This is a genomic window from Pseudovibrio sp. Ad37 (assembly GCF_001623075.1).
Taxonomy (GTDB): Bacteria; Pseudomonadota; Alphaproteobacteria; order Rhizobiales; family Stappiaceae; genus Pseudovibrio.
Genome location: NZ_LMCF01000223.1, coordinates 1 through 115063, shown reverse-complemented (window position 1 = coordinate 115063; position 115063 = coordinate 1). Strand labels below are relative to the sequence as shown.

The following is a 115063-nucleotide window of genomic DNA, read 5'->3' as shown; positions in this document are numbered from 1 at the left end:
TCCGGCAGTGGGTCGCCAAAACGAGGGCGGCGAATATCCAACTCGAACCCGCGTTTGACCAACTGCTGCCCGACGCGACCGGGATTTGATGTTTCCTGATGCAGCACCACCAGAACTTTGGCTGGGTGCTGATTATTCCGCTCTAACATTGTAAATCAAAACCTTCAGGTCGAAGAAGGGCTACTGCCACTTTGTCGCTTGGCCACTTTTTTCTTAAGCTTCATGCGGTCTCTGGAGGACACGCCTAATAGCTCGGCAACGCGCCAAATTGTGTTGTCTTCAAATTCATGGACGGACCCATCTGCGTAGACCATTTCCCAGAGAGCCTCGATGACTGTCAGACGCTGCTCGGGCTCCAGCTTGCGCTTGAGGACTGATGTGAAACCGTAGAGATCAACTGCATCCTCATCACGTACTTTGGCGAGGTCCATCAGCTCTTTTGTGTCTTCCTCATTCAGCTCATACTGCTGTTGTAAGACGCGTTTTAACTGGTCCAGCTCCTGCTGCTCAATCTCGCCATCTACAGCGATGATATGGAACATGAGCGCTGCGACCGCTAGCCGTTCATCGTCTTCAGAAAAGCGGCCTGCCTCTTCCTGCTCGTTTGACAAGTCTTTGAAGAACTTTTTCAGGGCGTCCAGCATTCATGTGCTCCGTGCAACTATTGGTTTTCTTGCACTTTTAAATAGTGCTTTTCTGTTGTGCTTAAAGATGATTCAGATCCGAATGGAATACTATTGATACGCAAAAACAATTACAAATGCCAAGGAAAAGGACAGAAATACGCCAATTTGAAGCCACGTGATACTGCGACAATTGGGAGCAAATATGATAGAACGCAATGGTTGAGGATAGGTTGTGCTTTTGTTCTGGGTCTTGAAAGGCTTTAACCAATCATAATTTAGACGTTTTCTACGGGCTTTTTGCCCTGTATTTGTTGAGTACAAGCTGCTTACATGAGAGTCCTTTTTCGGGCCTCACGAAATCGTCCACTAGGATACTAAGACTAAATGAAACGCTCTCTTCTTATTTTTGGAGCTCTTGCCGCTCTTGTGGTTTGTGGTCTGGTGCTTGCACCGCTTCTCGTTCCGCAGAAACAGCTGAAAGCCCAAATTGCAGAGTCTTTTGAGACAGCAACCGGATGGAAGTTGCGTCTTGATGGGCGTACGAGTGTGGATCTGTTTCCGACACTGGCGATTGAAGTTGACAATGTTGGCGTTGCAGGTGTTGCGCGAGCTGACGGGATTGAGTTTGCACGGGTTGAGAAAGCCCGGTTCGAATTGAACTCTCTGCGTTTGCTGACTGGTGGCAATATCATCCGCAACATTGAGCTTGTTCAGCCAAAGTGGACGCTAGAATTTGATCAGAAAGGCGGTGCCTCCTGGCAGCCACAGCTTTCTGAGGGTGCGAAAGGGGAGGCCTCTCTGGTTGCTGCAAATATTGCTGGCCGCGTTGCTTCCTTTATGCAGCAGTTGGATCTGGATTCTGTTAGCATTCAAAAAGGTGTGGTTTCCTATAGCGAGCCTGAGCAAGAAGCTCCGCTGGTTCTTTCTGAGATTGATCTCGTGCTTAACTTTGAGCATGGCGGTGATGGCCTTACGGCGGAAGGTGCGTTTAATCAGAGTGACGAGCGTTACATTGTTGGTGGACGCGTTGGATCAGTTACCGCACTGAGCGAGGCTCGCGCGACGTCTATTGAGGCTCATGTAACTGGACCTGCTCAAGAGAAAGTTGGTTTTAATGGCCAATTTGCCTTTGGCGCGCGGCCTGTTGGTACCCTGCAAGTTTCTGTTGAGCTGCCAAGTCTAGCTGCTGTTGCTGCTCAACAGGATGCGAACTTGTCAGAAGGTGTTGGCAGCGGTGCTCTGACAAGTGAGCTGCAGTTCCGCCAACGTGGTGTTCGTACAAAAGGCCTTTCCATCACAGCAGGTTCTGTTGGCTTTGGCGGCAACATTGCGCTGAATTACCTTGAAGACGGTTATGAGTTGAAGGGGCAGGTCAGCGGACAGTCATTGAATTTTGAGCAGCTTCTGCGCTTGGTTGGGCTGGATGTTCCTGCATCCGGTTTTGCTAATGTAGATGCTTCGTTCTACGGCGTTGGTCAATCCTACGATGAGTTGGTTGCTGCACTGGAAGTTGATGGTGGTGCAATCCTACGGAAGGGGCGTGTCGCGGATATTCGACTGCCAAATATGCTGGCGGTTGAAGGGCGTGACGAAGCTCTCGATGACATGGATCTTACGTTTGCCTTCTCCGGCCTATCACAACCGTTGCAGCTGCAAGGCACTGCGCGCTGGCATGGTGAGCCGATTGTTTTGCAAGGTGGCCTCCGTTCTGATGCGAATATCGATCTTGCGTTCTCCAGTGAGATGTTCTCCGGGAGTTTGACTGGTCCGTATTCTTTGCGTGATGGTTTTGACGGGATCTTTGCTTTCCAGACGGATGACTTCAGTAATTTTGCCCGTTGGTATGGCCGACCTCTGCCTCGCTATCTGCGTGGTCAGAAGCTGGAGCTTTCTGGCCAGTTTGAAGCAGATGACAGTGGTGTTGCCTTTGAAAATGCGCGGTTTGTACTGGATGATACAAGCCTCAAAGGAACCGGTCGTCTGGATACAGGCGAAGTTCCCAAACTCAGCGGAGAGCTGGAAGTTGCGTACGCGTCTTTCGACAAGATGTTCTCTCGCAGTGATGAGAAGAATGCAAAGGGCGAAGGCGCTTATGATTTCTCTGTCCTGCGTAGCTTTGATCTGGACCTGGCGCTTTCCATTCAGGACCTGAAGCTCGGTGCGCTTCGTGGGCAGAATGCAGAGCTGAAAGCCGCGCTGTCTGATGGCCGACTGGCTTTGGATGTTGCACGTGTTGGTCTTTATCAGGGTGAGGGTGCTGGCAAGCTTCTTTTAAACGGTGCAACGGTTAAACCGGGCGTCTCTGCTGAGTTTTCGCTGAAAGGTATTGATGCAGCTCCATTCCTTGCTTCACTTGGAGATATGCCGCGTGTTGATGGCAATCTGTATGCAGAAATGGATGTGAGCACCTCCGGTAAGACGCCTAGTGATCTCTGGGTCAATATGGGCGGTGCACTCAGCTTCCAGCTCGGCAATGGCATGTTGCATGAACTGGATGTGGATCGGCTGGTTGCTTCTGTCGAAGGCAAAGGCATTACAGGTTGGCCGTTTACTGACAGTGATCAGACTGAGTTTTCCAGCTGGGGTGCAGATGTGATCTTTGATCAGGGCACTGCAGAGTTTCAAGCACTGACGTTGCAGAGCAAAACTGCGCTGATTGAAGGGCGTGGTGCGATCAACATCAAAGATGGTGAGGTGCTCTGGTATTTGCAGCCAAGCCTGCTGGACCAATCCAAGTTAGATGATGAGGCAACTGCAACAACGCAGACTGCGGATATGGCACCGTTGAAGATCCGTGGATCGATCAACCTGCCGAGCTTTGAGCCTGTCGGCATTCAGGAATATGCGAGTGCTTCCTTTGGTGATGTGAAGCAGACACAAAAGCTTTCTGAGAAGTTGGCGAAGGACCTGGAAACTGCAAAGACAGTTGAAGAAGCGCAGCGTTTGCGTGCTGCTGCTGCAAAGGATGCGGCTGTTGCTTCACCTGAAACTGCGGAGAATGCGGCAGCCGAACCAGCCGTTCTTGCTCAGTCTGCTGCGGAAGATAGTGATGTGACTACAGCTTCGGCTGGGGATGGGGATCTACCTCCTCTTGCCGAAGGAGCCGTCGCGAACACTGATACTTCCAAGATTGTCATGCCTGTAGCCAAGCCGGGTGAGGCGCCATTGCCTGTGGTTGCGGCTACAACACCGAAGAAGTCACGGGTGATCGCTGCGCCCAAGCGTGATTTGAAACGACGTGATGTGGTGCCGCGTGGGCCGGGGAATGTGAATGTGGAAGCCGTTGCAGATGGAACAGCGGATACGGATGCAACGTTGACCTCTCTGGAGGAGGCATTTGGGATGCCCGCTGGTTTCCTGACTGACTGACCGGCGTACAAGCAAATTAAAAAGCCCGGAGCGGGGAATGCTCCGGGCTTTTTTGTTTTTAGATGAAGTCTATCTCGTTGCTGAGTGGCATCTGTCTGATGCGCTTGCCCGTTGCTGCGAAGATCGCATTTGCTAAAGCTGGCGCTGATGGCGGTGTGCCGGGTTCGCCTGCGCCGCCCATGCGTGGAGAGTTCTCCAGCAGCTCAATGGTGATTTTGGGGGCTTGATACATGCGCATGGCATCGAACGTGTCGAAGTTTGCTTGTTCGACCTCGCCATCAACCCACGTGATTTCCTGTCCCAGCGCCTGACTGAGCCCGAAGTTGATACCGGACATGATTTGATCCTTGAATATACCCGGATCAAGAACGATGCCCGGATCGGCAACGGCCCAGACTTCCTCAATGGTGACAGTGTTGTCGGTGACGTCTACCTGAACCACTTGTGCGGTCCACGTTCCGAAAGACAGAACGTGGGCGATGCCACGGCCTTTGCCTGCGGGTAGCGGTGTACCCCAGCCGGACATTTCTGCGACGTGCTTCAAGGCTTCCCGTGCTGGTCGGAATTCATCGCTGGTTAGATGAGCCAAGCGGAACTCAAGTGGATCTTTGCCAGCTTTGTGCGCTGCCTCATCCATAAAGCTCTCATGGAAGAAACCGTTGACTGAATTGCCGACTGAGCGCCAGAAACCAATAGGCACCTGAAGATCTGCCACGTGAGCCTGACAGCGGATGTTTTCAACATCCAGCGGCTGATTGAAGGCGCCATCGAGTACTGTGTTGTCTGGACCTGCAGGGCTGATACCCGGGAAGATCCGCGGCATAACGCTCTGGATGATGGATGGGGAGGCCACCTGCATGTCCATGGTCTTCAACGTGCCATCCGGTGTTACCTGACCTTTGAACTGGCCAATCGCCATTGGACGGTAGGTGTCGTGTTGCGTGTCTTCTTCGCGCGTCCAAGTCACTTTTACTGGATTTGGTGCGGTTGTTTTGGCGATGACAGCAGCATAAAGCGCAAAGTCGACTTCCAGACGACGTCCGAAGCCTCCACCGAGACAGGTGGTGGTGACGTCGATATCCGCACTGTCCATGTCGAAATGGCTGGAGACAACAGACTGAATGAGGCCGGGGGCCTGTGTTCCAGTCCAGACACGGATCGTGCTTTCGTCGTGCTGGGCTGTCGCGTTCATTGGCTCCATGGTGGCGTGGGCCAGGAATGGGACACGGTATTGCGCTGATACGGCTTCACTTTCCGGAATAGATGTAAAGACCTCTGCATCAGACCCGGTGCCACCCAACTCGAATGTGGCTTCTTGCGTCAGTGCGCTTTCAAGGGCGGACCACATCTGATCGGAGTTTTGAAGGGAGAGTGGATCGTCCCACTCGATCTGCAAGGCTTCAGCACCTTTGAACGCTGCCCAGGTGTTGTCAGCCACAACACCCAGACCTTCACCCGTGATTGTTCTGATTTCGACAACGTCTTTAACGCCGGGAATGGCGAGTGTTGCGGTCTTGTCGTAGCTCTTGAGGCTGACACCTTTGCGCGGGGCCATTTTTACGGTGCCGTAAAGTATGTTTGGCAGTTGTACGTCGATGCTGAAAATGCGGCCTCCGGTGACTTTGTCTTTCAGCTCAACACGCTTTTGCGATTTGCCGAGGATCTTCCAGTCACTGGCTTTCTTAAGCTTCATCTCGCTTGGAGGTGAGACCGCAACGGCTTTGCTTGCCAGCTCTCCATAAGTGACGGACTTGCCGGAAGCTTTGTCTGTGATGGTGCCATCTGCAAGTGTGAGGTTATCTTCTGAGGTGCCGAAGTGTTCTGCTGCTGCTTTCAGTAGAACGAACTTTGCGGCATATCCGGCTTCGCGCATCTTCACGAAGGCATCCGTCGTGGAGGAGGAGCCGCCCGTCATGTTCAGACCAAGGAACTTGGCGACGATTTTCATAGAGCCGCGCGCAAGTTCAGCCAAGACACTTTCATCATAGAACGGGAAGGGTGTAGATTCTTCCAGCATTGCTGCATTGAAGTAAGCCGGGCTGGATGGGCCGTGCTCGACAACCACCTGTTCCAGTGGGACTTCCAGCTCTTCGGCGACCAGAGCTGCCAGTGTTGTGTGGACGCCCTGACCCATCTCAGCACGTGGGGCGATGATAGTGATGGTGTTGTCTTCATCAATCATCACATAAGGATTGAAGGGCGTTTCTCCCTCAGCCTTCTTGGCATCCAACGGGTTTGCGTAGGGCTTCTGGTAAAAATAGAAGCCCACGGCAAGGCCACCGGCGGCTGCAACGCCAAGGCCGAGAAAGGCACGGCGGGTGTACTTTCCCAATCGGCTCATCTTCAAGCTCCCAGCGTTTGTGCTGCGTCTTTGATCGCGGCTTTGATTTTCGGATAAGTGCCACAGCGACACAGGTTGGTCATGGCATCGCTGATATCTTCATCTGTCGGGTCTGGATTTTCTTCCAACAGAGCGACAGCAGCCATGATCTGACCGGATTGGCAGTAACCGCATTGAGGGACGGAGTGTTTCATCCATGCTTGCTGAACAGCATGCAGCTCATCGCCTTGGGAAATGCCTTCGATGGTGGTGATCTCACCTTCGACTTCTCCAACAGGCTGAGAGCAAGAGCGCACGGCCTCCCCATCAATCAAAACAGTGCATGCACCGCAAGCTGCGATGCCGCATCCGAATTTAGGGCCTTTGATATCCATTATGTCCCGAAGCGCCCACAGAAGTGGCATTTCCGGGTCGGCTTCAATCTCTTGTTTTTGACCATTCACGGTCAGAGGTATTTTCGGGTACATTTGTTTGGCGATCCCGTAAATTTATAGTTAGGAGACTTTTGTTCTCTTAACTTATGGTCTGACGGATGTTTGTCAATGGACCCTGCCAAGTTTAATTGACATGGATTGGAATGAGACCTATCACCAAACTATGACCAACCAGAGTTTTCAGCGCGCCAGATCTGCCGAAGCGAAGGCACAGCGCCATAATGATCTTATACGTGCCGCAACTTGCGTGCTTGAGCAGGACGGCGTAGATGGAATGACCTTGCAGGCGATTGCCAGCCGTGCAGGTATCGTGAAATCCAACATTTATCGGTATTTTGAAACGCGGGAAGCCATTCTGGTTGAGTTGCTGCTGCGTGATTTTGTGAAGCTGATTGAAGATCTGGAGCAGGAAGTTCCCGGTGAGATGGCTCCCGCCGATATGGCGAAGCTTCTGGCTGAGATGTTTGCCTCTCGTCAGGTGTTATGTGAGCTGATGAGTGAAATTGCTCCGACAATGGAGAAGAATATCTCCATTGATTGTGTGCGTGATTTCAAACGGGCATTACTGGCTGAGGCTGCTCGGGCAACGAGTGCTTTGCAAAAAGGGTTGCCGTGGCTTGAGGCTGAAGAGGCGATGAGTGTCTTCTTCAGCATTCATGTGTTCGTTGCCGGACTATGGCCAGTGACTAATCCACCGCCAGTTCTGGTGACACTTTACGAGGAGCCAGAATTTGCTCCACTCAAGTACGAATTCGCTCCGGCTTTGTTTGGCATGATCACTGCGCATCTGCTTGGCCTGGAGGCAATGAAAAAACTCAGCGCGTAAACGTTGCGATTGCTTGTTGCAGCTGCTTGATACCGAGCTGAGGGTCGTTTGTGTTTTGTATCTCCACCAGATGCGGTAGTTCCGGCAGGGACAGGTCTGCGCGCCTTAACCGTTGCTCGATATCTTCTGCAGTTTCGCGGCCTCTCATGGAGAGGCGTTGTGCGAGCACGTGGATTGGTGCCGTAATATGTACGACCAGCAGTTTCTCATACTTGCAGACAGCGTCTGCCAAGGCTTTTCGGGAGCCATTTGCGACGGCAATCCCGCCCTTGGCGATGTGATGATCCACGCATTCTGGCAGGGCATAGGTCAGCCCATGGGCTGGCCACGACAATGCTACGCGTCCCTGATCGATAAGCTCTGACATTTGCTCGCGGCAGACTGCTTTGTGCGGTTCTGAACCGGCATCTGTCGGGCGGGTGATCAGGCGGCGGGCGAACATGATGTTCTCATCGCCTTCGCACAATTCCTTATAGCCGTAAATCAGCGTGTCTTTGCCTGCACCGCTCGGCCCTACGACCATGATCAGTGCGCCAGGACCAAGCTTTTTTGCTTGCTCCTGAGCTGTATCCAAAACCGTCACGATAGATCCCCCCTCTCATCCGCCGTGCTAAGCGACGCGATATCCTTCGCGCCAGACACCACGGACGATTGGCACGTCGCCAACCATACGCACCTGTACAAGGTCTGCACGGCGGCCAACTTCCAGTGCACCACGGTCAACAAGGCCAACTGCCTCCGCCGGGATTTTGGTTACCTTTTGTATGGCTTCAGGAATGGAGATGCGCTCGATTTGCTGGGCCAGTAAGAAGGCAGCTTGCAGAAGTGAGACTGGGACGTAATCAGAAGACAGAACGTCCAGATAACCAGCTTCTGCCAATTCACGCGCGGAGATGTTGCCGGAATGAGATTTGCCACGCACTACGTTCGGAGCACCCATCAGCACAGCCATGCCAGCTTCGTGTGAAGCCTTTGCAGCTTCCATGGTAGTGGGGAACTCAGCGACGTTGATGCCAAACTTGTTTGCTTCCTCAACGTGGGCAAGGGTCGCGTCGTCATGGCTGGCCAGCATCATGCCTGCAGCTTTGGCGCGGTCTGCGATCGCAAGGCGGTTCTTATCGGAGTTGCGATCTGCACGGACCTGCATTTGCAGCATGAATTCCTGCATTTGCTTGTCCGAGAAACCTTTCTTGGTTTTGTAGTAAAGCTCGAACTGATCCAGAGAGGTGAACTGGCGTTGTCCTGGCGTGTGATCCATAAGTGAGGCTAATCGAACGCGTGGATCGTCGTTGAACAGTTCAAAGCCTTCCACACAATTGTCGGCGGAAACTTCGCAACGCAGGTGAATGTAGTGGTCAGCGCGCAGGCGGCCTTCCTGCTGGCCGATCTCGATTGCATCGGCCATGGCTCGCATGTCCTGTGCTGTCAGGTCCGCATCATCTTCCATTCCAACGCGCAGGGCATCGAACACGGTGGTGATGCCGGAACAGGCAATCTGCGCGTCGTGGGCCTGAACAGCTGAGACTGCGTTCCATGTGACGCCAGGGCGTGGCTTGTAGTGGTTTTCGAGATGATCGGTATGCAGTTCGACGAGACCGGGGATGAGGTAGTCGCCCTCACAATCCAATGCGTTAGATGTATTGCCGTCGCTTAAATCGCAGATCATGCCATTTTCGACTGCCAATGTGCCTTCCAGCATCTGATCAGGGAGGATCAGTTTTGCGTTGGTGAAGGTCATTGGTGTGTGTGGCTCGACCATTGTTGATGTCTGATGTGGCGCTTCGCCGACTAATACATCGCTCATGCTACTTGTCCTTCCAATGGTCTTATTTCAATGACTTGAAATGGCGCGCCAGCCTCTGGTTCTACGCAGAGGGCGAGGTGCGAAATGGAGATTGGTTGATGAATGACAGGCTTGAAGTGGTCTTCTGCGGCAGCTTGGAGCGCTTTGCGTTCCGCTTCTTCTTCCAGCCGTTTTGACAGGGTCATATGGAAATGGAAATGCTTGAAAATGTAGGGGTAACCCCACTCCAGCATATAGGCATCTTGCTGTGGTGTCAGGTTTGCCTTGCGGCGTCGTTCAATGTCTTGTTCGCTTAAAGGCGCCCGCAGATGATCGAACTGTTTAATGCATTGCGCCGCCAGCCCGTTGAGCTGGTCTGATGGCTGCGTCGGCGTCAGAGCCAGAAATTTGCCGAGGAAATTTGGCGCCAGTCCTTCAATGGTGAAGGCAGATGTTTGTTTAGCGAACGTGCTGAAAGCCGCTTTTGCATCTTCCTGTGATTTGCCTTCCGCCAAATGAAATGGCGGTTTCATAGTGGCGTGGAAGCCATAGCGACGCGCATCTTCGGTAATTGAGTGCAACTGCGCAGGCTTAAACTCGTTCAAGTGTGGGTGCGCGAGGCTGTCATTGGAAAACGCCGAGCGCCCGAGCCATTGGCTCCCTAATTCTGTGAGCTTGGCTGACTGTGGGTGTGTGAAATAGATTGAGTAACGCATATCCAGAATATCCTTAGGCTTCGAATTACCGGGCAAACGGTGCCAGTCCTATGACACCTCAGGCTGGTTCGAAGTGTTCCAGAAACCTTTCCACAGTCATCGATTGAAACAGAGGGAGGCGCTCGAAGATTTTGTCCTCTGGCCAATCCCACCATTTGAGTTTGATCAGTCGATCAGCAGCTTCCTTGGAGAATCTTCGTTTGATCAGTTTAGCCGGAACTCCGCCCACGATGGTGTAGGGTTCCACGTTTTTTGCCACTACTGCGCCTGCTGCGAGGATCGCGCCGTCGCCAATTTTTACGCCGGGTAGCACGGTTACGCCGTGTCCGATCCAAACATCATTGCCGATAGTGACACGCGCAGCTCTGCGGTCAGCAAAGAACTGGTGATCCCGTTCTTTATCTTCCCGGTAGTATTCTGGTGTGTAGGTAAAACGATGTTGGGAAACCCGCTCCAAGGGATGATTGGGAGGACCAAGGCGAACATTGGATGCAATGGCCGTGAACTTGCCGATTGTGGTGTCCGCAACCGTCGAGTTCGGGCCAATGTAGGAGTAGTCGCCGATCTCACAATATTCCAGATAGGTTGGACCAAGCACTTCGCATTGCTTGCCAACTGTAGCCTCTCGATGGGTGACGGTTGAACCGATGACCGTCTCCGCAATTTTGGGGGGCTTTATCATGGAGCGAGTTTCCCTTCTCTGCATACCGCTTTCGGATACGCTTTACGCAGCCGACGCGAATGAAGTTACGTCGATGATCCGGTCTGCAATGGCATCGCGAACGTCATGATCGTGAAGAATACCGACCATTGCCACACCTTGCGTTTTCTTCTCTTCCACCAGCTCAACTACAACGGCTCGGTTTGCTGCATCGAGTGAGGCGGTTGGTTCGTCGAGAAGAAGGATCGGGTAGTGCGCGATGAAACCGCGGGCGATATTGACGCGTTGCTGTTCTCCGCCCGAGAAGGTTGCTGGTGGTAGCTGCCAGAGACGCTCTGGCACATTGAGGCGTGAGAGCAGGTTGCCAGCACGCTCAAACGCTTCGTCTTCTGCAATGCCTTGTGCCATGAGAGGTTCGGCGACCAGCGTGAGGGCAGGGACGCGTGGGATGGCGCGCAGGAACTGTGAGACGTAACCGATTGTGGTTTCGCGTAGGCGGATAATGCGGCGGGGTGTTGCATCGGCCACATTGACGATCTCGTCGCCATCCGTGATCAGGATCTGGCCCTTCTGGCAGCGGTAGTTGGCGTAGATCATTTTCAGGATCGAGCTTTTACCTGATCCTGATGGACCGCCAAGGACTACGCACTCACCTGCTGAAACTGAAAAGTTCACACCGGAGACAACCGGGATTTCCAGACCATCTCGCAGATGCATCTTGAAGGACTTGGCAAGGTCGGAAACAAGCACCTTGGTTTTAGGAGTGTTTGTCATTGTCTTGTCCTTATGGCTGCAAGATGGAGGAGACGAGGAGCTGGGTGTAGCTTTCTTGCGGGTCGTCCAGTACCTGATCTGTTAGTCCGCTTTCGATGACATGACCGTGGCGCATCACCAGAATACGGTGTGAGAGCAGGCGGGCCACTGCGAGATCGTGGGTCACGATGATCACGGAGAGACCAAGGTCAGCAACGAGACCGCGTAGGAGATCCAGCAAGCGTGCCTGAACAGACACATCCAAGCCGCCGGTTGGCTCGTCCATGAAGACCAGTCGTGGGGCAGTGACGAGGTTTCGGGCAATCTGGAGACGCTGACGCATGCCGCCTGAGAATGCGCGTGGGTCATCATCAATGCGGTCTTCTGCGATCTCGACGCGGCCGAGCCAATCGGTGGCGGTGTCGCGGATGTTGCCGTAGTGGCGTGCGCCGACTGCCATGAGGCGTTCACCAACGTTTGCACCTGCAGAAACTGTCATGCGCAGGCCATCTGCCGGGTGCTGGTGGACGAAACCCCAGTCAGTGCGCATGAGCATGCGGCGTTCGGCTTCGCTCATTTCATAAAGGTTGCGCATCTGGCCCATGCGATTGCGGTAGTTGACCGAACCTGAGGTCGGGGTGAGGCGCGTTGCAAGGCAGTTGAGCAGCGTTGTTTTGCCCGAGCCACTCTCGCCCACAATTGCAAGCACCTCACCCGGATAGAGATCGAAGCTGACGTCTTTACAGCCGATGCGGCCACCATAGAGTTTCGTCGTGTTACTGACCTGAAGCAGCGGAAGGTCTTCAGAATTTTGAATATCCAGGGACATTAATCGTTTCCTTCTGCTTCCAGAGGATTGGTTCCAAGGTGACCGACATGACCAACATCGCGGCGTTCCTCGCAGAAATCACTGTCGGAGCACACGAACATGCGATTGCCAGCGTCATCCAGAATGACTTCATCTAGATAGATTTCTTCTGCGCCACAGATTGCGCAGGGTTGTTCGAACTTAGTCACTTCAAATGGATGGTCTTCAAAATCGAGACTTACCACTTTAGTGTGTGGCGGGATGGCGTAGATGCGCTTTTCGCGGCCTGCTCCGAATAACTGAAGCGCTTCCATCTGGTCCATCTTCGGATTGTCGAACTTTGGTGTTGGAGAAGGGTCCATTACATAGCGGTCCTGCACCATGACCGGATAAGCGTAGGCCGTTGCTATGTGACCGAACTTGGCGATGTCCTCGTAGAGCTTTACATGCATGAGGCCATATTCTTCCAGCGCGTGCATCTTGCGGGTCTCGGTTTCGCGTGGTTCCAGAAAGCGGAGTGGTTCAGGGATCGGAACCTGATAGACAAGCACCTGATCCTTTGTGAGATTTTCTTCCGGGATGCGGTGGCGAGTCTGGATGATGCTGGCGTCTTTTGTCTTTGTGGTGGTGTCTACGCCTGTTGTTTCGACAAAGAAGTTGCGTAGGGCGACCGCGTTTGTCGTGTCATCTGAACCCTGATCGATCATCTTCAGGCAATCGTTCTTGCCGATGACTGCCGCAGTCACTTGCACACCGCCGGTTCCCCAACCGTATGGCATTGGCATTTCGCGGGCAGCGAAGGGAACCTGATAGCCAGGGACTGCAATGCCTTTTAGGATTGCGCGGCGGATCATGCGTTTGGTTTGCTCATCCAGATAAGCGAAGTTGTAATGCTCGCCGGAGATGCCTTGTGTTTCAACGCGCTCGGTCATTGTGCTGCCTCCGCTATGAGTTCCTGTTCAGCTGCTTCCCGTTTCTCTTGCCACTCTTTGCGAACCTTGCGGATCAGCTCCAGTTCTGACTGGAAGTCGACGTAGTGTGGCAGTTTGAGGTGCTCTACGAAGCCGGTGGCTTGTACGTTGTCTGAGTGAGACAGAACGAACTCCTGATCTTGTGTCGGGGAGTCTATTTCTTCGCCCAGCTCTTCAGCCCGCAAAGAGCGATCCACGAGCGCCATTGCCATGACTTTGCGTTCTCCCTGCCCGGGGACCAGACCGTAGCCGCGCGTGAACTGTGGCGGTGCAGAAGCGGAGCCCTGAAACTGGTTGATCATCTGACATTCGGTGACTGTCATGGTGCCAAGGGGAACTTCGAAGCCGAGCTCTTCCATAAAGAAGTCAACTTCAACTTCGCCGAGTCTGATTTCGCCTGCAAACGGGTGCGTTCTGCCAAAACCGCGCTGGGTAGAGTAGCCAAGTGCCAGCAGAAAACCTTCGTCACCGCGTGCCAAATTCTGCAAGCGCAGATCACGGTCAGCTGGGAAGGTGAGCGGTTCGCGGGTGATGTCACCTACTGGAGCATCGGGTGCGATTGACTCATCTGGTTCAATCAGGCCTTCCTCATTGAGGAGGTCTGTCACGCGTGGGACGACCTCTTCCTTCTCGAACTCCTGCACTTCCGGTGTTGGAGCTTCGCCATCTGCCGCCAGTTTGAAATCGAGAAGGCGCTGGGTGTAATCGAAGGTTGGGCCGAGTAACTGTCCGCCGGGGAGATCCTTATAAGTCGCGGAAATACGGCGGCGGATCAGCATCTTAGCGGTGCCGATTGGCTTGGAGTACCCAAAGCGTGGTAGGGTGGTTCTGTAAGCGCGCATCAGGAAAGCAGCTTCAATGAGATCGCCACGGGATTGCTTGATACCGAGTGCTGCCAGTTCTGCGTCGTACAGAGAACCCTCTGCCATCACACGGGAGACAGAGAGGTAAAGCTGTTCGGAGACTTGCTTGAGGCTCAGGGATGGCACGCTGGTATCGCCGCGGCGATCCCGTGCCATGAGCTTGTGAGCGTTACGGATGGCTTTCTCGCCACCTTTCACAGCAACATACATGAGTTAAGCCTCCAAACCGGTGATTTTAGTGGAGCGGGGCAGGCCTGCGACCTGACTGGTTCCAGCAAAAATGATGTCGATGCCGAGTGGGTAGAGTGTGCTGTTGTCTTGCATCTGCTGCCAGAACATTGCTGGTGCGGGAGCAATGCTGAACTGCTTCTCGGTTTTGATGCCCGGACCTTTTAACGTGATGCCTTCGTCTTCAGTGAGCTCATCGACCATCAAAACGATCGTAGTTGAGCGGTCTGGATACTCGGCATTGCCAGCTGCAAAGCTTGCGATAGCAGGGAGTAGTTTTGTATCAGAGACCAGCGCAAAAGCAGCCTCTGCCGGGCTTTCAACGAAGGGTGCTGCAGTGTGGAAACGGATGTAATTCTTGACGGTTCCATTGGTTGCCAGCGTAGGATCCAGCCAGAGCGGTGTGTCATAATCGCAAAGTGTCAGCACGAGCGCTGTCGCAGCTACTGACAGTGGAGCAGGGGGGCTGAGTGTGAGAATGTCCAGCTGCTGCACTGTTCCCGGTTGCGCCAGTGCGTTCATGGCGGAGCGGAATACGGACTGGGCGTCGTGGACGGGATCTGCCAGACCCGGAGCTGGCGCTTTGGCGAAGATTGAGGAGGCTGTTTGCGTGCTCATATCATTCTCCCCGGACCATGGTGAAGAAATCAACTTTGGTGGCTGCGACCTCAGCGCGTGTTTCGTTTTCCGCTTGTTCCTGAGTGGTGGCCAGAGGCTGCAGAACCTTCGTCTCAATGAGATCACGGTGTTCCGGTTGCTGCCAGAGCGCGTCTACCAAAGCGGCCTGTAGAACCTTTTGCTTGTCGCGACCAAGAGCTTGACCAAATCCGGTGGTTCCGTCGTCCAGAGCGATGACGCATCGTGTGACGGTTGCCTCGCACATGTTGAAGGGGGCACCTGTGCCACCGGCGCGGCCACGAACCATCACAAATCCGATTTCCGCCGGGCGGATAACGGTATAGTTCGGTTCTAAGCCGAGGTTTTTCCAAGTTTCTGCAAGGTCTTGCGCTGAGGCCTTTGCCAGAATGCCCATGGCACTCTGCCTAGCTGCAATTTCCGGTGATTGCTCTTTGAGCGAACTTGCCGTCATTTCAGCCCCTTTAACTTTCAGGAACACACTGGTTCTCTGGCATTGTGTGGTGACGCCCTGTGGTTTCATCGAGAATTGTGTTTGGGCGCCTGAATTTGGTTGCTAAACTAGAACTAATGTTGTCTAGTTGTATAGACAAATATTTTGCTCGCCAACTGATTAGTGTTGTTTCATGACGAAGGCATGACGAATGCGATGAAATTTGATTTTTCTCCTGTTGAGCGACGTGCGGGCGTTGCCATGTGGAAGCAGATTGCTGAAGTACTGCGCTCTGAGCTTTCTCGAGCTGAGATTTCTGAGGGGGAGAAAATCCCAACAGAACAAGAGCTTGCTCATAGTTTCGAGGTCAACCGCCATACTGTTCGGCGTGCGATTTCCACTCTGATTGAAGAGGGCTTTTTGCGCTCGGATCAAGGACGTGGAACCTTTGTCGCAAAGGCGCCACTGGTCTATCCAATTGGTCCGCGCACACGGTTTTCGGAGAACTTGTCGGGTCAGGCGCAGGAGGTTTATGGGGATATCTTCCGCACGACCAAAGTGGCTGCAGATGCTTACACATCGGAGTTGTTGGAGGTTGAACCGGGCACTGCGTTGTTTAAATGCGAATCCGTAAGTTATGCAGACGGCACGCCGGTTATCGCAGGAACGCGATGGTTTGAGGTCTCTCGTTTTCCCAATCTGCCTTCAGATTTGAATGAGACCAACTCGATCACCAAGATCATGGAGAAGTATGGTTTTGGCGATTATCGGCGTCAGGAAACCCGGATTACGGCAGCGCTTTGTAGTGCGCAGAATGCTGAATTGCTTAAGATTTCCGAGGGGTCGCCTGTGCTTGTGATGGAATCCATCAACGTGATTGCGAGTGGTGAGCCTATACAAATTGGTCGTGCCTATGTGGCTGCTGACCGAATGCACCTAACAGTCAGAAATGACTAGGCGTTTGCTTAGAGCCAGTACTTGGGTGCTTCTACGGCGGCGTTCCAACGTTCCTGAGCTTCCAGCCATGCGTTGTCGGAGCGGGCCTGATGCCAGCCAGCGACAAAGCCGATGACCGTTGAAACCTCGTTGTTTTGCAAGGATTGCGGAAGCTTCATTGCGACCAGACGATCTGCCATGGCAACATCGTTCAGGTAGCCGAAGGTATTTTGTAGGCGTTTCAGGCACTTGAGAAAGATGCACAGGTCTTCTGGTTCATAGAGAGAGCGGAAGAATTCAACCGTATAACGCAGTTTTTTGAGCGCTTTGCGGAGATCGTGTCGTTGCTCAATGGTGAGGTCCTGCAAGTTCTCTGCGCGCTTTTCGCAGGCCTTCCAGCGCTTGGACAATGCGTTTTGGGCGAAAGTTTGAATTGGTAGGTCCAGTTTCCTGAACTCGCTTAGTCCCAAGTTCTCTTTCCAAGCTGAGCTGTGTGCCAGTTCTCCCAGTTGGAGCAGGAAGCTGTTGAGCTTTGGATCGATCAGCTCCTGTCTCAGTTCAACCTGAGCTTCCACATGTGCTAGTTTAATGGCTTCAAAGAGCGGTTCGACTGAGTGCATGTCTGGCAGTAACGGGATAACCGGTGTGATGATATCTTCCACCAGCACATCGATATCTCTTTGATTTCCTGCAGTTGTTGCCAGTTGCTTCGCGGAGATATCCAGCGCTGCGATGGTTTCGTTGCCCGGGAAAGCTGCTTTGTAGATATTGAACGCACTTCGTAATCTACGCAGTCCGACACGTAGTTGATGTGGGCCTTCAGAGATGTTTTGCTGAAGGACGCAAGAACGGTTGGCAACAATCTGGTTGAGGCATTCGCTGAGGATTTTTTGGAAGGCTGAGCCTGCGTTGTCTTCGGGTTCCAACTCTATGTAGTTGGAGTGAAGTGCTTCTGAGGGCAGCTCAGGTGGTTCACCACTTGCCAGTCGATAGCCAATGCCTGCCTTGTTGCTGCTGGAAAACAGAATTGGTCGATCTTTCATGAGTGCGCCTGCCAGTTTGTACAGGCTTTCGACCGGGCCTTCCATCAGCTCCAGCTCTACTTCATGAATTGGATGCACTTTAGAGGTTGTTTTGGCTATGCCAGAATCCAGAGCTACTTCAATCTTCGCACCAGATTTATCTGTATAGTAGGCCAAAGTGCGCGTGATGGAGGTCTCGAACAGGATTCCCCACTGCTTGCCCTCAAGCAGAGATAACAGCTTCTGCTTGATTTCATTATCAGAAATCACATGGAAGTCTGGTTCAATTCCGGCTATGGGCAGTTCCAGCTCAATCCGTTTGGAGAGCCCGGACTGCATGCCGCCGCCTTGCTTGATGGTTTGTAGCCAGTTGGTGCCGTTGTGGCGCGTGCGCAGCGAGATGCGGGCTTTTTTGAGCGTGTGGTCCGGCGTGTCGTAATACACGGAACGGAGACGTTTCACGGATTGCTCACTGACCGCAAAGCCCTTTGGTGGTTTTGCTTTGGCCAGTTGCTCTAGTGTTGTTTCGTCTACAGAAAGCTTAAGCTCAATCTCGTGCATGATTGCCGGGCCACCCTATGCACAGTGTGCGAAGTGGAAGCTTGTTCCATCCCACTCTTGTTGATTTTACGTAGTAAACATCTCGCGAACGTATCCGCCTGTAAAGGGTGCAAAACGTCTATGGGAATTTATCAAAGATATAATCCCCATTTGGCAATGGTATTATGAATTGTGCTCTATTAATGCCCGTTGGTGGGTTATGCAGGCGTTAGCGGATCCTGCTGGAACAGGTAGGCATCAAAGGCCGGATCGTCGACGTCAGATAAATCCATCAGGCGTTTCTTGACGTTCTCAAGGTGTTGCCACATCGCTTGTTTTGCTGCTTGCGGGTCTCTTCGCTTCAGGGCATCGAGGATGTCCTGATGGTCGTTGAGCCACTCTTCGCGGTATGTGTTGTCGAAGATGCGTTCGTGCAGCTTATCCCACATTCTGGAACGGGTGCGCTGTTGCCAGAGGTTTCTGACCATATCGACCAGTACCGAGTTCTGGGTGGCTTCTGCTATGAGCAGGTGGAATTCCTCGTCCGCTTCATATCCGCCGGAGCCTTTTGCCAGGTCTTCGCGTTCACGCTCCAAAGCATCGCGCATGCGCAGGATATCTGCTTTGGTGACCATGGAGGCTGCGAAGGCGGCGATGTTGCTTTCCATAAGCTGGCGTGCCTGAAGGAGCTCAAACGGGCCGATGTCTTCCAGGTTTGAAGTAGGAGTAACTTGCTCTGCATCCGGCAGGCGTACAACGTAAGTGCCTGATCCTTTGCGCACATCAATCAAGCCTTCGATCTCAAGCATGATCATAGCTTCGCGCAGAAGTGAGCGGCTGACGTTCATTTCTTCAGCAATCTGGCGCTCCGGGCACAGGCGGTCTCCAACCTTGAACGTTCCGTTGCCTAACTCTTTGCGCAAGACCTCAGCTACTTCCTGATAGCGGCGACGCTGACCATCCATTTCGCTTATTCTCCCATGCCTGCGCGGTTTGGCGGATTTTCATGATTGCTGCACGCTTAAGATACTAAATAAAGCAGATTTGCAAGCGAGACAAAAGGCCAGAGATTTGCCTTGTTACTCTGGCCTTTCTTATTCCATTAGAAGGCTTATTGGGTCAATGCTTTGATGCGTGTGATCAATGAACCAACTCTCTCAGATTTTTCCGCGGCTTCTGCATGCATTGGCAAAACAGCTTCGATGAATGGTGTTTTATCCACCTCAATGAACTTCACATTAAGTTCGGACTTTGCCTGCTCGATGTGTTTCTTTGTCATCTCATTCCACTGGGCACGATGGAAGTGCATGGAGGACTTGGCAGCATCACGAATTGCTGTTTGTTCGTCTGTGCTTAACGAATTCCAGACCGTGGTTGAAATGACTACGATGGACGGGATCATTGTGTGGCCGTCATCGGAATAAACCTTGGAGACTTCACCATGACGGGCCGTGGTCAGCGCCAGCGGGTTATTCTCTGCGCCATCGACCACGCCCTGCTGAAGTGCGCTGTACAATTCGCCCCAGGATATTGGCGTTGGGCTGCCGCCGAGTAGCTCTACCATGCGGATTGCGGAGGGGGACGGTTGGACGCGAATCTTCACGCCTTTGAGATCAGCTGGTGAGTGGATTTCCTTGTTGGCGTAGAAGGAGCGGGCTCCTTCCACGTAAAAGGTCAGACCAATAAAGCCTTTGTCTGCTGATGCTGCAAGGATGTCGTCGCCGATTGGGCCGCTGAGAACATCGAAATAATGGTTCTCGTCTACGAAGATGTAAGGCAGGTTCAGCGCTGAGTATGACTCTTCAAAGGCTTCCAGCTCGCTGGCGTTGGTTTTGGCCATTGCGAGGGTGCCTTCTTGCACTAACTCCATGGATTCTCTTTGTGTTCCCAGTGCGCCATTGCCGTAGATGCGGATTTTGAGAGAGCCGCCGGTGGCTTCTGCAACTTTGTCTGCCATGTGCTGCATGGAAATGTGCAGAGGGTGCTCTGGTCCCTGATTGTGTCTGAGTTTCAATGTCTTCGCGTAGCTGAATGAAGTTGTTGCAAGCAGAGCTGCACCCAGAACTGTGGCTTTGGCAATCTTTCTCGTAAACATATGCTTCCCCCCGGATGATCGCAGCGAATGTATTCGTGAGATGAAACTATAGAATGCTGAGGCTGCGATATGTAATGGAAAGAATTGGATGGATTCGAGGAGTTGTCAAACCATTTTATATATTGGTTGACCTTATGAAGAGCTATTTGTTTTCCGTCTAACTGAATTATTTCTACTGCATCAGCCTGATAGATGTGATGAAGCATTATTCTTCTAGTTAGCGCTCTTATGATTGGTCGGAGTTCTTCTAAGAAAGAACGGTATTGGTCAACCGAAGGGCGAGAAGATGCAAAAAAGCCCCTGAGTTTGTCTTTCAGGGGCTGGATTGATGACGTCAGTTCATGTTTTTCGGTTTCCAGCGCCGCAGCAACATGGCGTTGGTAACCACCGAGACGGAACTCATGGCCATGGCGGCTCCTGCGATGACAGGGGAGAGCAATCCCAGTGCTGCAAGCGGAATGCCGATGATGTTGTAGATGAAGGCCCAGAACAGGTTTTGTCTGATTTTTCTGAGGGTTGCCTTGGAGATGTCCAGTGCTGCCGGGATCATCTTTGGCTCAGAACGCATGAGTGTGACGCCCGCGGTTTCCAATGCAACATCAGCACCGGAGCCCATTGCGATGCCGAGGTCAGCAGCTGCCAGAGCAGGGGCATCGTTGATGCCGTCGCCAACCATCGCAACTCTATAGCCTTGTTCTTTCAAGTCATTTACGACTTCGTTCTTGCCTTCTGGCTGAACGCGTGCCTGGAATTCGTCAACGCCGACCTGATCCGCGATGTTTTTGGCGGCGAGTTCCGTGTCGCCGGTGATCATGACTGTGCGAATGCCTTGTTTCTTAAGGGATTCTACAGCTTCACGGGCGGAGTCCCGTGCCTGATCAACAAAGGCCAGAACACCGATTGCACGGTCACCCAGAGCGACTGTGACTGCGGTTTTACCTGAGGATTCGTAAGTTTTTACAAGGCCATCACCCATCATGGATGGGGTGACATTCAGGTCTTTCATCAGGGCTGCGTTGCCGATGGAGATCTGCTGTCCGGTGAGCTCTGCAATCAGGCCTTTGCCGGGGATAGCCTTGATGGAGCGTGGGCGGGTGAGCTTGAGGTTACGCTCTTCTGCTGCGCGGATAAGTGCGCTGGCGAGTGGGTGTTCGCTGCCCAGTTGGATGCTGGCTGCGATTGTCAGCAGGCGGTCGTCATTGCGGTCAAATGCCTGAGCATCTGTCAGAACTGGCTTGCCGACGGTCAGCGTGCCGGTTTTATCAAAGAGGATCGTATCGACTTTGTGGGCGCGTTCCAGCGCTTCGATATCGCGGATAAGTATGCCAGCCTTCGCAGCCGCACCGGTGCCTGCGACAAGTGCTGTCGGGGTAGCAAGTCCCAGTGCGCATGGGCAGGCGATGACGAGGACGGCGACGGATGCGCTGACGGCTGTTGTGACGTCGCCGGAGTAAAGCATCCAACCAGCGAAGGTTGCGAGGGCGATCAGCACAATAACGGGAACAAAAATAGCTGCGACTTTGTCGACTAATTTTTGCAGCGGTGCCTTGGAGGCCTGTGCGCCTTCAACAAGGCGGATAATCTGAGCTAAGCGTGTTGATTCACCAAGGGCGGTGGTGCGGACAAAAATTGCACCTGCTCCGTTGATTGTTCCAGTGGTTACCTGATCACCCTTGTTTTTGTGCACGGGGAGGTTCTCACCGGTGAGCATAGATTCATCCAGCTCGCTTTCACCCTCTTCAATCAAGCCATCGGTTGGAACGCACTCGCCCGGTTTGATAACTATGTAATCACCGAGGCGCAGATCTGAGATGCCGACGGGGATAATCTTGTCGCCGACGATCTTGTTGGCCGTGGTTGGTCGCAGGGCGATCAGAGAGCGAACTGCTGCTGAGGTGGAGCGTTTCGCCCGTATTTCCAGATACTTACCCATCAGAATGAGGGTGAGAATGACGGCGGATGCTTCAAAATAGAGGTCTGTTGCCTGCGCCTGTGTGGCGAAGAAGACGTTATAAACGCTGTACAGATAAGCGGCGGATGTGCCGAGCGAGACGAGGACATCCATGTTGGCGCCGCCATGGCGCAGCGCTGCAAACGCACCCTTGTAGAATCGCGCACCGACGAAAAGTTGGATTGGCGTTGCTAATGCAAACTGCAGTACGCCAGAGAGCTCGAATTGCAAGCCAAACGCCATCAAAGCCATTGGAATGACTAGCGGAATCGCAAGAAGCGTTGATAGCGCGAAAAGTTGAAAGGTTTTGCGTTCTTCTGCGTCGCTATGTGCTTCGCGCTCTTCAAAAGCCTTCTTTGCTGCCTCTGCCTCGTCCCGGCGCTCCTTTGCCTCAAAACCAGCTGTTGAGACCACGTCCACCAGATCATTTGCGGCGACCTGAGGCAGGTGTTCCACCTCTGCCATTTCAAGTGCGAAATTGACCGTGGCTTTGACCACACCTTCGGTTGCCTGGAGAGACTTTTCCAAGCGAGATGCGCAACCTGCACATGTCATTCCGGTGATGTCGAGTTTGACGGTTTGGGCTGCAGAGGCTGAGGGTGCGTTCATCAGAGCTATCTTCGGTTGCCGAGTTCAGACCATCAGGACTTATTACCATCGGTGAGGGCAGGTCAAGAGGTTGTAGAGAGGCGGAGTACGCAAGCCCCCTTATGTGATGTAGTCGTGTTGTGATCCTGATCGAAGCCGAGACCACAACCTGATTATTTTTGTAGGGAACACATAGGTTTCTACTCTGTTTGCTCCATCCTTCGCCCTTCGGTGCGGAAAGGCGCTCTGTGGATAGTCACGTAATGGGAACGAGCGGTGTCCGCTCAAAGGCTATGCCAGCAGGAGTGAGATGATCTGTGTGATCTCTTTTGATGGGGTTGGCAGGCTGGCGCATTCCAGGATGAGGGATTTTCCGGTTGGTTGCCATTGGGTGAAAGGGGCTTTGAGGTCACCTTTCTTCAGGGACGGTTCGACAAGAGCTTTGTGACCCATGAGGATGCCTGCACCGTTTTTCGCTTCTTCCATTGCGATGGCATAGAGGGAATAGTTTGGTCCGTCGCTCAAGCCGTTCAGAGTTGGTGCATTTGTGTTGGCCCAGACCTGCCAGTCGTCTGCCCAGATCACATCGTGGAGGAAGGTTTCTGTCTCAAGGTCCTGCGGTTTTTTCAGGCCGTTTGCTGTTGCTGGCGAGCAGACCGGGGTGATGAGGTCCTCTGCGATGATACGTTCTTGAGCCGTGCCTTTGGGTTTACCGATGAAGATGGAGAGATCGTAGATCTCGCGGTCCAGGTTGGGCGGCGTTTCCAGTGCGATGACGGAGATGTTGGTGTCTGGCAAAGCCTCTCTGATTTTGGGCAGGCGCGGGGAGAGCCAGAGTTGGGCGACACTTGGCAGGGCAGCAATGTGAATGGTTTTGCGGCTGGTTTTGGCTCGTAATTGCCGGACAGCGTTGCCCAGTTGATCGAAGGCCTTAGAGAAGTGCGGGGCGATGTCCTGTCCCAGCTCTGTCAGGTGGACGCCTTGAGAGCGGCGCTCGAACAGGTCTGCGCCAACCCATTCCTCCAATGCCTTGATGTGCTGGGAGACAGCGCCTGCGGTGACGCTCAGTTCTTCTGCTGCATTGGCAAAACCGCCGAGGCGGGCGGCAGCTTCGAATGCACGAAGGGCGTTGAGAGGTGGCCCTTTGGGGCGGGAGGGAGAGACTGACATGGCTTAGCCTTAGTTTTTCTAGGCCAATAATTACATATTCTGGTTTGCGCTCTCAAGCGTTCTGTCCGCACACTCCTCTCAACAATTGGGAGGTTGTGATGGTTTTAGCGAAACGAAATTGGGTTCCGGCTCATTGTGAAGCACTGGTGCAGGAAGTTGCGCAACGTACGCAAGCGCAGAGCTCTACAGCCCTTCTGGGGCGACTGGATGCGCTGGCTTCTCAAAACAGGGAAATCCATGAGGAGCAATGCTTCAATTTGAATCCGGCAACGAATGTGATGAACCCAAGGGCTGAGGCGTTTCTGGCCTCTGGCATTGGTTCTCGTCCATCTCTTGGCTACCCCGGTGATAAGTACGAGATGGGGTTGGAGGCTATTGAAGAGATTGAGGTGATTGCGGCTGAGCTGAGTGCAGAAGTGTTTGACGCGCAGTATGCGGAGATCCGTGTGCCGTCTGGAGCCATCGCCAATCTTTATGGGTTTATGGCGATCTGTCAGCCGGGTGATACGATCATTGCGCCGCCAGCCTCGATTGGGGGGCATGTGACACACCATATTGCCGGATGTGCAGGGCTTTATGGTTTGCGCACTGTGCCTGCTCCGGTGAATGCGGATGGCTATACCATTGATGTGGAGGGGCTTCGTGAGCTTGCTAAAGCGGAAAAGCCGAAGCTGATCACAGTTGGATCCAGCCTCAACCTCTTTGAGCATCCTGTGCGGGCTATTCGTGAGATTGCGGATGAGGTGGGTGCGAAGGTGATGTTTGATGCGGCGCATCAATGCGGGATTATTGCTGGCAAAGCCTGGGCGAACCCGTTGGAAGAGGGCGCTCATTTTATGACCATGAGCACCTACAAGAGCCTGGGCGGGCCTGCGGGCGGTCTGATTGTCTCCAATCATGCTGAGTTAATTGAGCGGATGGATGCCATCGCGTTTCCGGGGATGACTGCCAACTTTGATGCGGCGAAGTCTGCCGCGCTGGCGGTGACCATGCTGGATTGGCGGGACTATGGGCAAGTGTATGCTGCTGAGATGATTGCCCTTTCAAAAGCACTGGCGCAGGAGCTCGATGCACAGGGCATTCCCGTGTTTGCCAAGGCGCAGGGCTTTACGCAGTCACATCAGTTTGCTGTTGAAGCGGCTTCCTTCGGCGGAGGACAGACGGCCTCCAAGAAACTCCGTAAGGCTGGTTTCCTTGCCTGTGGCATCGGATTACCGATTGCTGAGGTTGAGGGAGACATGAACGGGCTGCGTATCGGGACGCCTGAGCTGGTGCGCTGGGGTATTGGTACCAGCCATGCGAATGAGATGGCGCGATTGATTGCAGCTGCTTTGTGCTCTGACCAGCCCGAGCGGTATCTGCCTCAGGTTTCTGCATGGCGTCAGCAGTTCAAGAAACTGCATTATGTGATAGCCGAAGAGCCGGTGTCAGCCTAGCAGCTGTTTGCTTGAGAGCGTGTCCGCCAGGAGGTCGAAGACCAGGCGGATGCGTTTTGAGGTGTGCAGTTTGCGGTGGGTTGCCAGCCAGAAGGGCACGACGAATGGCTCAAAGCTTGGCAGTACCTGTTCGATTTCCGGGAACATTTCCGCGATCTCCTTGATCATGACGATGATGCCGAGATCGTTTCTGACCAGTTGCCACCCCACCAGCCCGCTTGCGGTTGTCAGTTTGAAATTGCTTTCTGTGAATGGCAGGCCTGACTCTGTGAAGTACTTGAGGAACTTGTCTGGCCTATCGAAGGCGATGAACTCGTGGTTTGCCATGTCATTGGCCGATTGTGGACGGCCCTTGCGGTTCAGATAGGTTTTGCTGGCGTAGAAGTGTGCGGTGGTCTCTCTTACCAGCCTTGCAGTCAGGTCTGGCTGCTCCGGGCGAACATGGCGGATGGCGATGTCTGCTTCGCGTTGCTGTAAATCACTGACGGAGTTGGTGGCGATGATCTCCACGTGAATGCCGGGTGCGATCTCGCGCAATTGCTTCAAGATTGGCGTGAGGAGGAAGGCAGAAGCGGTGTCACTTGCGCTGATGCAGACGGTTCCGTCAATCTCCTGAGATTGGCCGGAAGCTGCCAGTGAGATGCGGTTGGCGGCCTCTCCCATGGATTTCACATGCTCCAGCAGCTCAAAACCTGCTTGCGTGAGGGAGAGTGAGCGGCCAACACGCTCGAACAACGTCACGCCGAGCGCTTCTTCCAGAGCGGAGACCTGTCTGCCCAATGTGGGTTGGGTGAGGCCAAGGGCTCTTGCCGCAGCCGAAAGGGAGCCTTCCTCTGCTGTGACAAGGAAAGCACGAGCCTGATTCCAGTCGAATGAGACGCTCTGCCAATTCATGCATATTTGTATACCTCAACTGCGAATTTTGGCAATTTGTTTTGATAATATGCATGGGTACACTGCAGGAAATGGAGGGTTTCCAATGGCGAATTCCGCAGGATTTTGGGATAAACATGCGCCGGGTTATGTGGCGCGACCAATGAGAGATGTTGCTTCCTATGAGAAGGCAATGGATCGTGTCCGTTCTTATCTCGCACCGGAGCAAGAGGTGTTGGAGCTGGGGTGTGGCAGTGGGGCGACGGCGATGCTTTTAGCCAAGCATGTCAAGCACGTGACCGCTAGCGATATTTCCGGAAAGATGATTGAGTTTGGGCGTGAAAAAGCGTGGGACGACGGCATTGAGAATGTAAGTTTTGTACATTCTTCAGCAGATGGTCCTGCCCTTGATGGCAAGACCAATGATGTGGTGATGGCGTATAACGTTATTCATCTGATCAAAGGCCCGGCTGATGCAATCAATCAGGTACAGCGACTTGTGAAGCCGGGGGGATTGCTCATTTCAAAGACGCCATGTTTGGGCGATTCCGCGTTTTACTGGCGCTGGCTGATCAATGTGATGCGCCTTGTTGGGTACGCGCCTTATGTGACCTACTTCAAGCAGGTGGAATTGGGGCGCAAGATTGAGCAGGCAGGTTTCAAGATTGTTGAGACTGGCAACTATCCGGCGACTCCCATGGGGCGTTTCATAGTTGCGCGTAAGGTGTAAGGCCGTTTACAGGTCTACACGGGCAAACAAACCGTGGTGGTCGGAGCCGTAGTAAGGGCGGAGAAAGGTCTTTCCGCCCTTTGGTGCGAGGACGTGGTCAATGCGCATGGCATAGGTGCCTTTGAAGAGGAAGCTTGCTTCAAATGGACCGGCCAATTGGGTGTCCGTGGCGTCGGCGTATTCATCCAGATTATGCGACCACGGGACCATGTTAAAATCGCCAGCAATCATCTTCAGTCCATCCAGCTCTGATAAGATCGAGATGATTTTCCCAGCTTGTGTCTCTTGAGGAAACGGCCATGGCCAGTGCTGATGGATAGACACCACCCAGAGCGGTCCCTCTGAGCTTTGGATGTGCAGTGCTGCTATGCCGAGGCCGATCTCACAGCGATAAGCATCAGAAGCAAGAGGGAGGCGTGAGAGCACAGCGACTGCACCGACGGCAGTAAACGGACAAACGATGTGGTAGGGATACTGCTTCTTGAGTGAGTTGATGAGGGGAAGATGCCTTTTGTGCACTTCCTGAAGCGTGATCACATCTGGCTTCAGCATGAGGATGTCATTTAGGATGTCTGAGCGATCTCCCGGGCGGAAACTCAGGTTCTTTTGATAGACCGCCAGATCGTAATTCTCTGGGACGCGCACTCCCTGATAAGCCCACAATACTGTTGCGCTGCTGATTATTGCGACCAAAAAACCGATGATCATCAACTTGGGCTGGCGGTAGCTAAAGAGAGTGAGAATAGCGAGTAAGACGGCCAGAGGCAGCCGAAGAACAGACAAGCTGTCACCGATCGGATGTATAATTCCCAGGAAAGATATGAGGAGTAAGCTTGTTACTCCAATTATTGAGTTGCGCAGGAACATGACAATCTTCGTTCATGGGGTTAGAAGGCGCGAACCTGCTATGTATAGTCGAAACTATGTTCATTATTTGACAGCGCAATCATTTGGCGGAAAGCCTAGGTTTTTTGAGGATTTGTCGTTGGTATGTGAGGGGGCGTGAATTAACGACGCAATGTAAAAAAAATGCCACGCCACTTATGAATGGCGCAGCATCAGCATTTGAATACGTGAGTGGCTGTTACGTCAGGATTTGTCTTCATGATGAACGGTGATGTGCCCACGACAAGTACCGTCAGAGAACACGCCTATAATCGGATTTTCACCGACCAGACCTGAGGCAAACATTTGCACTTCGACAGGAGGGGCATCTGTGCTGTCGTCGAAGACGATTTCGTAGGTGTTTGAGATTGTGAAGATACCTTCGCCAACAACACCATCAGTTTCTGCGATGAGAACGCCATCGTTATCGTCAGAAGCTGTCTGATCCTGACTTGCGTCGGCTTTGTCATCTTTGTGAGTTGCTGTAAAACCACTGGAGTAACGGGTTTTGCAGGTGCCGTCATCCGGAGATCCGTCGGCAAGAGACAGGTCAGAGAATTCGACTTTGGGTTGGCCTGTGTCGTTATTGTCGGCCAAGACTGGTGAGATGAAAAGAGCCAGTGCACCAAGGCCAGCTATGATAGCAGTTGTTTTCTTCATTTTTGCGCCTGCTTTGATCGGGAAAAGTTTACATTTGTAGCTTTGAGTCCTCGCGGACGCGTAGAGCTTAATGAGTGCACTCTTAATGAAGCTGCGCGTACGCGCGAGTGCGTTGTTTTAAAGGGAATGCAAGCTGAAGTGGTTGCCTGAGAGTTTAAGCTCTATTGAATTAGAGGTTGTGAGAGTGCGTTAACTTATCATATTGCGTGCAGGCAAAAGAAAAGGGCCCGCTGGGGCCCTTTGTATCTGAATAGCTGGCTTTATTTGGTATCGGCGACCAGCTCGTGCACGTTCCCGTCGGGGTCTGCAAAGAAGGCGGTGTATTCGCCCCAAGGCTGCTGCGCAGGTTCTGCGACGCCTTTTACTCCATTTTTTAGGAGGGCTTTGTAGGCGATATCAACCTGTTCCGGATTTTCGTATTTGAAGCCGATGCCCAGTCCTGATCCGGTGCGTTTGCCATTCAGCGAGTTTGAGTCCAGGAAAGAGCTCAAGGTTTTATGGCTTGCAAGTGAAAGCCTGAGACCGTTGGACTGGAACTCTACAAACTCTCCGCTATCCGAAACCAGCTCCATCTTCATTTTGTCTTTGAAGAAGGTTTTCATCTCCGGAAAGTTCGCTGTGTGAATGGTGACCATATATATTGTTGGTTGAAGCACTTCAGCTTGAGCTGCAAACTGAGCAAAAAAGAGTGCGAGAATGGCGATAACACCGCGCTTAATGACTGTCATTTGCTGGTTTACCTTTCAGGGCCCAAAGCCACTGTGATTTTGTTGCGAGAAAGTGCTTTTCCAGATGGCTAAATGTTTCACCGGCATTGCTGAGCTGCAGGCCATATCCCTTGATGAAGTTCATCAGGTGCATTCTGAGAAAGCAGAGGGCTTCTTCCAGATTGTCCTGCTGCTTGCTTGGCATGCCATACCAAACTAAGGACATGCCTGAAGCAAAGGCCCAGATACCTGTTGCAAGATGCTTTAGGTCAGCTTCGGGGCTTGAGATTTCTGAACACAGGTTTTGAAGAAACGAGGATATATCTTCGGCAACAGCTTGGTGACTTTGGTGCCTGAAGCTTTGTGTCTCTTCCCAGAACGCGGGTGAGGCGCAGGCCATTTCTATCTGGAATACGTCTGGATGAGCGATGTTGAACAGGAAATCCAACATGATTACTCCAAGATATCGCTGCTCCGGCTCTTGAAATTGTTCTTTGACCAACTTCAACTTTTGATGGCGTGCGTCAAGGGCTCTGGATGCCAGTGCAGCTATGACGTCCTGCTTGCTTTCGAAGTGGCGATAAAGCGTGCCGACAGAGACTTGCGATAGCTTCGCGAGCTCTGGCATCTTCAGGGCACCAGTCCCTTCAGCGATAATGACTTCTCGTGCTTTCTCCAAAATAGCTTCTTCGCGAAGTTTGGTTTTTTGCTGTTTGCCGGAAGACTGCATGGGACTGCTTTCACCGATTTTGTGATTCTGGAATATAATTCGAATAATATTTCATATTTGGTTTTGATTGGGAACTCAAGCTTTAGGTCGGTCTGATGACGGACTGTCGGATCACATTCGAGTGAGGCGTGTTTGTCGTGCAGGCAAAAGAAAAGGGCCCGCTGGGGGCCCTTTGTGATCTTCGGAATGTGAGTGGTGTTAGGCCAGTTCTTCTTCCAGATTTTGGCGGGACAGGCCGTCCATGCTTGGCATCAGGGAGAGGAGCTCCCTGGTGTAAGCGTGTTGAGGTTTGTCGAAGAGGTCTTCGGTGTCAGCAACTTCCAGAAGCTGGCCGTGGCGCATAACGCCGGTGCGGTTACACATCTGCCGGATGACTGCGAGGTCGTGGCTGATGAACAGCATGGTCAGACCCAGCTCGTCCTGCAGGTCTTTGAGCAGGTTGAGGGTTTGTGCCTGAATGGATACGTCCAGCGCGGAAGTTGGTTCATCACAGACCAAGAAGCGTGGGCGTGTCGCCAAGGCGCGGGCAATGGAGATGCGCTGGCGCTGACCGCCGGAGAACTCGTGCGGGAACTTCGCAGCAGCTGCGACGCCTAGGCCGACGTGCTCCAGAAGGTCATCAACGATCTGGTTCACTTCGCTGTTGGTGCTGGCGAGTTTGTGGAACTTGATTGGTTCAGCCACAATATCACGCACACGCATGCGGGAGTTCAGGGAGGAGAACGGATCCTGGAAGATCATCTGCATCTGACGGCGCATTGCCAGAACCTGCTTCTTGTCTTTCAGGCTGGTCAACTCCTGTCCTGCAAAGTGGGCGGTGCCGCCTGCCGGGTGGTAAAGGCCAGTGATGACGCGAGCCATGGTTGATTTACCGGAGCCACTTTCGCCCACGAGGCCAAATGTTTCACCTGCGTGGATGTCAAAGCTAACTTTATCCAGAGCGGTGAAGTACTGTCTGTTGCTGGAAATCCATGCGTCCTTGGTGAGGAACTTCATGGTGATGTCTTTTACATCCAGCAATGGACCATCGACAGACTTGTAGTCACGTGCCTTACCCAGCCAGTGGGTGGAGATGTCGATCTGCTTGAAAGGCTTTGCGGAACCTTCAATGTAATCGACCTGCGGGAAGCGGTGCACTTTCACATCCGGGCGTGGAACAGCGGCAATCAAGCTTTGGGTGTATGGGTGCTTTGGAGCGCCCAGTACTTGCTTGGATTCGCCGTATTCAACCAGATCACCACGGTACATCACCGCAACGTGGTCGGTGAGGTCTGCGATCACGCCCATGTCGTGCGTGATGACGACCATCGCCACGTTTTTCTCTTCACACAGACGCTTCATCAGTTTCAGGATCTGAGCCTGAATGGAAACGTCGAGCGCGGTTGTTGGTTCATCAGCGATGACAACTTCCGGGTCTGCGCAAAGAGCGAGAGCGATCACCACACGCTGGCGCATACCACCGGAGAACTGGTGCGGGTATTGCGCGATGCGTTCTTCAGGATTTGGAATGCCAACCTGATCCAGCAGATCAACCGCATGGGCGCGGGCTTCTGACTTGGAAAGCGGCAGGTGCAGGCGGATGGTCTCGACCAGCTGGAACTCGATGGTCTGGAGTGGGTCCAAAGAGGTCAGTGGATCCTGAAAGATCATGCCAATGCGCTTGCCGCGCAGTTTGCGCATGCTTTCAGCTGCAAGGTTATCGATACGCTGGCCGTCGAGGTGGATTTCACCTTCGGCAATGCGACCCGGGTTTTCCAGAAGACCGATGACGGCGTTACCGACGGTGGACTTGCCGGCGCCACTCTCTCCGACCACGCCGAGAATTTTACCGGCGTCTACGGAGAGATTGACATTACGGGACGCCGTGAAAACGTCTTTGCGGCTCGGAAACTCAACAGTGAGGCCGCGAATATCTAAGATGCTCATGGTCTGGCCTCTCTAGCGCAGTTTCGGGTTCAATGCGTCGCGGAGCCAGTCGCCCAGCAGGTTCACTGCCAGAACGAGGATCGCAAGCGCCAGACCTGGGAAGATCGCGATCCACCACTCACCTGAGAACAGGAAGTCGTTGCCGATGCGGATCAGAGTGCCCAAGGATGGCTGTGTTGATGGAACACCTACGCCAAGGAAGGAGAGGGTTGCTTCTGTGATGATTGCCAGAGCAAGGTTGATGGTTGCAATAACCAGAACTGGGCCAAGTACGTTTGGCAGCACGTGGCGGATCATGATGATCCATGCCGGAATGCCAATAACGCGGGCGGCCTGAACATACTCTTTGTTCTTCTCTACCAGAGTGGAACCGCGAACTGTACGTGCGTATTGCACCCAGAAGGACAGACCGATAGAGAACGTTAGAATCCAGATTGCCCAGGTCTCACGATCGATGTTGCCAAAGATGCCATTTGCAATGCCGTCGATGAGCAGTGCCAGCAAGATGGCCGGGAAGGTGAGCTGAACTTCAGCGATACGCATGATGATTGCGTCTGCGCGGCCACCGACATAACCGGAAATCAGGCCGAGGGAGATGCCGAGGACTGCGGCAAATGCCACAGACAGGAAGCCCACTGCCAGAGAGATACGCATGCCGTACAGGATGCCAGAGAGCAGGTCGCGGCCCTGGTCATCTGTGCCCAGCAGATAGCGTGGGTCGGACCATTCCATGCCAATCGGCGGAATGCGTGCGTCCATGATGCTGATCTGAGCCAGATCAAACGGGTTGAACGGTGCGACGAGCGGAGCAAACAGGGCTGCGAGCATCAGCACTACCGTGGTGAAAGCCGCGAGGACTGTCACCTTAGAGCTGAGGAAGCTGTGCAGCAAATCGCTGTCGAGGAAGCGGGCCATTGCGGAGCGCGGGGCTTCTGAAGCCTCACTGCCGGAAACGGTTGGTGTGTTATCTGTCATGATTATTATCCTTACCGTTTCTTATGCGCGGCCGCGTTCGGTGCGCAGGCGTGGATCAATCACGACGTAGAGAATATCTACGATGAGGTTGATGAACACGAAGATGAAAGCGGTGAGCAGCAGGTAAGCTGCCATGATCGGAATATCCACGTTCTGCACGGCTTGCAGGAAGAGGATGCCCATGCCCGGCCACTGGAACACGGTCTCGGTGATAATCGCGAAGGCGATGATGGAGCCGAGCTGCAGACCGGTGATGGTGATCACAGGGACCATCGTGTTTTTGAGAGCGTGGATGTAATAGACAGACCGGTTCGGCAAACCGCGAGCGCGGGCGAACTTGATGTGGTCGGTCCGCATCACTTCCAGCATCTCAGCGCGGATCAGGCGCATGATGAGGGTCATCTGGTACAGCCCAAGCGTAATTGCCGGCAGGATGATGGCCTTCAGACCGCTGATGGTCAGGAAGCCTGTGTCCCAGAAAGACCCCAGTGCAACGACCTCGCCGCGACCAAAGCTTGGCAACCACTGCAATGTGACTGAGAAGAAGAAGATAAACAGGATGCCGATAAAGAATGTTGGCAGAGCTATACCTACGAGAGATACCGACAGGAACATCTTTGAGAGCAAGGAATCGCGGTTAAGACCGGTGTAAATGCCCATTGGAATACCAAACAGCAACGCAAAAATTGCTGAGGCGAAGGACAGTTCCAGAGTTGCAGGCAGACGGCGACCGATAAGGTCTGCCACAGGCTGCTTGAACTGGTAGGAGTTACCGAAGTCAAACTGGATTGCGCCCAGGATATAACGGAAAAACTGAACGAGAATTGGGTCGTTCAGGCCAAGGCGCTGGCGCAAGGCTTCACGCTGTTCCGGGGTGGTCTCAATGCCCACCATCTGGTTTACAGGATCTCCAACAAAGCGGAAGAGCAGGAAGGAGATTAAGGCTACGACAAACATGACCACGAGAGCCATGGCGATACGCCGGGAAATAAAGCCAAACATGGTGTTTTATAGTTGTTCCTGAGAATAGAGGCGCCCGGCGCCAAGGGTGCCGGGCTATTATTTTGTTGGCTAAGTCGTCAACTTAGTTCTTCACTACAAATTTGAAGTGGAACTCGTTATCAGCACGCTGCTTCAGAGTAACCTTGTCGGACACACCCCAAGCCAGACCCTGCTGGTGCAGTGGAATGTGAGATACTTCGTTGTTCAGGATTGTGTAGGCTTCGGAGATCATGCTGTTACGCTTCTCTTCGTCGTTTTCGGAGAGAACCATTTTTGTCAGCTCATCAACACGCGGGTTACAGTAACCACCGAGGTTGAATGGTCCACCAGCACCTTTGTCATCACGGCAGTTGTTGAGGTTGAGCAAAATGTTGTAGCTGTCGAATGAACCTGGGGTCCAGCCCAGCATGTAGAAGGATGTGTCAAAGCCGCCAGATGCCAGGATCTTAGCGAAGTACTTCGCTTTAGGCTGTGCATTCAGGTTTACTTTGATGCCTACGCGCGCGAGGAATGCAGCAGTTGCCTGACAGATTGCTTCGTCGTTGACGTAGCGATCATTCGGGCAGTCCATGCCAACTTCAAAGCCGTCTGCATAACCTGCTTCTGCGAGAAGTGCTTTCGCAGAAGCCGGATCGTACGGGTAGCGAGAGAAGTCACCGGAGTTTGCGAATAGGAATGGTGAGATCATTAGAGCTGCTGGCTCGGACAGACCACGCATGATTTTCGCTTTGATCGCATCTACGTCAATTGCCTGGTAGAACGCCTTACGAACGCGAACGTCCTTGAATGGGTTCTTGCCTTTGATGTTGGAGTAGGTCAGCTCATCACGCTTCTGGTCGAAACCGAGGAAGATGGTGCGCAGTTCAGGACCGGTCAGTGCAGATGTGCCTGCATTGCTGTCCACGCGCTTGATGTCCTGTACTGGGATTGGGAACGCCATGTCCAGCTCGCCGGAAAGCAGAGCTGCAACGCGGGTTGCATCAGATCCGATTGGAGTGAACTCAACGCCTGTCAGGTTGTGTTCTTTTTTATCCCACCAACCGTCGTTTACGGTGAAGGTGGTTTTTACGCCTGGCTCATGCGTTGTGATCTTGAACGGGCCGGTGCCGTTTGTGTTCAAAGATACATAGTTAGGATTGGTGTCAGAAGCACTTGTCACTTTTACAGCGTTGTTTGCTTCAGTCCATTCCTTATCCATGATGTACCAAGTGGACCACTCGGAGTGCAGGATAGGGTTTGCGCCTGTCAGGACGAAATCAACGGTGTAGTCGTCTACTTTCTCAACCTTGACGTCCGCTGCGATACGGGTTGTCAGGTCAGAGCCTTCAGCGCGAACACGATTTGCAGAGAAAACCACGTCGTCAGCATTGAAGTCGTTGCCGTTGTGGAACTTAACGCCCTTGCGCAGGTGGAAGCGCCAGCGGGTTGGTTCAATAACTTCCCAGCTTTCTGCAAGTGCAGGCTCAATCTGGAGATCTGCTGTACGGCGAACGAGACCTTCATACACATTGCCGTGCATGGCCATGGTGAATGTTTCGTTCAAGCTGTATGGATCTAGCTGATTGTATGTACCTTGAAATGCGAACTTCAGCGTTTCAGCATTTACCTGAGTTCCAGTAGCAAGCGTCATTGCCAATGCAGCGGATGCAATCTTTAAACGCATTCTAAATTTACTCCCCTTTTCCCCTCATGCAGAAAATTAATTGTTCTGCAGGGCCCCTCTCGTTTCGCCGACCACTTATTAGGCGGATTCTGGCGTCTTAGTGATATTACCCATATGAATGAATGCGTCTAGGGGGCATTGCGTAGTTGAAACGAGGAATTAATGTGGGCGCAGCGCAATTTCATAGCGTATTCAGGCGCTAAGGGATGTATTTCTTGCGGTTTAATGCGTGTCAGTTGAGAGACACACCAACGTTAAGATGAGTATATTTCATCTAATGATGAGGAAATGAAGGGTTCTGATCTTGTTGATTATGTATGGTATTCGCAATTGCGACAGTGTTCGCAAAGCTCGTAAACTTCTAGATGAATCTAAATTGGACTACAATTTTCACGATTACAAGAAAGATGGTGCAGATGAAAATGCACTGATAGAGGCCTGTGAGCGGTTCGGTTGGGACGCTGTTTTGAATAAACGCGGTACCACATGGCGCAAATTGGATGATGAAACCAAGGCTGGTGTCACGGACCAGGCTAGTGCTATCGCCTTGATGGCACAGGAAACTTCATTAATTAAAAGGCCACTTATTACTGGTGGAAAACAGCTTTTGCTTGGATTTGATGCGTCTTTGTGGGGTGAAATTTTGGAAAAAGGAGAGCTGTAGAGACAGTCAAACTGTTCTAAGCTCTCCTTTATTGGACGGTAAAGTTTAAGGGTTGGGATCCTTTAGGCTTAGCCATCCTTCCTATGGTATGAGGCGCTGGCAATCACGTAATCTGAAGCGTGGTTGCCAACCCGAAATCTTTTATCTGACGAAGTTTTCTCGAAGCTGACCGCGACATTGAGTAAAAATGCTGCGAGAATTCTTCTGCACCTGCCTCAAGCTCTTCACAGGTCATGTTTTTTGGCTGATAGACCGCGTGGGCCCCATCAAATTCTCCCCAGTTGTCAGAGAGCAATCTGTCCTCCTCTTCCAGCTGCTTGTAGAAGCGAGAGCCGGGGAAGGGGATGGCGATGGCCGGTGCGGTAACATCTACCCCTATGTAATGATAGAACTTGGCAGTTTCGATGAAAATTTCTGGTGTATGCTCGTCGAAGCCAAAAATAGCTGTGGTGTCGACAATAATTCCATGTGTATGAATGTTAGAAATTTGAGATTTTAAGTTTTCAGGTTTCACAAAACCCTTGCCAGCACGTTTGAGTGCTGCCTTGGATGGGGTTTTTATTCCAATGAGCAAGTACTTCGCACCGGACCTTGCTGCGGCTTCCAGAAGTTCCGGATCATCTGCTATGCGAATAGTGGTTTCGCCCACCCATCTAATCTTGAGCGTTTCTAATGCTTTGAATAATTCCAAAGCGTACTCACGATCCTCCGTCAGGTGATCGGCGTGAAGTTCGACCCAATCGGTTTCCATTTCGGAAATCTCATTGATTATGTCTGGGATCGGACGATAGCGGGTTTTTCCGAGCATGCCGGGGATGAGGCAGAAGCTGCAATTGTGTTTGCAGCCACGGCTGACCAGCACCGACCATTCCCAGCCATACTGCTCTGCGGTGATGAGGTGGCGCGGATATGGGTTAAGCTTGGACATGTCGGCGTAGGTGCCGGTGTATCTTGGTTTGAGGCTTCGGTTTTGCGCATCCTGCAGCAACTCATCCCAGACATTTTCACATTCGCCTGTCATCACCGCATCTGCATATTCGCTGGTTTCTTCTGGCATGAAGGTGGCGTGGAGACCGCCAATCACAATCTGACTGCCCTTTTCCGAGAAAGCTGAGGCGAGCTCGTAGCCTCGGTTGGCATCCGGGGTTGAGAAGAAAAGCACCACGAGGTCGGCGGTCACCTTACGGGGATCGACCATCCTGATGGTTTCGTCATGCATTTCCAGCTGAAAATGGCGGGGGGGGTGCTGCCGCAGCTGAGAAGATGGACTGAGGCGGGCCTCCACGCGCTTTCTTGTAATCTTTAAAATAGCTCGGTGCAGATGCTTTGATGAGACAGATCTTCATTGCCAACCTCATGTGTTGTTTTAAATAAATTGTCATAAATGACAATTTATAACAAGAGGAATTTTTATGAAGATCTATCTCATTGAAATTACGCCGTTAACTGAGGGTTCGTTCTAGCTTTTGTTGAAGGATGACATATCAAAACGTTGCACATCGCGCAGGAGTTTTATGAACTCCTGAGAGGCGTGAGTGAGGGATGCCTGGCCTTTTTCCGCTGTAGCGAGAGCCGCGTTGCCAAGAGCGCCGGTCTTGTTAAGGTCCTCGCTCATCCAACCATATTGATGGCGACCATGGGCCCGCAGGTAAGCATCATTGTTGATGTGGTCGGTTTGAGTGGAGGTGAAGTCTGTCGCCTGATCCATGCGTACCAGACCAGGACGTAAGGAGAGCATGATGGAGGTTTCGATATCTCCGCCGTGAATGCCGTAGGTGAATTCTTCCTCAGCATAGAGGCCTTCCGGTTGGCCGAAGCGGAGCCAGCTGGATTCCACGGCCAGCATGTTGTGTCTGAGGCGTAGCTCGCGGGTGATGATGTCCATCAGCGGTGAGTTGCCGCCGTGGGAGTTGGCCAGCACCAGCTTGCGGATGCCTGCTCTGGCAACGCATTCTCCAATCTCAATCCAGGCTTTAACGGCGGTTTCCCATGTAAGACTGAGCGTGCCCGGGAACGAGTGGTGCTCGTCTGATTTGCCGACAGCCTGAACGGGCAGGAATGTGACCGGTAAATCATCTGGCAAAAGTTCAATCGTGCGAGCGACTTGCCCCTCTGCGATGCAGGTGTCCGTGTAGACCGGCAAGTGCGGGCCATGCTGCTCAATCGCCGCAATCGGCAACACTGCGATCCACTCGCTGGTGTCATTCTCAGAGAAGTCAGTTGTTGTCATCTCGTGCCAAAAACGGCGGGGCAGGGCGCTCATGTGGTTTTCCGGTGCTTGTTGTCTTGTGTGCAGAGTAGCGTGTTGAAGCACGGACGTCATGGGGGAAGGAACGGGATGCTCTGGTTTTTCAGAGGTAGTGGGTAGTGAGGCGTTTACTCTGGTGATTGGCTGTTAGAGCTATTGGCTCACGTGAGGAGCAGTGCCTCGTCCTTCTTGGTGGCTAATAACAAGAAGGAGAAGCCGATTATGTTTTCTAAAAAGACACGAAAAGGATTGCTTGGCGGTATTGCACTGGCGCTGGCAGGGGTGATGGCTGGTGAGGCTGGAGCTGCGGGAGGAATGCTCATTACTAAAGCATACTGTGACAAATTTACAAATCCACGCGATATCCTATGGGCACATTCTCAGCGAGATCATAACAACCGTCGCGATTACACAAATCTTTTTTACATGAAGCCCAATGGAAACCTCATCAAAGTGTTTGGTGAGAATGCATTTGATGAAGTTGATAAGCTTTTCATCACATCACATGGGACCTGCGCTGGGGTTGGGCGTGTTGGAGGTATGGCAAATGCGGCTTTTGCGCAAAGCATTCGCAACGCGCAGGGTGGTCATGCACGACTGAATGAAATCTTGACGGTCTCGTGCCAGGCTGCGAGCAGAACGGTTGGTGGTCTGGGGCCAAGTTTCCTTAGGTCTTTGGCTGACAATGTGCGAACGAATGCAGCCACCACAATTTCCGGCTGGCCAGGCAATGTGGCGATGGTTGGCGGCAACGGATTGCTTGTCAATTCCATTTATACAGATCAACTTGCTGTGGCGCAGCCTCAAGACTTGGCAAACTTGATATTTGCTGCGTCGTCAATTTCAAAACGTTGGGACAATGAGATTGTACGCATGGAGCTTTTGCCTCAACGGATTTACACGAACTCATTCAGGACGCAGTGTGAAAATATGCTGACAACTTTCGAGGTAGATGGTCCGTCCGCTCTGACTGCAAATCAGCGGGAGCGCATGTTTGAAGAATTTAACAGTGTTGTCAGAACCAAGTTTCTTCCGGCTGATCCATATCGAAATCCGATCAGATCTTTTGCCTATCTTTCAGGCTTGACCAGGAGCACCGCAGACAACAAAGTCACCTGTGGACCAGGTGTTGGTGTAAACTGTCCATAATCATCGAAGAAACTGGCAGATGATGCTATGCGTCTATGATTGGCGCACAGCACTCCATGAAAGGTCATCCAAATGATAAACTCCCCCCTCCTGTCCCTAAACAACATTTCCAAGACCTTTGAGAATGGCACCACTGCTGTTGATGGGTTTAGTCTTGATGTACGGGCGGGGGAGTTTTTGAGTATTCTTGGGCCGTCAGGGTGTGGGAAGTCTACTATTCTGCGGCTCATTTCCGGGTTGGAGGAGCCAAGCTCAGGTGAAATTATCCGATCCGGGCAGGAAGAGGTTGGATTTGTTTTTCAGGAACCAACGCTGTTGCCGTGGGCCAATACCTTTGAGAATGTCTATTGGCCTTTGAAGGTGAAGGGTGTTTCCAAGCGTGATGCGAAGGATCGCGTTGACGAAGCGTTGGAGATGGTCGGGCTTTCCAATTTTGCAATGCATATGCCCTCTGAACTTTCTGGCGGTATGAAGATGCGGGTTTCCATTGCGCGGGCTCTTGTCACCAAGCCGAAGCTGTTGCTGATGGATGAGCCCTTTGCGGCGCTGGACGAGATCACTCGCAATAAGCTGAATGATGATTTGCTTGAGCTGAAGTCTGCCCATGACTGGACGATCCTGTTTGTGACGCACTCTGTTTATGAGAGTGTGTTCCTTTCCTCCCGGATTGTGGTTATGGCCGCGGGGCCGGGGCGTATTACCCACGATATGGCACTGGATGCTTCTTACCCACGCTCGCTGAACTACCGTGTGGAATCACAGTACGCGGCGTATTGCCGTGAAGCGGTGGGTGCGTTGGAGCAGGCGATGGGACACGGGATAAAAGTATCTGCGTAATCTCAAAAATCCCGCTGAGTAGAACTTAAAGAGCTTATTCGCCTAAGAAATCTCATTAGGTCACTAAATAATTATCGAACTGTCATCTGAGTTATATATTCGGCGGCTATCACTGCTGTACGGCGCCTTTTTTCGGGCGTTTTACGTTGATCGGGACAGCAGCGAGATTAGCCAGACCATGGGTTTTAATTTTAAAAAAAGCACGACATTTCGTCTTGCGCAGGCAGCGAAGGCGCAGCGGGCGCGTTCTGGGGCACACCTTTCGCGCATCGGATTGCATCCGGGGCAGGAAGCTGTTCTGAAAGTTTTGAGCGAGACTGATGGCAAGACCATGAGCCAGTTGGCTCTGGCGCTTGGGGTTCAGCCGCCAACCGTGACAAAAATGGTGACACGCCTGACAGCTCAGGGGCTTGTGTTTCGCCGGATCTCGGAAACAGACGGCAGGCTTGCGCGCGTGTTCCTGAGTGAGGAAGGCCGTGACCGGATCTTACTGGTAGATCGTGCGTGGAAGCGTCTTGAGAAAGAAGCGCTTGCAGGTATGGATGACAAAGACCGCAAGAAGCTTCGTCGCTTGTTGCGTCAGGTTGAGAAGAACCTGTCTGCCAGCTTTGAAGATGATCCGGATTTGGAAGATGAGCTGGAGAACGAAGATAAAACTGCGCAAGAGCAGGCTGCGAAGAAGGTAGAGTTGGAAGCTGCTGATTAAGCTGAAGGCGCAAGGCCTGCGTTAAACACAGGCCAATGATTTTTTATTGATTTAAGCGTCCTGGCAGAGAAACAGCAGGTCTGTATCTGGTGTTTCCAGTCCAAACTGGGTGAGCAGAGTTGTTATCTGCCCTCTGTGGTGGGTTTGGTGGTTGAAGAAATGCAGCACCAAGTCCCCAAAGTTTTTCGTTGCGGGTATGCCTTTCATGTTGGCATAGGTGAGAGCGTTCTCCGCTTGGGTGGCGGTGATGTCCCCTGCAAATTCTTCAATGATCGCGTCCAGCTTTTTCCGCGCAGCCTTCAGGTCTGACCAGCTGTCGTATGGAATGGATGTGAGTGCGGTTGGCACTGGAAACTGATCAAGTTGCTGCAGGCTCTCATATGTTTGGGAATGCTTTGCGAAACGGCGCAGCCAGGCCAGATCTCCCACCACGATATGATTGAAGGTCGCGAAGACTGATTTGAAGAATGCACCGCGGTTTTCTTTGAGTTGCGCATCGCTCAGCTGCTCCGCGCATTCGTAAAGCCGTGCATTCATCCAGGTGTTGTACTGGGCCAATAATTTGAAGTCTGAATACATTTTCTCGAAACCTGCTATTTGCTTATGTATTTAGCTAAAAAATATCAGCATGTTTGATGAGTTTGGCAAGTGGCTAAAACTTGAGAATTCATAATGAATTCTCTTTGTTGGCAGTGTGGAGTATTGCTATTTGCTAATGTTGCTGTGCATAAGTGCTTAAGAATACAAACTGGATCCGGCTGGATATGCGAGGACATCGGCATTGAGCGGCACAGGTAAACCATTGAGATTAGGCGATCTTGCTGAGAAACTGGGCGTTTCGACGGCTACGGTTTCTTTGGCTTTGAGAGATTCCCCTTTGATCGCTAAAGCCACGAAAGCACGGGTGAAAGCCTATGCTGAGGAAGTGGGCTATATCTATAATCGGTCAGCTGCATCTTTGCGGACATCTCAATCCAATATGATTGGGGTGGCGGTTCACGATATTCTCAATCCCTATTTTGCCGAGGTGTTTCGTGGGCTGGAAGAAACTCTGGCGCTGCACAACAAGACCATTCTGATTTGTAATCACCGCGATATTGTCGAGCGGCAGAAACATTTCACCGATACGCTGCTGCAGCATCGGGTTGATGGGCTTATTTTGTGCGCTTCGGTTGGCACGACTGACAAGGACATCAACTCCATTGTGCGGCAAGGAGTGCCAGTCACGCTGGTTTGCCGCGATGTGGCCGGGGCGGATGCGCCTTGTGTTCGTGGTGACGATTTTCTTGGGTCCTACCGGATTACAAAACATCTGATTGAGCAAGGGCATACCCAGATCGCGATGGTTGGTGGCCGGCGTGGCAGTTCTGCCGGACGCGACCGGAACCGCGGCTGGCGCTCAGCGCTTGAGGATGCGGGGATCAATGCGGATGAGCAGCTGGATATTCCTGAGTTGATGACGCAGGATGATGGCCGATCCATTGCCAAGCAGATTGTGCAGACGGATCCTCGACCAACGGCTGTGGTGTGTTTCAACGACCTTGTGGCACTGGGCGTGATGAGTGCTGTTCGCCGACTTGGTGTTGAGCCGGGGCCGGGCCTGGCAATTGTTGGTTACGATGACACCGAGGGTACGGAAAATAGAACACCAGCCCTGACCACTGTGGACAATGGGGCCGGAACCATTGGTGTGAATGCTGCAGAACTCATGCTTTCGCAGATGAATGGCGAAAAGCTCAGTAATGAACTGACGTTAATCGAGCCTAAGCTGCGAATTCGTGAGAGTGCGCCGCCTCCGGGTGAGCGGCTGGTGTCAGTGGACGGGCTGTGCGCGAACCCTGAGTAACTGCCATTTGAAACCAAAAGGCAGTTTGGTGATCGTGAAACTGCCTCATTGAAACTCTATGTTTACTATGCCGCGCTTATCTAAGCGGCATCTTGTATTGCGTTTGGAGTTTCGTCATGGTCAGTTCTCGTGGAAGTATCGAAGATCATAAAGACTTGAAGATGTTTGGTTTTTTTACACTCGCCATGACGTGTATGGTTCTTCTCGTTGGCTAACTCTCTAAATCGACTCGCTTCGCTAGGTTGAGAGGACTGCTCATTTTTGAGTGCTCCTCGCGGTGGCCTTTGAGTTTTGGTTGGCTTGCCTTGCTTGGTTGTCTTTTGATGCGAAATGCAAATCACCTAAAACGAGTGCGTTTTGCACTTCATGTAAATAATAACTAGTATGTAATTAGATTTATTTTAGATTGTATCTGTACTCAACAAGTAATGCGTGTATTTGTTTTTGAGTTAAATCCATGAATAAGTTATGTTTTTAGATCTGTTATCTCTCACTTAATTTCCTGTTAACCTTGGGTTAACTGATTGCGCCCAGAATCTGTACATAAAACAGATCCTGGAGGCTGTTCGTATGCATGGGATTTTGAGAAAAACAGTAGTAGCTGCCGGCGCAACCCTGGCGTTAGCTAGCTTTGGCGTCCTATCCGGTCAAGCCAGTGTAATTTCTGGTCACTGGTCAATTTCTGATGTGTTGTCGTCTAAAACCTGCTCCGCGCAGCTTGGTTCTGAGCCTGCTGCGAGTGGATATGGCAACTCGTTTGAGACCAAGAATTGTCAGGGGCTTTATGCGCCTATCTCCAAAGCCACAGCGTGGCAGTGGAGCTTTGATGATGGTTTATCATTGTTGGATGCAGACGGGAAAGTCGTGCTCCAGTTTGATATTGATGAGCTTGATGGGTTGACCTCGGTTGGGCCTTCCTCTCTGTTCCTCATCATGCAGCCTGTGCATCAGGACAGTAATGCCCCAGACCTTTCCGACTTGATCGAAAAGGCCATTGTGGTGACAGCGCAGCGTTAGAGCTTTCCTATTTGGTGTGGGTGCTTAGGAAATCACCCACACGGCTCAATGCACGGCTGATGTTCTCCTCTGAATTGGCATAGGAGAAGCGCAGATATCCTTCTCCCAGGACACCAAAATCAGGTCCGCCGATGAGCGCAACACCGGCTTCCTCCAAGAGTGCTGAAGCCAAGGGTTTGGCTTGCCATTTTGTTTCTTTGATATTCGGGAAGGCGTAGAAGGCGCCTTTGGGTGTGTTGCAGGAGATGCCGGGCAGGGCGTTTAGTCCCTCCACCACGAGCTTACGTCGTCGGTCAAAAGCCAACATCATCTGATCTACTGCATCCTGTGGGCCTTCGATGGCGGCAATGCCTGCGTATTGGCTGGGTGTGTTGACGCATGACCAGCAGTTCACGGCAAGCTTGCGGGCTTTATCAATAAGAGAAGCCGGCCAGACGGAATAGCCCATGCGCCAGCCTGTCATAGCCCAAGTTTTGGACCAGCCATTGAGCAGGATGAGTTGGTCTTTGAGCTGCTCGAATTCCATTAAGGACGTGTGCTTAAGCCCGTCATAGGTCATGCGGGAGTAAATCTCGTCAGATAGGACCGGCAGGTTTGGATGGTTTTCCAATCCCTTCACCAGCTTCTCTATCTCAGAGCGCGGCGTCACGCCGCCTGTTGGGTTGGCTGGGGAGTTGAGAATAAGCAGTGCTGTGCGCTTATTGATCAGATTGAGGGTTTCTTCCGCCGAAAAAGCAAAGTTGTTTTCTTCACGGATTGGTACTGGGATTGGGGTTGCTCCAGTGAACTCAATCATGGAGCGGTAGATCGGGAAGCCGGGATCTGGATAGAGGATCTCTTTGCCAGGCTCACCAAACATCAGGATTGCCATGAACATGGTAACTTTGCCGCCGGGAACGACCATGACGTTGTCTGGCGAGACATGCGTGCCTGTTTCCGCATGCAGGCTTGATGCGATGGTTTCGCGGAGTGGGAGAATGCCCGTTGCGCTGGTGTAACCGTGGTGGCCATCGCGCAAGGCTTTGACGGCTGCCTCTACGATGTGTTCCGGTGTGTTGAAGTCTGGCTGGCCGATGCCAAGATTGATGATATTGCGGCCCTGCTGAGCAAGCTCAGTTGCACGTGCCAAAACGGCGAATGCGTTCTCGTCCCCGATGCGGTCAAACGCCTCTACGGTTTTCAGCATTATGGTTGGCCTCCCAGTCCCCCAAAACAATTGGCTGGATGGTAGGGGATGGAAACGATTGAATGCAAACGGAAATTAGTTGAGTGGGTTGAGTGCTGGAGGTGGGGTGGTCCTGTTTAAGCCATCGGTGTTGGCTTCTTGCTTCTGTCAAATAACGTGCCTAGGATCATTATGTATTTTGATTGGAGATTTTTATGAGTGGTCTTCGTGTACCTGAGAAGATCAGGTCTATGGGTGTTTTTCAGTTTGTAACGAGAAGCCCGGCGCGCATTGTTGTGACAATGGCGATGATGATTTTGATTTATATGTTTTTCTTCTCTCCCTTGCTGAACAGCAGTATGCCGGTTGCCATTAGCTTTGTGGTGTTCTTCATCATCTTTTGCATCGGTTTTCTGCTTGTTCTGGAGCTTCGGCGCAAACTTGGATTGTGATGCTGGTTGAGAGTTACTCGCCAATTCCTGGGGGACAGAAGTGGCGATAACAGCTAATCAGCAGCTAGGGTCTTTTGCTGGCAGAGCAACTGTCTATATTGAGGGCACGAGATTTATGCGCACATTAAGCAAGCGCGCACCCATCTAAGGAGACGTAAATGTCCGAGGCTGCTGATAGCCGTATTCCTGTTACCGTGCTGACCGGATATCTGGGCGCAGGTAAAACCACCTTGTTGAACCGTATTTTGAGCGAAAACCATGGCACGCGTTATGCTGTGATCGTCAACGAATTCGGCGAAATCGGTATCGACAATGATCTTCTCGTTGAGTCTGACGAGGAAGTTTATGAAATGAACAACGGCTGTATTTGCTGTACTGTTCGTGGTGATTTGATCCGTACTGTTGAGAACCTGATGAAGCGCAAGGGTGCGTTTGATGCGATCATCGTGGAGACCACCGGCGTTGCAGATCCGGCTCCTGTTGCGCAAACATTCTTCATGGATGATGACGTGCGTGAAGCGGCAAAGCTGGATGCTGTTGTTGCAGTTGTTGACGCTCGCCATGTTCAGCAGCGTTTGAAGGACACCAAGGAAGCAGAAGATCAGATTGCATTTTCAGATGTGATTTTGCTGAACAAGACCGATCTTGTTTCAGCAGAAGAACTGGCTGGTGTTGAAGCGGCGATCCGTAAGATCAATCCGTATGCGAAGATCCATCATACAGAGCGTTGTCAGATTGCGATTTCGGATGTTCTGGATCGTGGTGCCTTTGAATTGGATCGTATTCTCGATCTGGATCCGGAGTTCCTGAAAAAAGCTGAACTCGCGCACGATCATGAGTGTGGTCCGGATTGCGACCATGATCACGATCATCACCATCATGGACACGATCATGATCATGGCCACGCTGACCATGAATGCGGACCTGACTGTGATCACGATCATGAGGACACGCACTCTGTGAAGTCCTATTCCTTCACGGTTGGTGATCTGGACCCGAAAGTCTTCTTTGACTGGATCAACCAGATTACGCAGATTCAAGGGCCGAACATTTTGCGCATGAAGGGAATTCTGTCGTTCAAGGATGATCCACAGCGCTATGTGGTGCAAGGCATTCATATGATCGTAGAAGGCAATCATCAGCGCGACTGGCGGGATGATGAGAAGCGGGAAAGCCGCATTGTCTTCATTGGCCGTGAGCTGGATGGTGCTGCGCTGAAAACTGCGTTTGAAGCTTGTGTTGCGGAGTAAGTTCTGGTGCCTGTAACTGCTCCTCTTGATACTGATGGATTTGTTGTTTCTGCGACATTTCTGGGTGATGTAGCTGCCTTTGCCAGTGGTGAAGGTTCAGTCTTTTTTGCTGGTGGGCCGGAAACACAAACGCCGGTTCACAAAAACGGTTTGCTTTGTGCAACGCCATCTCTGGATGGCAAATCTTTGATTACTGGCGGTGGCGATGGCCGGATCTGCAAGGTCCACAGTGATGGCCGTGTTGAAGAACTTGCCGAGCAGCCGCGCAAATGGATCGACATTATTGCTGCTGGCCCGCAGGATAGCGTGGCCTATGCATCTGGTCGTACGGCTTGGGTTCGCTTGAAAAGCGGCGAGATCAAAGAGTTTCAGCTGCCGCGTGCGTTTGCTGGTCTGGCTTTTGCGCCGAAAGGCATGCGTCTTGCCGCTTCTCGTTATGATGGCGTGACTTTGTTTTGGGTGAATGCCGCTGGTGATCCCCAAGAGCTGAGCTGGAAGGGCGCGCATAGTCTGGTCACGTATTCTCCTGAAGGAAAGTACCTTGTGACCACTATGCAGGAGAACGCTCTGCACGGGTGGCGTTTGGCCGACAGCCAAGACATGCGCATGACCGGTTATCCGGGCAAAGTGAAGTCTGTAAGCTGGTCTGCCAAGGGCAAGTATCTGGCGACGTCCGGTGCTCAGGCTGCGATCCTCTGGCCGTTTATGGGCAAAAGTGGTCCTATGGGGCAGGCACCTCTGGAGCTTGGTGTGCGCGGGGACAGCATGGTGACGACTGTTTGCTGCCATCCGAGCGAAGAAATGGTGGCAATTGGCTATCAGGATGGCATGGTGATGGCCGTTCGGTTCCACGATAATGCTGAAGTGCTGTTGCGCCGTCCGGGTGCTGGTCCTGTTTCTGCCCTTGCCTGGGATAAGAAGGGGAACCGGCTGGCATTTGGTACGGAAGAAGGTGCTGCTGGAGTGATCACTCTGGTCGATTAACTTAGAGGGGAGGTTTGCAATGATGTTTGCAAGGGTATTGACGCTTGGCGTTGCGCTTGTAAGCGGCACTGTGACCTCTCAGCTTCCTGAGTTCGCCCAGCAATACCGTCAGCGTATGGGCGGCGCTATTGATGCGCTGGAGGAAGTGAAAGCCGATTTTGTTGCGGATGCGACTGCGACCAACAAGACCGCATCCTCTGCATTAACGCATATGGCACAGAGCGCGGATGAGTTTGTGCAGTTGCGCGGGATGAGTGTTGAGCGGTCATTGGATCGCCTTGAGGCTTTGAAAGAACAGCAACTGGCGATGGAAACCGCTGCTGTGTTTGAGCGCGTCTGGATCTTTATGAAAGAGCCAGACACCAAACTTTCCAAGGCAACCTGGGAAGATTTTGAGCCTGCTGTGCCTGTGACCATTGAAGGTGGAGTGCTGGCTGGACTTGGGTTTGCGGCGGGTTTGTTTCTCTTGCGGATGGTTGGCATTACAGGACGTGTGAGACGTCGCCGGAAGCGCCTACAAAGACAACAGGCTGATGCTCGTTGACTGCGACCACCTATGAGGTTTGATCGATGGATTCCATCACACGAATTAGATGTTTTTTGCAGGTGGTAGAAAGCGGTGGCTTTTCGGCTGCAGCACGGGATATGGGGCGCTCCAAGGCGCTTATTTCCAAGTATGTGAGCGAGCTGGAAGACGAACTGGGCGTGCGCCTGCTGAACAGGACGACCCGCCAGATTTCTCTGACCCAGGTTGGTGAAGCCTACTTCCGTGAAGCCGGTGAGCTGTTGCAGCGGTTTGATGACCTGAAAGATGCGGTACAGCAAGACCATCGGGAGGTGCGTGGCCGGTTGCGGCTGAGTGCGCCGCGTTCCTTTTCTGAGGCGACGCTGGGCAGAGTGCTTGCCTCGTTTTTGCAGGCACATCCGCGCGTTGAGCTGGATATTGAGATGGAAGATCGCTTCGTCGATATTGTCGAGGAAGGATACGATGTTGCTATCCGTGTGGCCGAGCTTGAGGATTCCAGCCTGATTGCGCGGAAGATTCGTGACGTTCGTGTCGTGGTTTGTGCTTCTCCTGCGTATTGGGAAGCGCATGGCATGCCTGAGAAGGCAAGTGATCTGGCGAGTATGCCGTGCATCATCGATACCAACTACAAGCACAAGACCAACTGGATGTTTCTGGCAAATGGAGAGCGGTTTTCTGTTCCCGTTAAAGGACCGATGTATGTGAACAGTGCAAAGACTGCGGTTGCGGCGGCGCTGGCAGGCCTCGGCGTTGTGCGTTTGCCGATCTTTTATGTGCTGGAAGAGTTGATGGCAGGCACGCTGATACCAGCATTAGAAGACTACGAAGTGCCGGGACCTGCGATGTACGCGGTCTATCCGCATCGTAGGCATCTGTCAGCCAAGGTGCGTGCCTTTGTTGATTACATGGTCAACTGGCACAAGCAATTGGAGCAGCATGGTGACTGCCCCAAAATGCTTGATGGACCTTTGCCAAAAGAGGGCTAGATCAGCCCTCCGTTTTAAGCTGGATTATGGTGATGCTGAAAGCGCTCTTCAGCCAACTCATCTGCGATGATGTTGGTTGGTCGCTTTTCTGCATCGGCCCGATCGAAGATCTGAGCAAGCGTGCCACCAATCGCGAGGGTCTTCTGACGCACGATTGAGTCTGATGCACCAGGCTCGCCCAAAGCGACAGAGATTACACCGCCTGCGTTGATGGCGTAATCTGGAGCGTACAGAATGCCGCGCTTCATGAGTGCTGCGCCATCTTCCTGTGTTTCCAACTGATTGTTTGCGGCTCCTGCGACCACAGCTACTTTCAGCTCCGGGATAGTTGCAGCATTCAGGCCACCGCCAAGCGCACATGGGGCAAAGATATCCGCTTTGACGAGATGTGCGTCGTCTGGAGACACGCTGGATGCACCGAGCTCTTCGATTGCGCGGGTCACTGCCGGATCATAGATGTCGGAGACAATCAGGTTAGCGCCTGCTTCATGCAACTGACGTGCTACGTCATATCCCACATGACCCAGTCCTTTGAGTGATACAGTCAGGCCTGAGAGGTCTTCAGAGCCAAATTTGTGCTTGGCAGCTGCTTTGATCCCAACGAAGGTTCCCAGTGCAGTGTACGGCGATGGGTCGCCAAAACCAGTGGCATCAGTCCCACGGGCGAACTGAGTTTCGCTGCCAATGATTTCCATATCGTCTGAGCTGATGCCCACATCTTCTGCAGTGATGTAGCTGCCGGAAAGGCGATTGATGTGTCTGCCGAACGCTCTGAGAAGCTCCGGGGTCTTATCAGTGCGCGGGTTTGCGATGATGACTGACTTTCCTCCTCCCAAAGCAAGGTCAGCCAATGCATTCTTATAGGTCATGCCTTTTGAGAGGCGGAGAACATCAGTCAGAGCTTCATTTGCGCTTGCGTAGTTCCACATGCGACATCCACCGAGACCGGGACCGCGGTTGGTGTTGTGAACCGCGATGATCGCTTTCAAGCCCGTTTCGTTGTCTGTTGCAAATACGATTTGCTCGTGGCCAGCGAATTCTGGATGATCCAATGGGGTCATGTAGGTATCGATCGTTATTTTATTATGCAATGGCACGTTCATTCAGCCCTCCCAAACGAAATTGAACAACAAGCGTTGCCGGGATATTGGTTTATTCTTAAAGCAATATCCGGTTTATTTCGTAGGTCATGAGCATCAAATTCGGAAGAATTATCCGAATGATTCTAAATTACGGGAAAATCGTATCTCAGGGCCTTCAATAAATGGGTCTTGAATTTGCCGTTATTTTATTACACTTGTCGTGTCGGGTTCTCACATATTGTTAAGGCACCATGTCTCATAAGCTCCTACGGTTTTTGACCGCATTCTGCATGCTGTTGGTATTTCTATTGCCTTCTCAACAGGTTGCAGCGCATCCGCATATGTTTGTGCAGGCGCGCGCCGAATTGGTGTTTGATGATGATGGGTATCTGACTCATATTCGGCACAAATGGTTGTTTGACGACCTGTATACGGCCTATGCTGTGCAGGGATTGGATGCCAATCAGAATGGATTTTTTGAGAGAAATGAGCTGGATGAGCTGGCCAAGATCAACATTCAGGGTCTTGGAGAATATGGCTACTTCACTTTTGGGGATGATAGCAAAGCGGAGATAGATTTCTCTGAGCCATTTGATCCGTCCATGAAAATGATCAAGGTGGCCTTTGATGATTACTGGTTGATCAGCGATGAAGACCGAGAAGCAATTGCTGAAGAGATTGCAGCTGGACGCAGCAAGCCAGACACGAGCCCCGTGTCATTGGTGGAGTTGAGCTTCACACTGCCGCTCAAAGAGAAGATCAAGGCTGACAAGCCGATCACACTCGATGTTTATGACCCAACCTACTACATCGACTTCAAGTGGCCTAAGGCAGATATGGCCGTGACACTGAAGAATGCTCCCGGAAAATGCTCTGTTGAACTAGTCCACCCACCTGAGTTGGACGGGCAAATTGCTGCTCAGTTGGCAACCATCGGTGCTGACCAGCGCAATGTTCCTGAAAATTTGCAGGGGTACACAGCAGCACTCGTTAATCAGGTGATTGTGTCGTGCGATGGTGTGGCGATTACAACAGTTTCTACAGGCAATACGAAATTCATTTCCGAGATTACACCTGGGCCAGTTGAGAGCGCTCTTGTGTCTGCAGAAGATGCAGTGGCAGCGCTTGCGCAAGGTGGTGAGCCGATGACGCTGTCTTCCGTTTCTGAGCGTGAGAGTGCGGATTCTGCTGAGCTTCGTGGTCCGGATATGAATATCTTCCAGCAAGGCATGGCGACTATTACCCGGTTGCAGAATGAGTTTTATCTTAAGCTGACAAGCGCGCTGAGAAACTTCCGCAACAACCCTTCTGCCGGGTGGCTTCTGATGCTGATCAGCTTTGCCTATGGTGTGTTCCACGCTGCAGGGCCGGGACACGGCAAGGCAGTGATTTCCTCCTATGTGATTGCAGATGAGCAGACTTTGAAGAAAGGGATCGCGCTCTCCTTTGCTTCTGCCTTTGCGCAGGCGGTGACTGCGATTGTGTTGGTTGGCGGGGCAGGCGTTCTTTTGCATCTGACCAGTACGGCGATTAATGCAACAGCCCGTTGGTTTGAGCTTGGCTCTTATGTGCTGGTCTTCCTGCTTGGTCTCTACCTTGTTTGGCAACGTGTTCTGAAGCCATGGTTTGGTAAAAAGCCTGCTTCGAGCTGCGGGCATTTTCATGACCACGATCACGACCATCATCACCATGAGCACTCAGAGCATGGAGAGGTTTGTTCCAGCTGTGGGCATGCGCATGCGCCTGATCCGAAGATGGTTCAGAACTCAGCCATGACACTCACAAGCATCTGGTCGATCATTCTGGCAGTGGGGCTTCGTCCATGTACCGGTGCTTTGATCGTGCTTGCGTTTGCGTTTTCTCAGGGCATGATTTGGGCAGGTGTGGCCTCCACACTTGTGATGGCACTGGGGACAGGTATTACCGTTTCGGTTCTGGCGAGTCTCGCAGTGCTCTCACGTGAAGTCGCCTTGCGGATCTGGGGTGCTGACAGTCAGGCTGGTACGGTTATTCTGCGTGGTTTTGAGGTGGTTGGCGCTCTGACGATTTTGCTGATGGGAACGTTGATGCTGATTGTCGGGCTGAATGGTGGCGCAACGGCAGGTCTGTTCTAGATTACGGCAGTTTTTGGAAGAATCGCTCTCGAAATGGCTGAGAAATTTGCTTTCAAGCAATTTCGTATGGGTGTTTTCGAAGAAATTCGCGCTATCGTTAATGCGCGAACGTGTAGAAAATCACACCTTCGTGTGGATAGCTGTTTGTACATCTGAGCGCATCTTTGAATGTTAGCTGTCTTTGCTTTGCAATGCCGACCTGATTGAGGTCTAAGGCCTTCGATTTATCGGGCGGCATCGCGTCTGCATGCCTCTGCTCGGTTTCAGCTGAAACTGTAGATTAGTTTCCTCTAAATTATTGTATTTTAAAGCATCTACCACCTGTGTGGCTTCATTCACCCAGAAGATTAATGGAGCAATGCTCAAGTCAGTTAGGTCATGTAGACTGACTTATTAACATTGAAATAAAAGGCTATGAATTCCGATTTTGGAGGTTGATTGTTAGCCCTCAAGGGCGGAGATTCCTAAAAATGTTTCGATAGTTACGTTGCGGCTGGTTTCGGTTGATAACGCATAGATGAGGTGCGCTCAGTTGATCCAAGAATAATTAATTTGTCCAATAGGGTGCAGATTTCCTTGTATTTTCACGTAGTTTTAGGGTTATAAGAAGTTGGTCATGTTGTCGCAGAGATCTCAATGGAAGAGGTTCAATTCTGCGGAGGCATAAAGAGATTTGATTTAAGAAGCTCTTGGGAGGAGTTTTTATGGACCGCCGTAGTTTTCTGAAAAATGCTGGTTTGGCAGGTGCAACCGCTGGCGCAGCTACTCTTGCAGCTCCAGCACTCGCAGCTGGCAAGCGCGAACTGAAAATGGTCACCACCTGGCCTAAGAACTTCCCAGGTCTTGGTACTGGCGCACAGCGCATCGCTGACCGCATCACTGCTGCCAGTGAAGGTCAGCTGACTGTAAAACTGTTTGCTGCCGGTGAACTCGTTCCTGCATTTGAGAGCTTCGACGCTGTTTCTAATGGTACAGCTGACATGTACCACGCTGCTGACTACTACTGGCTCGGCAAGCACAAAGCATTTGGCTTCTTCACTGCCGTTCCAATGGGCATGACAGCTGCTGAGTTGGAAGCATGGATGCACTTCGGTGGCGGTCAACAGCTTTGGGATGAGCTGGCTGGTCAGTTCAATGTTAAATCCTTCCTGGCTGGTAACACCGGTCTGCAGGCAGGTGGCTGGTTCAATAAAGAGATCAAATCTCTTGAAGACCTCAAAGGCCTGAAAATGCGTATGCCTGGTCTGGGTGGTGAAGTTCTTCGCCGTCTGGGTGCATCAGCTGTTGCGCTTCCTGGCTCTGAAATCTTCCCAGCAATGCAGTCCGGCGCGATCGACGCAACCGAGTGGGTAGGCGCATGGAACGACATGGCGTTTGGTTTCTATAAAGTTGCTAAGTACTACTACACCAAAGGCTTCCATGAGCCAGGTGCTGGTCTGTCCTTCGGCATGAACAAAGGTGTTTGGGAAAGCTTCACACCTGGTCAGCAGGAGCTGATCCGTTCTGCGTGTATGGCAGAGAACAACTACATGTTCGCTGAGTACAACCACAACAACGGTGCTGCTCTGGAAACTCTCCTGACCAAGCACAACGTTCAGGTTCGTGACTTCTCTGATGACGTGTTCGATGCTATCGGCCGTAAAGCTGAAGAAGTTGTTGCTGAAGTGGCTGAAACAGATGACCTCTCCAAGCGCATCTACGAAAGCTACCTCAAGTCTCGTAAGGAAACCTCTGCATGGTCCAGCCTTGCTGAGCGTAACTACCTGACAGCTCGCGATCGTATCCTGGGTTAATTTTACTTATTGCTGCACACGCTCTCCGCAATCCTTGCGGGGAGCTTTTCTTTCAAGAGCTCTATCTTGGCCTTTGGGGCCCAATAATAATCCTAGAGGCTTGGTGTAGACCAAGACGAAGAGGCGGGCATGCGCGCCCTAATGAACCTGATTACCTCAGTCAATCGTGGCATCGGCAAGAGCTGCGCCTGGCTGACTTTGGGCATTGTGCTTGTCCAATTTACAGTGGTGGTGATGAGATACGTTTTCGGTATCGGTTCCATCTGGATGCAAGAATCCATCACCTACATGCACGGTTTCCTGTTTATGTCGGCTGCTGCTTATACGCTAAGCGTAGATGGGCACGTGCGGGTCGATATCTTTTACCGGGATGCTCGCCCACGTATCAAAGCAATGGTTGACCTGCTCGGTTCGGTGTTCTTCCTTCTTCCGATGTGTGCGGTGATTATTTACTGGTCCTGGGGCTATGTGCTCAGTTCCTGGGCAATCTGGGAAGGGTCTCAGGAGGCATCCGGTATTCAAGGACGGTATCTTCTGAAGAGTGCGATTATTGCCTTTGCCGTTCTGGTTTCCTTACAGGGTGTCGCCATTATTCTTCGAAGTGTTCTTGCCCTTCGCGGTGACAAGAAGGCACTCGACTCATTCCGTCAGATCCAGGAGTAATCGGAGATGGATGGACTTCTTCATACTCTTGATATTTTGATGTTTGCGGTTGCCTGTATTTGTTTGTTGGCGGGCTTCCCTGTTGCATTTACTCTTGCTGGTGTCGCACTGATTTTCGCTCTGATCGCGTCGTTCTTTGGCGGCAGCGTGACGCTAGGCGCAATTCCGAGCCGAATTTTCGGCACCATGTCCAACGAAACCCTGATCGCGGTTCCACTCTTCATCTTCATGGGGGTGATGCTGGAGCGTTCCAAGGTTGCGGAAGAGCTGCTAGAAACCATGGGCCGGTTGTTTGGGCGTATGCCTGGCGGTCTCGGGCTTTCTGTAACGATTGTGGGCGCTCTGCTGGCTGCTTCAACCGGTATTGTTGGCGCTACCGTGGTGACTATGGGGCTTTTGTCTCTGCCTACCATGCTGCGTAACGGTTACAGCCCACGTCTTGCCTGTGGTTCGATTGCGGCATCGGGGACGCTGGGGCAGATTATTCCGCCTTCCATCGTGCTTGTGTTTCTTGCTGACCAGCTTTCTAACGGCTACCAGATCGCTCAGCGTGAGATGGGGAACTTTGCTCCAGATCCGTTCTCTGTAGGGGATTTGTTTGCAGGGGCGCTTATTCCAGGTCTTGCACTTGTTGGCCTTTACATTGTGTACCAGCTGTTTGTTGCGTTCACACAGCCGCACAAAGCGCCTCCAATGCGTTATGATGGATCTGCGGGACCAACCCTCAGTCAGGTTCTTCATGCTCTTGTGCCGCCAATCGCGCTTATTATCGCGGTGCTTGGTTCAATTCTTGTAGGTATTGCGACACCAACTGAAGCTGCTGCTGTGGGTGCTGTTGGTGCGTTGCTGCTTGCTGGATACCGCATGGAAGAAGACAAACCTTGGCCGGTGTATCTGGCTGTGCTGTCTCTTGTTGTGATGTTGGTTCTGACATCCTTCATGGACCTGCGTGTGGCACGTACCGTGATCCCGACTGGTGATATGATTGGTATCTGGGTTGCAGGGCTTTCCTGTGCAGTGCTCGCTTATGGATTGCTCGTCTCGCTCTACCGTGTGATGGCGAAGAAAGTACTTATGCCAGTGATGCAGTCGACCACACAGATCACCTGTATGGTGTTTGTGATCCTGATCGGCGCAACGTTCTTCTCCCTGATCTTTCGTGATCTGGGTGGCGAAGAACTGGTGAAGGAAGCGCTGACCGGTCTGCCGGGTGGTGCGCTGGGTGCTATCATTGCGGTTATGGCTGTAATGTTCGTGCTGGGCTTCTTTCTGGACTTCCTGGAAATCGTGTTCGTGGTTGTTCCGCTTGTTGCACCAATTCTGCTGCAGCTTGAGATGCCTAATGGTGAACCGATGAGCCCTGCATGGCTGGGTGTGATGATGGCTGTAAACTTACAGACATCGTTCCTGACGCCTCCGTTTGGCTTTGCGTTGTTCTACCTGCGGGGTGTGGCGCCGCCGTCAGTGAAAACCTCAGACATTTACTTCGGTATCATCCCGTTTGTTCTCATTCAGGTTCTGATGCTGATCATCCTGTGGTACCTGCCGGAAATGGCAACATGGTTGCCGAAAGTGATCTACGGCTAAAAGTAGTAATCGCTTAGTATATGTAAGGGGCGCGAGTATTCGCGCTCCTTTTTTGTTGCAGTGCCACTAGCCCAAAGTAGTGATTCTTTTTTGACTTAGTCCAATGATCTACAAAAAGGAATTGAAACCTAATCAAAAGTATTGGGCATTGATTTACCTATAGTATTTCGCTTATGCGTGACAAATATAATGCATGTATACCTTAGTATAGACTTTTTTGAATGTAACTCGTTGAAATATCACAGTTTTGCATTGCACAAGTGCTCAAGGTTGCAACGCGCAATGAATAAAACCCATTAAAAAAGCTTTCGTATCTTGCTAAGAATAAGTCCAGGGAGGAGCTCGCAGGTGGAGGACTTGCGAGGCGGGGCTATTAGTCTTTCGTATTTCCTCAGAGTAAACAGGCAGACCAAAGGCACAAGGTGACCTTTGGTGAGAGGTGATTCAAAGATGCAGGTGCCTCCGTCAGCGGGTATGGACACATTTCCGCAGTTGCTTATTCGGAATGCGCGGGAATGGGGGGATCGTCCCGCGTATCGCGAAAAGGACCTCGGGATCTGGCAAAGCTGGACCTGGCGTGAGGTCCTTGGAGAAGTGCGCAAGCTTTCTCTGGGGCTCAAGAGCCTTGGGTGCAAAGAGGGCGACAAGGTTGCGGTGATTGGTGCAAACCGTCCGCATCTTTATTGGGTTTTTGCCGCAGTGCAGGCGTTGGGTGGTATTCCGATCCCAGTCTATTCTGACTCAGTGGCAGAAGAGATCGCCTACGTTCTTGGCCACGCAGAAGTGCGCTTTGCGGTTGTTGAAGATCAGGAGCAGGTTGATAAGCTGCTTGAGATGTCTGAGAAGCTGCCGCTGCTCGAGCACGTCATTTACGAAGACCCTAAAGGCCTTCGTGATTACGACCACACAAGCCTTCATCGTTACCTGAGCGTTCAGGAAGCCGGGCAGACTCTGCTCGACAACGATGAGAAGCTTGCTGATGACTGGTTTGATGCCGTCAGTGCTGGCAAGAGTGAAGACATTGCTGTGATCCTTTACACCTCCGGTACGACTGGTCGTCCGAAAGGGGTGATGCTGACCTTCAATAACTTGGTTGTTGCTGTTCAGAACGCGAACAAGTTTGATAATCTCGATGAGAATGCAGACACAGTTGCGTACCTGCCGATGGCATGGGTGGGTGACCATGTGTTCTCCTACGCACAGTGTCTTACAGCCGGGTACTGTGTGAACTGTCCTGAAGGTCCGGAAACAGTTTCGATTGACCGTAAGGAAATTGCCCCAACTTACATGTTTGCACCGCCGCGGGTGTTTGAGGGTATGCTGACGCACATCACAGTTCGCATGGAAGATGCGGGCAAGATGAAGAAGAAGCTGTTTGACTACTTCCTCAATTATGCAAACCAGGTTGGTGAGCGCATTTTGAATGGAGAGAAAGTCTCTCTGTTTGAGCGCATCAAGTATGCTGTCGGTGAATTCTGCGTGTACGGGCCGCTGAAGAACGAGATGGGTTTTTCTCGTGTTCGTGTGGCTTACACCGCGGGTGAAGCGATTGGTCCTGAGATCTTCAAGTTCTACCGCTCAATCGGTCTGAACCTGAAGCAGCTTTACGGGCAGACGGAATCTTCTGTGTTCATTACCTCACAGCCTGATGGCCAGATTTATGCTGATACGGTTGGCGTTCCTATGCCAGATGTTGAGGTGAAGATCGCGGAGAGTGGTGAGGTCATGTATCGCTCACCGGGCGCGTTCCTTGGTTATTACAAGAACGATGAGGCAACGAAGGATACCAAGACTGAGGATGGCTGGGTTCACACTGGTGATGCTGGCATGTTCCTTGAGAATGGGCACCTGAAGATCATCGATCGCGCGAAGGACGTGGGCAAGCTGACTGACGGCTCCATGTTTGCGCCGAAGTACATTGAGAACAAGCTGAAGTTCTTCCCGAACATCAAAGAAGCTGTGACCTTTGGGAATGAGCGCGACTACGTTTGTGCCTTTGTGAATATTGATCTCGTTGCGGTTGGTAACTGGGCTGAGCGGAACAATATTGCATATGCTTCCTATCAGGAACTGGCCGCACATCCTGACGTTTACAAAACAATCCAAAGCCATGTGGATCAGGTGAACAAGGATCTTTCTGAAGAACCAATGATGGCTGGTGCCCAGATCAAACGCTTCCTTGTTTTGCATAAAGAGCTGGATCCGGATGATGGTGAGCTGACACGTACTCAGAAAGTCCGTCGTAACTTCGTTGCTGACCGTTATGCGCCTCTGATTGAAGCATTTTATGCGGGTGAGACCTCCAAGCATGTGGTGACCGAGGTGACCTTCGAAGATGGCCGTCAAGGCACAATTGAAGCCACTGTCGAGATCCGGGACATGGACACCCATAGCACTAAAGCAATGTCCGCGATTGGGGAGGCGGCAGAATGACTGTAATGGATCCAACGCTCGAAGAGGTCAAAAAAAGGGCCGAGGAGCGCGAGGTTCTGCTGGATCTTGAGAACGTTTCTCTCTCCTTTGGCGGTGTTAAGGCAATCACGAATATCTCCTTCAATATCAAGAAGGGGGAAATTCGCGCGATCATTGGTCCCAATGGTGCTGGCAAGACGTCCATGCTCAACGTGATCAATGGTTTCTATCAGCCTCAAGAAGGTGTGATCACCTTCAATGGCGAAAAGCGCAGGTCCATGAAACCGCATCTTGCGGTTAGTCAGGGTATCGCTCGAACTTTCCAGAACGTTGCTTTGTTTAAGGGTATGTCCACGTTGGATAACATCATGGCTGGACGTGCAACGCGGATGAAGCAGAACTTATTCTGGCAGATGCTCTATTGGGGGCCTGCTCAGAGGGAAGAGATCGAGCACCGTAAGAAGGTCGAGGAAATCATCGACTTTCTCGAAATCCAACATATTCGCCGCACACCAGTGGGAACGCTTCCTTACGGCTTGCAGAAGCGTGTTGAGCTCGCTCGTGCGTTGGCGATGGAGCCAGAACTGCTGCTGCTCGATGAGCCGATGGCAGGGATGAACCTGGAAGAGAAAGAGGACATGAGCCGATTCATTCTGGATGTGAATGATCAGCTCGGCACTACGATTGCTCTGATTGAGCATGACATGGGTGTTGTGATGGACCTTTCCGACCGTGTCGTTGTTTTGGACTATGGCCGCAAGATCGCTGATGGCGTGCCAGAAGAAGTGCAGAGCAACCCAGAAGTTATTGATGCCTATCTGGGCGTGTCACACTAGGGAGCACCCCCATGGAAACACTTTATAACGTACTAATTGATCCATTTGTTCAGATGTACGGAATGCCGGACTTCTTTCTACAGGTGTTGTGGGAAGGTCTCGTCTCTGGGGTTCTTTATGCGCTGATTGCACTTGGTTTCGTTCTCATCTTTAAGTCCTCGCGCATCTTTAACTTTGCGCAAGGCATCATGGTTGTGTTTGCTGCGCTGTCTTTGGTTGGCCTGCATACCTTCCTGGTTCCGTTTGTTGGCAACGAGTTTGTTGCTGCTGCAATCGCGATGCCGCTTACTCTTGGCATCATGTATGCGTTGGCAATGAGCGTTGAGCGTGTTGTGCTTCGTCCGCTTGTAGGACAGCCAGACATCATTCTGTTCATGGCAACCATCGGTATCACCATGTTCCTCATCGGTTTTGGTGAGTTCGTGTTCGGTGGTGAGAACAAGGTGATGATCACCGAAGCGCTTGGTATTCCAACCGGTGCTATTGAATTTGAACCGTTCGGCGGCTTCCTGCTTCTGGAAGAGAAAGACGTGTTCGCGGTTGTTATGGCGATCGTGCTGGTTATCAGCCTGCTGGTGTTCCTGAACAAATCTGCGATGGGTCGTGCGATCCGTGCACTGGGTGATGATCATACTGCAGCGCTATCTGTCGGTATCTCCCTCAGCACTATCTGGGTTCTGGTCTGGTTTATTGCAGGTGTGATTGCTCTTGCCACTGGTGTCGTCTGGGGTGCTCGTGCAGGTGTGTCATTTGCTCTGGAAGTGATTGCGTACAAGGCCTTGCCAGTGCTGATGCTTGGTGGTCTGGAATCTGTATCAGGCGCGATTATCGGCGGCATTGCCATCGGCCTTCTTGAAAAAGTCTTCGAAATCTACTGGGGTCAGCCTCTGTTTGGTGGCAACACCGAAACCTGGTTCGCCTTCATCTTTGCTTTGATTGTTCTGCTGTTCCGTCCGCAAGGGCTGTTCGGTGAGAAAATCATCGAGCGCGTGTAAGGGAGGCCTGACGTGTTTTACAGAACTTCTGGTCAGTTCAAAACGACCTATGAAAGTGATCAGGCGCTCTTCCCAATCAAGCAGGATATGGTCCTGCTGGTTGTGATCCTTGCCGCTATGTATGTGATCTTTCCGATGTTCGCATCGGAGTTCACCTACAAGGCTCTGCTTGTGCCTGTGCTGATTTATTCTCTGGCCTCGCTTGGTCTGAACATTTTGACCGGTTATGCCGGGCAGCTTTCGCTGGGTACTGCGGGCTTCATGGGCGTTGGCGCTTATGCTTGCTACAAGATCACTACAATCTTCCCGGAAATGAACATCATTGTTGCGTTGTTCCTTTCCGGGTTCTTCTCAGCTGCAGTTGGGGTTGCGTTTGGTTTGCCGTCGCTACGCATTAAAGGTTTCTACCTTGCGATTGCGACGCTTGCTTCGCAGTTCTTTCTGGTGTGGCTCTTTGAGAAGTGGGCGTGGCTTTACAACTACAATGCATCCGGCGCGATTGAAGTGCGCACCATGGACATTTTCGGTCTTGTTGTGACAGGTCCAAATGCGTCGCCTATGGTTCAGTACTACTTTGTTCTTGGCATCGTATCTGTTGTGACCTTTGCGATGATCAACCTGACACGTGGCCGGTATGGTCGTACGTGGAAGGCTGTTCGTGACATGGATATTGCTGCGGAGCTGGTGGGCATCAACCTGATGCGTGCAAAGCTGTCTGCCTTTGCTGTCAGCTCCTATATCGTGGGTATTGCCGGCGCGCTGATGGTGTTCTTCTGGAAAGGTGCCGCTGAGCCAAACCTCTTTGATATTCCAATGAGTTTCCAGATCGTCTTTATTGCGATCATTGGTGGCCTTGGCAGTGTGATGGGGAACTTCCTCGGAGCGATCCTGATTGTGGCTCTGCCGGTTGTGCTGAACCTTCTGCCAGAAATGCTTGGCCTGAGTATCGGTTCTGCCACCATGGAACACGTCAACGTTATGGTGGTTGGTTCTCTCATTATCATGTTCTTGATTGTCGAGCCTCACGGTCTTGCGCGGTTCTGGGCGCTTATTCGTGAAAAGCTCATCATTTGGCCATTCCCTCACTAATAAAGAACTGCAGGAGCAGCTGGGGAATAGAGGAAATGGTCCGCGGCGGGAGCCGCAAACGCGGAGGAAAATATGAAACACTTTACGAATTTAGGTAAGGCTGTTGCAGCAGGTGCCCTTGCAGTTGCCATGAGCACAGCTGCAATGGCAGCAGACGGTCTTAACTTTCCAAACCTGACATACCGTACTGGCCCATTTGCGGGTACTGGTACGCCAATCATGAACGGCCAGCGTGACTACATGCTTATGCTGAACGAACGTGATGGTGGTATTGGCGGCGTGCCAATCGATTACATCGAGTGTGAAACCGGTTACAACACCAACAAAGGAGTTGAGTGCTACGAGAAGACTAAGGGAGCAGCTCTCGTAACGCAGCCATGGTCAACCGGTATCACTCTGCAGGTTATGCCTCGCACCAACGTGGACCGTATTCCTATTTTGGCACCTGGCTACGGTTTCTCGCCAATGTCAGACGGTGATACGTTTGCCTGGGCGTTTAACCCACCAGTGTCCTACTGGGATGGCGCATACATGATCCTCGACTACATTGCTGGTGGTGACATGTCTTCGCTGAAGGGTAAGAAGATCGTTCTTCTGCATCTTGACCACCCATTCGGTAAAGAGCCAATTCCGCTTCTGGAAAAGCTTGCAGAAATGCATGACTTCAAGCTGGTTCCGATCCCTGTTGGTCTGAAAGAAATGCAGAACCAGTCTGCGCAGTGGTTGCAGATCCGTCGTGAGCGTCCAGACAACGTCGTAATGTGGGGTTGGGGTGCTATGAACGCCGGTGCGATCACCGAAGCAGTTAAGACACGCTACCCAATGGAAAACTTCATCGGCATCTGGTGGTCTGGCTCTGATGCTGACCTGCAGAACGTTGGTGCTAAAGCGAAGGGCTACAAGTCTGTCAGCTTCAACGCTCCAGGCAACTTCCCAGTGCTTGAAGACATCCGTAAGCATGTTGTTTCCAAAGGCAACTCAGAAATCAAATCTGAAGCTGACATGGACACCATCTTCTATCAGCGCGGTATCATCATCTCTATGATCCTTGCTGAAGCAGCAAAAACTGCTCAGGACAACTTTGGTGAAAAGAATATCAATGCTGAACAGCTGCGCTGGGGCCTTGAAAATCTGGACATCACTGCAGCTCGCCTTGAAGAGCTGGGTATGAAGGGCATGACACCTCCACTGAAGATGGCTTGTGACAACCATACTGGTCACTCTGGTGCATGGATGCTTGAGTGGAACGGCGAAGAGTTTGTACAGGCAAGTGACCTGCTGACTCCAAACCGTGAACTGATCAAGCCGCTTGAGCTGGAAAAAGCTGCTGACTACGCGAAAAACAATGCTCCTTGGCCAGGTCGTGGCGACCTCGCTTGTAACTAAGCCTTGTTGTTTTGGTCGGGCGCGGTGGTGCCCGGCCAATTTATCGAATTCAAACAATCGGAATGTTCGCAGGTTAAGGCTGATCTCATGAACGCAATTGCAGAACAGACATCAAAATCCAAGGCACCAGCCGCTAACCTGCAGGTTGCCGAAGACATTTTGTCTATCAACAACATCGAAGTCATTTACGACCACGTGGTTCTGGTTCTCAAAGGTGTTTCTTTGACCGTGCCTAAGGGTGGTATTGTTGCTCTGCTGGGTGCGAACGGTGCCGGTAAGACAACGACCCTGAAAGCAATCTCCAACCTGCTGCAAGCAGAGCGTGGCGAAGTGACGAAGGGCAATATCATTTTTCAAGGAAAGCAAGTTCAGGCGCTTTCTCCGAACGAACTGGTTCAGCGCGGATGCATTCAGGTCATGGAAGGCCGTCGTTGTTTTGGCCACCTTTCTATTGAAGACAACCTGATGACTGGTGCCTATACCCGCAAAGATGGCAATGCTGAGATCAAGCGCGATCTGGAAATGGTGTATGACTATTTCCCGCGTTTGCGTGAGCGCCGGGGTTCTCAAGCGGGTTATACTTCTGGTGGTGAGCAGCAGATGTGTGCAGTGGGTCGTGCCTTGATGAGCCGCCCGGACATGATTTTGCTGGATGAGCCAAGCATGGGCCTTGCTCCACAGTTGCAGGAAGAAATCTTTGAGATTGTGAAAAAGCTGAACAAGAATGAAGGTGTGTCCTTCCTTCTTGCTGAGCAGAATACCAACGTTGCGCTTAAATACGCGACCTATGGGTACATCATGGAAGCTGGCCGTATCGTGCTGGATGGTGATGCTGATTCTTTGCGCGAAAACGAAGACGTGAAAGAGTTCTATCTAGGTGTTGGCGGAGAAGGGCGAAAATCCTTCCGTGATGGCAAACACTACAAACGCCGCAAACGGTGGTTGGCGTAATCTGCATTAATTGAGAACTTGCCCCTAAAATCATAGGGGTGAACTGTCACAGGAAGTCAATGTATCTGGTTTTGAATAATCTGCATGCTGCTTATTGCTGCAAAAGGTATTTTGGAGGACCACATGCATTTTCTTTCTAAAGTGATTGTCGGGGCTGCGCTTTTGAGCGTGGCCTCTGTTTTGCCTGCTGCTTCTCAAGTGAAATTGGAGGGTTTCTTTCTTGCAGAGGAAGCCTGTCCAGCATTTCAATCTATTCGTAAGCAGACAAATCCTGGAAACGTTCATGTGGAACGGATGCGTGCCTATGAACTGCTTGGGAAGAACAAATCGCAGGCATCTCATTACTTCATTCGCATGAATGGCGTAAATCCAGCTGAGCGTTGGGTGGATGTTTCCTGTGGTCTGCATCTGGTTGAAGCTGATGGTAGCGGGCAGAATACTGGCAATGGTTCTGGAGGTTCTGCTGGATCAAATGTGGTTCGTCCTGCTGTCAAAGGGCCTTCGGCAGACGCTGAGTTCCTGCTTGCTGCGAGCTGGCAACCTGCTTTTTGTCAAACACATCAAGAGATACCGGAGTGTTCTTCTCAGGTGGAAGGACGGTTTGATGCGAGCCACTTTGCATTGCATGGTTTGTGGCCTCAACCGCGTGGCAACTTCTGGTGTGGAGTAACGCGGGAAGAGAAGCGTCTGGCAGTAGAACGTTCTACACGGGGGCAGTTGCCTCCAGTTGAGTTGGATGATGCAACTCGTGAAGAGCTGGATAAGGTGATGCCGGGCGCTCAGTCGCATCTGGACCGCTACGAGTGGGTGAAACACGGCACATGTTACAGTGACAGTGCAGAAGAGTATTACGCGGAATCTCTTGATCTTATGGAGCAATTGAACGGTTCAGCTGTCCGTGATCTGTTTGCTGCCAACATCGGTGAGGTGCTCACGACAGCGCAGGTTCGTGCGGCGTTTGATGAAACCTTTGGCGCTGGTGCCGGGAACCGCGTTCAGGTGCGTTGCAAAGGTGGTTTAATTACCGAGCTTTTTATCAATCTGAAGGGCAGGGTTGAGCCAGATACCCCGATGAGTGAGTTACTGTTGGCCGCGAAGCCGGTGCAATCTGATTGTCAGGGCCGCGTTGATCCTGTCGGATTTAACTAGAGTATACCTGTCCAATAAATTTGCGGGAGGCTTTCGTCTCCTGCTTGGAAGACGTTTGAGGCCATGGGAGGGCTTCTATGGGAAACCAATATTTTGATGAGTTGGAGATCCGGTCCCCAGAGGAACGAGAAGCTGATTTGATGGCTCGGTTGCCGGGGCAGATTGCCATGGCAAAGAACGAGGCGTCTGGTTGGGCAAAGCATCTGGCAGATGTTGATCCAGCTGAGGTCACGAGCCGTGAAGCTTTGGCTAAGCTCCCTGTTCTCCGTAAGGCGGACCTTCTTGCGGCTCAGGCTGAAGAGCCCCCACTTGGTGGGTTCGCTGCTGGTGACTTTTCTACATACAAACGCATCTTTATGTCTCCGGGACCAATCTGGGAACCGCAGGGATCCGAAGCTGATCCTTGGAAATCAGCTCGTGCGTTCCATGCAACTGGAATTCGTCCGGGCGATATCGTTCACAATGCGCTGTCCTACCATATGACACCGGGTGGGTTCATTCTGGATCAGGGTGCACGTGCATATGGTTGTGTGGTGTTTCCTGCAGGTATCGGTAATACGGATATGCAGGTTTCTGCGATCTCGAGCCTGCGTCCAACGGCTTATGCCGGTACTCCGGACTATCTGAAGGTTATTCTAGACCGTGCTGCCGAGTTGGGGGCGGATGTAAGCTCCATCAAGCATGGTCTTGTTTCTGGTGGTGCCCTTTATCCGAGCTTGCGTGAGGAATACGCAAATCGCGGTGTGAAGGTTCTGCAAGCCTATGCGACGGCTGATCTAGGTATCGTGGCTTATGAAAGTGAAGCCATGGAAGGCCTGATTACCAACGAAGATTTCATCGTTGAAATCGTTCGTCCGGGAACAGGAGAGCCTGTTGAGCCGGGTGAGGTTGGTGAGTTGGTAGTGACGACATTCTCACCAACCTATCCGCTTATTCGTTTTGCAACGGGTGACTTGTCTGCAGTGCTGCCGGGTATCTCGCCGTGTGGTCGTACGAACATGCGCCTGAAAGGGTGGATGGGACGAGCAGACCAGCGCACCAAAGTGAAGGGTATGTTTGTTGACCCGGCACAGATTGAGCGCCTTCGCAAAAATGCTGGCGATGAAGCAGGGCGCGCGCGCCTCTCAGTCGTGCGTCAGGGTGAGCAGGACCACATGATCCTGAAGGTGGAGACTGAAGCTGCTAGTGACGATTTTATCGCAGCCCTGAAAAAGTCTCTGAAAGAGCACACTGGCTTAAATGGTGATGTGGAGTTGGTCGCTCCAAATACCTTGCCAAACGATGGTAAAGTGATTTCTGACGAACGTGAAGTGACTGCATAGCAGCTTTTGATTTGACCGATTTTGAGAATGCCAGTCTGCGTATGTGGGCTGGCATTTTTCTATTTTGGGTAGTTTCACGGTAATAATCAGAAAATCATAGGGTTTGACCTTGGCGCGAGCATTGGGAAACTCTATTTAGCAATTGGATTGGATCTGATGCGCATAGGGGTCTCATGAACCAGAGCACAAGCGGTAACGCAACAAAGCAAGAAAACCACCCTCCGATCTCCTTCGGGAAAGTGGGTGTGCTTCTCGTCAATCTTGGGACACCAGACGGGACAGATTACTGGTCCATGCGTCGCTATCTGGCAGAGTTCCTTTCGGACCGCCGCGTCATTGAATGGTCGCGCTTTCTCTGGCTGCCAATTCTCCATGGTATCGTGTTAAGTAAGCGCCCGCAGAAATCTGGTGCGGCTTACAAAGAGATCTGGAACAACGAGCTGGATGAAAGCCCTCTGCGCACCATTACGCGTAGTCAGTCTGACAAGCTTTCTGAGATGCTTTCGGGTTTGGGTGAAAATGTTGTTGTCGATTGGGCCATGCGTTATGGCAATCCATCCATTGCGAGCCGTCTTGATGCGCTAAAGGCAAAGGGGTGCGATCGTATTCTCGTCTTCCCGCTTTACCCGCAATACTCAGCTTCGACGACGGCGACCGTAAACGATGAGGTCTTTCGAGCGCTTTTGAAAATGCGCTGGCAGCCGACCATCCGTATTGTACCGCCTTATCATGATGATGAGACCTACATCGACTCGCTCGCTGCTTCGATCAAGAACAAGATCAGTGAGCTGGATGAAGAACCGGAGATGGTTCTGGCGTCTTTCCACGGCATTCCGCAGAGCTACTTCGATAAGGGCGATCCGTACCACTGCCACTGTCAGAAAACGACTCGCTTGTTGCGTGAGAAGCTGGGGTGGGATGAGACGAAGCTTCAGATCACCTTCCAATCTCGCTTTGGTCCAGAAGAGTGGTTACAGCCTTACACGGACAAGACAGTTGAGAAACTGGCAAAAGAAGGTGTCAAACGGATTGCTGTTTTGAACCCAGGTTTCGTTGCTGACTGCCTTGAAACTCTGGAAGAAATCGCTGGTGAAGCAGCGGAGATCTTTGAGGAACATGGAGGGGAGCAGTTTACGCATATTCCATGTCTCAATGACGCTCCTGAAGGTATGGCCGTGCTAGAGAATGTGGTTCGCCGTGAGCTTCAGGGCTGGATCTAGAAATTAAGTTTTAATTCACTATGTGAAGAAGAGCACTGGTTTCTTTTGGGAAGCGGTGCTCTTTGGCATTTATTCGTGCAGTTTTCTCTGGTTTTAATGGGACAAAGCTACGATAGTTTAGGCAAATTCCTCCAAAGGACTAATAGATATGGATATTTTGACAGGTAGTTCGATTACTGTCCTCATTTTAGTGGCTGTGATCATTTTTGTTGTATTTGCTGGCGCGAAGATGGTTCCTCAAGGCTACAACTACACGGTTGAACGTTTTGGAAAATACCGGAAAACACTGCACCCGGGCCTGAACATCATCATCCCCTTTATTGACCAGATTGGTCACAAGTTGAATATGATGGAGCAGGTGCTTGATGTTCCTGCGCAGGAAGTGATCACCAAAGACAATGCAACGATTACTGCTGATGGTGTGACTTTCTATCAGGTGTTGAGCGCCTCTCAGGCGGCTTATGAAGTTCTGGGCTTGCAGAATGCGATTCTGAATCTAACCATGACCAACATTCGTAGTGTTATGGGGTCCATGGATCTGGACGAACTGCTCTCCAATCGTGATGAAATCAATGCTCGTTTGTTGCGTGTCGTTGATGCGGCTTGTGAGCCATGGGGCGTGAAGATCACTCGTATTGAGATCAAGGACATCAACCCTCCGAATGATCTGGTTAATGCGATGGGTCGTCAGATGAAAGCTGAGCGTGAGAAGCGTGCTTCGATCCTGGAAGCTGAGGGTGCCCGGCAGGCCGAGATTGCTAAGGCAGAGGGTGTGAAGCAGTCACTCATTCTGGAAGCGGAAGGCCGCCAGCAAGCTGCTATGCGTGATGCTGAAGCGCGTGAGCGTCTGGCACAAGCTGAAGCTAAGGCTACCATGATGGTTTCTGAGGCGATTGCCAAAGGTGACATGGGTGCGATCAATTACTTTGTGGCTAACAAATATGTTGAAGCGTTCGGTGAACTTGCAAAGTCTCCAAACCAGAAAACTCTCATTCTGCCTATGGAAGCAACTGGGATGATCGGAAGCCTTGCCGGTATTGCTGAAATAAGCAAAGAAGTACTGAGGGACAACGAACACCGTCGTTCCAGCCGTATTCCAAATACCGGTAATTCAGAGGGCTGATCGATATGCTGATTGAGCTGTTCCAAAACAGTATCGAACCTTGGGTTTGGTTTGCCTCCGGGCTTGTTCTTATTGGGCTTGAGTTGGCTGTTCCTGGCTCATTCCTGATCTGGTTTGGGGCAGCGGCTCTCGTTGTTGGCGCTCTGGTTGCATATTTTGATATGGACTGGCGCTGGCAGCTTGTGCTGTGGGGTGTCTTGTCCGTCAGCTTCCTCCTTATTGGTCGTCGTTTGACTGTTAAAGATGATGACAAAGAAGGTGATCCGCATCTCAATAAAAGAGGGAGCCGATATCAAGGACGTGTGTTTGTGTTGAAGCAAGCACTCGCTCATGGGAAAGGCACGCTTGAGATTGGTGACTCTATCTGGCGTGTAAATGGCCCGGATTTGCCAGCAGGTGCCCATGTGAAAGTTGTCGGCCAAGACGGCACAACTCTCATTGTGGAAGCAGCTTCAGAAGGCGAAGAGGCCTAAGGCCTATTGATATGGATTGAAATCTGGTGGCAGCGGCGGTTCTTCTGCCATCAGCAGAATTGAAATGCGGCGGTTTGCTGCAAGATATGGGTCATTCGGGAAGAGAGGTTCAGAATCAGCTTTTCCCACTACAGAATGAATATTGTTCGAAGGCAGACCATACTCGGAAAGAATCTGTCGTGCTGTGTTTGCGCGATCTGCTGATAGTTCCCATCCAGTTTCGCTTGGAGCTGTGATGAGCTGTCCTGTCGTCGTGTGTCCGGTAATGCGGACACGGTTTGGCATTTTTGCCAGAACAGGCGCCATTTTAGCGAGGAGCTGCCTTGTTATCTCATAAGGGTACTTTGACCCTTCCGGATACATTGAACGGCCTTCCTGATCCACGATCAGGATGTTAAGGCCTTCATCTGTTTCTTCAAGAATGATGTTGTTGGAGATCTCCGTGATCTCAGGCATTTCCTGAAATGCCTGCCGGAGCGAAACGACTGCGGTTGCAAACTGCCTCGGCTTCTCGATATCTGCCTTCTTGGTGGTGTGGGTGTTTGCTTCCGGGCCTTGTTTACGCTTTTCTGGATGGCTCTCAGTTGCAAAATCAGCGTCTGTAATTTGTTTCTCGTAGGTGATGTCTTTCATGAAATCGCGTAGTGGCACACCTTCGATTTCAAGAACACCAGCGCGTTTGGTCACCTGTTTGATGCCGAATGCGTCTTTGATGGAGCCTGCAACGACTTGAAGTTTTTGCTTGTCCTGTACGGAAAACGAGATAATCAAAACAAAGAAACACACAAGAAGAGACATCAAGTCAGCAAACGTAAGCATCCATGCGGGTGCGCCTGCGGGAGCTGATTTTTTTCTACCTGCCATTGTGTTTCTCCCTTGCCCGAAAGACTAAGCTGCCGCTTCGATCATATCGCTGCGGCCTTTTTCTGGGATGTAAGCGAGCAACATTTCGCGGATCAGCGATGGGCTTTTGCTTTCACGAATCTGCAAAACGCCGTCGATGACGAGGGTTTGATTAAGTTCTTCCTGCTCAAATTTGGAGTCCAGTTTATCGGCAACCGGGATGCACACAACGTTTGCGATGAGTGAGCCGTACAGCGTTGTTAATAGCGCAATCGCCATGGAGGGACCGATTGTGGATGGATCATCCATAGTTGCAAGCATCTGTACCAGACCGACAAGCGTTCCGATCATTCCAAAGGCGGGAGCTGAGTCGCCAAGTGCACGGTATACGCGGGCGCCTTCATTCAAGCGGGTCAGGTAGAGATCACGCTCTTTTTCCATCGAGTCACGAATAAGGTTGTAGTCGTAACCGTCAGCCACATACTGCATGCCTTTGGCGAGGGTCGGTTCCTCAATCTCGACATTTTCCAGACCGAGAGGACCTTCCTTACGAGCCGTTTCTGCAAGATGAGCGATATTCTCGACAAGCTCGCGAGGCTCTATCTTCTTATGGGTGAAAGCGAGTTTTGCTCCCATACCAAAAGCACTGAGCAACCCATTTAGAGGGAATCTCACGAGTGTGGCTGCGAGACCGCCACCAACCACGATCAAGATGGAAGGAAGGTCAACGAACTGACTGAAGCTTCCACCCAGAAAGATAGCTATCAGCACAGTTACGCAAGCAGCGATAACGCCGATTATCGTGGCTAGATCCATTTAGCTTACCCGAATGTGCGCCTTTGATGAGGCAATTTAACTAGTGTTAATTTGGGGTATTAAGGCTAACCAAATCCTAATAAATGGGAAAAATAGGGTGGGGCTGTTGGAAGATGTGAGCCAACGATGGCCTTGAGAAACAAAATGCCCGAGGATGAAGACCTCTCGGGCATTGAAGAGCTTGTTCTAAGAACGAATCAGGCCGCGCCGATTTTCAGAAGATCGAGTGTGCGTATGATCCCAACCGGCTTGTCATTACTGACGATAAAGAGTGAGCTGATCTTGAGTGAGTTCATCACTTCCAGTGCTGACGGAGCCAAAAGCGTTTCTTCGATTGTTTTTGGATTATGTGTCATGACATCCTCAACTTTCATATCGAGAAAGTTCGGGCTGATATGACGGCGTAAGTCACCATCCGTGATGACGCCAATGAGTACTCCGTCATTATTGGTGATGCCAAGAACGCCAAACCCTTTTTGGGTCATCAAGACGAGAGCTTCTTTCATGAGCATACCGTTTTGAGCGACCGGTAAATGGTCACCCGTGTGCATGACATCTTTTACATGCATCAGGCTCGCACCTAGTTTGCCACCAGGATGGTAGACCTTAAAGTCTTGAGCTGAAAAACCTTTTGCTTCCAACAGTGCAATTGCAAGCGCATCGCCTAGGGCCAGCTGAATCAAGGTGCTGGATGTTGGAGCTAATCCATGAGGACAGGCTTCTGGTACTTTAGGCAATGTCAGGCAGATATCAGAGGCTTGACCAAGTGCGCTAGCTGCGTTGCGGGTGAGAGCGATCAACGGGACTTTAAAACGGCGTGTGAAGCCGAGCAGACTTGCAAGTTCCTGGGTTTCGCCAGACCAAGACAAAGCAATGACCACATCATCTTCGGTGATCATACCAAGATCACCGTGGCTTGCTTCACTTGCATGTACGAAGAAAGCGGGTGTTCCCGTGGACGCTAACGTTGCAGCCAGTTTGGTACCAATGATCCCGCTCTTGCCAATACCAGAGACGATTACGCGGCCTTTTGAATGAGCGATTGTCTCTACCGCTTTCGTGAAAGGTTCTGCCAAGCTGTTGGAAAGACTTGCCTGTAACGCGTTGAGCGCAGCGATCTCAGTTTCAATCGTCTTTGCAGCGGAGTGTATCCACTCATCAGCCGGGCGCAGAGGACGGTCTTCATGCGTTAGAAATGATGGCATATGCATTTGGCACTACTTCTTAGCTTTGCTCTCACGAGCACAATGACGCTTTTGCAGCAAGATTCCTGCACTAAGTAAGAGTGCATTGTGAACACTCTGGGGCAAGACTTGGTTTCCCCTCTACCAAATCTGAATTGAGAAAACAATCAAGGGTAGAGGACCTCTTTGCAATGAAACGTTAACCATGTTCGGCGAGTGTGGGGCTTGTTGAATTTCCTTCATTTGAAGGTGGATTGCTGGAATACTTTATGTCGTTGCGCCCAGACGTTTTGAAGAGCATTCAAAGTAGGTCAATTCTGGCCTGTGTTATGATGTTGGGCGCATTTCCGTGGTGTTATGCAGTCGCGCAAACCAGTGATCTGGAGTTCAGGGATAGCCTCACTTTTGAGAATGATCCGAGTGCTGACTTTGAGAAACCTTCTGAAACGGATGCGGCGCCCTTTGAACAACTGATTGAAGAAGGACGATCACGCACCGCAACTCAGCCTCCTGTTCCGACTGTTAGCCAGCAACTCACTGGTACTGGTCGCAGGAGTAGGGAGGCCAAGTTTTCAGAGAGAGTCGCAGTTGCCTCGCGTCATTCACGGCCCGTTGGTGGAGGCGGGAATGCTGATGAAGGTATCTTTGCTGGAGAGACTGTTCAGGACCGACCTGTTGGCATTCAGCTTGGGTCGTTACGCCTGACGCCGTCGTTTGATGCCGGGTTTGGTTGGACAGACAATGCTGAGCAGACAAATGGTGGGATGCCTGACGGATTTTATGAAGTTGATGCGGCAGTTGGTGTGGTTTCTAATTGGGAGCGGCACGGACTCGGGTTGGAGCTTCGAGGTAGCCTTCGCGCTTTCTTTAGTGAACCTGACAATAACCAGCCTGTTGTCACCGGTCGTGGGAATGTGCGTCTTGATCTGAGTGACCTGACAACTGCCAATATTGATGGTGTTTACTCATTTTCGAGAGAGGAGCGGTCCTCTGCTGAGAATGAGGCGTCGACCGGGCGTACCAATTCTGTGCAGGAAATTGGTGGCAGATTCTCACTCAGTAGGCAAGTTTCATTGGTTCAGCTGCGTGGCGGCATTGGTGTAGACCGTACGGTTTACGGCGGGCAAATGAGCAGTTCGCAGCCTCGCGATAATACTGTGTTTGATGCCACTCTGCGGACATCATTTGATAATGGAGCTGCATTTGAACCTTACTTGGAAGGTGGATTTCTAGTCCGAAAATACGATCAAGATTGTAGTGGTGATCCATCCTGCTTCGACAGAACATCGCGCGGCTACTTTGTAAGATCTGGTGTTCGTGTTGATCGTGGGCCTAAGCTTCGGGGGCAGTTTGGGGTTGGTTATCGGGCTGAGTATCTGGATGACAATCGCCTTGACGCTTTGCAGGGGCTGATTTTTGATGGAGCTTTTGTTTGGTCTCCTACACGCCTGGATACCGTGACTGTTAGTGGAGCAACCAACTTTAGCGGTACGAATATCAGTGGAGCTTCTGGTTCAATTCTTTATGCGGGTGATGTTCGGTATGCACATCAGTTTACTCAGGACCTGGTTGGTGATGTTCAGTTTGGCTACACTTACAGGACGTATCAAGGGGTAGATATTGTTGAGCAGGAGGGAGCTGGATCCTTTGGTTTAGTGTGGGCTTTCTCCAAGGATGCAGCTCTGCTTTCTCGCTACACGTTCCGAGCGTTTGAGAGCTCTACGCCAAATAGCAACTACACGAGCAGCCTCATTGAAGCTGGCCTTCGGATAAGACGCTGAATTCTTGAAGTGTTTCAGAGTGCGTTAATTTTTCAAAGACGCATCTAGTAAGAATTGACAAGCTTAAAAAGGGGTTTTGATTAAAAACGGCCTTTTTTTTACCATGGTTGACAGTCATGGCAGTAATGCCTCCGAGGGCTAAGCAAAAAGACTGCGCAAAGTGCGCCTAACAAACTCCCATTCGGGTGACCGGAGAAAGCAGTATGCGATTTTCTTCTTTGCCAGCTGTCTTGTGCGCTGGGTTTCTATTTTTCAGTAACTCCGACGCCTTTGCTCAGGGGAGTGATTTTCAAAAATGGATTGCAAGCTATAAGCGGACTGCTGTAGCTCAAGGCGTTAATGCTCAACTATACGACCGTGTCTTTAAGGGGATGACTCCTGACCCGCGAATTAGGAAGAGTGCAGAGAACCAGCCTGAGTTTACGCGTGCTATCTGGCAGTATCTGGATAGTGCAGTCTCAGAAGACCGCGTGCTCCATGGGCGCCGTATGGTGGATGAATGGTCTGGCTGGCTTGATAGGATTGAGGCTAAATATGGCGTGAACCGCCATGTTGTGCTGGCGATTTGGGGAATGGAAAGTTCATATGGGCGTATTCTCGATAATACATCGATTGTTCGTTCAACGCCCCGTGCTCTAGCTACACTGGCCTATAATGGTGGTCGTCGCGGGAAGTATGCGCGCAAACAGCTGATTGCTGCTCTTAAGATCCTTCAAAATGGTGATGTTTCGCCTGCGCAGATGCGGGGGTCCTGGGCGGGTGCCATGGGACATACCCAGTTCATTCCAACAACTTACCAAGCTTATGCAGTTGATATTACGGGTGATGGAAAAAGAGATATCTGGAATAGCATTCCTGATGCATTGGCTTCAACGGCAGCCTATCTCAATAAGATGGGTTGGCAGTCCGGGCAGACCTGGGGCTATGAAGTTACTCTGCCGAAAAACTTTAATTACCGCTTGAGCAACCAACGTAAGCAGCAATCTGTTGCTAACTGGGGCAAACTTGGAGTGAAGCGAGCAAATGGCTCGAAGTTCCCACGTGGAGCTGACATGGCGCGGCTTTATACACCTGCGGGAGCTAATGGCCCTGCGTTCCTGTTGCTCAAAAACTTCTACGTGATCAAACGCTACAACAACTCTAGTGCTTACGCGCTTGGGGTTGGGCACCTTTCTGATCGTTTACTCGGGCTTTCTGGTTTTGCTGTGGAATGGCCGCGCGGCGATCGCCCTTTGACATTTAGCGAGAAAAAAGCGTTGCAGAAGGGCCTCTCCGATAAGGGTTATAAACCTGGGGCTGTAGATGGAAAGATTGGCCAAAGAACCCGTCAGGCTATTCAGGCTTATCAAAAAGCATCGGGACTGGTTCCAGATGGTCACGATTCAATAAAGCTTCTTAATAGGTTGCAAGGTAGAACATAATCGGGTTTCCTAATGGCAGGAAACCAATGCTGGTGGTTGGTTCCTGCTGGAGACTCGCGATTATGCAACGATCCTTTTTGTCCTTTGTGTTTGTGGCACTGATAAGCCTTTGCTTTGTCAGTGTTTCTGTTATTCCCGTTGAGGTTGCGGCTCAGGTGCGAACCAACAGCACAGGCGCCCCTAAAAAAGGCAACAAGTCATTCTTTGGCTGGTTGTTTGGTGGGGGGAATAAAAGAATTGAGCAGGCGAATCCTACCAGGAAAAAGCGACGCAGAAGCACAACGCGCAAAAAACGTAGTGCTGGCGTTGCCGCAGTGAATACTCCTAAGATCGTTGAAAAAGAAAAGAGTAAGGACGCAAAGGTCCTTCTGGTCATTGGTGATGATCTGGCGATGGGATTAGCTGATGGTTTGAAGGCCGTGTATGCTGAAACGCCTTCGATAAGGGTCAAAAAGCTTGTTTATCCTCGAAAGGGCCTTGTTGCGGATAAAAAGCCGGACTGGCCGGAAGATGTGACAGCTGTGCTGAAGAGTGAAGACGTAGGTCTTGTGGTGGTTTCTCTGGGCGCGCGCGATAACCGGAATATCAAGGTTGTTGGACAAGGCGTTATTGATGGGCAGCCAGCGAGTTACGCTGAAGAACTGCAGTTTCAAGGGGAAGAGTGGAAGAAAGAGTACCGCTTCAGGACAGCGTCCTTGGTTGCAGCCGTCCGGAATGAGCAATTGCCTCTAATTTGGGTGGGGCTTGCTCCGGCTGAAGAGTATCTGACGAGTGCTAACTTCAGCTATCTCAATGATTTGTTCAAAGAGCAAGTTGAACCAGCTGGAGGTATCTTTGTTGATATTTGGGCTGCCTTCCAAAGTGAGGAGGGAGAGTATACGCCTCATGGACCAGATATTACCGGTAAGCGCCGCCGATTGAGGGCGACGGACGGGGTCTACTTTACTTGGGCTGGATACCGGAAAGTTGCTTACTTTGTGGAGCGAGAAATCGCGCGCATATTTGGTAGTGCGACGGCCTTCATTTTTGAAGGTGTGAAAGATGATCCGAACTTTATTGTTTTGACTGGACGCTTAACTTCTCCCGAAACCAAGCTTATCGGACCTGATGATAAAGGCGGGAAAGCTGCAGCGGGGAGTGATCTGTTCAAACTGACTGTCTCTGGAGAAGCATTGCCAGAGGTTTCTGGTCGTGCTGACGACACGCGTTGGACCGGATTTTAATATTTGAAGTATTCTTTGCCAGTTATGCCTTGAATATTGGCTGAGATTCAGAAATGTCTGCAGAAAATTAAATTTTATCGCTGTTTTTTCGAAAATGTATGCAATTCACAGCCTCATGGTAGTGTTCTGTTTACATACATGGGTAACATTACTCACATTAAACTTATAGGTGAAGTGGGGCTATTGATGGTTACCCAACCGCATGTTTTTAAGCTGTCGATGGTAGGCAAGTTTGTCTTGGTCGTATTTCTGGCCATGTCAATCATGTCGCTCGGCACGCTGTTTTCCTTTGTCACAATATACGATGTGTTGACGTCTGCTCTGGGAGATGAGGCGTTAAGGTCGCAGCTTATGTCAGATCATGGGCAAAGCGCGCTAGAGTCGCTGCTTGTCGATAATCTTATGTACATTGTGATGGTCTGTGCACCTGTGGGGACTCTGTTCTTTGTTGTGGCTGTTGTCATTGCAAGGGGCATGAGAAACAACATGGCTGCGTTGCAACGTGGTCTGGATGCTCTGGCTGAAGGCGCGTTGGACACTGAGATCAAGTGCATAGAGCGGGGGGATGAGATTGGTGCAATTGCTCGTTCTATTGCTCAGTTCCGTGTTGTGCTGAAAGATAAAGCTGAAGCTGATACAAAAGCCAAGATTCAGCAGGAGCTGGAACTTGCAGATGCACGCAAGCATGCCTTAGCCAGCGTTGCACAGGAGTTTGAGGCTTCAGTTGGTCATGTGGTGCATGATTTGCTGGAGATCAGTCAGGCCGTGGAGACACGCTCCAGAGAGTTGGATGCAAGTGTGCAAGGTGCCCACAGTGCCATGACATCTTCCAGTGATGTCGCGCAAACCACGCAAACCTCTGTGAAAGCATTGGCGGAAGCGGCAGAAGGTGTGTCGCGTTCTTCAGGGATGATTGGTGATAACACCACACAAGCTGCCCGTTTTGCGCAGGATGCTGCAGTGCATGCGCACAAGACCAATGAGATTGTTGGGCGTTTGGTGGAAAGCGGGAAGGCTATTGGTGAGGTGATCGAGCTGATTGATCAGATTGCTGACCAGACTAACCTGTTGGCATTGAATGCAACAATTGAGGCAGCGCGCGCAGGAGAAGCCGGGCGTGGCTTTGCTGTGGTTGCAAGTGAGGTGAAAAACCTTGCTGGCCAAACCTCTAAAGCCACCGAAGAGATTTCAACACAGGTTGAGTCGGTGCAAAAGGTTGCCGAGCAAGCTGTGATCGCGATCCGCTCAATTGGAGAGACAATTGAGCAGATCAATTCCTTATCAACTGGCATTAATGAAGCTGTTGGTGATCAGAAGCAGGCAACTGAAGATATTTCCCGAGACCTGAATAGCGCGCACTTGAATGTGTCACAGGTCGCGACAGACATGCTGGATCTGGACGGTGAGTTTCAGGGAACAAAAGATGCTTCGAATGATCTGCATCAGGCTGCTGGAAAATTGGGCCATCTCTCCGAGAACTTGCGGGCTGAAGTTGCCAGCTTCCTTGAGAATGTGAAAGCTGCTTAAAACTCTTTAAGCAGCTTCAGGGAGATGTAGGAGAGCAATAAAGTGCATGCTGAAAAGGGTTTAGCGGACTTTTTAGACATTTGCTGTAACGCAACGGTCGCTTCGCTATTTATGATTTTTCTGGTAAACTGGTCAGCAAAGAGCCATTCTTTGTAGGTGTGAGATCTGTAGTGTGGCTGCCAAAAGCAGACATCCCAAGAACCTTAAAACACATAGAGGTTGCAGCGGAACGGTAGGGCAGAAAGCTGTAATCTCCCGCAGATGCGATATCTCTGCCCCCACCAGTCAAAGCGGATGATCTGCGCCGATTGGAAAAAGATCAGGATGCGGAAGAGCCAAAATGCATCGCTCTGTCAACAATTAGCTTTCAGTACTGGTTTTCGATTCCGATGATTTTGAAGCTTCTGCTAATGAGGCATCGTATTCAAACTCGTGAATTCTGTTACCTATTGCTGCATAGGCAACAATACCGTCGTCCCATGGTACAGAAGTTGGAGTCATTTGATCTGATGTTCGGTCAATAAACAAACGGGCAAATTCTTCATCGTCTATCTCATCATCCAATTGCTTGTAATCGAATGCGCACCAAATTGACTCGATCATTTCAAATGCGTGATAAGGAGATACATAGAATGATTGAGATAAGTAGTATTCTCTCATAAAGGGATCTGTTTCCTCTTCCTTTCTCAGAAAAAAAGGCACCCTTGGTTCCGGGGATTGTTTTGTCAAATCGGAACCCAAATTGTTCTCTTATGATTGTCGATAGATACGCCAATGAGGATAGCGCATCACTTCTGAGGTTTTTTGCGGTATCGAGATTAAAATGGATTGATCTGTGCCGCAAAGCCGATAAGTTTCTAAACGCTTCAGTCACCTCGTCTGACTTCCAGATTCCCCATTCCTCGAATGTACTTATAGCTTTTTTCCAATCGTCAATTGACTTGCGTTTATGAGACTTTTTGTCAAATGTCGATACTGGGTAATGATCTCTTAGATCCAGAAGCAGATGATTGAGAATTCTTTCTCCGAGCGCACATGCAGCGGTGAGGGCTGGATAATAATGGCAGTGAATGAAGGCATACCTTGCCTGCAGGAATAAATCATTGTGGTGTGAAATTATCGAGAAAGGTAGCTGCCCAAGTTCTTTGAAATTCTTAAGTTTTTGCTCAAAGTTATGTTCACCCAACTCAATTTTCAGTTGTTTGATTAACCTCTCTTTGTTCTGCATGTGCAGCTTAATTACCTCTTCTGTCCAAGTGTCTTTTGGTTCTTCCAAAGTAATTGCACGCGTGTCGAAATGCGCAGGCTGAATGCGATATCTCTTCATTTTTTATGCTCGAGAATTTGTTGGCTTTTGTTTCTACAGTCAATCATTGCGACAAGTGAGTTGATGTTACAACCCTCGTTGTATTCAACAGCAGCTGAGATAGGCGGACTTTCTACCCGTGAGCAATTTGGCAATGTTTATGAGGCAACGGTAAAGTGCGCAAGGATGATTGTTTTTGAATGAAAACCGAAGTCTGCTTTGGGGCGTATCGTCGGGCGTCTTTCTGGATGGCCGCAATGAGCCGACATTACTGGTCGCCGTGTGTTGCGTCTGCGAATACTAATTCATTTTGAAGGTCTCGATTGGGCTCATAGCCATACCTCATGATTTCTAATGTCATTGGGTATGACACTTTATTCTTCTCGTTCAGGAGTGGGGAGATTGTTGAAGCCTGAGGCGTTCGAAAAAACTTATCCCCTTTACGCAAATGTGCCCCCATACTAACTTCATGCCCACGTGACGGGCTGCTGGCGGACCGTCCGTCAGCGTGTCGTGGGCTGGGTGGGGCTTTCAGAAGAGGTAACGCATCTTTTGTTGGTCCGGTGGAACCGATTTTCAGGCGTGACTGCATGGTCTGAGAGGAAGGACCCAAGCCTGAAGGGCATCACGCAGTGGCATTTGCTGGTCAGAGCGGTAGATGTCAGAGGCAATGGACCTGTTTGGATGCGGAAACTTATCCGGGCAAGGCACGTAGCCAATGCCAAAGACTCATCTCTAACAAGTAGCGCAGGTGTTGCCTGCTGCCTTGCTCATCCCGACCTTCGGGAACTCTCGTTTCACCACTGCATGGGAAGCCATGCGGTGCTTTTAGTGCTTGCAAGTTCAACTCAGAATGTATGAGTGAGAAAGAGTGGAGCAACATCAAAAAACCCCGGAAAGCGGGGCTTTCCGGGGTTCTGGTACTTCATTGTCAGCTAAGTTTAGCGTGGCAGATTGGAAGATCCTGTCAGGAACTCGTCGATTGAACGAGCCGCCTGACGACCTTCGCGGATAGCCCAGACCACAAGGGACTGGCCTTTGCGCACGTCACCAGCTGCAAAGACTTTTTTGATGGAGGTCTTGTAGTCTTCGGTGTTTGCTTTCACGTTGGTGCGCGGGTCCAGCTCCAGATCGTCACCAGCTTCTTTGACGTAAGTTTCCATGTTCGGGCCAGAGAAGCCAATGGCTGCAAGAACAAGATCTGCCTTGAGAATGAACTCGGTTCCTTCAATTGGAACACGTTTTTCATCTACACGAGCACATTTTACGCCTGTTACGTGACCGTCTTCATCACCTACAATTTCGAGTGTTGCTGCGGAGAACTCACGTTCTGCGCCTTCTGCCTGAGAAGTTGAGGTACGGAACTTCGTTGGCCAGTATGGCCAGAACTGGTTCTTATCTTCCTTCAGTGGCGGCATTGGACGGATATCCATCTGGGTTACAGACAGAGCGCCCTGACGGAAGGATGTCCCAACGCAGTCAGATGCGGTGTCACCACCACCAACAACAACAATGTGTTTGCCGCCAGCCCAGTATGGTTCTTCGCCCGATACATCTTCACCACCAACGCGGCGGTTTTGCTGTACGAGGAATGGCATCGCATACATCGCGCCTTTGAGGTCCATGCCCGGAATGCCTGGATCACGCGGGCGTTCCGCACCCGTGCACAGCAGTGTTGCGTCGTGACGTGTGTGGATCTCTTCAAACTCTACATCTTTGCCGATTTCACAGCCGTAGTGGAAAGTTACCCCTTCCCCTTCTAACTGTTCGACACGGCGCTCTATGTAGTGTTTTTCCATCTTAAAGTCAGGAATACCATAGCGCATCAAACCACCTGCACGTGGTTCACGCTCGTAAACATGAACTGTATGGCCGGCCCGTGCCAGCTGTTGAGCTGCAGCTAGACCCGCAGGGCCAGATCCAATGACCGCAACAGTTTTACCTGTCTTGGTGGCAGCTGGTTCGGGCTTGATCCAACCTTCCTTAAAGGCGCGATCAGCGATTGCTTGTTCGACAGTTTTAATCGCGACCGGAATGTCTTCCAGATTCAACGTACATGCTTCCTCGCATGGAGCAGGACAAATACGGCCCGTGAATTCAGGGAAGTTGTTGGTTGAATGTAGATTGCGAGCAGCTTCTTCCCAGTCCCCTGCAAATACCAGATCATTCCAATCTGGTATTTGGTTGTTTACTGGACAACCGGCGGGACCGTGGCAAAACGGAATGCCACAATCCATACAACGAGCTGCCTGACGCTCCACTTCCGGCTGCGAGAGCGGGACAGTGAATTCGCGAAAATGGCGGATGCGATCTGATGCCGGCTGGTAGTTTTGCTCCTGCCGGTCGATCTCCAAAAAGCCAGTTACCTTACCCATGTCTTCCCCTCTTATTCCGCAGCCGCGAGGCCCAGACGCGCTGCTTTCATTTCCTGAAGCGCGCGACGGTATTCAACCGGCATAACTTTCACAAACTTCGGACGCCAGTTCTCCCAGTCATTCAGAATATTCTGAGCTTTGGTGGAACCAGTATATTTCACGTGGTTTTCAAGAATGAGACGCAGACGTTCGTCGTCGTGGCGTGTCATGTCAGCTGACAGATCCACACGTCCTTTGTACTCGATGTCGCCACCATGGTGATGCAGCTTTTCGAGCAGGTCATCTTCTTCTTGCACGGGCTGAATGTCGACCATTGCAAGGTTACAACGGGAGCCGAAGGTACCATCCTCGTCCAACACGTAAGCAACACCACCGGACATACCTGCTGCGAAGTTACGACCAGTTTGACCGATTACGACAACAACACCGCCGGTCATGTATTCACATCCGTGGTCACCAACACCTTCAACAACTGCAGTTGCTCCGGAGTTACGAACCGCGAAACGCTCACCACCGACACCGCGGAAGTACACTTCACCGCTGGTTGCTCCGTAAAGAACGGTGTTTCCAACAATGATGGAGTTTTCCGGTACGATGCGTGTGTTCTCTGGAGGACGTACGATAATGCGACCACCTGCGAGGCCTTTGCCTACGTAGTCGTTTGCGTCGCCTTCAAGATCAATCGTCACACCTTTGGCAACAAAGGCGCCAAACGCCTGACCAGCCGTACCTGTCATCGAGATATGGATGGTGTCGTCTTTGAGACCTTTTGCGCCGTAGCGTTTAGCAATCTGACCAGAGAGCATTGCGCCAACAGACCGATCAACAGACTTGATCTTCGCTGGGAACTCAATTTTTTCTTTGCTTTCCAGCGCTGGCATTGCATTGCGAATGAGCTCACGGTCCAGAACATCGTTGATTGGATGTTCTTGAAGCTGTGACCAGCGACTTTGTTCCTGGGTAGCATCTGGACGATAGAAAATCCTTGAGAAATCAAGGCCTTCAGATTTCCAGTGATTGATTGCAGTTTCTTTGTCGAGCATGTCGGAGCGACCGATGATTTCGTCCAGTTTCCTGACGCCGAGTTCTGCCATCAAGCCGCGAAGTTCTTCCGCTACATAGAAGAAATAGTTGATGACGTGTTCCGGAGTGCCTTTAAAGCGCTTCCGCAGAACCGGATCCTGGGTCGCAATACCAACCGGGCAGGTGTTGAGATGACATTTACGCATCATCAAGCAACCAGCTGCGATCAGCGGAGCTGTTGAGAAGCCATACTCATCTGCTCCCAAAAGAGCGCCAACAAGTACGTCACGGCCTGTGCGAAGACCGCCATCAACCTGCAAAGCGATACGGGAACGCAGGCCATTGAGAACGAGCGTTTGCTGGGTTTCAGCAAGGCCCATCTCCCATGGAGAACCAGCGTGCTTCAAAGAGGTGAGTGGGGATGCACCTGTGCCACCGTCAAAGCCTGAGACCGTGATATGGTCTGCGCGCGCTTTGGCAACACCTGCTGCAACTGTTCCAACACCAACTTCAGACACCAACTTAACGGAGATATCGGCCTCTGGATTTACGTTCTTCAGATCGTAGATCAGCTGCGCCAGATCTTCGATTGAGTAGATGTCGTGGTGCGGAGGAGGTGAAATCAAGCCGACGCCCTGTGTGGAGTGACGTGTCTTTGCGATCACTGCATCCACTTTATGGCCTGGCAGCTGTCCGCCTTCACCCGGCTTGGCACCCTGAGCGACCTTAATCTGGATCATATCGGAGTTGACCAGATATTCGGTTGTTACACCAAAGCGACCTGATGCAACCTGCTTGATCGCAGAACGCATTGGGTTGGGAGATCCGTCCGGAAGTGGGTTGAAGCGTTCGGCTTCTTCGCCACCTTCACCGGTGTTGGACTTACCGCCAATCTTGTTCATAGCAATCGCAAGCGATGTATGAGCTTCGCGAGAGATTGAGCCGAAAGACATTGCACCCGTAGAGAAGCGCTTGACGATGTCTTCTGCGGATTCAACTTCGTCGATGTTGACTGGACGGCGCCCTAGTTCTTCTGCTGATTTGATGCGGAACATGCCACGGATTGTGTAACGGCCAGAGGCTTCGTTCACTTCCTTGGCGAATTCCAGATACTTTTCAGGCAGGTTGTTGCGTACTGCATGCTGAAGTGTAGCGATGCTGTCCGGGGTCCACATGTGGTTTTCGCCACGAGTCCGGTAGGCATATTCACCGCCAACGTCCAGCGAACGACGCAGAACAGGAATGTCCTCAAATGCATCGTGGTGACGAACAACAGTCTCTTCAGCAACTTCTTTCAGGCCGATGCCTTCAATGGTTGTTGCTGTGCCGAAGAAGAATTTTTCAACAAATTCTGAATTCAGTCCAACGGCATCAAAGATCTGCGCACCACAGTAGGATTGATAGGTGGAGATGCCCATCTTGGACATGACTTTGAGCATGCCTTTATTGATGGCTTTGATGTAGCGAGAGACTACTTCATGCTCATCCACTTCCTCAGGGAAAGACCCCTCAGAGTGCATTGAACGGATTGTTTCGAATGCGAGATACGGGTTGATTGCCTCTGCACCATAACCGGCCAGAACGCAGAAGTGATGAACTTCGCGTGCTTCACCTGTTTCAACCACAAGACCCACTGACGTACGAAGGCCTTTGCGGATCAGGTAGTTATGAACGGCAGCTGTCGCCAGCAGTGCAGGGATTGCGATGCGGGCACGTGAGATTACACGGTCAGACAGGATGATGATGTTGTAACCACCATGAACAGCCTTTTCAGCACGGGCACACAAGCGCTCCAGAGCACCTTCCATGCCCTCGGTCCCCTTCTCAGTAGAGTAGGTGATGTCGAGGGTCTTGGTTTGGAACTGATTGTCTTCAATGTCACCAATGGCGCGGATTTTTTCCAGATCAGCATTGGTGAGGATCGGCTGACGCACTTCCAGACGTTTGGAGGTAGAAAGACCTTTCAAATCAAACAGGTTTGGACGTGGTCCGATGAAGGACACGAGGCTCATCACCAACTCTTCGCGGATCGGGTCGATCGGCGGGTTGGTTACCTGCGCAAAGTTCTGCTTGAAGTAGGTGTACAGAAGCTTGGATTTGTCTGAGAGGACGGACACAGGTGTGTCAGTACCCATAGACCCCAGTGCTTCCTGACCAACGGTTGCCATTGGTTGCATAAGAAGCTTGATGTCTTCCTGCGTGTAACCAAAGGCTTGCTGACGGTCGAGAAGAGTTTCACCTGCAACCGGCGCGCGTTCACGTACGGATGGGAGGTCCTCAAGAACCATCTGTGTGCGATGCAGCCAGTCTTTATAAGGATTGGCTGTGGAGAGTTGGCGCTTGATTTCTTCGTCAGAAACAATACGGCCTTCTTCCAGATCGATCAGAAGCATTTTGCCTGGCTGGAGACGCCATTTCTGAATGATCTTCTCTTCTGGAATATCGAGAACACCAACTTCAGAAGACATAATCACGAAGTCATCATCAGTAACGATGTAACGGGCAGGGCGCAGACCATTACGGTCAAGCGTAGCACCAATCTGACGACCATCTGTGAAGGCTACCGCTGCAGGTCCGTCCCATGGTTCCATGATAGAGGCATGGTACTGATAGAAAGAGCGACGATTTTCGTCCATCAGCGGGTTGCCGGCCCATGCTTCCGGGATCAGCATCATAGCCGCATGTGCAAGGGAATAGCCGCCTGTGGAGAGGAATTCCAAAGCGTTATCGAAGCATGCTGTGTCAGACTGGCCTTCGTAAGAGATCGGCCAGAGCTTATTGATGTCATCACCAAATGCCGGAGAAGACACAGACGCCTGACGGGCTGCCATCCAGTTTACGTTGCCGCGCAAGGTGTTGATTTCACCGTTGTGAGCAACCATCCGGTATGGGTGAGCCAGATCCCACGATGGGAAGGTGTTGGTTGAGAAGCGTTGGTGAACCAACGCCAATGCAGAGATAAACCGTTCGTCACGCAAATCGTCATAGTAGGCGCCAAGCTGGTAAGCGAGGAACATGCCCTTATAGACGATTGTGCGGCTGGAGCAGGAAACGACGTAGAAGCCTTTTTCTACGCCCTCGGATTTCTCGCGTACGACGTTGGAGATCACTTTGCGCAGGATAAAGAGGCGGCGCTCCAGAATATCACTATCAGTATTGTCTGGTAGTGTTACAAACAACTGACGGGAAACAGGTTCTGTCGCTGCAATATCTGGTGCTTTCGACAAAGAAGAATTGTCGACCGGAACATCACGCCAGCCTAATACTTCAAGACCTTCATCAGAAACACATTCTGCAACGATGCTTTCGCATTGCTCGCGGAGCTTTTTATCTTGTGGAAGGAAGAAGAAAGCAACGCCGTATTCGCCAGTTTCTGGAAGATCGAATCCGATCTTCGAGCATTCTTCTTTGAAAAACTCGTGTGGGACCTGGGTCAGCATACCTGCACCGTCGCCCATCAATGGGTCAGCGCCAACTGCGCCGCGGTGTGTCAGGTTTTCAACGATCTGAAGGCCGCTTTGTACCACGTGGTGAGATTGTGCGCCTTTGAGGTTAGCTATAAAGCCGACGCCACAGGCATCGTGCTCTTTGGCTGGATTGTAAAGCCCCTCAGTGGCAGCAGTGCGGAGTTTTTCCGTAACGGTGCCTGTGGTGGTAGCTCGGGTTTTCATAGGTTCCCCCCCACTCATATGCATCGTGTTTCCTCCTTTTTCTGCCATTTTTGGCCTCACTTTCGCTCATCTCAATGTGACCGGTTAAGGTCACTTCCTCGTTCGGGTCGCGGGGAGGTCTTCCTCGCGGCTCGTTCGAAGCCCCGGCACGGCTTGCCCCGGATCTGTCGAATGAAGCACGGCCACTTTATACATAGGGCCGCCCATTCGGAGTTTCCTCCGATCTATCTTACCCCTTTGGCGAGTGCATTGCGATATGTCCGCATGGCACACATTTGGGGGAGAATGTCGCGGCGTTGGGAACGCGCCTACATCCTTCTCTTTTGCGTTGTGTGGATCTCTTAGGTGGATCGCTTGGAAGCTGTCTTCCAGATTGTCATCAACGCATGCGAGATAATAAGGACAGCACTCCTGTCCTTTTCCGCGTCGCGAACATGCCAGATTTCAGAGGGTAGAGCAAGAGCGTTTCAGAAAGTCTTTATTTCTATTCTTCTAATTTTATTAGGCCGATTGTCGCATTGGCATCTAAAACTCAAGTTAGATGCAATAATATTTCAACTATTCACGAACCTGTGAGGATGATGATCTCATTTTATTGATTTAATCGCGTCAAAATAACATGTGTTTGATTTCCCATTGATCGAGTTTTTTGTCAGAACTGTCTGCAGAGGCGAACCAAACCTGTTGAACACATCGCCGAATTTCAATTGAGGAGTTTTGAAATGTCCAAAAAAACGTTGTCCGCTGCTGTACTCGCAACTGCTGTTACTGCTGCTGTAGCTGGTGCAAACATTACTGTTGCTGAAGCTGCTTCTAAAGAAAAATGTTACGGTGTTTCCCTTGCTGGTGAGAACGACTGTAAAGCGGGCGCGGGCACCACTTGCGCAGGCACTTCCACTGTTGACTATCAGGGCAATGCTTGGACCCTCGTACCAACCGGTACATGTGCATCCATTGAAGTCCCAGGTGATCGTAAAGGTTCTCTGACCGAACTTTCCCGCGATCTGCCTCACTAATCGCTTTACTTTACAATATACTGCGTTGCACCGGGGCGGGTTTTTTCCCTCCGGTGTTTCTTTAAGAAGAAGTCATAATATAGAACGAGGTGCTGATATGTGCGCGCAAAGAGTCAATGCAAAATTACCTGCACGAGGTGGCGTGGGCTTAAAAGCTGATCATTATCACAGTATTCTCAATGACAAGCCTGATATGGGCTTCTTCGAAATTCATGCAGAAAACTATATGGGTGCCGGTGGCCCTCCGCACGGTTATCTTGAAGCGATCCGCCGGGATTATCCTATCTCTCTTCATGGTGTCGGGTTGTCTATTGGCGGTGCTGATCCGCTGAACAAAGAGCACATTTCGCGCGTGAAAGATGTTGCTGACCGGTACGATCCAGGTCTTTTCAGTGAGCATCTGGCCTGGTCAACGCACGACACCGAGTATTTCAATGATCTTCTGCCTCTGCCTTACACTGAGGTGACATTACAGCAGGTCGTTGATCATATTGATGAAGTGCAGACCTTCCTTGGTCGTCAGATGTTGCTTGAAAACCCAAGTGCTTATGTGATCTTCAAGGAAAGCACATATGAAGAAACTGAGTTTCTTCGCGAGATTGTAAAACGAACTGGCTGCGGATTGCTGCTGGACGTGAACAATGTCTTTGTTTCTGCTACGAACTCTGGTGGTTCTCCTGAAGATTATGTGGACCGATTCCCGGTTGAGCATGTTCAGGAAATTCACCTTGGCGGGCATGCACCAGAAACAGACGAGCTGGGCTATCCTCTTCTAATCGATGCACATGATCGTAAAGTTGCTGATCCTGTGTGGGCGCTTTATGCGCGGACAATTGATCGGGCTGGTCCTCAACCAACTCTTATTGAGTGGGATGCGAATATTCCGACCTGGGAAATTCTCGCTTATGAAGCTGAGCAGGCGGATGTGGTGATACAATCTCATATTGAGACGCAGGCCCAAGCCTCTCAGAAGCGGGGTGATCATGTCCCAGGTGTCTGATAGCACTAAGGAAAAAATTGCGTTGAAGGGTTTTGGCGTTCCTTTGCAGGATTTGCAGTCAAACATGCAAGGTTTTGACATGTTCTCGGATGGGCTGATGAATCCAGCTGTCCCTTTACCCGATGGGGTTGTGGGGCGTGATGGTCATCCCTCTGAGAAACGTTTTGGCGTTTACCGCAATAACGTAATGGCGAGCTTGATTGATGCGATGGCTGCCAACTTTCCAGCAGTACATGATTTGGTCGGGCGTGATTACTTCCGGGCACTTGCTGCAGAATTCGTTCGCAAACATCCACCAGAGCAGCCGGTACTGAGTGAGTTTGGGGGCAAGTTCTCTGAGTTCATTGGCGCGTTTCCTCCACTCGCAGACTATCCCTATCTGAAAGATGTTGCTGTGCTGGAATGGGCATGGCTGCGTGTTTACCACGGGCCGAATGCGACGCCTGTTGCGCCTGATGTGTTATCCAAGATTGATCCAGCAAAACTAGGGGATGCGATGTTTACCCCGATCCCTGCACATAGACTGATTTACTCCCGTTTTCCACTTAGCGAGATCTGGAAACAGAACCGCTCGGAAGATGTGGAAGGTGTTACGCCTGAGGCTGATCAAGTGATTTTGATTTGCCGACCAGATATGGACGTGACACTGACCGGATTGGCTCAGGACGTAGCGGCATTCGCTGATTTACTGTTCTTTGGCAAGACATTGGGAGAAGCTGCAGAAGCAGTTTCATCCTCTTACAAATTCTTTGATCTGTCGCAGGCATTGGGCTGCCTGCTGAGCGCACGCGTGTTCGCGAGCGTGGACGTCAAAGCTTAATATTGATTGCGAGGGGCCGGGCGGTAAGGCCCTCGAGTGGTGGAAAGCACCAGAGGAGGAATCCGATGAGAATGCTTGTAAATTTATACCAGGGCGTATTTGGCTGGTTGGAGCGTGTAACTGAAGGCTGGTTTCTTGGTCTGTCTGCGCGTTTTCTTTTCGCAGGCGTCCTGTTTATGTACTTCTGGAACTCAGCGCTGACCAAGTTTGGTGATGGTGTACTTGGGTTCCTGTTCCCTTCAACGGGTGCATATGCGCAGATCTTGCCGCATATTACTGAGGCGGCTGGGTACGATATTTCTCAGATCCCGTTTTTCCCCTATGGCCTGATTGTGCTTTTGGGAACATGGGGTGAAGTGATCATTCCGGTGCTTATTGTTGTGGGCCTGTTTACTCGTGCCGCAAGCATTGGTTTCATTGGCTTTGTGATTGTTATGTCTATCGTGGACGTGGTTGGTCATGGCGTTGATATGCCGACAATTGGCGCACTGTTTGATCGTCATCCATCTGCTTTGATCTTTGATCAGCGCGCACTGTGGATCTTCTTGGCAACTGTGCTTGTGATCCGTGGTCCTGGAGTGTTCTCGTTGGATTGGGTGTTGGGCAAATGGTTCGGCATTCACCACGAAACGGGTATTTCAGATACGAAGAGCCACGCATGAGGCTTATATTGAGAGCCTGATAGAGTTATTGGTTTTCATTCAGATATTGGAGCGTGTCACTGATGAGGTGATGCGCTCTTTTTCGTTTGTGTATATGACTGGAGCTCGCGCAGACTGAGCTAAAGGAGGTGGCGTTGCAGATTATGTGCCTGAATGGTTGGGGAGGGACGCTCTACTCTGACTTGCTGCCGTATTTATCTCAGGCCGCGCCTGATGTGCTTTGCCTGCAAGAGGTAGTTCACACACCAGAAAGCGATAAGCACTGGCTGACTTATCGGGATGGTGATCACGTCTTACCTCAGCGTGCTAATTTCTTCCGTGATGTTTGCGCAGCGCTGCCTGAGCATGTGCCTGTCTTCTGTCCTGCTGCTCAGGGTGTGCTCTGGGATGAGGAGCAGTCTGTCCACTCTCAATGGGGGCTGGCAACATTTGTGCATCGTTCCTTCCCTATTATTGGTCAGGTGCAAGGATTTGTGCACAAAGACTATTCTGCTGATGGTTATGGAGACCACCCACGCTCTCGTAATGCGCATGGAGTTCGTGTTTATGATTATGCGACAGACCGTGCTGTGAGCATCACCCACATGCATGGCCTTCGTGATTTGAATGGCAAGATGGACACGCCAGAACGCTTCGACCAGGCGAAACGGTTGTTCAATATCTCACAGGTAGTTTCTGAACCATGTGATTTGCGAGTGGTGTGCGGTGACTTTAATGTTGAGCCTGACAGCGAAACTATTCGTTTGCTGGAGGAAGATGGTTTGGTTGAGTTAGTCAATCATTATGGCGTCGAAACTACTCGGAACTCCTATTACAAAAAGCCAGGTAAGTTTGCTGATTACTTGCTGATTGATCAGGTCGATGAGATCCAGAAGTTTCAAGTATTACAGAAACCTGAGGTCTCAGATCATTGCCCACTTGTTTTAACTTTGAAAGCTGGTCTTAAAAAAGGGCACCTTTCTAGAACTTCTGAGAGTGTGTTGCTCTCCTAAAGGGCTTCTCGTGGAGAGCTTTGCCCTTAAGATCAATAAATGGCTTGAGTTCCCTCGGTATATTGTTATTCAAATCCTATGATTTTTGCGAGTGACAACTGGGCAGGTGCGACGAGTGCAGTTATGACTGCACTTGCGAACCATACAAGCGGCTTTGCCACCGCTTATGGGGTTGATCCATTGAGCCGCTCTATCGAGCAGCAGTTCAATGATCTCTTTGAAAAAGAAGTTGCCGTGTTTCTGGTTTCTACAGGAACAGCAGCCAATTCCCTGGCGCTTGCGACCTATGCGAAGCCGGGCGGGGCAGTGTTTTGTCATGAAGATGCACACATCAATGTTGATGAGTGTCACGCTCCGGAGTTCTTTACAGCTGGTAACAAGCTGATTGGTATTGGCGGTGAGCATGGCAAACTTACGCCTGATGTGCTGCGTTCAGCGATGGACAAAGTACCGGATAATAACCCGATGCATGGCCGTCCTGCTGCGGTATCCATCTCTCAGGTGACAGAGTTTGGGACCATCTACCAGCTTGATGAAATTCAGGCACTGGCAGATGTGGCCCATTCCCGGAATGTGCCATTGCATATGGATGGCGCCCGTTTTGCGAATGCGTTGGTGTCTCTGGATGTCTCTCCTGCAGAGATGACATGGAAAGCCGGTGTGGATGTTCTGTCCTTCGGTGGTACCAAGAACGGTTGTTGGTGTGCCGAAGCTGTTGTGTTCTTCAACCCTGAAGAGTCCGAGGGCTTTGAATATTTGCGCAAGCGGGCTGCTCAGGTCTTCTCAAAGGCGCGCTTTATTTCTGCGCAATTTGAAGGTTATCTGAAGGACGATGACTGGCTGGCTTCAGCGCGTCACGCTAACGCGATGTGCATGCGTCTTGCCGATGGTATGCGCGATATTGAAGGTGTGCGATTGCCAATCGAACCTCAGGCCAACGAATTGTTCCCGGTGTTCACCAAAGCGCAAGCTGCACGTCTGGAAGCTGCCGGTGCGAAGTTTTATGATATTCCAGCGGATTTCGTCTCAGAAGATGAAGTGTTCCTTCGCTTGGTGACCTGCTTTGCGACCACTCCAGAGATGGTTGACGAGTTTCTGATGCATCTGCGCGGGTAATCGTGGCAGACTGCTCAATTCGTGATTACGTCTTATGATTGCAGTGTCGAGAAATGCAGCATAGAATGCTGGTCTGCGGAGGGATATAGATCCGCAGACCAGCGGGGCACCTGCAAGGGGTTAGCAAGGGTGTTAGAGGCCAACCCTTGCGGTGTCAGTCCAGTGGGTTCAAGGCAAGGCCTTAAGTGAACTAACCTACCCTTCTTATTTTGCGTGTAACTTACCACTCGATAATTCTTAAGTGGCTGTGTGGTCGTGGGGAACGCGGTAATTCCAGAAAATAGAAACAGATGCAGAGAGAGTATCTTTGTGCTTGCTGAAGCGCGCATAAAAGAACGCCCCGCTGGGGCAAGCGGGGCGTTGATTGTGTCCTGGCCCTTACTGGGGGGAAAGGCAGCCAGACAGATCCGCATGGGAGGATTGCGGAGGAGGAACCCTGTTGATTTGAGTGGGATTGATTGGCAGGGGCGTGCCAATCAATCTTTGAGAGACATTAGAAAATCTAGAATGTTACAAGGGTGGCCACTCGCGAGGGTGGGAGTTTGGGAGGAAGGTCCTCGCGAGGGCTTTGGGTTTTAAAGGCGTATTCTTATCTGAAAACCGGTTTCCACTTTTCAGGAATACACATCAGTGAGCTACTGTTTCGGCTTCAATTTGTTTGTGTTCTTTTTTATCTCCAGCCGTGATGTTGATTTTGCGCGGTTTTTTTGCCTCAGGAATTTCTCGGATGAGGTCAATGTGGAGCAATCCGTGCTCCATGCTTGCGCCAATCACTTTCACATATTCGGCGATCTGGAAGCGGCGTTCAAAAGCGCGGGAGGCGATTCCCCGGTAGAGAACTTCTTTTTCGTCGCTTTCAGGACTTTTCTCGCCAGAAACAGTCAAGACATGTTCTTTAGCTTCAATCGTCAGCTCATCTTCCTTAAACCCGGCGACGGCCATGGAGATGCGGTATGCGCTCTCTCCTGTGCGCTCAATGTTATAAGGGGGATAAGCTGATCCCTGCTGTTCCGTTCCTGAATCCAGCATGGAGAAAAGACGGTCGAAACCAACAGTGGAACGGTAAAGGGGGGTAAGATCGAAATGACGCATTTTATGTGTCCTCTTTTGTGTGGTCCTAAGGCCATCTGAGCAACGTTCACCATTCGCCGCAAAGCGCGCGGACGATGAAATTTTCGTTTTGCTTACAGTGCCTTCCCATTAGTGGCGAAGGTTCTAAGCGGTGTCAGACCCACTCTGTGGCGCCTGTGATTTTGAGATGGGGACGGGGCGAATAAGTTTCAAGAGTTTTTTTCAAAATAGGTGTTTTTGCTGGAATGATGCCCGCATTTTCAGATTAACAGAACCTGAACAAGCGCTTCTGATCCCGTACATCCGCGCCTTGTTACGTTCTCCTTGTATTCAGGCAAACCTTATTGCCGACAAGGAGAGAACAGATGAATGCTTTGAAGAAAAAAGTAACCGGACTGGCCGCTGCAGCTGTTGTTGCTCTGGGAGTTTCTGGTGCGGCGGCTCCGGCAAATGCAGGCGCTCAATTCACCTACGATGGACCAAACGTAAGCGTTCAGGTCACGCAGGCTCACTATAAGAAGAACCGTCATTGGGAACATGGGCAACACCATGCATTGAACAAGAAGCAGGTGAAACGCCGTCTACGGGCCTGGGGTTACCGGAACTTCAAAAAAGTAAAACGTAAGGGCGACGTGTATATTGTAAAAGCCAGCTGGCAGGGGCAACACCGGGCACGGTTGGTTGTAGATGCCTATAGTGGTTGGATCATCAAGTACCGTTATTTGGGGTACTAAGGGGCATTCCCGAGATCTTAATCTGTTTATCCGTCTGACCTGCCTTCTTGCGATCAAGGCAGGTCTTTCGGTGTTTGGGCTCTAGTATGCTGTTTCTTTAATGCGCCCTGGATAAGCCTTGTCATAGGCGTCGCCGTCAAACTCCACTTTTGACAGTGCTTGTGCCATTTGTCCGGCAGTTGGAACTGTTTTGCGGTCTACCTTCGCATCTTCTGTCCAAAGGCCTGAGCGGTAAATGGCTTTCTGGCACTGGTAGTAGATGGTTTCGACCGTGACGACCATGATAGATTTCGGCAGTTTACCTTCTATCTTATGAGCTTCCAGCCGGACTGGATTCGCTGAGATTTTGGCTTTCCCGTTGATGCGGATGGTTTCTCCGACACCAGGGATCATAAACAGCAAAGAGACGCGTGGATCCTGAACGATGTTACGCAAACTATCGATGCGGTTGTTGCCGCGACGGTCCGGAAACTCGATGGTTTTTTCATCAATGACCTTTACAAAGCCTGCAGGGTCCCCACGTGGAGAGCAGTCGGTTCCTTCTTCAGATACAGTTGTGAGCGTGAAGAAAGGGGAGGCTTCGATAAAGGTTTTGTAGTGCGGAGAAATATAGCCGACTTCTTTATCGATAGAGATTTGTTTCGGGCTTCCATAGAGCTCTTCGAGCTGAGCGAGGCTGGTAATCTCGTGGGAAACAGATGTTGGGTCTGTGTCTTGCATGTAAATATCCTTGTTACCGCGTACTGAGATGGAAAAAACTTCCAGAAATTGCGGTTGCGGCCTGTTGCTTGGAAAGGCTATCAAATTGAGAGTGAGAGAACTAGAGGTTACGCGCTGATGGTACTGGTCAATACGGATTTCAATCGGGTCCCTGAGGGAACGGAGTCTGGTTTTATCCAGACAGAAGACAATGTGAAAATCCGTTGGGCTCATTGGGCTCCGACCGGGTCTCCGCTCAAGGGGACTGTGACCCTTGTTCAAGGCCGGACTGAGTTTATTGAGAAATACTTTGAGGTTGTTGAGGAACTGCGGGCGCGTGGTTTCTATGTGGTGGCTTTTGATCTGCGCGGGCAGGGTGGTTCTGAGCGTTTGTTGAAGAACGAGCGACGTGGCCACGTTGAGAGCTTCGATGAGTTCGCTCTGGATTTACACGCTGTTTTGGACAATGTCTCACTTTCTGATTGCCCAGGTCCACACTTCCTGCTGGCGCACTCAACTGGTGGTGCTGTGGTTATGCATGCTAACCGGCGGCTGAAGACCAAGATTGACCGCGCGGTGCTAACAGCTCCCCTCGTCGGCCTTGCGATGAAGGGGCGTATGGTCAAGATGGCAGGTGCGCTTGCAAAGACGCTTGTCTGGGTTGGCATGGGGAACGCTTTTGTTCCCGGCGGCAATGACAAGATCCTTGTCGACTATGACGGCAATACGCTCACGTCTGATCCGGATCGTTTCAAGCGCATGAATGCTATTCTCGAAGAAGCGCCTCAATTGGGGCTGGGTTCTCCGACGGTGAGCTGGTTCCGTGCTATGGGATTGGCGACAGAGCGCTTCAGAGAGCCTGAATTCCAGATTGAATTCGGCGTACCATCTTTAGTCATCGGCGCGGGAAAGGATCAGATCGTCTCGACAGACGATGCTGAGGAAGTCTGCCGCTCTTGCCCAGGTATGAGCTTTCTGGAAATTCGAGGATCTCGCCATGAGATTCTTATGGAGCGAGATCCTTATCGTGAGCAGTTCTGGGCTGCATTTGATGCGTTTATTCCGGGAAGCGCGGACTAAGCAGCTGCTTTTGCCAGCTTGGTGAGCAGCTCATCGTGTAGGCGTTTGTCGCCTGTGGCAAGCACTTGTCCGCCGTCTGCTGCATTGCCTCCGGTCCAGTTGGTGACGAAACCGCCAGCGCCTTCGATGATTGGGATGAGGGCAAGGATGTCGTAGGTGTTCATGCCGGTCTCAATGACGGCATCAAAGCCTGCTGCTGCCACCATGGCGTAGCCGTAACAATCTGTGCTGTAGCGGGTGAGGCGAGCTTCTGCGCAGATCGTGTCCCATACCGGGCGCTCGACTTCATTGAACAAGGCTGGCTCGGTCGTGGTGATGATTGCCTCTGACAAGGATGCGCAGCTGCGGGTTTTCAAAACACGCTTGCCGAGCGGACCAGTCATGAAAGCTTCGTTACAATCGCCCCAAAAGCGCTCACTGTTATACGGCTGGCTCATGATGCCTTGAGACGCTTTGCCGTTGGTTCTGAGGCCAATCAGTGTGCCCCACAACGGGGTGCCGCAGATGAAAGAGCGTGTGCCGTCGACTGGATCAAGAACCCAGACATTATCGGCATCTTCGCGGACCTTGCCGTATTCCTCGCCGATGATGCCGTGATCCGGGCGCTCTGCTTCCAGAACCGCGCGGATTGCTTCTTCTGCTGAACGATCCGCAATAGTGACTGGATCAAAGCCTGCTTCCAGTTTGTTGTCTACCTCGTAGCCACTGCGGAAGTGCTGCATGGTTTTTGCATCCGCCGCGTCAGCAAGTTTGTGAAGAAAAGCATAATCAGGACTGGGAGAGGTCATATCAATTTATCCGGTAGGAGCAGTCAATTGCATGCGCACCATAGTCAGGATTTAGAAAAGTGCAAATGTCTATGGCTCTGAGACCGGTTTTAGTTTGCAAATGCTCTTGTTGAAACCATGCGTTGGTGTCTACGACTTACTGCTAAACTATCGTGTGAAACTCATACCAACGGCTATGATCCCTGAAAAATCAGGGTGTTGTCTCAAGGATACAAATTGGCCAATTCGTATAGGAACAGCCCGATTGCGGAGCTGAATGCTTGACGTGTTTGCGATGCGATGCGAGTCTTATTGCAGCGCGACATTCAGTGTCTGCGCCGCCCTTCGCGAAGGGCGTTTCCTCCCTAGACTAAGGGCCGCCTCCAGATGAGAGCGGCCTTTTTTTTGTCTGGTTGTTAATGTTCTCCGTCGTAGGGAGGTGCAGGCAAGGGGAGAATAAGGTGCCGAATTTTTTTGAGAGTCCGTTTAAGGGGATCTCGCTTCAGGAGCAGGTGATCAATCCTAATATTATTGTTGGAAAGCATTCCTACTATTCTGGTTATTATCACGGCCACAGCTTTGATGAGTGTGCCCGATACCTACGCTCAGATGAAGAGACGCAAGACAAGCTGATTATCGGTGCGTATTGCTCAATCGGTTCAGGAGCAGTGTTTATGATGGCCGGTAACCAGGGGCATCGTCCTGAATGGGCCACAACGTTTCCATTTCACTATTTTGATGAGCCTGCTTTTGAAGGAGCTCAGGACGGTTTCAAGCCTGCCGGTTCAACATGTGTTGGCAATGATGTCTGGATTGGTTCTGAAGCGATGATCATGCCGGGCGTGCAGATCGGTAATGGCGCATTGATTGGCAGCCGTGCTGTCGTGACTAAGAATGTACCAGCATATGCCGTTGTGGCCGGTAATCCTGCAACAGTTGTGCGCTCCCGCTTTTCTGAAGAACAGGTTCAGATGCTTTTGGAGATGAAATGGTGGGATTGGACAGATGAAGTCCTGAAAGGGGCAATGCCTCTTATGTGTTCCTCAGATATTGAGAGGCTTTACGACTACTGGCTTGGTTTTTAGGCAGTATGGACTGGGGCTTCAGGTTATTCTGCGGCCAGAGTTTCTCTGGTAAAGCTTTCCGTTACCATCTCGACCAAGGCAGTAATGAACTCCATCAGGTCTTTGCGCAGGTCGTGGAAACCTGAGTGTGGCTGGTGGGTGTGCTCATCCATGTAGAGTGCTCGGTTGATCTCAACCTGCAGCGCGTGCACGCCGCGTTCTGGCTTGCCGTAGTTTTCTGTGATGTAGCCGCCAGCATACGGGCGATTGAGAGCTACGTTATAGCCCATGTTTTGCAACAGTCCGACTGCACAGGATGAAAGCCAGGCAGAACAGCTAGTCCCGAACCTATCCCCAATGACGAAGTCGGCTTTGGGGTCGTGGTTCTTGTTTGAGTTGGCGGATGGCATTGAATGGCAGTCTACCAGGACTGCGAGGCCAAACTTGTCCTGTACGTTGCTCAACAGGCCACGCAAGGTGTTGTGGTAGGGCTTGTAAACTTGCTCAATGCGATCCAGCGCTTCTTCTGCCGGAATACGCGTGTGGTAGATCTCCCTACGCTCACCCACAATGCGGGCGATGGTTCCAAGGCCTCCTGCAACACGCAGAGAGCGCGAGTTGATGTGCTTGGGGAGCTTGCCTTCAAACATCTTTGGATCGAGCTCATAGGCCTCTCTGTTCACATCAAGGTAAGCACGCGGGAAGTTGGCTTTTAGAACCGGTGCACCTAGCTGCTCGACATCCTTGATGAGAAGATCGACAAATGCATCCTCGCTTTGTCTGATCTGGGTGGTGTCCAATCGAGAGGCTTGAAGGAACGACGAAAGGTACGCGCGCCCGGAGTGGGGGCTGTTAAAAATAAAAGGGACAGAATGTTCATCTGGGGAGAGTACCTCAAATGCGGGTACCTGATCTCCGGTGTCAAGCGCACTGCTGTAGTTCGCTATCGCCTTAATCTGATGATCTTCCAAAACTGTCACAGAGCCTACATTCCTTAATCACCGCAATCCCGCTCACTATAGAACGAGATCTGCGTATGGGCTAGACATTTGAAAGTTTGCTTATGAAATAGGCAAGAGATGCGCGAGTTTTTGCGTAGTTTGAGGGGGCGGTGTGGCGCTGGGCCCTCAGTTGACGCAGAAGTCTCTTTAGAAGTGAACCTGTTTCATTTGTCCCTATTGTTTTGACAGGTATTCCCGAGTAGTTTCCTGTTCCTAACAACGTACAGTATTCGGAATCTGTCGGATTGCGAGGGGCGAGTGCGTCTGACATATTCTATTTATTTACGGGAGCGCTCTGAAAAGAGAACCCCGTCGCTGCACCTGGAGTTTTAAGGTTGTCGAACATGTCTCGAATTCTGCTCGCGGAAGACGATAATGACATGCGCCAGTTCTTGTCCAAGGCACTTGAGAAGGCTGGGCACACTGTTGTTTCCTTTGATAATGGAAAGAGCGCATACGAACGTATTTGCGAAGAGCCCTTTGCCCTATTGCTAACTGACATTGTGATGCCAGAGATGGATGGTATTGAGTTGGCTCGTAAAGCTACTCAACTTGATCCGGACCTGAAGGTTATGTTCATCACAGGATTTGCTGCTGTTGCGCTTAATCCTGATTCCAAGGCACCTCAGGATGCAAAGGTTCTTTCCAAGCCTTTTCACTTAAAAGATTTGGTACGCGAAGTGGAAAAAATGCTCGTTTAGTTAGTTTTGAGGGGTGAATGTGGAAAGAGATAGCAAATTTCCATTTTTGGACTTGCACGTTCTCAAAATTCCTCTTATACGCCTCTCCACCGCAGCGTTTAAGCGCTGACGGACGAGCTTCTTTGAAAGTTTCGGGCGTGTAGCTCAGCGGGAGAGCACTACGTTGACATCGTAGGGGTCACAAGTTCGATCCTTGTCACGCCCACCATTTTTCGTCGGTTAACATCCTAGATGTATATCCGGCGGAGCGGACCTCGATCTTGGTCCTGCGCCGCTTCGTAAGAATGCAGCGCGGCGAGATCAGAGGTTGTACTAATGAGGCGCTTAGAGCCTCTTTTCACTGGCGGATCGTGGTACTTCAGGATCCCTATAAAATTGACCCTAACCGGGGGTAGGATAATGAAGATTAAGAATTCTCTTAAGGCACTCATGGGCCGCCATCGTGATAACCAGATGGTACGCCGCAAGGGTCGTGTTTACATCATCAACAAAAAGAACCCACGCTTTAAAGCGCGTCAGGGTTAAGTTTTCTGCGCTGATTTAAACTAAAACAGCGCGAAAAACCCTTGGTTCTAAGAGTTGCGAGCCGCATGGCAAAAGTGAGATGCTTTTGCCATGCGGTTTTTTTTGTTTGCTCGCCCAAACAGCTCCGTCACAGGGGCATCGACGTTTCCACAACTTCAGCTCTCCGGCTTCTCGGTAGGGGGCTCTTTTTCTCGACAATCTGACAGGTTGAGGCGTTGTGTTGGTGCTTGTGGTGCTGTCGCGCTTGCGTGTTTCCTGCTGCTTGTGGTGGGAGTGGAGCGTTTAGGTGCTTCTGAGCGTGTTGTGGCTGTTGTGGGTCCCGTAGAGGTTCAGGTCACTCGTGGACTGCCAAAGGGGCATCCTAAGCTCAATACCGGCCCTGAGGCTGCTCTTAATGGTCCTGCTGGCGGTCCTGCTCAGATTGGGCGGTCTGCGCCTGGGCACGGTGTCCCTGCTCACTACACGCGTGGGCAGCTTCTGGATGCCTTGTTCCTTGAGCTGAGGGATGCGGATACATTAGGTAATGCGCAATCAATCTCACAGCGCATTCACAGCCTCTTCATGCAGTCTGGGAGTCATACGCTTGATCTGCTTATGATGCGTTCTGCTAAAGCTATTGAAGGGAAAGAATACGGTTTAGCGCTTGACTTGCTGGATGCGGTTGTTCGTTTAGATCCCGGGTATGTGGAAGGGTGGAACCGCCGGGCGACCGTATATTTCTTGAAAGAGGATCTGGGGCGTTCACTTGCTGACATTGAGCAAGTGCTTCGGATCGAGCCGCGCCATTATCCTGCGCTCTCAGGTTTTGCCATGATCCTTCGGAAAACTGGAAAGAACGATAAGGCACTTGAAGTGTTTCAGCATGTGCTGAGCATCTATCCGTTGCTGGAGAATGCTCAGGACGCTGTTAAAAGCTTACGTGAGGAGCTGTGGGGGCAGTATCACTGAGCTTTCGAATTAGTCTAGTAGGCGGTTTACAGCTCTGGTGATGCCTGATTTATATTCTGCGTAGTTTGAGACCGTTAGAGAGAGCCCCTTGGCGAGGGTGTAGAGGATGAACGCGTCGTCTTCTGCCTGCTCTTTGCTTTGGTTCTCATGCGTCTCCAGGATCACATCCGCAATTTTGAGCATGACCCGAGGCATGATGCCTTTACCAACGGCAGACATGACTTGCTCACCCATCTGAACCAGTTCAGCGCCATGGACAGAGTTTCTCATCAGATCGACATGCTGACCTATGATCGTGTCCAAAGCGCGTAGGATGCGAGATTTGGAATCATTGGTCTTTTCTTCAAGAATGTCCAGTGCTTGGAGCCCAACCTCTTCAGAATACTCCTCGATTATGGTCTGGAACAACTCTTCCTTACTTCCAAACTTTTTGTAGAGCGATTGGCGTGAGAGGCCGACCGCGCTTGCTACGTCACCGACTGAGGTCTTTCGGAAGCCATATTGAGCAAAAACGCCCAATGCCTTCTTTTTATCAAAGTTTGTTTTCATGTTCACCTAGTTGACAATTTTAGTAATTATTGTCAACTTTATTATGCGGCACGAACAGGTGCCGCGCATTGGAGAATTGAATGAGCACAGCGAACAAGAGCAGCGCAGTATCCAACTGGACTGCGGATAAACTGCCTTCTCTTGAGGGTAAAACTTATATCATAACAGGCGGTAACTCCGGTATTGGCCTTGAAGCGGCAAGGATGCTTGCGAAAGCGGGTGGTGACGTTGTTATTGCCTGCCGGAATACTGAAAAGGGTTCAGTCGCCCAACAAGCATTGCAAGTTCAGGCGAAGGGAAGAATAGACCTTGTCCAGTTGGACTTAAGTGATCTCTCGTCTGTTCGCCATGCAGCGGAAAACGTTGCTTCACGATACACCAAGATTGATGCTCTCATCAATAACGCTGGCATTATGCAGACGCCAGAGTTGAAGAGTGTTGATGGGTATGAGTTGCAGTTTGCGACCAATCATCTGGGACATTTTCTATGGTCTGGCTTGCTCAAACCTAATGTCGAAGCTGCAAACGGAAGGTTTGTTGTGGTCGCTAGTCTTGTGCACAAGATGGGCAAGATCAACTTTAACGACCTGATGATGCGTGAAAATTATGCGCCTATGAAAGCTTATTCGCAAAGTAAGCTGGCCACTTTGATGTTTGGATTGGAGCTTCAGCGGCGTTTGTCGGATGCAGGGAGTTCTTCATTTGTCGCTATGGGGCATCCAGGTTATTCAGCCACCAATTTGCAGAGTACAGGTCCGACAGGCTGGATGAGCATGGCGTATAGATGGATGAATAGTATGTTCGCGCAGTCTGCTGAGCGAGGTGCGCTTCCAACGGTGCTCGCTGCTGCTGGATTGGAAGTTGAGCCGAATGGCTACTATGGCCCAACAAAGCGTATGGAGACTGTTGGATCGGTTGGAAGAGCGCAGATCGCTAGCCATGCGCTGAACCCGGAGGTTGCTCGTCGTCTTTGGAGTGAGAGTGAATGGCTCACAGATTTCAAATGGGCGTTTTAAAGCAAGGCTGTTCTTTTTGAAATTCGTTGCGTTGGAACAAGCTCATTTAATCGATTGAAAGAAAAAAGCCCGTGATACGAAATCACGGGCTTTTAATTGCTTTAAGAGGTGCTCTTTGACGACTTATGCGTCTTTGGAACCCACAAATGCGATACGCAGCATGTTTGTGGAACCCGGGGTGCCGAATGGAACACCAGCGGAAACCAGAACGCGCTGACCTGGCTTTGCAAAACCTTCGGTGTTTGCAAGGCAGCATGCGCGGTCAATGAGGTCTTCCTCAGTCGCTGCATCCTGATTGGCAACACAGTGCAGACCCCAACCGATGGTTAGGCGGCGAACTGTGGAGATTTCAGGAGAGAACGCAATGATTGGTGTTGCAGGACGCTCGCGAGATGCGCGCAGTGCTGTGCCACCAGATGCGGTGTAGGAAATAATCGCTGCCAGATCCAGAGTTTCAGCGACCTGATGAGCTGCAGCAGTGATTGCGTCAGCGCCGGTTGCTTCTGGTTCTGTGCGTTGAGCGTGAATGATAGAACGGTAGTTCTCGTCCTGCTCAACTTCCACGGCGATTTTGTCCATGGTTGTAACGGCTTCTGTCGGGAAGTCACCAGCAGCAGATTCTGCGGAGAGCATCACTGCGTCTGCTCCTTCGAACACTGCGTTTGCCACGTCAGAAACTTCTGCGCGGGTTGGTACTGGAGACGTGATCATGCTTTCAAGCATCTGCGTTGCAACAACAACTGGCTTACCAGCTTTGCGGCATGCGCGGATCATACGCTTCTGAAGGCCTGGAACCTGCTCAAGTGGCATTTCAACGCCAAGATCACCACGGGCAACCATGATTGCATCGGACAGCTCGATGATCTCAGAGAGACGATCAATTGCCTGCGGCTTCTCGATTTTTGCCAGAACGCCAACGCGGCCCTGAGTGGTGTTGCGAACTTCGATGAGGTCTTCTGGGCGCTGTACGAAGGACAGTGCGACCCAGTCAACTTTTGCATCGAGAGCTGCAAGAAGATCTGCGCGGTCTTTTCCGGTCAATGCACCAACAGGGATCTCTGTATCTGGAACAGAAACGCCTTTACGGTTGGAGATCTTACCGCCCACTTCAACAGTGGTCACGCAGCGTTGTGGAGACGCTTCAGTTACACGCAGGCAAACTTTGCCATCATCTACAAGAAGGCGGTGGCCAACTTCGAGGCTGCCAAGAATTTCTGGGTGTGGGAGGTATACGCGGGATGCGTCACCTGGAGCGTCGTTTGCGTCAACAACAAAGGTTGCGCCATTTTCTAGAACTGGCTTTGCGTCATCTGCGAAAGTGCCAACGCGCAGTTTAGGACCCTGCAAGTCAGCGAGAATGCCGATTGGACGGCCTACTTCTGCTTCTACTTCGCGGATGCGACCAACCAAATTGTTGAGAACTTCGTGGGAGGAATGGCTCATGTTGATGCGGAAAACATCGGCACCTGCAAGCCATAGCTGTTTGATTGCTTCTTTTTCGGAAGACGCCGGGCCGAGAGTTGCTAGAATTTTGACCCGTCTATTACGCTTCATCGTCCACCTGTTCCTTGCTCTACCGGCTCCGTCAGCTGGACCGTCCAGCTGCTTTGCTCGCCTGTATCTATTTCAAAGAAACCTGTTCGCTCATAACCGCGAGCGACACAGTCTTCTATACCGCGAATGGTGAATTTTTTTTGACGTACACACATATACGCCTTGCCATCCCATTCACCTTTTTGGTCCGTTTGTACTGCGTACAAGTAAAAGTAGCGTGACGCTAATTCACCGGACAGCAGTGTGTCACAAGTGCTTTTTTCGATGGTCCACCATCCTTCGGTGATCCAATCGGCGCCATCGCGGTAGCCTATTGCGATGTTAACTGTGCTTTCGGTCTTATTACATGCACGAAAGTCCGCTTTAGCAGAGGGGATCTGCTGAAAGCTCAGAACTCCAAAAGCAACACAGGCAAGAGCCAGTGAATTTTTCCGAAAACGGTTTATTACAGCAGATGCGAAGTCGTTTCTGGATGTTCTCATAACAGTCATATGTACAGCTACAAACGGCAGTTTAATGCGTTCAGTTGATGCCCTTGTCAACGTGGTTCAGCCCATGGCCGACGTGATTTCGAGCACGACTAAAGGGTAATACAGGTTGTTCTGAGTAAAGAACGTTGCCCCAACTCACCATTGACCATGCAAAAACGGCAGGATCATGAATTGGCTTAAACCCGACATGTCATGCTTTGGTTGCGCCACCCTTACTCTGGATGAGTGTGGACGACCCCCGTTAACATTTGAAATATGATCCAAAAGTCGGACCTTACCTCTAGGAATCTGAATATCTTTATTGGCCTGAGTTCTACATGGAATCAAGAGAAAAGCCAAAAAACAGTGTTACCTCCCACAGTTCCTGCCCTTTTTAGAACTGATTTTTCGAAAGATAAGACAAAGAGATAAACAGCGTTTCGGACAATTGTCCGGTTTGGACCGCTCAATAATGAGCATCAGGAGATTAGCAAAACTCGTATTACGTAGCGGAGCCGAAAGTTGTTTCTTGATGCTGCGACACTTTGTCGAGTTTTGCGTGAGGCAAATGTTCCGCTGAATGGAAAACCCGAATTTGTTATCTTAAATTTCCGAGTGAAGACTTTTAGTTAGCAGGCCGGTTCTCTGATATATTTAGAGAGCGAATTTGTCGCGCAGATTTATCTTTGGACAATTGTGAGTATGTTTTGACTGCAGTATCAATGCGTACGTAGCGGCACTTATTTTTGTGCCTATCTACTGGGGCTACCTGATAATGAATGTCAGATTGGGGAAATGGGCCACAATGCTAGGATGAATTTCCGTCAGGTCAGTGCCAATAGATTGTGCAGCAATTGAGGCAGCTGTTTTATATTCCCATTGAAATTCAGTTCATCCCCCAGAACCTGTAAAGGTTGCTGAAAAGAGGTCGTGAACGGTTGACCCGTGTGCTCAGTTCTGGCAGCAAGACAACAAGGTTAATGGTGTTTCGCACGAACGTAAGGTGGATTTCATATGTCAGATGCCGGTGGTGTAGCAGCAGATCAGCTGCGTGCATTTATTGAACGTATTGAACGTCTTGAAGAAGAGAAAAAAGTTATCGCGGACGACATCAAGGATGTTTATGCGGAATCTAAGGGTAACGGCTTTGACGTGAAGGTAATGCGCAAAATCGTTTCCTTGCGTAAACGCAAGCCGCATGAGCGTGAAGAAGAAGAGGCAATCCTCGATCTTTACCTGCATGCTCTCGGCATGGCAGGCCCAGTAATGGAAGACGCATAAGCGCTCTAACTGGTGAGAGCAACGCGTGTTTTATGTATGCGCGAGCTGGCTCATAGCGTGAGTTCTGAAAGGGGCTCCTTACTGCGGTGAGGGGCCTTTTTTGTGTTTGGGGTTTAATCTTTCACTGTAGTCTTTTGAGGGGTGGAGCTCAGTTTTCTGAAAATCCCAGCGTCCCCAAATGATCGCGAGAACAAAGCCTATAGCTGAAATGGAGATGAGGAATGCAAACGGCTCTCCTTTTGTGAGACTTACAGCACCCAACAGGGTCACAACGATGCCGGAGTAGGCAGAGAAGCTTTGCTTAAATGCAGCGAGAGTGACAGAGACTGAATTGTTGCAGGAGAAGATGTAGGCGTTTGAAAAGGTCTCAAAGTAAGCGCGGGCGACTGAAAGAACAGAAAACAGTAAGGGAATGAGTATCCAATACCATGTTTTTTGGAGCAGTGTCAGGGATAGGCAACCAAAGGCTGCTGCGCTCAGAATGCACGAGGCCATCAGGTGTGTTTGAGGGAAGGCGGTTATGATCAGTTTTTGCCTGAGTATTGTCAGGTTGAATAGGATTGCAGCGAGGGCTGATGCTGACAGGGAGATGGACAGTATTGTTTTGGGGATTGCGTAATAATTAAATGTATAGGGGAGCAGGTTGGAAAATGTCAGCGACAAACCCGTTGAGATAACAATACAGCAAGCAAACCCGGTCAGGAACAGAAGTGGGATCTGTTCGCCGGAAATGCTTTGTTTAACTGCCACGGTTTGCGTTGGTTGCTGGTTTGATAAAGGGGAGCTGAGAAGGCCTAGCAGAGCCACGCAGCAGAGGGTGAAGCTCAAAATGAAGACAGCCTGTTCTCCATAGTGGACGGCTAAAATTCCGCCGAGAGCCGGAACGATAACTTTTGACAGTGTGTTGATGAGGTTAAGGAGTGCAGCGAATTGTGCTTTGCGGGTAGGGTCTGTGCGCTGTGCCTCTCCTGCAATGATAGGTTGGTAGAACCCTATGGCCATTGAGCGCAGCAAGGGCAATAGAGTGATAAGTGTGTCTGACCAAATAAGACAAAGGGTACAAAGCGCGCGAGTAGCGGTGGTTATCAAGAGTAGATGGTTGGGATTACGTCGCTTGGTGGTTTTGGAAATAATGCCGCTGAATACGGCCAGAGGGGTGAGCATTGAGATGGATACTAAGGCAACAGCGATAGCTGAGAATTCTAACTCATAGCCGATATAGGTCATTATGCTGATCAGATCGACCCAGGCACTGACGTTCAAGCAGACTATGACCAGCAGGAGTGACTTGTTCTTCATTTGAGTTCCAATGATAAAATATAGGCTGCACGTGTACCTGTGAAGGATTGGAGCATGCTATGATACATTGGAACAAATGAAGAACAAGGCAAACAAAGACCTCGTCAATGACTTTTAGAATTTTAGTGAATTTATTTCTTTTATCAGGAAAGGGATAAGGTGGCTGTGAGTTGGGAAGTGTAATTCGCTTGAGTAAAAACGGCTCTGATTGCTACGATAGTTGGGCTACCCACTGTGGAGTTAAGGTGAAATAATTTTGTGGGACAAACTGTTGAATAGAGAAATGTCCTATCTGGAGGAGACTTTCATCTCGCCTGTGTAGATCGAGTCCAGCCATGCAATTGCTGATCCGCGGTTGATCCGCTTGCGAATTGAGCGATATGGCGTTTGGGTCAGAGCGTCCTTTAAAACCGTTGTTACAGGACTCATCAGAACTGCCAGTTGGTTCTGGTCTGGGTGCTGCATCGTGATGGTACGACGGTTTCTTGCTGTCCATGTTGGATCAAGCATCAGTACTGCGGTTGCCTCTGGAGCGGAATGGAAGCCTACCAACGGAGATCCGTAGACTGGGGCCTTTGTCACAACAGTCTGTTGAGCTGGTTGTGATTTCGGCATTAAGTCTGGCAGGCGCTGCTCTGAGAAGAGAGCCTGTGCAGTTAGCGCGGTTTTTTTGTTGAACTTGCTCTTTTGTAGATCTGCAGTCGCGGCAGGAGAGGCGTAGGCAAGCTGTGCGCCTACAAGAGGACGCAGGCTATCAGGTGTTTGCTCACCAGTTGCTGCAATGATCGCTGCAATGCCATCCTTCGGTGTTTCCACTTTTGGTGGAATGGCTTGAGTCCGTTTCTGAGCTGCAGGGGTGGCCGCCGGCAAAGCGGCGACCTGAAGGATTTGTTGCGGTTTTATGCGCGGACGAGCGGAGGCAAACAGATTGAGATTCTGCTCCGTTGGTGCAGGCGTAGCCTCACTCTCATCCTGCGGTTTTGCATATGGTGTTGCTGAAGCCAAAACGGCAGGAGAAGCTGCTTCTGGAACCGGGCTTGCTGCTGGCTGAGTTGCCAGCAACGCCACTTTAGGCTGCGGAATAGCGTTGAACTCGGTTTCTACCCGGCGACTTGGATCTGGCTCACGCACTTTTGGTGCTTTCGTTGCCGGAGTTGGTGCCGGTTTGCTTCCTTCGTTACCGCCTGAATTGCTGAACAGGCGGGAGAAGAAGCTTCCACCACTGTTGGACGAGCTTGCCCGGGCACTTGCTTTTGATGATGAAGTGGAGCGACTGGCAACACTGGTTGAGCGGCCAGAATCTTTCCGTTTTACAGCAGCAAGCGTCTGCTTGTAACGCGCCATTGGTTTTCCATCGGAAGGGACGTGAATGGTGTCTCCTTTTGGAAATACCTTTGCCAGTTGAGAGCGGCTCATGCGTGGCCAATGGCGTACAGAGCCGGTGTCCATGTGAACAAACGGCGTGTTTGAACGCGGATAGTAGCCAACGCCGCCAACATGCTGGCGCAGACCAAGCGCGCGCAGTTTGGCTGTGCTTACACCGGGAATGAAGAAGTCCATTGCGCGGCCTCTGGTGTGCTGGCTGTTTTTAGCCACACCGCTGGAGCGCTTACGGAGCATGTTGTTGGTTTTAGGCGACCGATAAGCTGAGACGACATGGATGTACTTGCTTGTGCCTGCTTTCTGGTAAACTTCCCAGATGAGGTCAAACAGTTCAGGATCCATTTTCGTTGGCTCTTTTTGGCGCCAATCCCGAAGGAAATTGTTGAGCTTGCGAAGGCCTTCTTTGTCATAGCGGCCATTCCGCTTGAAGGTGATTTCCGCCCGCTCTTTCGTGTGGGTGAAGTACAGCTTGAGCGTGCGTGTGCTCGCACTGGCCGAAGCAATTGAGGTGAGGAAGAACGCACAAAGAACCGCTGCGACCAGCATTGAAATGCCAGGCAGACGTTTACCAAAGTCCGAGCGCCCGAATGCAATCATGTCACGCAATTGAATCTCGCTTTCGCGTTATCGGCTAAAACCTTATCCCAGAGCCCCACCTCTTTATCTAGTGTGGGCAAGGTTAATGAGCCTTTACTTTAGTTACAATTAACGCGAACTAGTGACTTCACGGCAACAATCCAAGTTTTTTGCCAGAATCCGCTATTTACATGCGACAAATGCGCGCGAATCCGCACGCATACGTCGTCATATTACTGTGGATACATGTGGATAGTGACAATTTTAAAGATTCAGAGCGTCGATCGTCGCCTGGTTATGTCCGTAGATATCCGGACGCCTTTGCAGCTTTCCAGCTTCATCCACAAATGCGGTGAAGTAAGAGATATGCACCGGGATATCCCTTTGCAGATTCACCTGGGTCTGCTTCTTGCCGACAAGTGAGCGGATGTAATTACCCGTCATCGTATTTTGCGTAGCCATCAACGCGTCAGCAAACTCAAACGGGTTTTGCACGCGGACACAGCCGTGTGAGAACGCGCGCTCAGACCGGTTAAACAGCGATTTAGACGGCGTATCATGCAAGTAAACGTTGTGTTTGTTCGGGAACATGAACTTGATTTTGCCAAGTGCGTTGCCACGTCCTGGACGCTGACGGATACGGATTTGCTTGAAGGTCACTGCATCCCAATTTACACGGCGCGGATCAACAATCTTACCGCCATACACAATCTCGTAATTACCCTTTTGCAGGTAGCTTTGCGGGTTGCTTGCGCGGAGTTCCGGCAGAAGCTCTTGGGACGCGATGGAATAAGGCACGTTCCAATATGGATTCACGATCACGTGCTGCATTTTGTCTGAAAAGACCGGTGTCTTGTTGGAGCGCTTTCCAACGACGACGCGGGTTTCGTAAAGCACAAAGCCGTCCATGTTCAAACGAACCATGAACTCGGGAATATTTACGCGCAGATGGGTTTCGCCCAGCTCGCGCGGCATCCAGCGCCAGCGTTCCATGTTTGCAATAACGTCATTGATTGGGTCGCCACTGACGCGTCCATTGAGGGCAAGCAGTGTGCGTGGGCCAACCGCACCATCTGGATGCAGACCGTTTGCAGCCTGGAAGGCTTCAACGGCATAAGCCAGATCCTGCGTATAGACGTTCATCTGAGATTCCACTGTCGGAACACTCAGGCGTTCGCGAAGAACGGCAACGCGGGAGCTTTTTACTCCAACTTTCAGGACTTTGCCGGTTGGGATGACAACTTGCTCTTCGAGGCTGCCATTTTCAGTATGTTCTCTTAGTTTAGCAAGCTGCTTTTTCAGCGCTTTGTATTCTGCATGCGGAGGATTGAAAGCCGCTAGAGTTTTGGCTGGAGCAACCGAGTGCGCTATGGATGTCAGCGCTTCAATCGGGTCTGGCCTTTCTGGGCGAAGGGTAATGTCCTCTGAAATTGCATAGGGGCTGACGCGGCCTGCCTGAGCATCCTCTGCGTACTTGAGGATAGAATGGGTCAGCTCAAGCTCTGCTGCTGCAATTTGCTCTGGGGTTGCTTTGCCATCTGCATTGAAGCCTGCTGCTGGCACCGGGTAGTCGGCGACGTGCAGGCCTTCTTTTTCGGCTAATTGCAACGTTTCCATAACGGACAATGCGCTGGTGGAGAGCTTGCCTTTCAGGATCCAGGCGGGCTGGAAGCTTCTGTTTTCGTAGAACAGTTTTGCTGCTGCTGCTTCGCGTTTCGCATGGAAGTTCTGGCGGCGGTTCTTTTTGCTAAGTGCCTGCTGAATTTCCTGCGCAACAGGATTTGACTGAGCGAGGTTTACTTGCTCGAGCTGCTCGTCAAAATTGTCAGGAATTGCGGCTTGCGCAGAATACATAGTTGACGAAAGCGCAATAACTGCCCCTGCGAGCAATGCTGATGTGCTCGTTCTACCAAACATTTATGACTACCCACCTGATAACTCTTTGATCTTTATGGACACAAGAAGAATGCCCTAAGAATTAAGAGTGTTGTTTTGCCCAAACTTATATTTATTACGCATATACACTAATGCGTTTTGAGATAGCACGACAGCGTGATGTTTTAAATTCAAGGATCAGTGATATGAACTTAAACCCACGGTTTTTTGTTAGTCGCTATGCTTTATCGATTTCTTGAGATGCGCGCGCGCCTGTGGCTTGCGTGAGACTTACCCATTAGCTTCTAACCATCCAGCAAACTGAGCTTTAGTGCGCAGTTTTGCTTTCCGGAGTTTCTTCCAGACCGTATTCCTTCAGCTTGCGATAAAGCGTTGAGCGCCCGATGCCCAAACGCTTCGCAACCTCGGTCATACGGCCTCCGTAATGGGAGGTCGCTGTCCGGATCATTTCCTCTTCAACACTGATGAGCGTACGCACGTGGCCTTCGCCATCGAGTGATCGCATATATCCAAAGGGAGGTTGCTCCGCGTCGAAGGCTGAAACGGCCTCGACCTGAAGAAATCGTTCGTCCTGCTGTTCCTCCCATTTACTCGCTACACTTAGGGATGAAGAATAGACGTCAGCTTGCGGTTCTTTGTTTCCGGCAGGCGGTGCTGCCGCGTAACTCATTGGCGTATCAGTCGCTTGAGCTATTTGCGGGAAGTCATCGCATGTCAGGCTTGGACCATCGCACAGGACAACGGCGCGGAATACTGCGTTTTCAAGTTGGCGAATGTTGCCAGGCCAGTCATAACTCTTAAGCATATTAACCGTGTTAGAAGTGATGCCCGTGACTTGGGGCTTGCTTTCTTCTGCAGCAAAACGCGCTAGGAAATGACGAGTAAGCTCAGGGATATCCTCACTGCGATCTCGTAGGGGTGGGATCCAGATTGGGAAGACGTTGAGGCGATAGTACAGATCTTCCCGGAACTTACCTTCTTTCACCTGATCGATCAGGCGACGGTTTGTTGCCGAGATCAGGCGGAAGTCTACTTTTATCGGCTTGCGTGCACCAACTGGGTCGACTTCACCCTCTTGCAAAGCGCGCAGGAGTTTTACCTGTACTTCCAGTGGGAGCTCGCCGACTTCGTCTAAGAAGAGAGTCCCGCCGCTGGCTTCCTGAAACTTGCCCATGTGTTTATCGACAGCGCCGGTGAATGCACCTTTCTCGTGACCAAAGAGAATAGATTCCACCAGATGGTCTGGAATAGCGCCACAGTTTACGGTGACAAACGGTTTGGATCGACGTTCGCTGGAACCTTGAATAGCGCGTGCAATCAGTTCTTTACCAACACCAGACCCGCCTTCTATGAGGATTGGAATGTTGGAGGAGGCAGCTCTTTCGCCCAGTCGCAGGACACGATCCATCGGCTCAGACCGCGTGACGATATTATCGAAGGTGAGGGTGCCTTCCGTGTGTTTGTGGATGCGGGTGAGTTCACCTTCCAGCGTGGCAACTTTGAGAAGGTTGGTGATGGACACCTGCAAGCGCTCAGGGCGGCTTGGTTTTACAACGAAATCCTGTGCACCAGCGCGCATTGCTTCAATGACAGTTTCGATGCTGCCATTAGCCGTTTGAACAATGACAGGTACTGCATTCTTAGCGTCGCGGGTTTCTTTCAGGACCTGAAAGCCATCAACTTCTGGCATCATCAGATCAAGGATGACCAGATCGATTTCTGTTTGGGCAGTTCCTGTAAGGATTTCCAGCGCTTCGCGACCATCGACACAGCTTTTGGAACGGTACCCGAAACGCTTTACGGCTTCTTCCAGCAAGCGTCGTTGGACCGGATCGTCATCTACGATCAAAATGCGCTGTGCCATGGGAAATCCCTTCAAATCGATTGGGCAGTAATGCATAGTGTGCCAATTCAGGTCATCCTGCACCTAATTTGGTAAACAAATTGCCCACTTCATTTTGGGGATCTTGTTAAAAGACGCCATTGCATGTGTAAGGATTGGACGCATATTAAAACAGTGTACTGCAGAACTTGTTTTGCAGACCTCAGGTTTCTTTTCTGGCGCAATGCCATCCCATAATTGGACGCTCATATGACACTTAAGCACGTCACTCCATTTTCCATCACCTATCAAAGCGCTGATGCAGCCACGGCAGGCTCTGCCCTTGGTGAACTGCCGGAGTGGGACCTTTCAGTTTTTTACAGCTCAATTGATGATCCTGCGATTGATCAGGATATGGCGCGTGCGAAAGAACTGGCAGAGCAGTTTGAAGCAGACTGCAAAGGCAAGCTTGCTGAAATTGCAGCACGCTCTGGTGATGAGCTCGCCGAAATTGTGCGTCGTTATGAGGAACTTGAAGATCTGATGGGGCGTATCGGCTCTTTTGCCGGTCTGGCTTACACCAGCATCACAACAGATCCAGCTCGTCAGAAGTTTTATGGTGATGTGCAGGAAAAGCTGACGACTGCTAGTCTTCACATGCTGTTCTTCTCACTTGAGATGAACAAGATTGAAGATGAGGTTCTGGAAAAAGCGCTGAACTCCGAAAAGCTGGCGTATTACCGCCCTTGGCTGGAAGACCTGCGCAAAGAACGCCCGCATGAACGCAGTGAGGAAATTGAGCAGCTGTTTCATGAAAAGCACGTGACTGGCGCTGCCGCCTGGAACCGGCTGTTTGATGAGACAATTTCGGGTTCTCGTTATGAGATTGATGGTGAAGAGCATTCCATTGAGCAGACCTTGAACTTGCTGCAAGGACCTGATGGGGACATGCGCAAAAAGGCTGCTGAAGCGCTTGCAAAAACGTTCGGCAAAAATCTGAGCATCTTTACGCTGATCATGAACACGCTGGCGAAAGATAAAGATACTTACGACCGCTGGCATAACTTTGATGACATTGCTGACAGCCGCCACCTTGCCAACCGTGTTGAGCGTGAAGTTGTTGATGCGCTGGTTGATGCGGTCCGTGCTGCTTATCCGCGTTTGTCGCATCGTTACTATGCAATGAAAGCCAAGTGGCTTGGCGTTGAGAAAATGAACTTCTGGGATCGTAACGCCCCGCTGCCGCAAGCTGATACGCGCGATATTCCATGGGATGAAGCAAAAGGCACGGTTCTGGACGCTTATGCGAAATTCTCGCCGGAACTTTCCGAAATTGCAGGGCAGTTCTTCGATAAGAACTGGATTGATGCTGCATCGCGTCCGGGTAAGTCACCTGGTGCGTTTTCTCACCCAACCGTGCCAAGCGCACACCCGTTTGTGCTGATCAACTATCAGGGCAAAATTCGCGATGTGATGACACTGGCGCATGAGCTTGGACATGGTGTTCATCAGGTTCTTGCAGCGCCAAATGGTGCGCTGATGGCGCCGACCCCGCTGACACTGGCTGAGACCGCTTCCGTGTTTGGTGAGATGCTGACCTTCAAGGACCTGCTTGCAAAGGCTGAGACACCTGAAAAGCGTCAGATCATGCTGGCTGCCAAAGTGGAAGACATGCTGAACACGGTTGTGCGTCAGATTGCATTCTATACCTTTGAACGTCAGGTGCATGAGCTGCGTAAGGAAGGCGAGCTGACCGCTGAGCAGATCTCTGCGATCTGGATAGGTGTTCAGGAAGAAAGCCTCGGTGAGGCGATTGACCTAGAAGGCGGCTATGAGAACTTTTGGACCTACATTCCGCATTTCATCCATTCGCCGTTCTATGTTTACGCCTATGCCTTCGGTGATTGCCTCGTGAACTCGCTCTATGCGGTTTACGAAGAAGCCGAAGATGGCTTCCAGCAGAAGTATTTCGATCTACTGAAAGCGGGCGGCACCAAGCACCACAGCGAGCTGCTCGCTCCATTCGGTTTGGATGCAACGGACCCAGCCTTCTGGCAGAAAGGCTTGGCAGTGATTGAGCGGTTCATTGATGAGCTGGAAGAGATGGATAAGGCGTAAGCTAAACTGAGTTTGATGTTTTTAAGAGGCGGGGGCGTTTGCTCTCGCCTTTTTTGTTGCGTGTTGGCGCACGAGTTTTCCCAAGCTTACTTAGGTATTCAGTCAGATCTCATAGGCGCTGGCGCTCAATGTTTGGTTTTAGACTGATGCTTTAGAGCTTGTCGCGTTTAATCGGTCATGTATCCAGCTGTTTTGAAGAAGTTGTTGCACTCTTGCTTTGTGAAGAGGTCGCAGACTTGGCCTACGGCCTGCCACAGTGCTTGATAACTTCTTGCTGCGGCCTTGCGGATCAAGGCCTTGAGTTTGGAAAATGCCATCTCGATGGGATTGAGATCCGGACTGTAAGGTGGGAGGAATAAAAACCATGCACC

At 51.2% G+C, this 115063-nt stretch carries 102 protein-coding genes and 1 tRNA gene (1 of these 103 cut by a window edge); 51 read left to right on the top strand and 52 right to left on the bottom strand.

What is annotated here, in order from left to right:
* A protein-coding gene (locus PsAD37_RS26345; RefSeq protein WP_063298605.1) for a glutamine amidotransferase crosses the window boundary here: on the bottom strand, positions 1-149 show its start. 601 nt of this gene lie to the left of the window's left edge; the window shows 149 of its 750 coding nt (coding positions 1-149); it begins with the start codon at positions 147-149; its stop codon lies off the left edge, out of view.
* 15 nt (positions 150-164) lie between these two features.
* Positions 165-644, bottom strand: a complete 480-nt coding sequence (locus PsAD37_RS26340) for a TerB family tellurite resistance protein (protein ID WP_063298604.1) — start codon at positions 642-644, stop codon at positions 165-167.
* Positions 645-1010: 366 nt separating this feature from the next.
* Between PsAD37_RS26340 and PsAD37_RS26335 the strand changes: the two genes are divergently transcribed.
* Positions 1011-3995 carry an AsmA family protein gene (locus PsAD37_RS26335; protein ID WP_063298603.1) on the top strand — a complete coding sequence of 995 codons (2985 nt, stop codon included), beginning with the start codon at positions 1011-1013 and terminating at the stop codon, positions 3993-3995.
* Positions 3996-4053: 58 nt separating this feature from the next.
* Here the strand turns inward: PsAD37_RS26335 and PsAD37_RS26330 are convergent, their stop codons facing one another.
* On the bottom strand, positions 4054-6336 hold the full coding sequence (locus PsAD37_RS26330) for a molybdopterin cofactor-binding domain-containing protein (RefSeq protein ID WP_063298602.1): 2283 nt from the start codon (positions 6334-6336) through the stop codon (positions 4054-4056).
* A gap of 2 nt (positions 6337-6338) precedes the next feature.
* The gene (locus tag PsAD37_RS26325) at positions 6339-6803 is read right to left on the bottom strand and encodes a (2Fe-2S)-binding protein (protein ID WP_082827038.1); all 465 of its coding nucleotides are present in this window, start codon (positions 6801-6803) and stop codon (positions 6339-6341) included.
* 130 nt (positions 6804-6933) lie between these two features.
* Here PsAD37_RS26325 and PsAD37_RS26320 point away from each other — a divergent pair, with 130 nt between their 5' ends.
* Positions 6934-7596 carry a TetR/AcrR family transcriptional regulator gene (locus PsAD37_RS26320; RefSeq protein ID WP_063298601.1) on the top strand — a complete coding sequence of 221 codons (663 nt, stop codon included), beginning with the start codon at positions 6934-6936 and terminating at the stop codon, positions 7594-7596.
* Here the strand turns inward: PsAD37_RS26320 and phnN are convergent.
* Genes phnN through phnG form a run of 10 tightly spaced genes read right to left on the bottom strand, consistent with a single transcriptional unit; the run spans position 7586 to position 15469 of the window.
* On the bottom strand, positions 7586-8179 hold the full coding sequence (gene phnN / locus PsAD37_RS26315; protein ID WP_063298600.1) for a phosphonate metabolism protein/1,5-bisphosphokinase (PRPP-forming) PhnN: 594 nt from the start codon (positions 8177-8179) through the stop codon (positions 7586-7588). The genes PsAD37_RS26320 and phnN overlap by 11 nt on opposite strands.
* Before the next feature lie 27 nt (positions 8180-8206).
* A complete protein-coding gene (locus tag PsAD37_RS26310; RefSeq protein WP_063298683.1) occupies positions 8207-9355 on the bottom strand; it encodes an alpha-D-ribose 1-methylphosphonate 5-triphosphate diphosphatase in 1149 nt (382 codons plus the stop codon).
* 41 nt (positions 9356-9396) lie between these two features.
* Positions 9397-10095, bottom strand: coding sequence for a DUF1045 domain-containing protein (locus PsAD37_RS26305; RefSeq protein WP_063298599.1), 699 nt, complete (start codon positions 10093-10095; stop codon positions 9397-9399).
* A gap of 58 nt (positions 10096-10153) precedes the next feature.
* On the bottom strand, positions 10154-10777 hold the full coding sequence (locus PsAD37_RS26300) for a DapH/DapD/GlmU-related protein (protein ID WP_193778337.1): 624 nt from the start codon (positions 10775-10777) through the stop codon (positions 10154-10156).
* Positions 10778-10819: 42 nt separating this feature from the next.
* Positions 10820-11530 carry a phosphonate C-P lyase system protein PhnL gene (gene phnL / locus PsAD37_RS26295; RefSeq protein WP_063298597.1) on the bottom strand — a complete coding sequence of 237 codons (711 nt, stop codon included), beginning with the start codon at positions 11528-11530 and terminating at the stop codon, positions 10820-10822.
* A 10-nt stretch (positions 11531-11540) separates the two neighbouring features.
* Positions 11541-12338: a phosphonate C-P lyase system protein PhnK gene (gene phnK, locus PsAD37_RS26290; RefSeq protein ID WP_063298596.1), complete on the bottom strand. Its 798-nt coding sequence runs from the start codon at positions 12336-12338 to the stop codon at positions 11541-11543.
* Positions 12338-13249, bottom strand: coding sequence for an alpha-D-ribose 1-methylphosphonate 5-phosphate C-P-lyase PhnJ (locus PsAD37_RS26285; protein WP_063298595.1), 912 nt, complete (start codon positions 13247-13249; stop codon positions 12338-12340). Before PsAD37_RS26285 ends, phnK begins: the two co-directional genes overlap by 1 nt.
* Positions 13246-14361 carry a carbon-phosphorus lyase complex subunit PhnI gene (locus PsAD37_RS26280; protein WP_063298594.1) on the bottom strand — a complete coding sequence of 372 codons (1116 nt, stop codon included), beginning with the start codon at positions 14359-14361 and terminating at the stop codon, positions 13246-13248. The genes PsAD37_RS26285 and PsAD37_RS26280 overlap by 4 nt, the downstream gene beginning before the upstream one ends.
* A gap of 3 nt (positions 14362-14364) precedes the next feature.
* Positions 14365-14997, bottom strand: a complete 633-nt coding sequence (gene phnH, locus PsAD37_RS26275; RefSeq protein ID WP_063298593.1) for a phosphonate C-P lyase system protein PhnH — start codon at positions 14995-14997, stop codon at positions 14365-14367.
* Between the two features lies 1 nt (position 14998).
* Entirely contained in the window at positions 14999-15469 is a 471-nt protein-coding gene (phnG, locus tag PsAD37_RS26270; protein WP_063298682.1) for a phosphonate C-P lyase system protein PhnG, read from the bottom strand.
* A gap of 195 nt (positions 15470-15664) precedes the next feature.
* Here phnG and phnF point away from each other — a divergent pair, with 195 nt between their 5' ends.
* Positions 15665-16405 carry a phosphonate metabolism transcriptional regulator PhnF gene (gene phnF / locus PsAD37_RS26265; protein ID WP_208992104.1) on the top strand — a complete coding sequence of 247 codons (741 nt, stop codon included), beginning with the start codon at positions 15665-15667 and terminating at the stop codon, positions 16403-16405.
* Positions 16406-16413: 8 nt separating this feature from the next.
* Here phnF and PsAD37_RS26260 read toward each other — a convergent pair whose 3' ends face one another.
* The 5 genes from PsAD37_RS26260 to PsAD37_RS26240 all read right to left on the bottom strand — a co-directional run bounded on the left by PsAD37_RS26260 (position 16414) and on the right by PsAD37_RS26240 (position 23750).
* Entirely contained in the window at positions 16414-17967 is a 1554-nt protein-coding gene (locus PsAD37_RS26260; protein WP_063298591.1) for a CYTH and CHAD domain-containing protein, read from the bottom strand.
* Positions 17968-18164: 197 nt separating this feature from the next.
* Positions 18165-18911 carry an FCD domain-containing protein gene (locus PsAD37_RS26255; protein ID WP_063298590.1) on the bottom strand — a complete coding sequence of 249 codons (747 nt, stop codon included), beginning with the start codon at positions 18909-18911 and terminating at the stop codon, positions 18165-18167.
* Positions 18912-19057: 146 nt separating this feature from the next.
* Positions 19058-20041 carry a TRAP transporter substrate-binding protein gene (locus PsAD37_RS26250; protein WP_063298589.1) on the bottom strand — a complete coding sequence of 328 codons (984 nt, stop codon included), beginning with the start codon at positions 20039-20041 and terminating at the stop codon, positions 19058-19060.
* Between the two features lie 334 nt (positions 20042-20375).
* Positions 20376-22601: a cation-translocating P-type ATPase gene (locus tag PsAD37_RS26245; protein WP_063298588.1), complete on the bottom strand. Its 2226-nt coding sequence runs from the start codon at positions 22599-22601 to the stop codon at positions 20376-20378.
* Positions 22602-22871: 270 nt separating this feature from the next.
* Positions 22872-23750, bottom strand: a complete 879-nt coding sequence (locus PsAD37_RS26240) for a LysR family transcriptional regulator (RefSeq protein WP_063298587.1) — start codon at positions 23748-23750, stop codon at positions 22872-22874.
* Between the two features lie 98 nt (positions 23751-23848).
* On the opposite strand from PsAD37_RS26240, the gene glyA reads away from it, so the two are divergent.
* On the top strand, positions 23849-25186 hold the full coding sequence (gene glyA, locus PsAD37_RS26235; RefSeq protein ID WP_063298586.1) for a serine hydroxymethyltransferase: 1338 nt from the start codon (positions 23849-23851) through the stop codon (positions 25184-25186).
* On the opposite strand, the gene PsAD37_RS26230 is transcribed toward glyA, so the two are convergent.
* Complete coding sequence (locus PsAD37_RS26230; protein ID WP_063298585.1) at positions 25178-26080, bottom strand: LysR family transcriptional regulator; 903 nt, start codon at positions 26078-26080, stop codon at positions 25178-25180. The two genes, glyA and PsAD37_RS26230, sit on opposite strands and share 9 nt — an antisense overlap.
* Positions 26081-26165: 85 nt before the next feature.
* Here PsAD37_RS26230 and PsAD37_RS26225 point away from each other — a divergent pair, with 85 nt between their 5' ends.
* On the top strand, positions 26166-26789 hold the full coding sequence (locus tag PsAD37_RS26225; protein ID WP_063298584.1) for a class I SAM-dependent methyltransferase: 624 nt from the start codon (positions 26166-26168) through the stop codon (positions 26787-26789).
* Positions 26790-26795: 6 nt separating this feature from the next.
* Here PsAD37_RS26225 and PsAD37_RS26220 read toward each other — a convergent pair whose 3' ends face one another.
* The 8 genes from PsAD37_RS26220 to PsAD37_RS26185 form a co-directional block, all read right to left on the bottom strand.
* Positions 26796-27572, bottom strand: a complete 777-nt coding sequence (locus PsAD37_RS26220) for an endonuclease/exonuclease/phosphatase family protein (RefSeq protein ID WP_208992102.1) — start codon at positions 27570-27572, stop codon at positions 26796-26798.
* A 306-nt stretch (positions 27573-27878) separates the two neighbouring features.
* Positions 27879-28334, bottom strand: a complete 456-nt coding sequence (locus tag PsAD37_RS26215; protein ID WP_063298582.1) for a hypothetical protein — start codon at positions 28332-28334, stop codon at positions 27879-27881.
* Positions 28335-28594: 260 nt separating this feature from the next.
* Positions 28595-29062: a VOC family protein gene (locus tag PsAD37_RS26210; protein WP_063298581.1), complete on the bottom strand. Its 468-nt coding sequence runs from the start codon at positions 29060-29062 to the stop codon at positions 28595-28597.
* On the bottom strand, positions 29049-29771 hold the full coding sequence (locus PsAD37_RS26205) for a TetR/AcrR family transcriptional regulator (protein ID WP_063298580.1): 723 nt from the start codon (positions 29769-29771) through the stop codon (positions 29049-29051). Before PsAD37_RS26205 ends, PsAD37_RS26210 begins: the two co-directional genes overlap by 14 nt.
* A gap of 198 nt (positions 29772-29969) precedes the next feature.
* Positions 29970-31697, bottom strand: a complete 1728-nt coding sequence (locus PsAD37_RS26200) for an ABC transporter ATP-binding protein (RefSeq protein WP_063298579.1) — start codon at positions 31695-31697, stop codon at positions 29970-29972.
* Positions 31698-31709: 12 nt separating this feature from the next.
* On the bottom strand, positions 31710-32672 hold the full coding sequence (locus tag PsAD37_RS26195) for an ABC transporter permease (RefSeq protein ID WP_063298578.1): 963 nt from the start codon (positions 32670-32672) through the stop codon (positions 31710-31712).
* A gap of 21 nt (positions 32673-32693) precedes the next feature.
* The gene (locus PsAD37_RS26190; RefSeq protein ID WP_063298577.1) at positions 32694-33674 is read right to left on the bottom strand and encodes an ABC transporter permease; all 981 of its coding nucleotides are present in this window, start codon (positions 33672-33674) and stop codon (positions 32694-32696) included.
* Positions 33675-33756: 82 nt separating this feature from the next.
* On the bottom strand, positions 33757-35337 hold the full coding sequence (locus PsAD37_RS26185) for an ABC transporter substrate-binding protein (RefSeq protein WP_063298576.1): 1581 nt from the start codon (positions 35335-35337) through the stop codon (positions 33757-33759).
* A gap of 313 nt (positions 35338-35650) precedes the next feature.
* On the opposite strand from PsAD37_RS26185, the gene PsAD37_RS26180 reads away from it, so the two are divergent.
* Positions 35651-36001: an ArsC family reductase gene (locus tag PsAD37_RS26180; protein ID WP_063298575.1), complete on the top strand. Its 351-nt coding sequence runs from the start codon at positions 35651-35653 to the stop codon at positions 35999-36001.
* A gap of 103 nt (positions 36002-36104) precedes the next feature.
* On the opposite strand, the gene PsAD37_RS26175 is transcribed toward PsAD37_RS26180, so the two are convergent.
* Positions 36105-37220: a radical SAM protein gene (locus PsAD37_RS26175; protein ID WP_153039863.1), complete on the bottom strand. Its 1116-nt coding sequence runs from the start codon at positions 37218-37220 to the stop codon at positions 36105-36107.
* A 240-nt stretch (positions 37221-37460) separates the two neighbouring features.
* Positions 37461-38264: a creatininase family protein gene (locus PsAD37_RS26170; protein ID WP_063298574.1), complete on the bottom strand. Its 804-nt coding sequence runs from the start codon at positions 38262-38264 to the stop codon at positions 37461-37463.
* Between the two features lie 207 nt (positions 38265-38471).
* Here PsAD37_RS26170 and PsAD37_RS26165 point away from each other — a divergent pair, with 207 nt between their 5' ends.
* From PsAD37_RS26165 to PsAD37_RS26155, 3 genes are all read left to right on the top strand, one after another.
* Positions 38472-39398, top strand: a complete 927-nt coding sequence (locus tag PsAD37_RS26165) for a hypothetical protein (RefSeq protein ID WP_063298573.1) — start codon at positions 38472-38474, stop codon at positions 39396-39398.
* Between the two features lie 72 nt (positions 39399-39470).
* Positions 39471-40235, top strand: a complete 765-nt coding sequence (locus PsAD37_RS26160; protein WP_063298572.1) for an ABC transporter ATP-binding protein — start codon at positions 39471-39473, stop codon at positions 40233-40235.
* A 178-nt stretch (positions 40236-40413) separates the two neighbouring features.
* Positions 40414-40941 (top strand): MarR family winged helix-turn-helix transcriptional regulator, encoded by a 528-nt coding sequence (locus PsAD37_RS26155; RefSeq protein ID WP_057461855.1) that lies wholly within the window; start codon positions 40414-40416, stop codon positions 40939-40941.
* 51 nt (positions 40942-40992) lie between these two features.
* On the opposite strand, the gene PsAD37_RS26150 is transcribed toward PsAD37_RS26155, so the two are convergent.
* Positions 40993-41520, bottom strand: coding sequence for a DinB family protein (locus PsAD37_RS26150; protein WP_063290302.1), 528 nt, complete (start codon positions 41518-41520; stop codon positions 40993-40995).
* A 202-nt stretch (positions 41521-41722) separates the two neighbouring features.
* Between PsAD37_RS26150 and PsAD37_RS26145 the strand changes: the two genes are divergently transcribed.
* On the top strand, positions 41723-42787 hold the full coding sequence (locus PsAD37_RS26145; protein ID WP_063290301.1) for a LacI family DNA-binding transcriptional regulator: 1065 nt from the start codon (positions 41723-41725) through the stop codon (positions 42785-42787).
* 570 nt (positions 42788-43357) lie between these two features.
* Positions 43358-43804 (top strand): AprI/Inh family metalloprotease inhibitor, encoded by a 447-nt coding sequence (locus PsAD37_RS26140; protein ID WP_057461853.1) that lies wholly within the window; start codon positions 43358-43360, stop codon positions 43802-43804.
* 7 nt (positions 43805-43811) lie between these two features.
* Here PsAD37_RS26140 and PsAD37_RS26135 read toward each other — a convergent pair whose 3' ends face one another.
* The gene (locus PsAD37_RS26135) at positions 43812-44990 is read right to left on the bottom strand and encodes a pyridoxal phosphate-dependent aminotransferase (RefSeq protein ID WP_063298571.1); all 1179 of its coding nucleotides are present in this window, start codon (positions 44988-44990) and stop codon (positions 43812-43814) included.
* Between the two features lie 194 nt (positions 44991-45184).
* Here PsAD37_RS26135 and PsAD37_RS26130 point away from each other — a divergent pair, with 194 nt between their 5' ends.
* The 5 genes from PsAD37_RS26130 to PsAD37_RS26110 all read left to right on the top strand — a co-directional run bounded on the left by PsAD37_RS26130 (position 45185) and on the right by PsAD37_RS26110 (position 49167).
* Positions 45185-45421: a hypothetical protein gene (locus PsAD37_RS26130; RefSeq protein ID WP_208860326.1), complete on the top strand. Its 237-nt coding sequence runs from the start codon at positions 45185-45187 to the stop codon at positions 45419-45421.
* A gap of 158 nt (positions 45422-45579) precedes the next feature.
* Positions 45580-46671: a GTP-binding protein gene (locus tag PsAD37_RS26125; protein WP_063298569.1), complete on the top strand. Its 1092-nt coding sequence runs from the start codon at positions 45580-45582 to the stop codon at positions 46669-46671.
* A gap of 6 nt (positions 46672-46677) precedes the next feature.
* On the top strand, positions 46678-47655 hold the full coding sequence (locus tag PsAD37_RS26120) for a WD40 repeat domain-containing protein (RefSeq protein WP_063298568.1): 978 nt from the start codon (positions 46678-46680) through the stop codon (positions 47653-47655).
* Positions 47656-47674: 19 nt separating this feature from the next.
* The gene (locus tag PsAD37_RS26115; RefSeq protein WP_063298567.1) at positions 47675-48199 is read left to right on the top strand and encodes a DUF2937 family protein; all 525 of its coding nucleotides are present in this window, start codon (positions 47675-47677) and stop codon (positions 48197-48199) included.
* A 26-nt stretch (positions 48200-48225) separates the two neighbouring features.
* The gene (locus tag PsAD37_RS26110; RefSeq protein WP_063298566.1) at positions 48226-49167 is read left to right on the top strand and encodes a LysR family transcriptional regulator; all 942 of its coding nucleotides are present in this window, start codon (positions 48226-48228) and stop codon (positions 49165-49167) included.
* A gap of 14 nt (positions 49168-49181) precedes the next feature.
* Here the strand turns inward: PsAD37_RS26110 and PsAD37_RS26105 are convergent, their stop codons facing one another.
* Positions 49182-50270 (bottom strand): Glu/Leu/Phe/Val dehydrogenase, encoded by a 1089-nt coding sequence (locus PsAD37_RS26105; protein WP_057461845.1) that lies wholly within the window; start codon positions 50268-50270, stop codon positions 49182-49184.
* 230 nt (positions 50271-50500) lie between these two features.
* Here PsAD37_RS26105 and PsAD37_RS26100 point away from each other — a divergent pair, with 230 nt between their 5' ends.
* The 15 genes from PsAD37_RS26100 to PsAD37_RS26030 all read left to right on the top strand — a co-directional run bounded on the left by PsAD37_RS26100 (position 50501) and on the right by PsAD37_RS26030 (position 69362).
* The gene (locus tag PsAD37_RS26100; protein WP_063298565.1) at positions 50501-52363 is read left to right on the top strand and encodes a DUF1007 family protein; all 1863 of its coding nucleotides are present in this window, start codon (positions 50501-50503) and stop codon (positions 52361-52363) included.
* Between the two features lie 704 nt (positions 52364-53067).
* Positions 53068-54156 (top strand): TRAP transporter substrate-binding protein, encoded by a 1089-nt coding sequence (locus tag PsAD37_RS26095; RefSeq protein ID WP_063291083.1) that lies wholly within the window; start codon positions 53068-53070, stop codon positions 54154-54156.
* A 129-nt stretch (positions 54157-54285) separates the two neighbouring features.
* Entirely contained in the window at positions 54286-54819 is a 534-nt protein-coding gene (locus PsAD37_RS26090) for a TRAP transporter small permease subunit (RefSeq protein WP_057461842.1), read from the top strand.
* 6 nt (positions 54820-54825) lie between these two features.
* Complete coding sequence (locus tag PsAD37_RS26085) at positions 54826-56406, top strand: TRAP transporter large permease subunit (protein WP_063298564.1); 1581 nt, start codon at positions 54826-54828, stop codon at positions 56404-56406.
* Between the two features lie 450 nt (positions 56407-56856).
* Complete coding sequence (locus PsAD37_RS26080) at positions 56857-58839, top strand: long-chain fatty acid--CoA ligase (protein WP_063298563.1); 1983 nt, start codon at positions 56857-56859, stop codon at positions 58837-58839.
* 5 nt (positions 58840-58844) lie between these two features.
* A complete protein-coding gene (locus PsAD37_RS26075) occupies positions 58845-59654 on the top strand; it encodes an ABC transporter ATP-binding protein (protein WP_057461916.1) in 810 nt (269 codons plus the stop codon).
* An 11-nt stretch (positions 59655-59665) separates the two neighbouring features.
* Positions 59666-60649, top strand: a complete 984-nt coding sequence (locus tag PsAD37_RS26070) for a branched-chain amino acid ABC transporter permease (RefSeq protein WP_057461839.1) — start codon at positions 59666-59668, stop codon at positions 60647-60649.
* A 12-nt stretch (positions 60650-60661) separates the two neighbouring features.
* Positions 60662-61738 (top strand): branched-chain amino acid ABC transporter permease, encoded by a 1077-nt coding sequence (locus PsAD37_RS26065; protein ID WP_063290290.1) that lies wholly within the window; start codon positions 60662-60664, stop codon positions 61736-61738.
* 72 nt (positions 61739-61810) lie between these two features.
* Entirely contained in the window at positions 61811-63124 is a 1314-nt protein-coding gene (locus PsAD37_RS26060) for an ABC transporter substrate-binding protein (protein WP_057461837.1), read from the top strand.
* Positions 63125-63211: 87 nt separating this feature from the next.
* Positions 63212-64075 (top strand): ABC transporter ATP-binding protein, encoded by an 864-nt coding sequence (locus PsAD37_RS26055; protein ID WP_057461836.1) that lies wholly within the window; start codon positions 63212-63214, stop codon positions 64073-64075.
* A gap of 123 nt (positions 64076-64198) precedes the next feature.
* Positions 64199-65224 (top strand): ribonuclease T2, encoded by a 1026-nt coding sequence (locus PsAD37_RS26050; RefSeq protein ID WP_208992101.1) that lies wholly within the window; start codon positions 64199-64201, stop codon positions 65222-65224.
* A 77-nt stretch (positions 65225-65301) separates the two neighbouring features.
* Positions 65302-66546, top strand: coding sequence for a phenylacetate--CoA ligase family protein (locus tag PsAD37_RS26045; protein ID WP_063298561.1), 1245 nt, complete (start codon positions 65302-65304; stop codon positions 66544-66546).
* Between the two features lie 173 nt (positions 66547-66719).
* A complete protein-coding gene (hemH, locus tag PsAD37_RS26040) occupies positions 66720-67766 on the top strand; it encodes a ferrochelatase (protein ID WP_063298560.1) in 1047 nt (348 codons plus the stop codon).
* 148 nt (positions 67767-67914) lie between these two features.
* Positions 67915-68889: an SPFH domain-containing protein gene (locus PsAD37_RS26035; protein WP_063298559.1), complete on the top strand. Its 975-nt coding sequence runs from the start codon at positions 67915-67917 to the stop codon at positions 68887-68889.
* A gap of 5 nt (positions 68890-68894) precedes the next feature.
* On the top strand, positions 68895-69362 hold the full coding sequence (locus tag PsAD37_RS26030; RefSeq protein WP_063290285.1) for an NfeD family protein: 468 nt from the start codon (positions 68895-68897) through the stop codon (positions 69360-69362).
* 3 nt (positions 69363-69365) lie between these two features.
* Here the strand turns inward: PsAD37_RS26030 and PsAD37_RS26025 are convergent, their stop codons facing one another.
* From PsAD37_RS26025 to PsAD37_RS26015, 3 genes are all read right to left on the bottom strand, one after another.
* On the bottom strand, positions 69366-70226 hold the full coding sequence (locus PsAD37_RS26025) for a flagellar motor protein MotB (RefSeq protein ID WP_057461830.1): 861 nt from the start codon (positions 70224-70226) through the stop codon (positions 69366-69368).
* 24 nt (positions 70227-70250) lie between these two features.
* Complete coding sequence (locus PsAD37_RS26020) at positions 70251-71021, bottom strand: motility protein A (RefSeq protein ID WP_008551696.1); 771 nt, start codon at positions 71019-71021, stop codon at positions 70251-70253.
* Between the two features lie 197 nt (positions 71022-71218).
* Positions 71219-72232 (bottom strand): SIS domain-containing protein, encoded by a 1014-nt coding sequence (locus PsAD37_RS26015; RefSeq protein ID WP_063298558.1) that lies wholly within the window; start codon positions 72230-72232, stop codon positions 71219-71221.
* 242 nt (positions 72233-72474) lie between these two features.
* On the opposite strand from PsAD37_RS26015, the gene PsAD37_RS26010 reads away from it, so the two are divergent.
* The 4 genes from PsAD37_RS26010 to PsAD37_RS25995 all read left to right on the top strand — a co-directional run bounded on the left by PsAD37_RS26010 (position 72475) and on the right by PsAD37_RS25995 (position 78157).
* The gene (locus PsAD37_RS26010) at positions 72475-73986 is read left to right on the top strand and encodes an outer membrane beta-barrel protein (RefSeq protein WP_208992100.1); all 1512 of its coding nucleotides are present in this window, start codon (positions 72475-72477) and stop codon (positions 73984-73986) included.
* 203 nt (positions 73987-74189) lie between these two features.
* Entirely contained in the window at positions 74190-75407 is a 1218-nt protein-coding gene (locus PsAD37_RS26005; protein WP_063298556.1) for a lytic murein transglycosylase, read from the top strand.
* Between the two features lie 62 nt (positions 75408-75469).
* Positions 75470-76630, top strand: a complete 1161-nt coding sequence (locus tag PsAD37_RS26000; RefSeq protein WP_208992099.1) for a DUF459 domain-containing protein — start codon at positions 75470-75472, stop codon at positions 76628-76630.
* A gap of 186 nt (positions 76631-76816) precedes the next feature.
* Positions 76817-78157 (top strand): methyl-accepting chemotaxis protein, encoded by a 1341-nt coding sequence (locus tag PsAD37_RS25995; protein ID WP_208992098.1) that lies wholly within the window; start codon positions 76817-76819, stop codon positions 78155-78157.
* A gap of 360 nt (positions 78158-78517) precedes the next feature.
* Here PsAD37_RS25995 and PsAD37_RS25990 read toward each other — a convergent pair whose 3' ends face one another.
* From PsAD37_RS25990 to gltB, 4 genes are all read right to left on the bottom strand, one after another.
* Positions 78518-78760, bottom strand: a complete 243-nt coding sequence (locus PsAD37_RS25990; protein ID WP_063298554.1) for a hypothetical protein — start codon at positions 78758-78760, stop codon at positions 78518-78520.
* Position 78761: 1 nt separating this feature from the next.
* The gene (locus PsAD37_RS25985; RefSeq protein ID WP_063298553.1) at positions 78762-79484 is read right to left on the bottom strand and encodes a hypothetical protein; all 723 of its coding nucleotides are present in this window, start codon (positions 79482-79484) and stop codon (positions 78762-78764) included.
* A 920-nt stretch (positions 79485-80404) separates the two neighbouring features.
* Positions 80405-81838, bottom strand: a complete 1434-nt coding sequence (locus PsAD37_RS25975) for a glutamate synthase subunit beta (protein ID WP_063298551.1) — start codon at positions 81836-81838, stop codon at positions 80405-80407.
* A gap of 11 nt (positions 81839-81849) precedes the next feature.
* Complete coding sequence (gltB, locus tag PsAD37_RS25970) at positions 81850-86580, bottom strand: glutamate synthase large subunit (RefSeq protein WP_084408127.1); 4731 nt, start codon at positions 86578-86580, stop codon at positions 81850-81852.
* Positions 86581-87254: 674 nt separating this feature from the next.
* Here gltB and PsAD37_RS25965 point away from each other — a divergent pair.
* The 6 genes from PsAD37_RS25965 to PsAD37_RS25940 all read left to right on the top strand — a co-directional run bounded on the left by PsAD37_RS25965 (position 87255) and on the right by PsAD37_RS25940 (position 92138).
* Complete coding sequence (locus PsAD37_RS25965; protein WP_063298550.1) at positions 87255-87548, top strand: DUF2282 domain-containing protein; 294 nt, start codon at positions 87255-87257, stop codon at positions 87546-87548.
* Between the two features lie 97 nt (positions 87549-87645).
* The gene (locus PsAD37_RS25960; protein ID WP_063298549.1) at positions 87646-88548 is read left to right on the top strand and encodes a DUF692 domain-containing protein; all 903 of its coding nucleotides are present in this window, start codon (positions 87646-87648) and stop codon (positions 88546-88548) included.
* Positions 88532-89368 (top strand): DNA-binding domain-containing protein, encoded by an 837-nt coding sequence (locus PsAD37_RS25955; protein WP_063298548.1) that lies wholly within the window; start codon positions 88532-88534, stop codon positions 89366-89368. The genes PsAD37_RS25960 and PsAD37_RS25955 overlap by 17 nt, the downstream gene beginning before the upstream one ends.
* Positions 89369-89439: 71 nt before the next feature.
* Positions 89440-90030, top strand: coding sequence for a DoxX family protein (locus PsAD37_RS25950; protein ID WP_063298547.1), 591 nt, complete (start codon positions 89440-89442; stop codon positions 90028-90030).
* 134 nt (positions 90031-90164) lie between these two features.
* Positions 90165-91022, top strand: a complete 858-nt coding sequence (locus PsAD37_RS25945; protein ID WP_063298546.1) for an endonuclease/exonuclease/phosphatase family protein — start codon at positions 90165-90167, stop codon at positions 91020-91022.
* Positions 91023-91100: 78 nt separating this feature from the next.
* On the top strand, positions 91101-92138 hold the full coding sequence (locus PsAD37_RS25940; protein ID WP_063298545.1) for a low specificity L-threonine aldolase: 1038 nt from the start codon (positions 91101-91103) through the stop codon (positions 92136-92138).
* Between the two features lie 627 nt (positions 92139-92765).
* Here PsAD37_RS25940 and PsAD37_RS25930 read toward each other — a convergent pair.
* The gene (locus PsAD37_RS25930) at positions 92766-93230 is read right to left on the bottom strand and encodes an Hsp20 family protein (protein ID WP_063298543.1); all 465 of its coding nucleotides are present in this window, start codon (positions 93228-93230) and stop codon (positions 92766-92768) included.
* A 344-nt stretch (positions 93231-93574) separates the two neighbouring features.
* On the opposite strand from PsAD37_RS25930, the gene PsAD37_RS25925 reads away from it, so the two are divergent.
* Positions 93575-93943 carry a hypothetical protein gene (locus tag PsAD37_RS25925; protein WP_063290275.1) on the top strand — a complete coding sequence of 123 codons (369 nt, stop codon included), beginning with the start codon at positions 93575-93577 and terminating at the stop codon, positions 93941-93943.
* Positions 93944-94024: 81 nt separating this feature from the next.
* Here the strand turns inward: PsAD37_RS25925 and PsAD37_RS25920 are convergent, their stop codons facing one another.
* Entirely contained in the window at positions 94025-94663 is a 639-nt protein-coding gene (locus PsAD37_RS25920) for a pyridoxamine 5'-phosphate oxidase family protein (RefSeq protein ID WP_063298542.1), read from the bottom strand.
* A 117-nt stretch (positions 94664-94780) separates the two neighbouring features.
* Here PsAD37_RS25920 and PsAD37_RS25915 point away from each other — a divergent pair, with 117 nt between their 5' ends.
* Entirely contained in the window at positions 94781-95722 is a 942-nt protein-coding gene (locus tag PsAD37_RS25915; protein WP_063298541.1) for an alpha/beta hydrolase, read from the top strand.
* Here PsAD37_RS25915 and hisN read toward each other — a convergent pair.
* Positions 95719-96510 (bottom strand): histidinol-phosphatase, encoded by a 792-nt coding sequence (hisN, locus tag PsAD37_RS25910; protein WP_063298540.1) that lies wholly within the window; start codon positions 96508-96510, stop codon positions 95719-95721. The two genes, PsAD37_RS25915 and hisN, sit on opposite strands and share 4 nt — an antisense overlap.
* A 440-nt stretch (positions 96511-96950) precedes the next feature.
* Here hisN and catB point away from each other — a divergent pair, with 440 nt between their 5' ends.
* Positions 96951-97574: a type B chloramphenicol O-acetyltransferase gene (gene catB / locus PsAD37_RS25905; RefSeq protein ID WP_063298539.1), complete on the top strand. Its 624-nt coding sequence runs from the start codon at positions 96951-96953 to the stop codon at positions 97572-97574.
* A 23-nt stretch (positions 97575-97597) separates the two neighbouring features.
* Here the strand turns inward: catB and PsAD37_RS25900 are convergent, their stop codons facing one another.
* The gene (locus tag PsAD37_RS25900; protein WP_082596602.1) at positions 97598-98413 is read right to left on the bottom strand and encodes an N-formylglutamate amidohydrolase; all 816 of its coding nucleotides are present in this window, start codon (positions 98411-98413) and stop codon (positions 97598-97600) included.
* A 485-nt stretch (positions 98414-98898) separates the two neighbouring features.
* On the opposite strand from PsAD37_RS25900, the gene cpdR reads away from it, so the two are divergent.
* The 4 genes from cpdR to PsAD37_RS25880 all read left to right on the top strand — a co-directional run bounded on the left by cpdR (position 98899) and on the right by PsAD37_RS25880 (position 100728).
* Positions 98899-99255, top strand: a complete 357-nt coding sequence (cpdR, locus tag PsAD37_RS25895; RefSeq protein WP_008551455.1) for a cell cycle two-component system response regulator CpdR — start codon at positions 98899-98901, stop codon at positions 99253-99255.
* A 133-nt stretch (positions 99256-99388) separates the two neighbouring features.
* Positions 99389-99463, top strand: a tRNA-Val gene (locus PsAD37_RS25890).
* Between the two features lie 191 nt (positions 99464-99654).
* The gene (ykgO, locus tag PsAD37_RS25885; protein WP_054662728.1) at positions 99655-99780 is read left to right on the top strand and encodes a type B 50S ribosomal protein L36; all 126 of its coding nucleotides are present in this window, start codon (positions 99655-99657) and stop codon (positions 99778-99780) included.
* A 90-nt stretch (positions 99781-99870) separates the two neighbouring features.
* Positions 99871-100728 carry a tetratricopeptide repeat protein gene (locus PsAD37_RS25880; RefSeq protein ID WP_208992096.1) on the top strand — a complete coding sequence of 286 codons (858 nt, stop codon included), beginning with the start codon at positions 99871-99873 and terminating at the stop codon, positions 100726-100728.
* Between the two features lie 9 nt (positions 100729-100737).
* Here PsAD37_RS25880 and PsAD37_RS25875 read toward each other — a convergent pair whose 3' ends face one another.
* Positions 100738-101277 carry a TetR/AcrR family transcriptional regulator gene (locus PsAD37_RS25875; RefSeq protein WP_063298538.1) on the bottom strand — a complete coding sequence of 180 codons (540 nt, stop codon included), beginning with the start codon at positions 101275-101277 and terminating at the stop codon, positions 100738-100740.
* Positions 101278-101357: 80 nt separating this feature from the next.
* Here PsAD37_RS25875 and PsAD37_RS25870 point away from each other — a divergent pair, with 80 nt between their 5' ends.
* A complete protein-coding gene (locus tag PsAD37_RS25870) occupies positions 101358-102293 on the top strand; it encodes an oxidoreductase (RefSeq protein ID WP_063298537.1) in 936 nt (311 codons plus the stop codon).
* Between the two features lie 123 nt (positions 102294-102416).
* Here PsAD37_RS25870 and pyk read toward each other — a convergent pair whose 3' ends face one another.
* A complete protein-coding gene (gene pyk, locus PsAD37_RS25865) occupies positions 102417-103847 on the bottom strand; it encodes a pyruvate kinase (protein WP_063298536.1) in 1431 nt (476 codons plus the stop codon).
* Positions 103844-104329: a DUF1036 domain-containing protein gene (locus PsAD37_RS25860; protein ID WP_208992107.1), complete on the bottom strand. Its 486-nt coding sequence runs from the start codon at positions 104327-104329 to the stop codon at positions 103844-103846. The genes pyk and PsAD37_RS25860 overlap by 4 nt, the downstream gene beginning before the upstream one ends.
* 1002 nt (positions 104330-105331) lie before the next feature.
* Between PsAD37_RS25860 and PsAD37_RS25855 the strand changes: the two genes are divergently transcribed.
* On the top strand, positions 105332-105598 hold the full coding sequence (locus tag PsAD37_RS25855) for a DUF2312 domain-containing protein (protein ID WP_057462047.1): 267 nt from the start codon (positions 105332-105334) through the stop codon (positions 105596-105598).
* Positions 105599-105676: 78 nt separating this feature from the next.
* Here the strand turns inward: PsAD37_RS25855 and PsAD37_RS25850 are convergent, their stop codons facing one another.
* The 4 genes from PsAD37_RS25850 to PsAD37_RS25835 form a co-directional block, all read right to left on the bottom strand.
* The gene (locus tag PsAD37_RS25850) at positions 105677-106897 is read right to left on the bottom strand and encodes an MFS transporter (RefSeq protein WP_063298534.1); all 1221 of its coding nucleotides are present in this window, start codon (positions 106895-106897) and stop codon (positions 105677-105679) included.
* Positions 106898-107185: 288 nt separating this feature from the next.
* The gene (locus tag PsAD37_RS25845; RefSeq protein WP_063298533.1) at positions 107186-108877 is read right to left on the bottom strand and encodes a DUF882 domain-containing protein; all 1692 of its coding nucleotides are present in this window, start codon (positions 108875-108877) and stop codon (positions 107186-107188) included.
* 243 nt (positions 108878-109120) lie between these two features.
* A complete protein-coding gene (locus tag PsAD37_RS25840; RefSeq protein ID WP_208992095.1) occupies positions 109121-110773 on the bottom strand; it encodes a murein L,D-transpeptidase in 1653 nt (550 codons plus the stop codon).
* A gap of 286 nt (positions 110774-111059) precedes the next feature.
* Positions 111060-112616 carry a sigma-54 dependent transcriptional regulator gene (locus PsAD37_RS25835; RefSeq protein WP_063298531.1) on the bottom strand — a complete coding sequence of 519 codons (1557 nt, stop codon included), beginning with the start codon at positions 112614-112616 and terminating at the stop codon, positions 111060-111062.
* A gap of 228 nt (positions 112617-112844) precedes the next feature.
* Here PsAD37_RS25835 and PsAD37_RS25830 point away from each other — a divergent pair, with 228 nt between their 5' ends.
* Positions 112845-114692, top strand: coding sequence for a M3 family oligoendopeptidase (locus PsAD37_RS25830; RefSeq protein WP_063298530.1), 1848 nt, complete (start codon positions 112845-112847; stop codon positions 114690-114692).
* 167 nt (positions 114693-114859) lie between these two features.
* On the opposite strand, the gene PsAD37_RS25825 is transcribed toward PsAD37_RS25830, so the two are convergent.
* The coding region (locus PsAD37_RS25825; RefSeq protein WP_193778198.1) for a transposase at positions 114860-115063 on the bottom strand (204 nt) is incomplete at its 5' end.

Coding starts and splice junctions, on each gene's coding strand:
- PsAD37_RS26045 (WP_063298561.1), top strand. CDS start 65,302: ATGGGAAACCAATATTTTGATGAGTTGGAGATCCGGTCCCCAGAGGAA.
- PsAD37_RS25955 (WP_063298548.1), top strand. CDS start 88,532: ATGTCCCAGGTGTCTGATAGCACTAAGGAAAAAATTGCGTTGAAGGGT.
- PsAD37_RS26000 (WP_208992099.1), top strand. CDS start 75,470: ATGCAACGATCCTTTTTGTCCTTTGTGTTTGTGGCACTGATAAGCCTT.
- PsAD37_RS25990 (WP_063298554.1), bottom strand. CDS start 78,760: ATGATCGAGTCAATTTGGTGCGCATTCGATTACAAGCAATTGGATGAT.
- glyA (WP_063298586.1), top strand. CDS start 23,849: ATGGTTTTAGCGAAACGAAATTGGGTTCCGGCTCATTGTGAAGCACTG.
- PsAD37_RS26155 (WP_057461855.1), top strand. CDS start 40,414: ATGGGTTTTAATTTTAAAAAAAGCACGACATTTCGTCTTGCGCAGGCA.
- PsAD37_RS26080 (WP_063298563.1), top strand. CDS start 56,857: ATGCAGGTGCCTCCGTCAGCGGGTATGGACACATTTCCGCAGTTGCTT.
- PsAD37_RS25880 (WP_208992096.1), top strand. CDS start 99,871: ATGCGGTTTTTTTTGTTTGCTCGCCCAAACAGCTCCGTCACAGGGGCA.
- PsAD37_RS26255 (WP_063298590.1), bottom strand. CDS start 18,911: ATGGATGGTCAGCGTCGCCGCTATCAGGAAGTAGCTGAGGTCTTGCGC.
- PsAD37_RS26335 (WP_063298603.1), top strand. CDS start 1,011: ATGAAACGCTCTCTTCTTATTTTTGGAGCTCTTGCCGCTCTTGTGGTT.
- PsAD37_RS25855 (WP_057462047.1), top strand. CDS start 105,332: ATGTCAGATGCCGGTGGTGTAGCAGCAGATCAGCTGCGTGCATTTATT.
- PsAD37_RS25940 (WP_063298545.1), top strand. CDS start 91,101: ATGATTTTTGCGAGTGACAACTGGGCAGGTGCGACGAGTGCAGTTATG.
- PsAD37_RS26055 (WP_057461836.1), top strand. CDS start 63,212: ATGAACGCAATTGCAGAACAGACATCAAAATCCAAGGCACCAGCCGCT.
- PsAD37_RS26300 (WP_193778337.1), bottom strand. CDS start 10,777: ATGATAAAGCCCCCCAAAATTGCGGAGACGGTCATCGGTTCAACCGTC.
- PsAD37_RS25860 (WP_208992107.1), bottom strand. CDS start 104,329: ATGAGAACATCCAGAAACGACTTCGCATCTGCTGTAATAAACCGTTTT.
- PsAD37_RS26160 (WP_063298572.1), top strand. CDS start 39,471: ATGATAAACTCCCCCCTCCTGTCCCTAAACAACATTTCCAAGACCTTT.
- PsAD37_RS26305 (WP_063298599.1), bottom strand. CDS start 10,095: ATGCGTTACTCAATCTATTTCACACACCCACAGTCAGCCAAGCTCACA.
- PsAD37_RS26200 (WP_063298579.1), bottom strand. CDS start 31,697: ATGAGCATCTTAGATATTCGCGGCCTCACTGTTGAGTTTCCGAGCCGC.
- PsAD37_RS26125 (WP_063298569.1), top strand. CDS start 45,580: ATGTCCGAGGCTGCTGATAGCCGTATTCCTGTTACCGTGCTGACCGGA.
- PsAD37_RS26035 (WP_063298559.1), top strand. CDS start 67,915: ATGGATATTTTGACAGGTAGTTCGATTACTGTCCTCATTTTAGTGGCT.
- PsAD37_RS26215 (WP_063298582.1), bottom strand. CDS start 28,334: ATGAAGAAAACAACTGCTATCATAGCTGGCCTTGGTGCACTGGCTCTT.
- PsAD37_RS26085 (WP_063298564.1), top strand. CDS start 54,826: ATGGATGGACTTCTTCATACTCTTGATATTTTGATGTTTGCGGTTGCC.
- PsAD37_RS26140 (WP_057461853.1), top strand. CDS start 43,358: ATGCATGGGATTTTGAGAAAAACAGTAGTAGCTGCCGGCGCAACCCTG.
- PsAD37_RS26115 (WP_063298567.1), top strand. CDS start 47,675: ATGATGTTTGCAAGGGTATTGACGCTTGGCGTTGCGCTTGTAAGCGGC.
- PsAD37_RS26030 (WP_063290285.1), top strand. CDS start 68,895: ATGCTGATTGAGCTGTTCCAAAACAGTATCGAACCTTGGGTTTGGTTT.
- PsAD37_RS26340 (WP_063298604.1), bottom strand. CDS start 644: ATGCTGGACGCCCTGAAAAAGTTCTTCAAAGACTTGTCAAACGAGCAG.
- PsAD37_RS26260 (WP_063298591.1), bottom strand. CDS start 17,967: ATGCACGAGATTGAGCTTAAGCTTTCTGTAGACGAAACAACACTAGAG.
- PsAD37_RS26135 (WP_063298571.1), bottom strand. CDS start 44,990: ATGCTGAAAACCGTAGAGGCGTTTGACCGCATCGGGGACGAGAACGCA.
- PsAD37_RS25960 (WP_063298549.1), top strand. CDS start 87,646: ATGTGCGCGCAAAGAGTCAATGCAAAATTACCTGCACGAGGTGGCGTG.
- cpdR (WP_008551455.1), top strand. CDS start 98,899: ATGTCTCGAATTCTGCTCGCGGAAGACGATAATGACATGCGCCAGTTC.
- PsAD37_RS25850 (WP_063298534.1), bottom strand. CDS start 106,897: ATGAAGAACAAGTCACTCCTGCTGGTCATAGTCTGCTTGAACGTCAGT.
- phnL (WP_063298597.1), bottom strand. CDS start 11,530: ATGACAAACACTCCTAAAACCAAGGTGCTTGTTTCCGACCTTGCCAAG.
- PsAD37_RS26075 (WP_057461916.1), top strand. CDS start 58,845: ATGGATCCAACGCTCGAAGAGGTCAAAAAAAGGGCCGAGGAGCGCGAG.
- pyk (WP_063298536.1), bottom strand. CDS start 103,847: ATGAAGCGTAATAGACGGGTCAAAATTCTAGCAACTCTCGGCCCGGCG.
- hisN (WP_063298540.1), bottom strand. CDS start 96,510: ATGACCTCTCCCAGTCCTGATTATGCTTTTCTTCACAAACTTGCTGAC.
- PsAD37_RS25965 (WP_063298550.1), top strand. CDS start 87,255: ATGTCCAAAAAAACGTTGTCCGCTGCTGTACTCGCAACTGCTGTTACT.
- PsAD37_RS26180 (WP_063298575.1), top strand. CDS start 35,651: ATGTATGGTATTCGCAATTGCGACAGTGTTCGCAAAGCTCGTAAACTT.
- PsAD37_RS26250 (WP_063298589.1), bottom strand. CDS start 20,041: ATGTTTACGAGAAAGATTGCCAAAGCCACAGTTCTGGGTGCAGCTCTG.
- PsAD37_RS25985 (WP_063298553.1), bottom strand. CDS start 79,484: ATGAAGAGATATCGCATTCAGCCTGCGCATTTCGACACGCGTGCAATT.
- PsAD37_RS26090 (WP_057461842.1), top strand. CDS start 54,286: ATGCGCGCCCTAATGAACCTGATTACCTCAGTCAATCGTGGCATCGGC.
- PsAD37_RS26025 (WP_057461830.1), bottom strand. CDS start 70,226: ATGGCAGGTAGAAAAAAATCAGCTCCCGCAGGCGCACCCGCATGGATG.
- PsAD37_RS25995 (WP_208992098.1), top strand. CDS start 76,817: ATGGTTACCCAACCGCATGTTTTTAAGCTGTCGATGGTAGGCAAGTTT.
- PsAD37_RS25875 (WP_063298538.1), bottom strand. CDS start 101,277: ATGAAAACAAACTTTGATAAAAAGAAGGCATTGGGCGTTTTTGCTCAA.
- PsAD37_RS25835 (WP_063298531.1), bottom strand. CDS start 112,616: ATGGCACAGCGCATTTTGATCGTAGATGACGATCCGGTCCAACGACGC.
- PsAD37_RS25830 (WP_063298530.1), top strand. CDS start 112,845: ATGACACTTAAGCACGTCACTCCATTTTCCATCACCTATCAAAGCGCT.
- PsAD37_RS26095 (WP_063291083.1), top strand. CDS start 53,068: ATGGACCGCCGTAGTTTTCTGAAAAATGCTGGTTTGGCAGGTGCAACC.
- PsAD37_RS25915 (WP_063298541.1), top strand. CDS start 94,781: ATGGTACTGGTCAATACGGATTTCAATCGGGTCCCTGAGGGAACGGAG.
- phnF (WP_208992104.1), top strand. CDS start 15,665: ATGAAATTTGATTTTTCTCCTGTTGAGCGACGTGCGGGCGTTGCCATG.
- gltB (WP_084408127.1), bottom strand. CDS start 86,580: ATGGCAGAAAAAGGAGGAAACACGATGCATATGAGTGGGGGGGAACCT.
- PsAD37_RS26100 (WP_063298565.1), top strand. CDS start 50,501: ATGTCTCATAAGCTCCTACGGTTTTTGACCGCATTCTGCATGCTGTTG.
- PsAD37_RS25950 (WP_063298547.1), top strand. CDS start 89,440: ATGCTTGTAAATTTATACCAGGGCGTATTTGGCTGGTTGGAGCGTGTA.
- PsAD37_RS26245 (WP_063298588.1), bottom strand. CDS start 22,601: ATGAACGCACCCTCAGCCTCTGCAGCCCAAACCGTCAAACTCGACATC.
- PsAD37_RS26230 (WP_063298585.1), bottom strand. CDS start 26,080: ATGAATTGGCAGAGCGTCTCATTCGACTGGAATCAGGCTCGTGCTTTC.
- PsAD37_RS26175 (WP_153039863.1), bottom strand. CDS start 37,220: ATGCATGACGAAACCATCAGGATGGTCGATCCCCGTAAGGTGACCGCC.
- phnK (WP_063298596.1), bottom strand. CDS start 12,338: ATGTCCCTGGATATTCAAAATTCTGAAGACCTTCCGCTGCTTCAGGTC.
- PsAD37_RS26225 (WP_063298584.1), top strand. CDS start 26,166: ATGGCGAATTCCGCAGGATTTTGGGATAAACATGCGCCGGGTTATGTG.
- PsAD37_RS26240 (WP_063298587.1), bottom strand. CDS start 23,750: ATGTCAGTCTCTCCCTCCCGCCCCAAAGGGCCACCTCTCAACGCCCTT.
- ykgO (WP_054662728.1), top strand. CDS start 99,655: ATGAAGATTAAGAATTCTCTTAAGGCACTCATGGGCCGCCATCGTGAT.
- PsAD37_RS26060 (WP_057461837.1), top strand. CDS start 61,811: ATGAAACACTTTACGAATTTAGGTAAGGCTGTTGCAGCAGGTGCCCTT.
- PsAD37_RS26325 (WP_082827038.1), bottom strand. CDS start 6,803: ATGTACCCGAAAATACCTCTGACCGTGAATGGTCAAAAACAAGAGATT.
- PsAD37_RS26185 (WP_063298576.1), bottom strand. CDS start 35,337: ATGCGTTTAAAGATTGCATCCGCTGCATTGGCAATGACGCTTGCTACT.
- PsAD37_RS26020 (WP_008551696.1), bottom strand. CDS start 71,021: ATGGATCTAGCCACGATAATCGGCGTTATCGCTGCTTGCGTAACTGTG.
- PsAD37_RS25930 (WP_063298543.1), bottom strand. CDS start 93,230: ATGCGTCATTTCGATCTTACCCCCCTTTACCGTTCCACTGTTGGTTTC.
- hemH (WP_063298560.1), top strand. CDS start 66,720: ATGAACCAGAGCACAAGCGGTAACGCAACAAAGCAAGAAAACCACCCT.
- PsAD37_RS26170 (WP_063298574.1), bottom strand. CDS start 38,264: ATGAGCGCCCTGCCCCGCCGTTTTTGGCACGAGATGACAACAACTGAC.
- PsAD37_RS26130 (WP_208860326.1), top strand. CDS start 45,185: ATGAGTGGTCTTCGTGTACCTGAGAAGATCAGGTCTATGGGTGTTTTT.
- PsAD37_RS26310 (WP_063298683.1), bottom strand. CDS start 9,355: ATGGTCGAGCCACACACACCAATGACCTTCACCAACGCAAAACTGATC.
- PsAD37_RS26070 (WP_057461839.1), top strand. CDS start 59,666: ATGGAAACACTTTATAACGTACTAATTGATCCATTTGTTCAGATGTAC.
- PsAD37_RS25975 (WP_063298551.1), bottom strand. CDS start 81,838: ATGGGTAAGGTAACTGGCTTTTTGGAGATCGACCGGCAGGAGCAAAAC.
- PsAD37_RS25920 (WP_063298542.1), bottom strand. CDS start 94,663: ATGCAAGACACAGACCCAACATCTGTTTCCCACGAGATTACCAGCCTC.
- PsAD37_RS26105 (WP_057461845.1), bottom strand. CDS start 50,270: ATGAACGTGCCATTGCATAATAAAATAACGATCGATACCTACATGACC.
- PsAD37_RS25840 (WP_208992095.1), bottom strand. CDS start 110,773: ATGTTTGGTAGAACGAGCACATCAGCATTGCTCGCAGGGGCAGTTATT.
- PsAD37_RS26010 (WP_208992100.1), top strand. CDS start 72,475: ATGTCGTTGCGCCCAGACGTTTTGAAGAGCATTCAAAGTAGGTCAATT.
- PsAD37_RS26015 (WP_063298558.1), bottom strand. CDS start 72,232: ATGCATATGCCATCATTTCTAACGCATGAAGACCGTCCTCTGCGCCCG.
- PsAD37_RS25870 (WP_063298537.1), top strand. CDS start 101,358: ATGAGCACAGCGAACAAGAGCAGCGCAGTATCCAACTGGACTGCGGAT.
- phnH (WP_063298593.1), bottom strand. CDS start 14,997: ATGAGCACGCAAACAGCCTCCTCAATCTTCGCCAAAGCGCCAGCTCCG.
- PsAD37_RS26280 (WP_063298594.1), bottom strand. CDS start 14,361: ATGTATGTTGCTGTGAAAGGTGGCGAGAAAGCCATCCGTAACGCTCAC.
- PsAD37_RS25845 (WP_063298533.1), bottom strand. CDS start 108,877: ATGATTGCATTCGGGCGCTCGGACTTTGGTAAACGTCTGCCTGGCATT.
- PsAD37_RS26330 (WP_063298602.1), bottom strand. CDS start 6,336: ATGAGCCGATTGGGAAAGTACACCCGCCGTGCCTTTCTCGGCCTTGGC.
- PsAD37_RS25925 (WP_063290275.1), top strand. CDS start 93,575: ATGAATGCTTTGAAGAAAAAAGTAACCGGACTGGCCGCTGCAGCTGTT.
- PsAD37_RS26285 (WP_063298595.1), bottom strand. CDS start 13,249: ATGACCGAGCGCGTTGAAACACAAGGCATCTCCGGCGAGCATTACAAC.
- PsAD37_RS26005 (WP_063298556.1), top strand. CDS start 74,190: ATGCGATTTTCTTCTTTGCCAGCTGTCTTGTGCGCTGGGTTTCTATTT.
- PsAD37_RS26165 (WP_063298573.1), top strand. CDS start 38,472: ATGTTTTCTAAAAAGACACGAAAAGGATTGCTTGGCGGTATTGCACTG.
- PsAD37_RS26110 (WP_063298566.1), top strand. CDS start 48,226: ATGGATTCCATCACACGAATTAGATGTTTTTTGCAGGTGGTAGAAAGC.
- PsAD37_RS26190 (WP_063298577.1), bottom strand. CDS start 33,674: ATGTTTGGCTTTATTTCCCGGCGTATCGCCATGGCTCTCGTGGTCATG.
- PsAD37_RS26205 (WP_063298580.1), bottom strand. CDS start 29,771: ATGCAGTCTTCCGGCAAACAGCAAAAAACCAAACTTCGCGAAGAAGCT.
- PsAD37_RS26195 (WP_063298578.1), bottom strand. CDS start 32,672: ATGACAGATAACACACCAACCGTTTCCGGCAGTGAGGCTTCAGAAGCC.
- PsAD37_RS26210 (WP_063298581.1), bottom strand. CDS start 29,062: ATGACAGTCATTAAGCGCGGTGTTATCGCCATTCTCGCACTCTTTTTT.
- PsAD37_RS26320 (WP_063298601.1), top strand. CDS start 6,934: ATGACCAACCAGAGTTTTCAGCGCGCCAGATCTGCCGAAGCGAAGGCA.
- phnG (WP_063298682.1), bottom strand. CDS start 15,469: ATGACGGCAAGTTCGCTCAAAGAGCAATCACCGGAAATTGCAGCTAGG.
- PsAD37_RS26150 (WP_063290302.1), bottom strand. CDS start 41,520: ATGTATTCAGACTTCAAATTATTGGCCCAGTACAACACCTGGATGAAT.
- PsAD37_RS26050 (WP_208992101.1), top strand. CDS start 64,199: ATGCATTTTCTTTCTAAAGTGATTGTCGGGGCTGCGCTTTTGAGCGTG.